Source organism: Citricoccus sp. GCM10030269, from assembly GCF_042665635.1.
GTDB lineage: Bacteria > Actinomycetota > Actinomycetes > Actinomycetales > Micrococcaceae > Citricoccus.
The window spans coordinates 1-115,343 of record NZ_JBHTCV010000003.1; the positions used below are offsets into that span (position 1 = coordinate 1).

Sequence of the window (115,343 nt, forward strand, 5' to 3'; positions counted from 1 at the left end):
GAAACCCACCATGACTACCTCCCTCTGTGCCACCCCAGCGGTGGCTCACACCGAGGTTGACACAGAGGGTTAGGGGCCACAATTGGGGCACTTTTGACTATAGATGACGGGGCTGAGGGCCGGACGGCCTTAGAGGTGTGCTGCCAACCGGGACTGCATGACCGCCACGGCCTGCGGATTGGAGTCGATCAGAACGAATCTCCGACCGAGTTCGGCGGCGGCGGCACCGAGGGTTCCGGAACCGGCGAAGAAGTCCAGCACCCAATCGCCCGGGCGGGAGGACGCCGCCACCATGCGGCGCAGCAGGGCCACGGGCTTCTGCGTGGGATAGCCGGTCTTCTCTTTGCCGGTGGGGGAGACGATGGTGTGCCACCAGACGTCGGTCGGGAGTTTGCCGCGGGCCACCTTCTCCGGGGTGACCAGTCCGGGTGCCATGTACGGCTCCCGGTCCACCTCGGCTGAGTCGAACCAGTAGTTCTCCGGGTTCTTCACATACACCAGGACCGTGTCGTGCTTCGCCGGCCATCGTCGCTTGGACCGTCCGCCGAAGTCGTAGGCCCAGATGATCTCATTGAGAAAGCACTCGCGACCGAACACGGCATCCAGCATCACCTTGGCGTAGTGCACCTCGCGATAGTCCAGATGCAGGTACAGCGTCCCATCGTCGGCCAGCAGCCGCCACGCCTCGCGCAGCCGCGGCTCCAGGAACTCCCAATAGTCCGCGAACGCATCGTCGTAAGAGGACAGCGCTCCCTTGATGGTGCGGTAGCTCTGTCCTCCGAAGCCGATGCGGTCGGCATCCTCTTCGGAGGCGCGAACCATGGACAGTTGCTGGCGTCGCTGGGCCCGGCCGGTGTTGAACGGCGGATCCAGGTAGACCATGGTGAAGGACCCGTCCGGCAACGAGGGCAGGACTGAGAGATTCTCAGTGCCCAGCACCAGATTGGGCCCGTCCGGGGCGAAGACTTTCACAGTGAGGGGACGACGTCGTCAGTCGCCGGATTCCTGACTGCCGGACCCGGTGTCACCCTGCACGACGTTGCCGTTCTTGCGACGGGTGCGAGTACGAGAACGGCTCCGTGAACGGCCACCACGCGAGGCGCCGGCGGAGCTGCCAGCGGACGCGCCACCGTCAGCCGATACACGACGACGGCCCTCCGTGTCGCCCTGAGCCTCGACCGAGCCGGCGCGATCTCCGGAATCATTGCGGTCGCTGCGCCCACTGCGCCCACTGGATTTGCCGCCACGGCCGCGGCCCGAGCCGCCCTGACCGGCCTTGCCACTCTTGCCAGCATTGCCGCCGCGTCCGCGGCCGGAACGCTCTCCCCGGCCATCCGACGTCGAGCCCAGGCCGCCGAGATCTTCATACGTCTCGGCCTCGAGTCCCTGAAGCTTCCGCTGCTCTCGCGGCAGCCGACCCTTGGTGCCCTTCGGGATGTTGAGGTCTTCGAAGAGGTGCTTGGAGGAGGAGTAGGTCTCCGGCGGCTCGGGGACCTCCAGCCCGAGGGCCTTGTTGATCAGCGACCAGCGAGGCATGTCCTCCCAGTCCACGAGCGTGACGGCGATGCCCTTGTGACCGGCGCGGCCGGTGCGGCCCACGCGGTGCAGATAGGTCTTCTCGTCCTCGGGACACTGGAAGTTGATCACGTGGGTGACGTCATCCACGTCGATGCCGCGGGCGGCCACGTCGGTGGCGACCAGCACGTCGATCTTGTCACCGCGGAAGGCACGCAGGGCCTGCTCACGGGCTCCCTGACCGAGGTCACCATGAATCGCGCCGGCGGCGAAACCGCGCTTGGCGAGCTCCTCGGAAACCCGGGCTGCGGTGCGCTTGGTGCGGGTGAAGATGATCGTCTTGCCGCGTCCCTCGGCCCGGAGGACGCGGGCGACGAGCTCGTCCTTGTCCATGTGGTGAGCACGGTAGACGAGCTGCCGAATGTCCTTCTTGGTGATGCCCTCGTCCTCCGGATCCGCAGCGCGGATATGGGTGGGCTGAGTCATGTAGCGCCGAGCCATGGCCACCACGGGTCCGGGCATCGTGGCCGAGAACAGCATGGTCTGGCGGACTTCCGGCACGGCGGCGAGCAGGGTCTCCACATCCGGCAGAAAGCCCAGGTCCAGCATCTCGTCGGCCTCGTCGAGGACGACGGTCTTGACGAGTTTGAGATTCAGGTGCCGCTGACGCATCAGGTCGATCAGGCGGCCGGGGGTGCCGACCACGACCTCGACGCCACGCTGCAGCTCCTCGATCTGAGGTTCGTAGGCCCGACCGCCATAGATGGTCGCGATGCGCACCGAGCGCTTGGAAGCGGCCGTGGTGACGTCCTGAGCGACCTGGTTGGCCAGTTCGCGCGTCGGAGCCACGATGAGGGCCTGCGGGGCGCCGGGGGACTCCAGCCGGTCGAAGCCCTCCTCGTCCGGGCCGATCACGCGCTGCAGGACGGGCAGGCCGAAGCCGAGGGTCTTGCCGGTTCCGGTCTTCGCCTGACCGATGATGTCGTGGCCGGACAGGGCGACCGGCAACGTCATGGACTGGATCGGGAAGGGGTGGGTGATGCCCTTCTCCGCCAGGGCCTCGACCATTTCCGCGCGCACGTTGAAGTCGGCGAAGGTCTTCTCGGGCTGCGGCGCGTTGGCCTCCGAGATGTCGATGGTGTCCTCGACATCGATGACCTCGATGGAGGAGGTGGCCATGTCTTCGGGTTCGACGTCGTGGTCGGCTGTGATCTTCTGTTCAGGAGTCATGGGGTTTCGGTCCCGTCATTCGGGCACGGTGTCCCGGTGCGATGGCACTGAGTCAGTGCGCTCTGACGGCCCGCCCACTCGAGCTGGGGCCGCGCATCGGCCGGACGCCGTGCGTCCATGGTGGAGCCGATCGCGGGAGGTGCGGGACGTCCATCCGACGGGGAGTCCCGGGAGCCGGGCGTGATGCCGGATCCGAAAATTCAGATCACCAAGGTGAACGCAGATAATCAGTGCGACCGGTCATCCTTGATGCGTCTAGTCTACCCTCAGCTGCCCGGAGTCGGGACGAAGCCCACCGGACGGGGGGTCTCGGTGCCGATCTCGACGTAGCCGATGGTCGCCGAGGGGACGAGGACCAACCGGCCCTTGGTGTCCTTGAGGCGCAACGGGCCGCCGTCGGCCAGGGCGTCGGAGACCAGGCGTGCCACGTCTTCATTGGTGGCATCCGACTCGATGACGACTTCGCGGTTGACGTTCTGTACACCAATGCGGATTTCCATGCCTGTCTCCTTCAGCTGGTCACGGTGCCGGGACCGATGATGGCCCCGGAATGCTCCGACAGCAGACTAGGCGATCATGGACGGCGGCGGTGAGGGTGTGACGGACTTTGGCCACGGGCGTAACGCGGAACGGCGCCGGGCACCTGCCGATGGGAACGGTCCGATGACTACTGCTCTTTGGGAAAGCGACTGATGCCCCGCCAGGCCAGGCGGAAGGTCAGGTCGGCGGCGGTGTCCAACTCGGGACGATCGGCGTCACCGGCACGGCTGGCCCAGTGGCGTGCGGAGGACTGCACGACTCCGGTCAGTCCGTAGCCGAGCAGCAGCGCCTCTTCGTCGGAGAGTGTGGTGTCCGCGGCGATGACCTCGGCGATGTCTGCGGCGAAGCGATGATCCAACTGCTCCATCCGTGCGGCGACCTCGGGGTCGTTGTTCAGTCCGGAGTCGAACAACAGGCGATACGCGCGGTCGGGGCTGTCCATGAACTGGAAGTACGACCGGACGGTGGCCAAGACGCGAGCCTTGTTGTCCGTCGTGGAGGCCAGGGCCTCGGAGACGGCGCTGCCCAACAAGGTGACCTGGGTGTCCATCAGGTCCAGGAAGAGTTCGTGCTTGCCGGGAAAATGCTGGTACAGCACCGGTTTGGAGACCGAGGCGGCGACCGCGATGTCGTCCATGGACGTGGCGTGATAGCCGTTCTCGACGAACACCTGCAGAGCGGCGTCCCGCAATTGCTTGCGGCGCTCCTCGCGGGGCAGCCTGGACTGGCGCACAGGGGAGATGCTCACGATGAGGCCTTTCTGAGAGACCTGCCTGCCGGCAGGCGGTGCAGGCCAGTCTACCGGCCGGTACCGCAACTCCGAGGAGCGTCCCTCAGGCGGTACGGGCTTCTCCGGTTTCGCCGTCGTCCGGCACCGAGCCGACGTGGCTGACCGCGTCGGGGGCCGTCCCGACGTCGGCTGGGCACGATGCGCTCTCGGCCTCCGAGGCGGGGGCCGCCACGTTCAGCCCGAACAGGATCTGCAGCGCGTTCTCGTACTCGTCGAGCCGGCCCTCCGCGGCCAGCTCCTTGGCGCGCATGGTGGGCTCATGGAGCATCTGGCGAACCATGCGGCGCAAGGCGAACTCGACCTCGTCGGCGGCGGCCGTGCAGCCGTGACGCTGGCGGACTCGTTCCATCTCGGTCTCCAAGACCTGATGGGTGTGTCGGCGCAACGCGACGATCGCCTCATTGGCGCTGCGGGCCTTGCGCTCCTGCAGGAACCCGGTGACCGCCTCGTCGACCAGGCGTGCCGCTTCTTCCAGGGCCGCCTGTTGGCCGTCCGGAGCGGCCATCTTCACCGATTCCAGCGTGATCAGGTCCACGCCGGGCAGATCGGCGATGGCCGGGTCGAAGTCATGCCCCAAAGCGAGATCGAGGACGGTCAACCGGGACTCGGCGCCGTCCCGAAGGTGCTCGAGAGCCTCCGCCGTGAGACGTCGATCGCCTCCCGAGCAGCCGATGAGAACATCGGCTTCGGCGATGGCGCCGTGGACTTTCTCGCCGCCGAGGGCCATGGCCCAGCCGCCGCGGTCGGCGACGAAGGCCTCGGCGCGTCCGGAGGCAGAATGCACGCCGACGTTGACGGCCCCGCGATCGGCCAACTGGGCCAGCGTGGTGCCCGCGTAGGCGCCGGTGCCGACCAGCAGGATGTTGGCCTGTTCCCAGAATCGGCGGGCCTCGGCCTCAGACGTTCCGGCCCGCAGATCCGTGGCCAGGTCGAGGGCGACGGAGACGATCGACCGTCCAGCGGCTCCCAGAGCCGTGCGGGTTCCGACGTCCTTGGCGGTACGGGTGGCCGATTCGAAGAGCTGAACGAGGGGGCCGGTGGCGATGCCGGACTCTTGAGCCGAGCCCAGGGCGCGACGAACCTGGCCGGCAATCTCCCGTTCGCCGACCACGGCGGACTGCAGTCCCGATCCGACCTCGAAGAGGTGCCGGACGGCGGCGTCACCGGAGAGCGTGGTGAAGGAAGAGGCGACGGTGTCGGAGGACAGACCCGAACCCCGGGCCACGGCCTCCAGCAGGTCGGTCCGGGCCTGGTGAATCGAGGCCTCGTCGGCGGCTTCGGCGTAGATCTCCACGCGGTTGCAGGTGGACAGCACCACGGCGCCGCTGCTGGCGGAATCGGGGATGGCGGAGACGACCTCGTCGGTGCCGTTGCTCAGGTGCGCCACCGTGTCGAGGCCAAGATCGGTGTGCGAGGCAACCAGGGAAAACAGAACCACAATGCACAGGATTCTAGACCCTCGGGCGCTGAAGGCACGAACCCCTGGGGCGTGAATGGGAGAATAGTGAGCATGTCCACACCCTTGCCCGGCATGACCTTGCCTGCCGACCACCCGCTGGTCACGACCGACCCGTCTCGATCCACTGCCGCCTCGCCGCTGATCGCCGCCTACCGGGGGGAGACTACTTCGCGGACCCCGGTGTGGTTCATGCGCCAGGCCGGACGGTCCCTGCCCGAGTACCGGCGGGCTCGCGAGGGCACCGGAATGCTTGAGGCGTGTCTGACACCGGCGCTAGCCGCAGAGATCACGCTGCAACCGGTTCGGCGCCATGACGTGGACGCGGGCATCTTCTTCTCGGACATCGTGGTTCCCCTGAAACTCGCCGGTGTGGACGTGGACATCGTTCCCGGCACCGGCCCCGTGCTCGGTTCGACCGTGCGCACGGCGGCCGATGTGGCGGCGCTGCCGCAACTGACCGAGGAGGCCCTCGAGCGGATCCGCGAGGCGGTGCGGCTGACCGTCGCGGAACTGGGGTCGACGCCATTGATCGGCTTCGCCGGTGCGCCGTTCACCGTGGCGGCCTACATGGTCGAAGGTGGGCCTTCCCGCGATCATCTCGGTCCCCGCACCATGATGCACGCGGACCCGGAGACCTGGGACGCCCTGGCCACGTGGGCGGCCGACGCCGCCGGGCGGTTTCTCCGCGCGCAGATCGAGGCCGGAGCCTCCGCCGGGCAGCTCTTCGACTCCTGGGCCGGATCGCTGTCCCTGAGCGACTACGAACGGTACGTCCAACCGTATTCGGCCCGTGCGCTCTCCCACCTCGCATCCGAGGTCCCCTCTGGCGTCCAGCAGGCGCCGCTGGTCCACTTCGGCACCGGTACCTCGGAGATCCTTCCCGCCATGCGCGACGCCGGCGCGAGCGTCGTCGGCGTCGACTACCGCCTTCCGCTTGGTGAGGCCGACCGGCGCTTGGCGAAGTCGCCCGGACCGGACGGCCGCGGCGCCGTTCCGCTGCAGGGCAACATCGACCCGGCGCTGCTTGCGGCCCCCTGGGAGATTCTCGAGGCGCACGTGCGTGAGGTGGTCGACGCCGGACGCGCTGCCCCGGGGCACGTGGTCAACCTCGGTCACGGGGTCCCCCCGACCACTGACCCGGACGTCCTGACGCGCGTCGTCGAGCTGGTCCACAGCATCCAGCCGTGACCGAGGGGACCGCTTCGCCACCAGCGGCCACGGGGGGCACCACTGCCGTCGTCATCGGTGGGGGCATCGCCGGACTGCTGGCCGCGTGGGAACTGACCCGCAGCGGTCACCGGGTCACGCTCGTGGAGGCGCGAGAGCACCTCGGTGGGTCCGTGTCCGCGCGTTCCATTCGGAGTCCGGAGGGGCGGGACATCGCCCTCGACGCCGGCGCGGAGTCCTTCGCCGTTCGCACCCCGGCCGTGCGCGCGCTCATCGAGGAGCTGGGCCTGGGATCCGCCGTCGTCGAGCCGAATCCGGCCGGTTCCTGGCTGTTCCTGGGCGATCGGGCCGTGAAGGCCCCCCGGCTGGGCATCCTGGGCATTCCGGGAGACCTGGACGCTCCCGAAGTCTCCGACGCCCTCGGTGCCGAGGCGATGACGCGCGCTCGGCGGGACGTGGACGCCCCGGCCGCATCGCTCGCCGTCTGGAGGCAGGCCCTGCACGACGGCGGACCGGTCACCGTGGCCAGCATCGTCCGGGACCGCATGGGCGAGGGTGTGCTGCGTACCTTGGTGGCGCCCGTCGTCGGCGGAGTGCATTCGGCCGATCCGGACGACGTGGACGTGCGCACCGTCGCTCCCGGACTGTTGGAGGCGCTCGTTGCCGAGGGATCCCTCTCCCGGGCCGTCCGCGCTCGCCGTGCCGCCGCCCCGCCCGGAGCCGCCGTCGCCTCGCTCCGGGGCGGAATGCACACACTCACCGCTGCCCTGATCGAGGCGCTGCGCGGGGCCGGGGCGCGACTGCTGACCGGGACCGAGGCCGTGTCACTGTCTCGAGAGGGCCGGCGCTGGACCGTGACGCTGGCCGGGGCCGGGGCCGGGGACGGGGGAGCGGCCACATCACTGCCCGCGGACCGCGTCGTGGTCGCCACCGACGGGCCGCGCGCGTGGGACCTCCTGGCCCCGGTCTCGAACGGGGCACTGACCGCCGCGGACCGACCGGAGGAGGGCGCCGGCGTCGCGCTCGTGACTCTGGTGGTGAAGGCGCCGGGACTGGACGCTCATCCTCGGGGGACGGGTCTGCTCGTCTCGCCGGACGTGAGCCACGAGGTGGTGGGCGCCAAGGCTCTGACGCATGTCACCGCCAAGTGGGGCTGGGTCCGCGAGGAGTTGCCGGCCCACCATCATGTGCTGCGACTCTCGTACGGCCGAGTCACCGACGCCCCTGACTCTGCGGCACCGGGATATCGCACGCCGGCGGACACGTTGCGCCGGCAGGGGTTCGAGGACGCCTCGAGGCTGACAGGAGTGGATCTGACGGGTGCCGGCGCCGGTAGCGTGGTGGAGCCTCTCGTGGTTCGCTGGAAATCCGCCCTTCCCGCTGCGACGACGGAGCATCGCGAGAGGGTCCGTGTCATGCGAACCTGGCTGGAGAACGAGAACGGACTCGACGCCCTCGGGGCGTGGCTGGCGGGGACGGGGCTTGCCGCCGTGGTGGCCGATGTCCGGCAGCGGATGGCCCGTGGATCGGCAGTGGACGGCCGTGAAGGGTAGGCTGGACCCGCTCGTTCTACCGCTTGTAGAAGCTGGCGGTGGACACTGAACTACGTGGCACCACAGGAGTTGTGACGATGACCGAGAACCCTTCACCAGGCGATGCCGCCGCTCGCACCACGGAAGCGGAGGGTAACGACCGCGTCGATTGGTTCACTACCTATACCGTCTTTGCCCGTGGAAGCGGCGGTTACGGCGCCGGTGCGCACACCGAGGCCGAACGACAGCGCGCGGTCGACCAGTTCGATTCGGTCGTCGCGACCCTGGCGGAAAAGGGCGTGACCGTCCGAGGCACCTACGACGTCTCGGGTCTGCGGGCCGACGCGGACATCATGGTGTGGATGTACGGTCATGTGGCCGAGGACCTTCAGTCGGCCATTCGGTCCCTGCGCCGCACCGAACTCCTCGCCGGCACCTCGATCGTGCTGTCCGCCATGGGCTCGGACCGGATGGCCGAGTTCTCCAAGGACCACGTCCCGGCGTTCGCCATGGGGCGCAAGCCGCTGAAGTGGCTCTGCTTCTATCCGTTCGTCCGCTCCTACGACTGGTATCTCCTCGATCCGGCGGAGCGCGGGCGGATGCTCAAGGAACACGGCCAGCTGGGCCGGGAGTTCCCGATGGTCTGGGCCAACACCACCAGTGCCTTCGGCCTGAACGACTGGGAGTGGCTGCTCGGCCTGGAGGCGCCGGAGCTGAACAACCTGGTGGACATGATGCGGCATCTGCGGAACAACGAGACCCGACTGCACGTGCGTGAAGAGGTCCCGTTCTACACCGGACGGTTCATCACCACCGACGAGATGGCGGAGGTGCTGGCATGACCTCGAGCACCGGTACGGACACTGGTACGGCCGACGAGACGGACACCGAGTACGACGCCGTGCTGCTCGCCTCCTTCGGCGGCCCCGAAGGCCAGGACGACGTCCTTCCGTTCTTGCGCAATGTGACCGCGGGCCGAGGCATTCCCGACGAGCGCCTCGAAGAGGTGGCCACGCACTACCGGGCCAACGGCGGCGTCAGCCCGATCAATGACCAGAATCGTGCCCTGCTGGCCGCCCTCGAGGGCGAGCTGACGAGCCGGGGGATCGAAGCGCCGGTCTACTGGGGCAATCGCAACTGGGAGCCGTACATCCCGCAGGCCCTCGAACGGCTCCATGCCGACGGCCATCGACGTGTCCTGACCATCGCCACCTCCGCCTATTCCTGCTATTCCTCGTGCCGGCAGTACCGCGAGGATCTGGGCATGGCCCTGCGGTCCACCGGCCTGGAGGGTGAGCTCGGAGTCGACAAGGTCCGCCAGTACTTCAACCACCCCGGTTTCATCGAGCCGTTCGCCGAGGGTCTGCAGGCGGGCCTGGCTGAGATCCGTGCCGAACTGGCCGCTGAGGGCCGGGCAGAGGGCCGGCTGCACATCTTCTTCGCCACCCACTCGATTCCCACCTCCGACGCGGCCGCAGCGGGTCCGCGTCCGTTGGCGGCTGAGCTGCAGGAGCAGACCGGGATGGCCCCGGGTGAGGGCAACGGTGCCGATGTCTACTCGGCCCAGCATCTGGATGTGGCCCGCGAAGTCCTGCGCCGGGTTCCGGAGGCCGAGGGGCTGGACTGGTCTCTCGTCTACCAGTCGCGATCGGGTCCTCCTCACGTGCCCTGGCTCGAGCCGGACATCAACGACGCGATGACGGAGCTGGCCTCCTCGGGAGCCGGCGCGGGGGAGAACCAGCTTGCTGGTGTGCTCGTGGTGCCTCTGGGCTTCGTGTCCGACCACATGGAAGTCGTGTGGGACCTGGACACCGAGGCTCGCCAGACCGCCCAGAGCCTGGGTCTGGCGTTTCGCCGCACTCCCACGCCCGGGACGCATCCCACGTTCGTCTCGGGACTGGTGGACCTGATCGAAGAGCGGATGGGTCGCCGACCCGGCCGAGCCGCCGTTGGTTGCTTCGGCGCCTGGTACGACGTCTGTGCCCCGAACTGCTGTTTGAAGGTCATGCGCGACGGCACCGTCCGTCCCACCGTGGCCGGTGAGGACTCCGACGTGAAGGCTCCGACACGATGACCGACACCTTCAGCGTGGGAACCCGCGGCTCCCAGTTGGCGCGAACCCAGACCCTCACCGTGGCCGATGCCCTGGCGGCCTCTTCGGGGCTGGAGCCCCGCTTGGAGGTCATTCGGACTGAAGGCGATGTCACCACCGCTTCCCTGGCCGCCCTCGGAGGAACCGGGGTCTTCGCCTCGGCACTGCGCGCCGCTGTGTTGGACGGCCGCGCCGATCTGGCCGTGCACTCACTCAAGGATCTGCCCTCGGCCCAACCGGAACACCTGGTCATCGCGGCCGTCCCGGAGCGGGTGGACGTGCGCGACGCCCTCTGCGCCCGCGACGGACTGCGACTCGCAGAGCTGCCGGAGGGCGCCACGGTCGGCACTGGTTCTCCCCGACGGGTCGCACAGTTGAAGGCGGTGCGGCCGGATCTGCGCGTGGTGGACATCCGCGGCAATGTGCAGACGCGCCTGGCCCGGGTTCCCGGACTCGAACAGCATGACGACCATGCCCCGGCCGCTGCCGGCTCGCCGCGTGGCGACCTGGACGCCGTCGTGCTGGCCTGTGCCGGACTCGACCGGATCGGGATGGACTGGGCCATTACCGAGCGGCTGGCCCCCACCGTCATGATGCCGGCACCGGGTCAGGGCGCGCTGGCCGTCGAATGCCTCCCGGCCACCGCACGGGGAGCACGCGGAGGCGTCGAGGGAGACCGACTGGCGCGGGCGCTGGCCGACTATGACGACGCCGTCACCCGGCTGCAGATTACGGCCGAACGAGCGCTGCTCGAGCGGCTGGAGGCCGGTTGTGCCGCACCCATCGGCGCCTTGGCACGGGTGGAGAGCGAGCCCGATCGCCTGGTGCTGGATGCCGTGGTCGCGGCCACGGACGGCAGCCGGCTACTGCGCGAACACGGGTCCGTGGAGCTGCCGGCCATCCGGGTACGCCGCGGTGACGGCGCTCCGGACGTCGAGACCCTCGCCCTGGCCCGCCAACTCGGGATCGATGTGGCCGAAGCCCTGGTGGCCGGTGGCGCCGGCCTGTTGCCCGACCACCTGTGATGTCGGCCGGCAGGCGAGTGATCCTGACGCGCCAACCGGCGCAGTCGGGCGCTGTGGAAGCTGCACTGGCGAAGGCCGGGTACGAGATCGCCTTCCTGCCCTTGACGGATTTCGAGCTGCCCGCCGACGACGGACCGCTCCGTGCTGCCGTCCGGGAGCTGGTGGACGGAGACGTCGCTTGGCTGCTGCTGACCAGTCCCAATGCCGTTCGGGCTCTGGCCCGCATGGGCTGGGACGGCCACGTGGCCGAGGGGGTCCGCGTCGGTGTCACCGGCCCCGGAACGGCTCGCGTGCTCGCCGAGATCGGTGGCACCGTGAATCCGTGGAAGCCCGACGGCGAGGCATCCGCCACCGGGATCCTCGACGAGTTCCCTCGGCCGGCTGAGGAAGCCGGGAAAGCCGGGAAGTCGGGAGCGGCTGGTGCGGAATCCGGGCGCGTGCTGCTGCCCCAGTCTGCCTTGGCGACCGACCAGGTGGCTCAGGGACTGACCAGGCTCGGCTGGGACGTCGAGCGCATCGAGGCCTATCGGACGGTGCCGTACCCGGCGCCTGAGAGTCGGCGACTGCTCGCTGAAGATGCTGCGACGGCGACGGCGACGACGGCGTCGGCGTCGGTGTCGGCTGGGCTCGGGTCGGTGGTGTCGGTCCATGACGTGGCCGGGGCCGACGTCGTGCTGACCAGTCCCAGCGCCGTGCGTGAATTGGTCCGCCGGCGCGGCACGGCGGCGCCGGCGTTGGGAACACGGTGGATCGCCCTGGGACGGCCCACGGCGCAGGCGGCTGAGGACATCGGCCTGGAGCTGGCCGGAGTGGCGGTCACCCCGGACGCCGAGGGGATCCTCGCCGTACTCGCTGACTGAGAACCGGGACACCCGGCGCGGCCGCGCCGCCTAGACTGGAAGACGCTTCCGGCATTCCAACCTGCAGAGGATTCCATGGCTTTCCCCGTCCACCGACCACGCCGTCTTCGCCAGTCCGCCGCCATGCGCCGGTTGGTGGCCGAGATCAGGGTCCATCCGGCTGACCTGATCCTGCCGGTGTTCGTGAAGGAGGGCGCCGATGAGCCGGTTCCGCTGCAATCGATGCCGGGCGTCGTCCAGCACACGCGGGACTCGCTGAAACGGGCCGCCGCTGAGGCGGCGGAGCTCGGGCTCGGCGGCATCATGCTCTTCGGAGTCCCGGAGACCCGCGATGCCGTGGGCTCCGCGTCGCTCGATCCGGACGGGGTGCTCAACGATGGCATCCGGGCCGTCAAAGAGGAGGTCGGCGACTCCATCGTCGTGATGTCAGACCTCTGCCTGGACGAATTCACCGACCATGGTCATTGCGGACTGCTCACGCCCCAAGGAGCAGTAGACAATGACGCCACCCTGGAGGTCTACGGGAAGATGGGCGTGGCCCAGGCCGAGGCCGGGGCCGACGTCGTGGGTCCCTCGGGGATGATGGACGGCCAGGTGGCCGTGATCCGCCAGGCCATGGACGACGCCGGCCATCAGGACACGGCGATCCTCGCCTACGCGGCCAAGTACTCGTCCGCCTTCTACGGGCCGTTCCGTGAAGCCGTGGACTCTCAGCTGCAGGGCGACCGCAAGACGTATCAGATGGACCCGGCCAATCGCCGCGAAGCCCTGCACGAGGTGGCCCTGGATCTCGACGAGGGTGCCGACATGGTCATGGTCAAGCCGGCCATGAGCTACCTGGACATCCTCCGGGACGTCGCCGAGACGGCTGATGTCCCGGTCTCCGCGTACCAGATTTCGGGGGAGTACGCGATGATCGAGGCCGCCGCCGCCAACGGCTGGATCAACCGGGACCAGGCCATCGCCGAGTCCGTGCTGTCCATCCGCCGGGCCGGGGCCGACACCGTGCTGACGTACTGGGCCAGTGAACTGGCCCGCTGGCTCCAGGAAGGCCGATTCTCATGACCACCACCAACACCAACGCGTCCTTGTACGAGGCCGCCCGTGCCGTCATTCCCGGCGGCGTCAACTCCCCGGTCCGCGCGTTCGGCTCCGTGGGCGGCGACCCGGTGACCATGGTCAAGGCGGCCGGGCCCTACCTGACCGATGCCGAGGGCCGCGAGTATGTGGACCTGGTGTGCTCGTGGGGTCCGATGCTGCTGGGACACAACCATCCTGCCGTCGTGGACGCCGTGCACCGTGCGGTCGATGCAGGCCTCTCCTTCGGCACGTCGACTCCGGACGAGCTGCGGCTTGCTGAACTCATCGCCAGCCGGGTCCCGGTGGACCGGGTGCGCATGGTGTCCACCGGCACCGAGGCCACCATGACGGCCATCCGTCTGGCGCGCGGGGCCACCGGGCGGAATCTGATCGTGAAGTTCGCCGGTTGCTACCACGGCCACTCGGACGGGTTGCTCGCGGCCGCAGGATCCGGAGTCGCCACCCAGGCGTTGCCCGGTTCCGCCGGCGTCACGGTCGCCCAGGCCGCCGAGACGCTGGTGTTGCCCTACAACGATCGAGCCGCGTTGGAGGAGACTTTCGCCACTCGTGGTCAGGACATCGCCGCCGTCATCACCGAGGCCGCGCCGTGCAACATGGGCGTGGTCGCTCCTGAGCAGGGCTTCAACGCGTTCCTGCGCCAGATCACCGAGCGTCACGGCGCGCTGTTGATCTGGGACGAGGTCCTCACCGGATTCCGCGCCTCGGACACCGGCTACTGGGGACTGTCCGGACGGCCCGAGGGATGGACGCCGGATCTGTGGGCCTTCGGCAAGATCATCGGCGGTGGACTGCCCACCGCCGCCGTCGCCGGTCGGGCCGAGGTCATGGACCTGCTTGCCCCGCTGGGACCCGTGTACCAGGCCGGCACCCTCTCCGGAAACCCGGTGGCGATGGCCGCTGGACTGGCGACTCTGCAGAACGCCACGGAGGAGGTCTACACCACCTTGACGCGCCGCTCGATCGAGCTGGAGGAGATGCTCGTGGAGGCGCTGACCGCCGCCGGGGTGGATCATTCGATCCAGCGCGCGGGCACCTTGTTCTCGATGTCTTTCGGCACCTCTGAACACGGCGTGCGCAACTATGCCGACGCCCAGGGCCAGGAGTCGTACCGCTACGTGCCCTTCTTCCACGCGATGCTCGAGCGCGGGGTCTACCTACCGCCGAGTGTCTTCGAAGCCTGGTTCGTCTCCTCCGCGCACGACGATGCCGCCATGCAACGCATCGCTGAGGCCTTGCCGTATGCGGCCCGGGCGGCGGCAGCGGCGCAACCTGCGCCGTAGGCATGTCCTACCGTCCTTGGACCGGCCAATCACCGTTGATCACGGCGGAGGGATCCTTGCGGCGCAGATAGTCCTGGAAGCTGGCCGCCTGTTCGGCCTTCCAGCGCACCTGCAGGGCATGCAACTGGGCCATCTGCACTTGCAGGGCGGCGTACTTCAGCGCGAGTCGGTCTGCCACGCCGACGGCGGCGAGCGAGTCTGCCGCGGAGGTGTGCGCGTCCAGCAGGGGGACCTGATAGAAGGCGCAGACGTCCGTCAGAGTTCGCTTGCCCTTGCGGTATTTGTCGACCTGCTTGTCGATGACGTACGGATCGATGATCCATTGGTTTTGCAGTGGTTCGAGTCCGCGGCGAGCCAGTTCTCGGTCCATCACCGTGAAGTCGTAACAGGCGTTGAAGGCGATGACCGGAATCCCGGCATCGAAGAAGTCGCGCAGGGTGTCGGCGATCTCGATGATTGCGACGTCAGCGGGCATGCCCTCGGCGCGAGCCCTCTCGGTGGTCACACCGTGGACCGCCGCGGATTCCTCGGGAATCGGGATACCCGGGTCCACGAGCCATTCGTACTCGGCGGCGAGGGTGCCGTGCGGATCGACCACCACCAGTGACGCGGTGACCACCCGGGCCTCCTCCGGATCCCGGCCGGTCGTCTCGAGGTCGAAGCCGACGCGGATCTGCTGATGCCACGGGAAGACTTCGGCCCCGATCGTCTCGGCGGCGTCAACAGCTGCGGCTGTGGATACTGGAACATCGCTCACGCCAATACGGTACCGCCGCCTCCAGACGGACGGTACCGGTGGCGCCGCGTCGTTGTGGACGGATCCGGCAGAATGGTGACGTGTGGAGGAGAGCGTGGAACAGAGCACCGAACTGCCGCCCGGGCCCTACGAATTGTCCGAGGCTCTCGTGCTCACGGCCCAATTCGTTCCCCGGGGCCGAGCGATCAGTTATGGGGGACTGGCCGAGTTGCTGGGCGTCGGCGGACCCCGCCAGGCTGGCCGGGCGATGTCCGCCGCTCCTGAGGGAACCCCCTGGTGGCGGATCGTGCGCGCTGATGGCTCCCTGCCGACGTCGTTGTCCCGGCGCGCCGCGACCCACTACCGGGACGAAGGCACCCCGGTGAAGACCTCGCCGTCCGGACCCGACGGCGGCGACGGCCTCCGCGTGGACCTGGTGCGGGCCCGGTGGGAGCCGGACGAGGACACACTCGCGGTGGTGCATCGTCTGCGGGCTGAGGTGAGAACGGTTGGCCCTATCGTGTCCGGCCCTGCTGATTGAATGAGGATATGCCCCCAGAAGCATCGCAGGAGCGCCTTCGCCTGACCGCGCCGCGGCCCGCACGGACGAACGGATTTCATCCCGACGCCGACCAGCAACGGGTCCTGGACCTGGAACCGGGACATGGTGCCGTTGTGGTGCTCGGCGGCCCCGGCACCGGACGAAGCTCGCTGGCCGTCGAGTATGCCGCGCGACGGATCGAGGCCGGTCTGGACCCGGCCCAGATACTCGTGCTGGCCTCCACGCGCCAGGCTTCGGCACGGCTGCGTGACGCCCTGTCGGTGCGATTGGACGCCGCCGGACGGGGGACCCGCGCCGCCACTCCTGTGCGCACCTGGGCCGCCTATGCCTTCGACCTGATCCGCCGGGCGCGGACGGCCGGATTCCTGCCCACGGTCCAGCGGACCCCGCGGTTGCTCTCGGGAGCGGAACAGGACACGGTGATCGCCGAGCTGCTCGAATCGTATGCGCATGGCGAGCGCGAGGGTCCCGACTGGCCCGCAGACCTGCAGGAGGCCGTCACCACGCGCGGTTTCCGCAAGGAGGTCCGCGAACTGATCGACCGGACCAGCGAGTACGGGGTCGAGCCGGGGACGCTGGAGGACCTGGGGGAGCAGTATGGCCGCCGGGAATGGACCGCCGCCGCTGCTCTGCTGCAGGACTACCGCGACCGGCTGGATCTCGGCATGTCGGAAGCCTTCGATCCCGCAGGGCTCATCACGGCAGCCGCCCGGCTGTTGGAGGAGAACCCTGACCTGCTGGCCGCGGAGCGGGCCGCGCTGCCCGTTGTGGTGGTTGACGACCTTCACGAGGCCAGTCCCGCCGTTCACCGGCTGCTCCGACTCCTCGGCACCGGCCAGGACGTCGTCGCCACCGCCAGCCCGGACACCGTGGTGCAGGGATTCCGCGGGGCCCGCCCCGACCTGGTCCGCGAGTACCCGCACTCCCTGGCCACCCGCGACCGGCCCGGTCAGACCCTGTTCCTCACGGCCAACCACCGGATGACCGCCGGCATCCTCACGGCCTTTCAGCGCGTGGCCCGCCGCCTTCCCGCACTGCCGGGAACTCTCGAGCTGCGCCAGGAACTGTCTCCGGTTCCGGCCGACGACCCCGACTCCGCCTCTGACCACAGCACCTCCTTGCTGCAGGGAGCGACGGCTCACCTCGTCGCCTCGTCCCCGCACGAACAATTGCTGGTCCTGCAGCAACTGTTGCATCTGCACCACCGGGGTGGGATTCCGCTGGGGCAGATGGCCGTGATCGCCCGCTCCGGCCCGATCGTGACCGAACTGGGGCGCTATTTGGAGGCGGAGGGTCTCCCCGTCAACCGGTCCGTCTCCGACACCGTGCTCAAGACCGAGCCGGCGGTGACGCCCCTGTTGGCGCTGATGCGAATCGTTTCCGCGCCGGCCGGGTCGGCCGACGCGACCCTGGATATCGACCGGGCGCTGTGGCTGGCCGGCGGCAGCTATGGTGGCGCCACCGCGCTGCACCTGCGCCAGTTGCGGCAACGACTGCTCCGAGACGAACGGGCCCGCGGCGGAGCCACGCCGAGCAACGAGCTGCTGCTGGCCGCCTTCGAGGAACCTGAACGGCTAGACGAGTACGCCTTCTTCGCCGCGGGCGTTCAACGCATCGGGCGCATGATCGTCGCCGGTCGCCGTGCGGCTGCCGACCCTGCGGCGACGGCTGAGACCGTGCTGTGGGCGCTGTGGAGCGCCTCGGACCGCCCCGCTCGATGGGAGCAGGAGGCGGTGACCGGCACGGGACCCTCAGCTCGCCGCGCCGATGGCGATCTGGACGCCGTCGTCGCCCTGTTCCAAGCTGCCGAGCGTTACGTCGATCAGTTTCCGGGTGCCTCCCCGTTGGCTTTCGTTGACTACATGGAGGCCCAGGACCTGCCGATGGACACCCTGGCGTGGAGCGCTCAACGGGAGGGATCGGTCTCCGTGCTGACGCCGGCGGCAGCCGCCGGACAGGAATGGGACGTCGTCATCATCGCCGGACTGCAGGACGGGATCTGGCCCAATACCCGCTTGCGGGGCCAACTGCTGGGGGCCGCCGACCTCGCTGACGTGGTCCAGGGCAGAACCACGCGGATGGATCACCGGTCTCGACTGGCCGAGGTGCGCCAGGATGAACTGCGTAGTTTCGCCACGGCCGTCTCCCGGGCCCGGCGCCGGGTCATCGGGATCGCCGTCTCCTCGGCCGATGACCAACCCAGTGATTTCCTCGATCTTCTGGACCCCTGGCGTGACCTGGTCCATCAGCGCCCCCTGACCGACGTCCCGCGGCCCATCACGGCCGGGGCACTCGTCGCCGGCCTGCGGCGAGAGCTCGAGGACGGGTCCGGCAGCGACGGCAGTGTGAACGCGGCCGCATCGGCGTTGGCTCGGCTGGCGGGTGCAGGGATCCGCGGCGCCGCGCCGGAGGACTGGTGGGGACTGCTGTCGCTGTCCACAGAGGCGCCCCTGGCCGATCCACGGCAGGAACCGGTGCCGGTCTCGCCGTCGCGGGTGGAGATAGCGCTGAAGGCACCGCTGAACTGGTTCATTTATCAGGCGGGTGGACAACCGGGGGCCACCCAGGCTCAGTCCCTCGGGACGCTCGTCCACGCCGTGGCGGAGACCTATCCGGACGGACCGGCGGAGGTGCTCTTCCAGGAGCTCGAACGCCGGTTGCCGGACTGGGGGCTGGAACCCGGTTGGGAAACGGACAAACTGGTTCAGCGGGCCACCCGGATGCTGTCCCACTTTGCCGAATACGTCCGCGTGATGGGCCGAGACGGACGGAGCCGAGTCGCTCAGGAGTTTCGATTCCATCAGGAACTGGACCGTGATGGCTTCCGGGTGCAGGTCAATGGCAGCATCGACCGGCTCGAACGAGACGGACAGGGCCGCCCTTTCGTGGTGGATCTCAAGACCGGCAGTCGGATCCCGAAAGAGGAGGACGTCGTTCAGATGCCGCAGCTGGCCGTCTATCAGGCGGCCATCGCCGCCGGAGCGCTTCCGGAGGAGTGGTTCGAGAACCCCACCGATCCTGCCGGCGCGGCCCTGGTGCAACTGGGCACTCCGAATAAGACGGTCAAAGTCCAGGAACAACCGCGTATCGAGCCCGCAGACGCCTGGGCCCTGGACCAGATCTTCACCGCGGCGACCATCATGACCGGCCCGCGGTTCCTGGCCATCCATGGCGGTCCTTCCGGCCCCGCGTGCGCCCTGCCGGCCGTGTGCCCGATCCATAGCGAAGGAAGGCAGACCACCGAATGGCATCGATGACGAGGGGCTTCGAACCCCGCTACACCCCCGAGGAATTGGCCGTGCGCCTCGGCCAGCACGCACCCACTCCGGAACAGTCCAGCGTCATCAGTGCCCCGCTGGAACCGCGGTTGGTCGTGGCCGGCGCGGGTTCCGGGAAGACGGCCACGATGTCCGACCGGGTCATCTGGTTGGTGGCCAATGGACTCGTCGCTCCGGACGAGGTCCTCGGTGTGACCTTCACCAGGAAGGCGGCCGGTGAGCTGGCCCATCGGATCAACCGCAAAATCGATGTCCTGCTGGAGACGGGGCTGGAGATTCCCGACGTCGGCGGTGCTGGTGATGATGGCGGTGCTGGTGGTCATGGCGTCGTGAGCGATGGTTTCGATGGTGAGGCGGCCAGCAGAGCCAGCGTGTCCACTTATCACTCGTACGCCAATACCCTCGTGCAGGACCACGGGATGCGGATCGGGCTGGAGCCGGACACGCAAATGATCGGCGAGGCGCAGTCGTTCCAGTTGGTGTCCCGACTGGTGCGGGCCTACCCGGGAGAGCTCGACTCCGACCAGATCTCCGCGACCACGCTGGTGGGCAGTGTCATCAAGCTCGCCGCGGACTGTTCGGAGCATCTGGTCGAACCGGAGGACGTGGCAGCCTTTCTCGAACGAGAGATCTCTCGGGCCGAGGCCCTGCCGTTCAGCGACAAGGAGCAAGTGGGCAGTACCGCCAAGGTGCGGGACCTGTTCACCATGCTCCGGCTGAGGACCGTGATGTCGCGGCTGGTCGGCGATTACCGCCGAGCCAAGTTGGAGAACGGGGTGATGGATTTCGGGGATCTGGTCCGGTTCGCCGCGAAGATCGCCCAGGAGATCGGGATCGTCGGTGAGATCGAACGCTCCCGGTACCGGGTGGTGCTACTGGACGAGTTCCAGGACACCTCCCATGCCCAGCTGGAGCTCTTCCGGGGGCTGTACGGCAACGGGCATCCGGTCACGGCCGTCGGAGATCCACACCAGTCCATTTATGGCTTCCGTGGGGCCTCAGCGGGACAGCTGTTCTCCTTCCCGCACCTGTTCCCGCGCCTCGACCGGTCCGGGCAGGAAGCCGGGGAGAACCAAGAGGAAAACCAAGGGGAGAACCGATGGGAGCCCGCTCCGGTCAGCTACTTGACCACGGCCTGGCGCAACTCGCTCAATGTGCTCGCGGCGGCGAACACCGTCTCGGGGCCGTTGCGCAGTGAACCCGTGAACGGGATCGAGGTGAAGCCATTGGTGCCCTCGCCCGTCGCGGGTGACGGTGAGGTCCGAGTCTCCTGGTATCGGGACTCCGTCGAAGAGGCTGAGGCCCTCGTTCGGGATCTGATCGCCGTCCCGCAAGGCCGGACCCGCGCCGTGCTCTGCCGCAACCGGAGTCAGTTCCTGCCGCTCATGGACGCGATGGACGCCGCGGACGTCCCGTACGAAGTGCTCGGATTGTCCGGGTTGTTGTCCGTGCCCGAGGTAGCGGATCTGATCGCGGTCCTCCACGTCATCTCCGACCCCCAGCGCTCCGATCACCTGATGCGCATCCTCACCGGGGCCCGCTGGCGGATCGGCACCACCGACCTCATGGCCCTGCAGGACCGGGCCCTCGCGCTGGCTCGCCAGCGCCGGCCGCAGACGGACCGGGACCCCGACGGCGGCGATCTGGCCACCCAGGACACCGCACCGGAAGAGGAAGCGGAATCCTCCTCGCTGATCGAAGCCGTGGACTGGCTGCCCGAGCCGGGATGGACGGGACGGTCCGGACTGGCCCTCAGCGACGAGGGCAGGAGCCGTCTGCAGAAACTCTCCGAGGAACTGCGGTGGCTGTCGAGTCAGGCGGGACTGGAACTGACGGCGCTGGTCCGGCTGGTGGAGAAGACCATCGGCGTGGACATCGAGGTTGCGTCCCGGCCCGGGGCGAACGGCATTGCGGCTCGTCGCCATCTGGACGCCTTCCTCGATGCGGCGCGAGATTTCTCCGCCGGCGAGTTCGGAGAGCACTCAGTCTCTGACCTGACTGCTTTTCTGTCCTGGCTAGAAGCCGCCGAGGAACGCGAGAAGGGCCTCGGCATTCCCGGCGTCGAACCCCGTGACGACGCCGTCCAACTGCTGACCGCGCATGCCTCCAAAGGTCTTGAGTGGGACGTGGTGGCTGTGCCCGGGATGGTGGATTCCGTTTTCCCGGGTGGCAAGGTGGACACCTGGACCGCCAAGACGGCCGGACACCTTCCCTGGGACCTGCGAGGTGACGCCACCGGACTGCCGCAATGGGACCGGGAATGGCCCAACCAGCGCGACTGGGCGGGCCACGCCGTCGGGTGGTGGCTGGCCGGGCAGGCCGACTACCCCGACTCATATCGTGCGCAGGCCGAAGCCCACCATCTGGCTGAGGAACGGCGCTTGGCGTACGTCTCCTTTACCCGAGCCCGTGATCTGCTCCTGGTCAGTGGGAGTCACTGGCGCGGAATCACGAAGAAGCCGGGTGTTCCCTCCCCGTTCCTCTTGGAAGTGGCCGACGGAGCCGGACCGGACGGAGTGGTTCGTGGACCGTGGACTGAACCGGAAGAGGCGGGTGAGGACAACCCGTTCGCCGACCGGGTCACCGCGGCGTGGTGGCCCTTCGACCCCTTGGACGGACCGGAGACCTTCCTGATGGATTCGCGCTTTCCTCACGACCTGGACCGAGCCGAGCCGCTGCCGCCCCGAACCCGACCGCGGAGAGCCGCCCTGGAACGTTCGGCCGCGCGCGTCCACGCAGCCGAACCGCTCGAGGTGCGGAATGATCCCGTGCCAGGCCGGGACGTCGGGACGATGGATCTGGCCCGCCAGGTCCAATGGGTCCTCGATCGTTCACAACCGGTGAATCACCGAGGAGAGATGGTCGAGTTGCCCAGCCATATCAGTGCCTCGGCGTTCGTGGAGATGGCCAACGACCCGGCGTCGTTGGCGCGCCAGCTCCGACGCCCCATGCCTCGACCGCCTGCCCATGCCGCACGGCGCGGAACCGCCTTCCATTCCTGGGTGGAGGACTACTTCGGCCGTACCGGCATGCTCGACTTCGACGATCCGGAAGACTCCGCTGACCACTGGGTGGAGGACGCCCTCGATCTGGAGCCCATGAAGGAGAGCTTCCTGGCCAGCCGATGGGCAGAGAAGGCGCCGGCGTATATCGAGCCGCCCGTCGAGACCACCGTCGGCGGCGTCACGCTACGCGGCCGCATCGACGCCGTGTTCCGCGAAGGCGGATCAGCAGAGGTGCCGAACGACCCTCAGGCCAGGTGGGAACTCGTCGATTGGAAGACCGGCGCTGTTCCTTCGGGCCGGGACTTAGAGATCAAATCCCTGCAGCTGGCGGTGTATCGGCTCGCCTGGTCCCGGCTTCACGGCATCCCCCTGGAGAACATCAGCGCGTGTTTCGTCTACGTCGCCCATGGGACGGAACGGGCCCTGTACAACCTGGCAGGAGCGCAGGAGCTGGAGGAGATCTTGGCTGCGGCGGTGGCCTCGCCGGAGAACTGAACGCCCGTCAGGACGACGAGTCGGATTTGCGGTGGACGTCCAGCTGATGGATCTCGTCCAGGTCCAAGGCCGTCGTCGACGTGTCCTCCGCCGGTGTGTCCTCCGACAGCGTGTCCTCCGCTGGCGTGTCGTCTCCTGAGGGGTCCGCAGGTGGGGTGCCCTCTGCCGCGTCATCTTCCGGCGCGAGGTCTTCTGGTTCGTCTGTCTCGGAATCGGCCGTCTCGGGATCAGCAGTCTCTCGATCAGCGATCTCCCGATCGGTGATGACGACATCGTCGTCGTCAGCGTCGTCTGCGTCGTCTGCGTCAGGAACGACCGCTACCGTCTCGTCAGCGTCAGCGTCGACGTCGCTGTCGGACTCGAGGTGTGGCTCCTCCGCTGTCGGAACGGACCGTGGTCCAGGGATGGTCGCGCTGATCTCCTGGCCTCCGTGGGATTCCACATCGTCCTGCAGCTCGTGCAGCATGGCCTCGGCCTCTGCGGCCATCTCCTCGTCGTCGGAGGAGATCCCGCGCACGAGCCACTGGGCCAGGGCGAACTCAGCAGCCAGCACGGCCCGACGCAAGAGATGCTCGTCTCGAGCGGCGGTCGTGCCACGGTGTTGCCAATAAGCCTCCACGACGGCGTCGGTGAACTCGTGGTCTCCGGAGGAGGCCAGCCACGCGAAGTCCTCGGCCGGATCGCCGATATGCAGATCCGTCCACCCGGTGACCGAGACCAGCCGACGCTGATCCAAGAGCAGATTGTCCTCGTGGAGGTCTCCGTGGGCGACGACGGGGGTGAAGTCCCACAGCTCCATCTCTTCGAGGGCGTTCTCCCAGCGACGCAGCAGAACGGCCGGAATCCGGCCGGTGGTGGCGGCCTGGTCCAACTCGTTCAACCGGCGCTGGCGGAACTGATCGGCCGTGTAGACGGGCAGGTCGGCATTCTCGACGACGGCGGCAGGCAAGGCGTGAATGGCGGCAATCACTCGGCCGATGTCTTCGCTGGTCTTCCCTCCGAGCTCCGTCAGGTCTTCGAGCTCCATCTCTTGCCCAGGCATGTCGTGGTAGACGAAGGTGCGCATGCCGTCCCGGCGCACGGCGCCGGCCACGGAGGGCACACGGAAGGGCAGTGCGGCGCGGATGGCGGGGCTGAATCCGGAGAGGACCTGCAGCTCCGTCTCCAGTCGCATGGCGGCTTCCTCATGCAAGGGGGAGCGCACCCTCCAGCGACTTCCCTGGCGGTCGAAGACGACGGCGGCGGAGAAATCCCGTGGATCGTCAGGGGACCCGACCACACCGGTCGGGGACAAGTCCGGGATCGCGGCGCTGGCCAAGGCAGCAAGTTCCATGGGCGTACGGTTCACATCCACCACCGTACTTTCCCGCCCATCCCCGGGGCTCGCTCGGGCGCGGCGAGTCGCCGAATGCCGTGCAGAACCCCCCCCGCTGGACCCAGCGTCCACAAGCCCCAGAGGCCCGACGGAGGAAGTCCGGAGCGGGCGGTACCGTGGAGGTATGCGCTCTCTGGACGAAACCCTGCCTGCTCTCGGACGGCTCCCGCTGGCCCGGGAAGACGTGGACCGGGGCTGCGAAGTCCGCTCCCGTGAAGGCTGGTTGGAGGAGGTGTGGAACCGTCCCGAGTGCCGCGTCCTATGGCTCAGTGGCGGTCGGGCACCGGTGGTCGGGGGACGGCTCGTGCTCGTCCGGCCCGAAGGAGAACTGCCGGAGGACGCCGTGTACCTCGGTCGGTCGAGCTCCGTGACCGCGGCCGAGAACCCGGATCAGGGAGATGACAGCCGGGCCGAGCTGATTCTGTTGGTGGCCGATGACCATCCCACGCTCAGCGGGGGAGAGGCCGGTGGTACGCGAGTCGAGGACCCGGACCAGGTGGCCTGGGTGGGACTGCGCGACGTCGCCGCGGCCCTGACCGATCGGGATGCCGGAGTGTTCGTGGAAGCCGTGGCCATCGCCAATTGGCATGCTGGCCACACCCATTGTCCCCGCTGTGGCACGCCGACCACCATGAGTCACTCCGGCTGGGTCCGCGTGTGCCCGCAGGACTCCTCGGAGCACTTTCCCAGGACGGACCCGGCGATCATCGTCACCGTCACCGACCGCGAGGACCGTCTGCTCTTGGGCAACAACGCGGCCTGGGGCCCAGGCTTGTACTCGACTCTCGCGGGCTTCGTCGAACCGGGTGAGTCACTGGAATCGGCTGTCGTCCGGGAGATCCACGAGGAGTCCCATCTGGTGGTGCATTCCCCGGTGTATCTCGGATCCCAACCGTGGCCTTTTCCGCAGTCGCTCATGCTCGGTTACACCGCCGTCACCGAGCGCCCTGAGGACGCCGATGCTGACCGGGACGAAGTTGCACACGTGCGGTGGTTCACCCGGGACGAGTTGGAATCCACGGTGGCCAGCGGCGAGATCAGGCTTCCGGGGTCGGCGTCGATCGCCCGGGCCTTGATCGAGCACTGGTTCGGTGGGCCCTTGCCCGAGCCGCGCACTCTGGAGAATTGAGGACCGTGCAGCACGGAGCCAACACCCTGATGGAAGACCACGACATCCTCGCCGGACTGGACGCCGAGCAACGACAGGTCGCGACCACGCTCAACGGCCCGTTGTGCATCTTGGCCGGGGCCGGGACCGGAAAGACCAGGGCGATCACCCACCGCATCGCCTATGGCGTGCAGACCGGAGTGTACGAGCCGCAACGAACGCTGGCCGTGACCTTCACCGCGCGGGCGGCAGCGGAGATGCGCACGCGGCTGCGGGATCTGGGAACACACGGCGTTCAAGCGCGAACCTTCCACTCCGCAGCCCTGCGCCAGCTGCAGTACTTCTGGCCACAGGCTGTCGGCGGTGCCGTCCCCGAACTCGTCGAGTACAAGGTGAACCTTCTCGCGGAAGCCGCCCGCCGACTGCGCACCAGTACGGACCGGGCGTCGCTGCGAGACCTCGCCGGGGAGATCGAGTGGGCCAAGGTCTCCATGCGCACTCCGGACAGCTACGCGGCAGCGGCAGCGGGACGGGAGATGCCCTCGGGCTGGGACGCCAACGGCGTCGCGCGCCTGTTCCAGGGCTATGAGGACGTCAAGACGGATCGTAACCTCATCGACTTCGAAGACGTTTTGCTGCTCATGGTGGGCATCTTGGAGACAGAACCCAAGATCGCCGCCCAGGTGCGCGACCAGTACCGGGTGTTCATCGTGGACGAGTACCAGGATGTGTCCCCGCTACAGCACCGGCTCCTGGATCTCTGGCTCGGCGGCCGGCAAGACCTGTGTGTGGTGGGCGACGCGTCACAGACGATCTACTCGTTCACCGGCGCGACGTCCCGCTTCCTGCTCGATTTCCGGCGTGAGTACCCCGACGCGACGATGGTCAAACTGGTGCGCGACTACCGGTCGACTCCGGAGATCGTCCACGTGGCCAATCGCTTGCTCGCCGAACGCACCGCTCAACGGGTGCCCGTTCCCGGCCCGGACGGTCAGCGGGGTCCCATGCCTCGGTGGGCGGAGCCACTGGAGCTGATCTCCCAGCGCGACCACGGACCGGAACCCGAGTTCGCCGAGTGCTCGGACGACGAGGCCGAAGCCGGGTGGGTGGCGACTCGAGTCAAGCAACTGCTCGAGGAAGGCATCCAAGCCGCGGAGATCGCGGTGCTGTTCCGCACCAACGGGCAGTCCCAGGCCTTCGAGTCGGCCTTCGCCGCGGCGGGCATCGGGTACCAGCTGCGCGGCGGTGAGCGGTTCTTCTCCCGTCGTGAGATCCGCGACGGGATCCTGCAATTGCGCGCGGCGGCCCGCTCCGCGCAGGACGTCTCCGGCGACCAGGTCCCGGGCAGGGTGAAGGACGTGTTGGCCTCGCTCGGGTACACGGAGACGGCCCCGCAGACCTCGGGAGCCACGCGAGAGAAGTGGGAATCACTCAACGCGCTCGTAGCCCTCTCGGAAGAGTTGGCCTCCTCCCGTGGTGACGGGTTCACCCTCACGGACCTGGTGGCCGAGCTCGATGAGCGAGCCGCCAGCCAACACGCGCCGACCGTCCAGGGGGTCACGCTCGCGTCCTTGCACTCGGCCAAGGGCTTGGAATGGGATGCCGTCTTTCTGGTGGGCCTGTCCGAGGGACTCATGCCGATCAGCTTCGCGGACACCCAGGAGGACATCGACGAGGAACGTCGTCTGCTCTACGTCGGCATCACTCGCGCGCGGCTGCGACTGTTCCTGACCTGGACTCTGGCTCGGGGCACCGGCGGGCGCTCCACCCGCAAGCCGTCGCGGTTTCTCGACGCCCTCGATCCTGAGGCGGACTCTCGTCACGGCGCTCGGGGAGCCCAGGACCGACGTCGGGCGGGCGCCTCCGGCGGTGGCGGAACCGGCGGACGTCCGTCGAGCCGCAAGCGAGCGCGTCAGCAGCAGTGCCGCACGTGCGGGACCGTCCTGGAGACTGGTGCGGAGCGCAAGACCGGCCGCTGTCTGGACTGTCCACCGAGCTACGACGAGGAGCTGTTCGAGAACCTCAAAGCGTGGAGATTGAGCACGTCTCAAGCGGAATCGATGCCGGCCTTCGTGGTGTTCACTGACGCCACGCTCGTCGCCATCGCCGAAGCCGAGCCGAAGACGCCGGCCGAACTGCTCCGCATACCGGGCGTCGGCTCCTCCAAGCTGGAGAAGTACGGACAACAGGTGCTGGAGCTGGTCAACGGCACGCCGACCGCCTGACCTGTTCCTGAGAGTCTTGGGTTAGCCGGCGTCGGCACACCCGCAGTCGGGATGGTCGGGAACGCCGAGGGTGTCGACGCGGCTGCCGTCGCCGTGCAACCGCAGCACGACGCCGGTCGGCGCGGTCCCGGTCTCAGCCCACCGGGTGGCCTGCCGGGCCGCGAGAGCCCCGGCGACCGTCGCCAGCGCGAGGTCCTCGTTGCCGGCACGCTGGTCCAGCAGGGCGGTGTTGCGGAGCTGGCGGTAGGGATCGGAGTCCTGGGCCGCGAGGTCCCAGCACAGCGGACAGCCTCCGGCTCCGGGGATGAACCAGGGGCCGATGAGCGCGTCGTCATCGCGCAGCACCACGGGCAGCACGGGGTGATCTGCCGCCCGAGCCAGCGCGACGAAGTCATAGTCCACCGCTCCACGGGTCACCGAGACCGAGACCGTGCCTGCCGGTCCGGGACGCTCCGGCGATGTCAGCGGCAGGACCACCGTGCCCTGGCCGGCGTCCTCGAGGCGTCGGCTCAAGGCGACCGGCCGGCTCCGCCCCAAGTCTGCGGCGCGGTAGCCGGTGCCCAAATCGGCGGCGGCCACGGTGCATCGGTCCCAGAGGACCAACCGACCGATGCCCGTGGAGGCCAGCACGCCGGCCAGTACAGCGCCGGTGCGGCCCAGGCCGAGCACCTGCACCTGTGTCGCCCGACGCCGAGCGAGCAGTTCCGCGGTGCGCTCTTCCGTATCGGTCGCCTGTGCGAAGACCACGGTCGGATCGGGCTCGGCGGCCGTGGACGTTTCAGCGGTCTCCTCCGCCGCCGGTAACGGAACCGGCACGAGAGGATCGAGGGCCAGGGCCAGTCCGAGGTCCTCGGCCAGCAGATCGGCGGTGTGGCCGGCACCGTGCTCCACGGGCGGGTCATGATGACGCAGGAACTCCTCCAGTGCGCCCTCCAGTTCTCGGGCAGCGGCCGGATCGAGCGCGCACTTGCGGGCGGTCTCGGCCTCTCGGCCATCGAGGATGCCGCTAGCCAGTTCCCGGAGGTAGTCCAGCGCCGCGGGAGAGCAGCCGGACAATTGAGTCGAGCGGGCACCGGACCCGATCTGGACGGTGTCCGATGTCACGTGAAGCAGTGACAGTCCGGGGTCGAGGCGCATCGGATCCTCCCGTGATGATCGGTGGTCGGCCTGCACCCAAGGGGCCGGTGGGCCGGCGACCCTTCCGCTGGGGCCGCGTGTTCATCGTGGCATCCCTCGTCGCGGAACCGCCTCGGTTATCCACAGGTTGCCGGCTCATGGACCTGGCGAGGCGGCGTCGACGGCAGAATGGGGAGCGTGACTTCTTCGGCTTCTTCTGCTTCTTCGTCTTCGTCCCGGACCTCCTCGTCTGCCCAGGGCCGCCCAGCGTCGGGTACCGGCCGTCGTCGTTCTGCGGGGCGGACGAGGAATACCCGGGAGATCGAGGACCTGGAGGTGGACGGCACACCGGTGCGACTGGTCCGGTCATCGCGGCGCACGCGGACAATCTCGGCCTCCTGGCGGGACGGCCGCATCCAAGTCTCCGTCCCGATGGGGCTGGGGAGCGAGGGGGAGCGCGAGTGGGCCCGGAAAATGATCCAGCGGGTGGACTCGCGGCAGCAACGGGGCCAGCCGTCAGACCAGGATCTGCTGGACCGCGCTCGCCGACTGGCACGGCAGTGGTTGGACGGAGAGGTCGAACCCCGAGAGGTGGTCTGGTCCACGCGGCAGCAACGCCGATGGGGATCGTGCACGCCGACGACGGGACGCATTCGGATCTCCGCCGACGTGGCCTCCATGCCCGGCTGGGTCCTGGACGGTGTCCTGGTCCACGAACTGGTGCACCTGAAACACGGGGATCACTCCGCGGAGTTCCACGCCCTGGCCAACCGCTATCCGCGGCAGCAGGAGTCCATGGCCTTCCTCGCCGGCGTCAGCTTCGCCTCCGGGCGCGGACTATCCGGCCCTGACGGCGAGCCGGACGGTGCCGTGGACTGAGTGGAGTGGAACCGCTGCAGCACCACCGAGTTCCACCGGATTACGAGTCCCGGTCCGATCCCTCGTCGAAACCGCCCTCGAGCAGTTTGCGCAGTTCGTCGTCCAGCCCGGCCGCTTCCTGCTCCCTGGCCTCACGGCGGCGGACGTAACCCTCCGGGTCGTCGAGGTCCTCTGCGGTGGGCTGCAGATCGGGATGCTGCCAAATGCCGTCTCGGTATTCACGCCCCTGGGCCTGTTCGATGGTCTCCCACAGGGTGGCGGCCTCACGGAGCCGCCGCGGGCGAAGATCGAGTCCGACGAGCGTGCCGAACGCGTGCTCAGCGGGACCGCCGGTGGCGCGCCGGCGATTGATGGTCTCGCGCAGCGCGTGAGCCGAGTCCAGCGGCTGGGCCGCCTCAGTGACGACCACGTCGACCCATCCCTCGATCAGTGCCAGGGTTGTCTCCAGCCGCTCCAGGGCCGCCTTCTGGGGGCCCGTGGGCTCCGGGATGAAGGAGACACCCGTGAAGGCGTCCTGCATGGATTCCGGATTCGTCGGGTCGATCGAACGCGCCGCGTCCTCGATCTTGGTCATGTCGATGTGAACCCCGGCGGCATATTGCTCGATTGCCGCGTACAGGTCGCGCTCCAGCCACGGGGAATGGACGAACAGCCGCATGCGGGCCGCTTCGCGCAGTGCCAGGTAGATCCGGATCTGCTCGTCCGGAACCTCCAGGCCGTCGCCGAACTCCTCGATGTTCACCGGGACCATGGCCAACTCGTGACCGACCACGGGGAATCCGGAATCCGTACCGGAGAGGACCTCCTGCGCCAGAGCGCCCACGGCCTGACCCAGTTGGAGACCGAACATGGTTCCGCCCATGTTCTGCAGCATGGGCTGCAGTCCGCCCAGCATTCCCTGCATCTCCTCCGGGACCTGTCCGGGCAGCTGGTCCTTCATTGCCCGGCTCATGGCTTCGGACATGGACACGGCGACCGGCTCGGTCAGCCGCCGCCAGGTGTCCATGGAGGCCTCCACCCACTCGGCCCGTGACCACGCCTTGCCGAGGAGGCCGGTGGCCTCGACGTCGGTGGCTCCGTCCAGCCAGAGTTCGGCCAGGCGCAGTGCCTCGTCGATCTCTTTCCGGGCGAAGGAACCCACCGTGGGGTCTTGTCCGGCCGCCGCCTGACGGGCCGACTGCTTGGCCAGAGTCCAGTTGACAGGGCCGTCCTCGGGAGAGGACTGCATCATCGCCTGGAACTGCTGCATCATCTGGCCCATCATGGCCGGATCCAGCTGGGAGGGATCAAAGGGAAGGCCGCCGGCACCCGATCCGCCGGCACCAGTGCCGGACCCGCCCAGCTCGCCGAGAGCCCGGCGCAATTCCTCCGGGTCGGGACCCCCCTCGCCGAACATGCGACGCAGCATCTCGGACAGCGGGTCTTCACCGTCGGGGGAACCGGGACCGTTCGGAGGATTCGTCATGCACTCCAGGGTATCGGCGCAGGCTGGGCCGTGTCCTCAGTGAAACCCTCCGGTTCACTGTGGGCGCACTGTGCACGGGCGCACATCGGGTGCCGACAACCCCTAGACTGGTCGTCAGACCACAACGGCCCGCCTTGGGAGGGTCGTACGCCTCTGCCCACGGGGACGGTGATCCTGCCGACCGGGGCGTTTCTTGAAAAGACAGGTGCCCTGACGTGTCAGAGACCGGACACCAGCCGCCGCCGACGTCGGCCGTGCCTGGTTCCGCGATCGCGGACCGGGGCGCGGAGCCGCCGATTCAGCTCACCGCGTGGTCCCAGAACGCTCGAACGGCACGCCGCCGACGGCGTGCCATGACCGTGGCGGGCGCCGTGGCGGGAGCGCTGACGCTGACCGCCGTGGCTCTGCCCACCCCCTACATCGTGGAGTCGCCGGGTCCGACGTTCAACACCATTGGCGAGTTCGACGGTCAGCCGGTGATCACGGTCGATGGTGCGCCGACCTATCCCACAGAGGGCAACCTTGATCTCACCACCGTCTATGTGGACGGGCCGCCGACCGGATGGACCACGTTCCTCGACGTGATGACCAGTTGGGTCGATCCAGCGCAGTCGCTGATCCCGAAAGAGTTGCTCTACCCTTCCGGCACCACCTCGGAACAAGTCAATGCCGAGAACAGCGAAGCCATGACCACCTCGCAGAATTGGGCCGTCGCCGCTGCACTGGAGAACCTCGGTATCGAGTATCGGCAGAGGTTGTTCGTCTCCGATTTCACGGCCGAGTCCCTGGCAGAGGACGTCCTGCAACCACAGGATCAGCTGGTCTCGGCGAACGGAGGCGAAGTGACCGGTTTGGAGGGGCTGAAGAACCAGCTCAACCAGTCCGGAGGCGCCCCGGTGGAATTGGGCATCGTTCGGGACGGCGAGGAGCTCAGCGTGGACGTCCCCGTGTTCGAGGGACCCGAGGGAGACTGGTTGATGGGTGTCTTCCTGGACTCGGATTTCGAGTTTCCCGTTGAGGTCTCCATCACGCTGGAGAACGTCGGCGGACCGAGCGCGGGCATGATGTTCGCTCTGGGAATCATCGACGAGATGACCCCTGGAGCCATGGCGGGCGGGGAGCACATCGCCGGCACCGGGACCATCGACCCGGATGGGACCGTCGGTGAGATCGGCGGCATCGTTCAGAAGGTCACCGGGGCCAGCGCGAGTGAGGCTGACTACTTCTTGGCGCCGGAGGGCAATTGCGCCGAACTGATCGGACATGTTCCGGACGACATCGAGGTCTACGCCGTGGGCACCCTCGATGACGCGCGTTCGGTCGTCGAAGCCGTGGGGAGTGGTGCGACGCCAACGGCGCCGACGTGTGGTTGAGAGGTGTGGTTGAGACGTGTGGCTGAACCACGTCGGAATGCGCAGAGAACACCAGCAGGATCAGGACGAAGGATGCAGACTTCGGTGGCCGTCAATGCCACCAGTGCAGTGCACGATACGACCGGCGCCAGTGGCGCAGAGGGGTAAGGACACGTGAGTTTCGGACAAGGGTTTGGCGGTCTCTTCGGGGGACCGGACGAGGGCCGTGGCAATGACCGCGGTTCGGGTGGTTCAGGCGGGTTGTTCGGCAGTGGTTCCGGGGGGTCGTCTGGCCCGAACGGACCGGGCAATTCGAGTGGCGGCGGCCGTCCGGGTCAGCCGGGCCGACCCGGCGGCGGTGGCCGTTCTTCGTCCGGTGGTCGCTCCGGCCCCCGGCGACCATCCGCGCTGGTCCTCACCATCGTGGTTCTGGCCGCGCTCGTGGTGCTGTTCATGTTCTTCTCGGGCATCTACGCCGATGTTCTCTGGTACAACCAGATCGAGTACTCCGAGGTCTTCTGGACGGAGATCTGGACCCGTGCCGCGCTGTTCGTGATCGGCGGTCTGCTCATGGGCGCCGTCGTGTGGTTCTCGATGTGGATGGCCTGGCGCGCACGGCCGAGGGACCTCCAGAGCCAGACGCGCGACTCCTTGGCGCAGTACCAGCAACAACTGGAGCCCATGCGTCGACTGGTGTTCATCGGGATTCCCGTGGTGATCGGTTTCTTCGCCGGTTCAGCCGCCATGAATGCGTGGCAGGACGTCCTGTTGTTCTTCAACCAGGAGCCCTACGGTCAGGTCGACCCCGAGTTCGGGCTCGACTACAGCTTCTACATGGCCACCCTGCCGTTCTTGGGATTGGTGCTCGGATACCTGATCTCTGTGGTGCTGATCGCCGGCATCGCCGGGCTGTTGGTCCACTACCTCTACGGCAGCATCCGGGTGAAGGAACAGGGCGGCATCGTCATCGAGACGCCGTCCCGCGTCCACCTCGGAGTGTTCGTCGCGCTGTTCCTGCTGATGCAGGCTGGCAACTATTGGCTGAACCGGTACCGCACCCTGCAGTCGCAGAACGGCAGCTGGGCCGGCGCCATGTACACCGACGTCAATGCCGTCATCCCCACGTCCGCCATCCTGGCCGTCGCGGCCGCCCTGGTGGCCATTCTGTTCATCATCACGGCGATCACCGGTCGGTGGCGGATCTCGCTGGTCGGTACGGCCGGTCTGATCATCGCCGCGATCGTGGCGGGCGCCGCCTACCCGTTCCTGATTCAGGAGTACCAGGTCCGCCCGTCGGAGGTGACGCTGGAGCAGGACTACATCGCCCGGAACATCGAACACACCCGGGAGGCCTATGGGCTCTCGGAGGTGGAATCCACCCAGTACGCCGGCCGTACCGACGCCGAAGCCGGAAGCCTGGCCAATGAAAGTGCCAACACCGAGAACATTCGCCTGATGGACCCCAACCTGCTGTCCAGGACCTTCGGTCAGCTGCAGCAGTTCCGTCCGTACTACGGCTTCCCGGACACGTTGCATCTGGACCGTTACGAAGTGGACGGTCAGAAGCAGGACACCGTGATCTCGGTGCGTGACATCAACGTGGACCCGACGTCCTCCTGGGTGAATCAGCACATCACGTACACCCACGGCTATGGCGTCGTGGCCGCCGACGCTTCAGAAGTGGCGGCCGGCGGGCGGCCCTCATTCCTCCTGTCCGGGATTCCCTCGGATGGTGCTCTGGGCAGTGATGAGACCTACGAGCCGCGCATCTACTTCGGTCGGAACTCCCCGAGCTACTCGGTCGTCGGCGCCCCGGAGGGTGCTCCGGAGCGCGAGCGCGACCGGCCCCAGGACGCGGCGAGTGAGCAGGACACCACGTACACCTTCTCCGGCGACGGTGGACCGTCCGTGGGCGGTTTCTTCCATCAGCTCGTGTACGCCATCAAGTTCGGCTCCACGGAGCTGTTGTTGTCCTCGGATGTGAACTCCGAGTCTCAGATCCTGTACGACCGTGACCCCTTGGAGCGCGTTCAGAAGGTGGCGCCGTACCTGACCGTTGACTCCAATGCGTATCCGGCCATCGTCGAGGGCCGGGTGCAGTGGATCGTCGAGGGGTACACCACCTCCAGCGACTTCCCGTACTCGACAGGGCAGCAGCTCGATTCGGCCACCCGGGACGCGTTGAACACGGACGCCGGGGCCAACCTGTCCGGGCAGGTGAACTACATCCGCAACTCGGTCAAGGCCACCGTGGACGCCTACGACGGCTCGGTGACGCTGTACGCCTGGGACGACGAGGACCCGCTGCTCAAGGCGTGGCAGAAGGTCTACCCGAACTCCCTGAAGCCGTACTCGGAGATGAGCGCCGAGCTCATGGACCACATTCGCTACCCGGAGGACATGTTCAAGGTGCAGCGGGAGTTGCTCGGCCGCTACCACGTCACCAACCCGGTGGACTTCTATGAGAACAACGATGCGTGGTCCGTCCCGGTCGACCCGACGCAGGACGACGAGTCGGTCAAGCAGCCGCCGTACTACATGTCGCTACGGATGCCCGGCAAGGACGAGCCCGCGTTCTCGCTGACCAACACGTACATCCCACAGCTCACCGAGGGATCGCAGCAGCGGAACGTGCTGTACGGGTTCTTGTCGGCCAATGGTGACGCCGGCACGGGCCGGGACGGTGAGAAGTCCGAGGACTACGGTCACTTGCAACTGCTGGAACTGCCCCGTCAGACGGCGATCCCGGGACCGGGGCAGGCGCAGGCGAACTTCGACTCCAACGCCCAGGTTTCGCAGGAACTGAACCTGTTGCGTCAGGGCGCTTCGGAAGTGATCAACGGCAACTTGATCACGCTCCCGGTGGCGGAGGGCATCCTCTACGTTCAACCGGTCTACATTCAGTCCACCGGTCCGACGTCGTACCCGACGCTGCGCAAGGTGCTCGTGTCCTATGGCGACGAGGTGGGCTTTGCCGACACCTTGCAGGGCGCCCTGGACCAGGTGTTCGAGGGTGATTCCGGGGCGAAGACCGCTGATGGTGAAGACCCGAGCGAAGGCGAACCGGGATCAGAGCCGCAGGTGCCTGAAACCCAGAGCGCGCAGGAGAAGCTCGCTCAGGCCCTCCAGGACGCCAACGAGGCCATCCAGGCGTCTGAGGAGGCGCTGGCCAACAGCGACTGGGCCGCCTACGGCGAGGCCCAGCAGCAGCTGAACGACGCGCTGTCTCGGGCGACCGAGGCGGACGAGGCGATCCGTGGCGAGAGCTCGGGAGAAGCTGAGGGCACTGAAGGGGCCGACGCCCCTGCCGATGGCGAGCAGTCCGCGCCTCCGGCAGAGGGTGGCGACGGTACCGAAGGCTAACTCTCGAGCACCTGAGGGCGGCGTGACGTCGCCGTCAGGCGCCGGCGTACTGTGAGGCCGTCCCCGGCTGTTGTCGGGGGCGGCCTCAGTGCGTGGATGAACCGGGGATGGCGCCGCAGTAACGCGCGGGTGGCGGGTAGTCGACGTGAGGATGAGCGCCGATTTGAGTTCAGGCACTTAGGCACGTATAGTCGATGGAGTCGCCGCGGGGTGGAGCAGTTCGGTAGCTCGCCGGGCTCATAACCCGGAGGTCGCAAGTTCAAATCTTGCCCCCGCAACGAGAAGGAAAAACCCCCGAACCTTACGGTTCGGGGGTTTTCGCTGTCTCAGGCTTTCCGCCGATTCGCGCGGGCTCCCAGACTCGGTTCGAGGACTCAGTTCGAGGTGGTGGCGCCCTCGGAGTAGTTCAGCTCGTTCTCGCCGGTGTCCGCGTCGGCGCCGGCGGTCAGGGACTGCGTTCCACCGGCCTTCAGCGCGGCCAGACGAGCCTCGACCTCGGTCTGCTCACCCAGATCCTCGAGTGATTCGAACTGGGCGTCCAGGGAGGAGGAAGCGAGCTCGTTCTGGCCACGAACGCGTGCCTCCTCACGACGGACCTTCTCCTCGAAGCGGTTGACCTCAGAGGCGGGATCCAGGATGTCGATGGACTTCACGGCGTCGTGCACGGCTGCCTGGGCCTCCGTGGACTTCGCACGGGCGACCAGCTCGTCCCGCTTGGACACGAGCTGACGACGCTTGTCCTTCATCTTGTCCAGGCCGTCTTTGAGCTTGTCCACGATCTCGGTCTGAGAGGCGATGGTCGGCTCAGCTGCCTTGGCCGACTTCTCTGACTCCATCTGCCGCTCGATGGCGATCTTGGCCAAGTTGTCGAACTTGTCGGCGGAGGCGGTGTCACCGCTGCTGCGGAATTGATCAGCCTTGGTGGAAGCCGCCACCGCCTTCTGGCCCCAGCTCTTGGAGGCGTCCAGGTCTTCGTTGTAGTCGTCTTGGATCATCCGCAGGTTGCCGATGGTCTGGGCCACGGCGGCCTCGGCTTCGGAGATGCTGTTGGTGTAGTCGCGGACCATCTGGTCCAACATCTTCTGCGGGTCTTCGGCCTTGTCCAGCATCGCGTTGATGTTGGCTCTGGCCAGGGTTGAAATTCGGCCGAAAATGGACTGCTTTACCACGATGTCGCCTTCCAATCGTTGCGTGAGGACCCCGGCTTCTCCGGAGCTGTGTCTCCCGTGCCCCACTTCCGGGCGTTGGGCCCCGGCACCGGGAGGTGCCGGAAATGTGGTGGTGTGCCGGGGACCGGCACCACGTGCTTAGAAACTACCGCCGACGCCGTCCCCGAAGCCACCGCCGAAGTCGCCCCCTCCCAGGCCGCCACCGCCGAAGCCACCGAAGCCGCCGCCGCCCCAGTCACCGTGGTCGTTGTCGCCCCCGAGGATGCCTCCCATCAGGATGCCCCCGAGGAGGGCTCCTCCGAGGCCGGCGCCCATGCCGCCCCCGCGGTGGCCGTAGCCGTAGCCACCCGGGCCACCGCCGTATCCGGCTCCGGCCATGCCGCCGCCCCACTGATGCAGGTCCTGCTGGGCGAGATGACTGGCGCGGTCGGCCAGAGAACTGGCCTGATTGGCCAGGTTCAGAGCGGTCACCGGGTCCTGCCCGGACAGTCGGACGGATTCCTGCAGGGTCCGCTCGGCCTCTGCCAGCTTGGTTCGTGCCTGACTTCCGACCGCGCCCCGACGGGCGGCGATGAAGTCCTGGGTTCCGTCGATCTGAGCCTGGGCCTGAAGGGTGGCCGACTGCAGCGCCGATGCCGCCCGGCGCTCCTGCTCTTGCCGGTCGCGGATGCCCGAGAGTGGGGCGTCGAGCTGACGGTGTGCCTTCTCCAGTTGCCGCAGAAGGTTCAACGGGTCCGGCCGGCCACCGGCGATCTGAGACTTCACCTGGCTGAGAGTCTGTTCAAGGCCAGCGATGGGCCCGGCGAGCTCGGGATGGCGGCCGGCGTCGACCAAGGCTTTGGCCTGAGCCAGGTCCTGGGCGGACTGACTGACGCCGGTCTGCAGGTTCTCCATCGACTGGTCGAGGTGCCTGCCGGCCTTGGTCACGGCCTCGACGAGGGTGGTGGTCTGGGAGATCGCTTCTTCGCCCGCTCGGATGGCCATCACGGCACGAGAAGCGTCCGACGCCGCCAAGGACTCCTCGCCCTTCTCGATCGCCGAGCGCACGAACTCCAGCCGCTCGCGGGCCTGGGCGGCGTTGTCGTTCACCTCGACCAGCGCCGAGTCGGCATACCTGGAGTGCAGTTCCACCAGGCGCTGTTCGGCGTTGGACACGGTGCCCGCCACCTCGTCAGCGCGCGCGCCCAAGGACTGCAGGGCGGACTCAGCGTCCTTCTCCAAGTGCCGCAAGTCGTTGAACTCTTTCTGGTGAGCCGACAGTGACTCGTTCACCGCCTGGCAACGGGCGATGATGTCTTTGAGCCACGCGCGCTGCTGAACCTCCGTATCCGGAATGTGGTCGTCCAGCTGGTTCTGCAGCTTGAACGATTCGCGCATGTGGTCCTTGGCCACCTCGATGTCCTCGCGGAAGGTCTTGACTGCCTCTTCGCCATAGGACGCCAGAGCGAAGCTCACCTCCTGTTCGGAGGAGCGGATCGCATCGTCCGCGCCCACGAGCATGGAGCCGGCCTTGGTGCGCAGTTCGTCGACCGACATGGCGTCCAGCGGATCCTGTGGCTCCTGGGAGGCACGGAGTCCCGTGCCCGCTTTGCCCTGTTCGGCGTTCTTCTTGTTGTTCCGCCGGACAAGTAGGTAGCCGCCGCCGGCCAGTGCTGCGACCGCCACGCCCCCCGCGATCCAGCCGCCGGCTCCGCCTTCGCCGGAGACTCGGCCGTCTGCGGCATCCTCAATGCCGTCGACTGCGGACAAGGCGCTGGCTGCCCAGTCGTCTCCGCCGGCCGCCGGGAGGGCGGGCACGATGTACTCCTGCGCGATATCGGATTGCAGGGGCTGGATGCTGTTCGCCTGGTCGGCGTCGAATTGATACTTGCGCTCGTCGACGGCGATCGCGAGCACCGAGTCCATCGACCCCGTCCCTTTCGCTTCTGCCACTGCGGTGACCCACTCGCCCTGGGGCATCGACTGACCGTTCTCGTCCGTGAATTCGTCCACGTAGACGACAAAAAGGTTCTGACCCTCCTGAGAGCGCAGGTCGTCGATGGCCTGTGTGATCTCGTCTTCCTCGGCGGAACTCAGGACCTGCGCCTCATCCACCACGAAGACGCCCGGTGGAATGTCCACGGGCGCCTCTGCCGAGGCTGACTCGGCCAGAGCCAGTCCAGCGGCCACTGTCACAGCGGAGGCGCCGAGGACGCTGGTCGCCAGCACGGCAGGGGAGAGCCGGCCGGGTTGCACCGCAAGGATCTGAGACTTCATGGATCACCCTTCATGGGGCAGTGTGGGGACGAGGCTTCACTCAGAAGTCTATGGGGGCATGCAGAGGCTCGCCACGAAAGTGAATGCGCCATGGGTGAACTACAGAGCATGCTCCCAGGGTCCGTTCAGTGAATATCATCAGATCGGACAGGATGGCGCGGCAGTATGGACGATGCATCAGGACCGACTGGTCAGTGCCAGTCCCCACCATCAAGGCCACCTCGACCGGGGCACCGGCAGGAAGGACACAGCCATGAACGACGCGGACCACAACAGCCCCGAGGGCAACGGACCTCTCGGGGAGAGGAATCCGGTCCCCCGGCGTCCTGACACGCCCCCGTCGTCGGGATCTATGTCGGCCAGCCGTGATCCCTACCCCCGGGCCGATGCCACGCAGTCGCTGCCACGGACGGAACAGGCGGGCTCGGAGACGGCCACCGAGCCTCAGCCGGCCCGCACGGACCCACCCCGCACGGAGCCAGCCCCCGCGGGCACGAAGCGCCGCACCGTCGGCGTCGGCACCCTGATCGCGGGCATGCTGGTGGCCGGGCTCGCCGGCGGCGGTGTTGCCGCCGGCGTCAACGCGGCGGCCGACAACGGTGCCAGCGAGCCCGCCGGCAGCAGCGTCCAGGAACAGAATCACGGCCTGGAGATCAACCGCTCGGAGGATGCCACCGCCATCACGGCGGCCGCAGCCAAGGCGGCCCCCTCCGTGGTGACCCTCTCCGTCTCGGACGGACAGTCAGCCGGATCCGGCTCGGGAGTGGTCCTGGACGACGAGGGACACATTCTGACGAACACGCACGTGGTGACCCTCGGCGGTCAGACCGGAGACGCCGACGTCACCGTGCAGACGGCCGACGGCAATGTCCACCGGGCCAGTGTGGTCGGCACCGATCCGAAGTCCGATCTCGCCGTGGTCAAGGTCGAGGCCGAGGACCTCACGCCGATCGAGATGGGCAAGTCCGGAGAGCTGAACGTCGGCGACGCGGCCGTCGCGATCGGCGCCCCGCTCGGACTGTCCGGAACCGTCACGGACGGCATTGTCTCCAAGCTCAATCGGACCATCTCGGTGGCGTCCTCCGCTGTGCCAGAGGACGATGCCGAGGGCGGCTCCGAGGACGAGCCGGAGTTCCGTATCCCCGGCTTCCCGGCGCCGGAACAGCAACAGCAGCAGGGGTCCATCTACATCAACGTCATCCAGACGGACGCCGCGATCAACCCGGGTAACTCGGGTGGCGCGCTCGTGGACTCGGAGGGTCGGCTGATCGGTGTCAACGTGGCCATCGCCTCCGCCGGTGGTGGCTCCTCCTCCACCGATTCCTCCGGGAACATCGGCGTCGGCTTCTCCATCCCGGTGGACTATGCCCGGCGCGTCGCTCAGGATCTGATCGAGAACGGTGAGGCCACCCACGGATTCTTGGGGGTCTCCGTCACCCCGCAGCCGGCCAGCCCGGAGGGGTCAGACGACGAGGCCCAGGCCAGTGGTGCAGACGCCGGCGATCAGGCTGCGCTGGCTTCAGGCGGCTTCAGCGCGGGAGCTCGCGTGGTCTCAGTCGTGGACGGTTCCCCGGCGAGCGAGGCCGGCCTGAAGGAGGACGACGTCATCACCGGTGTCGGCGACCGCCCGGTCGCCGACAGTCAGTCGCTGACGGCCGTGGTGCGCGAGTACCCCGAAGGCGGTACAGCCACGGTGCACTTCACGCGGGACGGCGAGGAACAGTCCGTGGACGTCACCTTCGGCTCCGATACGGAAAGCGGCTGACGGCGCAGGGCACCATAGAGGACATGACGTCCCTGCCCTCGTCCGCCGACCTCGCCGCCGACCACGGATGGGCCACCGTCCTGGCCTTCGGCGCGCATCCGGATGACCTGGACTTCGGCGCCGCCGCCACCATCGCCGGCCTGACGCGGGCCGGCGTCGCGGTGACCTACGTGGTCATGACCGACGGCGGGGCCGGCGGATTCGACGCCGAGCACCATGACACCATCACGGAGCGCCGTCATCAGGAACAGCGCGACGCCGCCGCTCACCTCGGAGTGCGAGACGTCGAGTTCCTCGGGGAGCGGGACGGCTACCTCGAACCCTCTCACGACGTCGTCGGTCGCGTGGTCGAAGCGATGCGGCGGCATCGGCCGGACGCGGTGTTCAGCATGCACCCCGAACGTGACTGGAGCCGGCTCCAGAGGTCGCATCCCGACCACCTGGCGGCCGGGGAGGCGGTCGTCAGGGCGAGTTACCCGGCCGTGGAGAATCCCTTCGCCTATCCAGAACTCCTCACCAGCGGCCTGGACGCGTTCCACTTGAGATGGTTGGTGCTGTATTGCCATCCGGCAGAACGGACGAATCTGGCCGTGGACGTGACCGGGTTTGAGCACGACAAACTGGCGGCCCTGCGGTTCCACTCCTCACAGCATCCGGACGTTCCCAAGATGGAGGCATTCGTGCTGGACGGCATGGCTCGGGCGCACCAGCAATGGTCGACCTCCGGAGAGGCCGGTGACGTCGTTCCCGTGGCCTCGGGCGGAGACGGCGGTCGGCGCTACGCCGAGACCTTCCAGCTGGTACGCGTCAACGACTCCACCACGATCAGCGGCTTCTGACCCGCGCAGGCCGGTCCGGCGCTACTCCTCGGTGGATTCCTCCGTCGATTCCTCGTCGGACGGTGAGGGCGTGCTGTTCGGGTGACCGCCGTACACCGGTCCCTGGGTGACCTGGTGGATGAGGTTCACGCTGCCCAGCGGCGCCGACGTCGGAGTCTCGGAGCCGCCGTCGGGTTCGGTGGTGATCGCCAGCTCTTCATACTGCTCCACACCGCGGAACGTGACCGGATCCTCCAGATCCTCCAACGAATAGGTGCCGAGGCTGTGTGGCGCCGAGCCATCGGTCGGGAACAGCCACAATTGATAGACGCTGCCGTCCTCGGGGTGGGGCAGGCCGGCGAAGGTGATGTAGGCCATGTCGTTGTCCTTGGAGACATTGCCCTGCATCGAACCGCCCTCGGCCAGCGCGATGTGCTGGGTGGTGAAGGAATCCTCGGCATTGTCCACGGTCGCCACGACGTTGGGGCCGAGGATGAGCCGCACGACCATCCAGACGCCCACGGCGAGCACCAATAGGCCCGCGACCACCAGCATCCATTTCTTGACGGGCCGTGTGCCCCACCGGCCGGCCGAGTCATCGCTCTGGGACGGCGCCAAGCCGTCCATCAGACCCATGCCCACATCCTGGGCGGGAAGTCGGTGCAGCAGGTCGTCCAACAAGTCCGACGGCGGCTCGTGCGCCAGTCCGCGAAACGCCCACGTGACGGTGCGGCGGGCGCCCTCGAGACGGGCCCTCCACAAGGTGGTGAACTCCGGCCCCTGCTGGGCCAGGAACCGGTTCAGTTCCTCGTGTTCGGCCTCCGGCAGGGCGTCCAGCGCGACGAGGTCGGCCCATTCCTTGGCCAGACCGTTCTCGAGGTCCTGGCTGAGATTCAGCGTGAAATTGCGCGTCGTGCCCGTGCGGGCCGCGATCTCCGGAGTGACCGTGCGCTGCATGACCGGGTCGTCGTTGCTGGCGCGACCGAGGAACTTCTCCTGGTAGCGCTTGGAGACGCGCTGGACGGCGTCCCGCAGGCGGGACTTCACCGTGGGCACGGCCACCCCGAGCTCCTCGGCGACCTGCCGGTAGGTCCGGCCCCCGGCCCAGGCCAGTTCCAAGGCGGCGAACTGGGCGGGGGTCAGTTCGGTCAAGACCGTGGACGGGTCATGCGCTTCCACATCGGTGACTCCGGCATGCTCCGGCAGGAGTCCGGTGCCGTACTCGGGGAGCGCATCGGTGCGGACGAGCCGTGTCATCGTCTCGTGAGCCAGCACCTCGAGCCAGCACAGCACGGAACGATGACGGGACGCGACCGAGTCATCGTCGAAATGCTCGTGCGAGGCGGACTCCCACACGCGCAGGTACGTCAGGACGGTGGCCTCGGCAGCATCGTCCTCCGAGGCGAAAATGGCACGGGCCAGCCCGTAGACCCAGCGGGCGGTGGCGTCATAGAAGGCGGAGAACGAGGCCCGGTCGCCTTCACCGGCGAGCTTCAGAAGATGATCGAGCCCGGGCAGGCCGAGGTCCGCTGCGGTGGGTGTGGACGACGGTGTAGAGCTCGGCTCAACCGGCGGAGTCGTGCGGTCGGGCCGACCGGGGGAGTGTTCTTCCATGGTGGTTCAAGCATAGGAACGCTTTCCACCGGGACCCCACTGCCACGCGGGTCGTGATCGGTCTGCAACACGGGGTGTGCCACCACATGCCGGACAGGTCAGCCGGCTCCGGCGAAACCGTGTTGACGCCAGGCTTCATAGACGGCGACCGACGCCGAATTGGCCAGGTTCAGCGAACGCCGCGAGGGTTGCATCGGCAAGCGGACCTGAGCGGTGACGTGCGGATCAGCGAGGACCTCTTCGGGAAGCCCCGTGGATTCGCGGCCGAACAACAGCACGTCGCCCGGTTCGTACTCGACGTCGGTGAACAGCACATTGCCTCTGGACGTGAACGCGAACACGCGGGCCGGCAACAAGGCTTCCCAAGCCGCTTCGAGGTCTGGGTGCACCGTCATCACCGCAAGATCGTGATAGTCCAATCCGGCCCGGCGGAGCTTGGTATCCGAGAAATCGAAGCCGACCGGTTCGACCAGGTGCAGTTCAGCCCCCGTGATCGCGGCCAGCCGGATCGCATTGCCGGTGTTGCCCGGGATTTCCGGCGTGTGAAACAGGATGCGAAATCCCGGAGTTCCCGGCGCCGCACGGCGCGGCGCGTCCCGATGGGGATTGTCCGGGAAGGCATCTGTCGGCTGATCGGGGAGGCCAGGGGGAACGTCTGAGGGCACCAGATCATGCTAATGCTGACGGGCTCAGTACATCGCCCCGAGCAAACGGGCCAGCAGCCTCCGATCCACCGTGCCGGCCATCGAGCCGGTCCCGAGGAACATTTTCAGATCCCGCCCGAACTGCAGCGCATTGGCCGGCGGCTCCGTGAGAAAGGTGGCATCGGCGTCCGGGGCGGACCGGGTGCGCTCCTGCTGAATGACGGGGGCGTGCGGATTGTCATCCGGTCCCAGCACCAGAACGAACCCGCCGACGGTGCAGTCCGGGAAGGCTCGCTGAAGAGCCACCATGGCCGGAGCCAACGACGGCGGCGCCACCCGGCGGTCGCCGCGCCACAGCTCGCTGCCGTCCCACCGGTATACGCCGTCGGGCACCTGCATCGAGCCGATCACGGCCAGTCGGTCCCCGCACAGCACCACATGGTCGATGGCGCCGGAGCTCATCCGTCCGAAGGTGAGGTGGATGCCGGTGACTAGACGGCTCGCCGGCAGCGACGACAGCACCAGATTCTGCAGCACCCTGATGGTGCGCGACTCACGGACCAGCCGGTTCCCGGCGGGCAGAATGCCACGTTTGCGGGGTGCACCGTGGACCTGTTGAGAGCTGCGGGCCAGATCGAGCGCCGTGTCGTCGTCCAGCGGCGGTAGATAGGTCACCGTCCCGGCACTGCCGGCGGGCGATCGTCCGGCGGCATGTCGAGGCCGGGGTGATGATCCGGTCGTCGGTCCTGATGCCGATCCGGGTGCCGGTCCTGATGCCGGTCCCGACGCCGAGCCGGTGGTGCCGAATCGGCGGTCGTAGTGGTGACGGGACGAGGGGTCCCCGACGAGTTCCCAGGCTCGGCTGACCAGACGGAACTCCTCGGCATTGCCCCCGTAGTCGGGATGGGTACGGCGGGCAGCACGGCGCCAGGCGGCCTTGAGGGTGGCCGTGTCCGCGTCGAAGGAGACCCCGAGAACCTCATAGGCGGATCGGCCGCCCAGATCCGATGGGGTCATGACCGCCTCACCCGGTATCGTCCGAAGAGCGCCCCGTCTTCTTCCAGCAGTCCGACCAGGTCCAAGGAGGAAGATTCGGGCAGAGACGGGCCGGCGACGATGCGGCCTGCATCCGGGCCGGCCAGCAACGGGGACACGGACAGACACAACTCATCGGCCAGCCTGTCCGCAGCGAACCAGCCGAACACCGTGGGGCCGCCCTCTGCGTGGACGAGTCGGTGCCCTCGCTCTGCCAGCGCAGTACGAATCCGGGCCGGTTCGGCCCTCTGGGTGCCGCACTCCACGATCTCGGCGACTTCTGCCAGCGCGGCTTTGCGGCCGCCGTCGGCCTCCGATCCCGTCAGGATCAGTGGTCTGACCGGCGCATTCGTGAAGAAGGCGCTGTCGGGGTCGAGGTCGAGCTGCCGGGAGACCACGGCGATGCTCGGATGATCGGGCATTCCCTTGTCGCGGCGCCACGCCCGGTCGTGTTCGGAGAGCAGGGCGCCGTCATAGCCCTCGGTGCGCAGGGTGCCGGCGCCGACCAGGATCACGTCCGCCGGCCGCCGCAGCAGCGAGAACAGCCGGCGATCCGCCGGGGTGCCGAGCCCACCGGAACGACCGTCCAGTTCGGCCGCACCGTCTGCGGACGCCACGAAATTGAACCGGACCCACATCCCATCGGGGTGGCGATGCTCCTCACCGGGCGGGGCATAGAACTCCACGAGGTCGTCGTCGGCAAGGTCGGCGGTGAGGGCCGGGCTGGCGAGTCCGGCCGGATAAGGATGGACAAGTGCTCTCATCGTGCGGCTTTCCGTGCTGGCGGGAATGCTGTCGGTCCGGTCCAGTCCGCGCCGTCGTCGGGTCCGGGGGACCGGTCGGCGTCGCGGTTCTGTCCGTTCAGGTTATGTTCGAGCCGAACAGGCTCACGCCAACCCATGATGGCCTCGGTCATCCGGACGGCGGAAACGGACGGGCCGACCTGGTGCATTCGGAGGATGCGTGCCCCGTTCATGACACAGACCTGGGCCGCCGCCAGTGAACCTGCCAGCCGCTGCGACTTGTGCTGGCCAAGGGCCTCACCGATGAAGTCTTTGTTGGACACGGCTGCCAGCGCGGGGAAACCCAGGGACGCGATCTCCCCGAAACGCCGCGTGAGCTCCAGGGAATGCAGCGTGTTCTTGTTCAGATCATGGCCGGGGTCCACGATGATCTTCTCCTCCGGCACGCCGAGCGACACGGCGAGGTCGATCCGGCGCAGCAGGCGCTCGCGGACCTCGGCCACGACGTCGTCGTACTGTGGGGACGGCACGGGCGTCCGCGGACTGGCCAGGGAGTGCGTGATGACCAGGTGCGCGCCGCCGGCAGCGACCACGCGGCCGAGATCATGGTGGTGTAACCCGGTCGTGTCGTTGATGACGTCCGCGCCGGCGGCGATGGCCTGCTCCGCCACGGACGGCTGGAAGGTGTCTGCGGAGAGGATCGCGGTGAAGGCCTGACCGGCCGCACGGTGGTCCTCGCTGCAGTCCTCATTGCTGCCCACGGTGCGGGCCTTACGGAGCGCGGCGATCACCGGGACCACCCGTGCGGCTTCCTCCTCCGGCGGTAGTTCCGGTCCGGGAGCGAACGGGACCCCACCCACGTCGACCCAGTCGGCGCCGTCGTCGATCGCCCGGCGAGCGGCGCTCACGGCGGCGTCGAGCGCGAAGGATGCACCGTCGTCGTAAAAGGAGTCCGGTGTCCGATTGACGACGGCCATCACCAGAATGCTGGAACGAAAGTCCACCGTGCGGTGCGCGAACTCCTGGACCGGGTGCTGGTACTCCGGTTCGACCATGGGCATCGCGCGGACTCCTCGGGTGGATGGCCATTTCGGTGGATGGCCTTTTCATTCTCAGTCATGCGTGGCGGTTTCGGATCATTCTGGCAGCAACCGTGATGACCACCAGCTCAGCGGGCACAATGAGGAAGCATGCCCCGCCTTCCCCGCCCACGCCCAGACGGTCCTGAACTCGAGGTGGTCGATCCGGCCGATGGAGCATGGTTGGCAGGGATGCTGGAAGCCGGAGACAAATGGGCCGGTAGTGGTCGCGCGGCCATGATCGTTCCCGCCGGAAATCCGGCGCCTTATGAGGCCATCGCTCGCATCTTCCACCCGGTCCCGTGGCATCACCACCGCTGGGACGCGGCGGCCGCAGACCGATGGAGGTCACGGGGCCTGGAACCGGAGTCGTACTGGGATGCGCATCGAGATGGTGCCGCGTCAGGAGGCGGGCTCAACGCCTACGGAACGACGACGTGGGAGCAGGTGGCTCAGGAACAGGGCACCGAGTTCCATGCATCGGCTCAGTGGTCAGATCTGTCCCTGAGCGACGACAACGGGTTCGCGATATCACGGCACGATCCAGATCTGCAGTTCGGGCAAGTCGCCTTCGGCCACCTGGCTTCGCCCACCATGGCGGCGCTGGCCGGGGTGCTGCTGGACCATACGACCACGCCGGGCCAGCTCGTGCTCGGGCTCTGGGAAGGACAGTCATGGCTTCAGGGTGGCGGAGTCCGGTTGACGGTGATGGAGTCCGATGAGTTCGGGCGGGCCGATGGAGCAGGACGGGCTGGCCGGGTGAGGAAGACGGCGCGCGAAGTTCTGCCACCGGCCTTTGGTCCCCGTACGACGGCGGCCTTGCGCGACGATCGTCGGTTGCTCGACGTCGGTGACGGGTACCGCAGGTACTTGCTGGTGCGGGACGATGGCACGGCACTGCAGCGGCCGGTGTGGAGGAGTGCCGGGCTCGATCAGGTGGAACAATCCCCGCAGCTGGCGTGGCCTCAGGACCGGGCGTGGACGCTGGCCAGCGAGATCGACGTCGACTCGACCCTCGTCGCCGGTTCGGCGGATCTGGTGCGGGCGATTTGTACGCATCCGGAGCTGGAGGCCGCGGCCGTACGGCCGGACACCGACCTCACAGCCTTCGCCGACACGGTGAATAGCCGAGAATGAACCACAGAGAAGGCAGAGAAGGCAGACAATGCTGAGAAGGCCGGCAGGGAACTGACAACCCTGGGCCACCCGCTCGTACACTGGAGACATGCCCCTTTCCGCCTCCCGGTCCCGCGTCTACCTCGACCATGCCGCGACCACAGCGATCCGCCCGGCAGCACTCGAGGCGTTCACCGTGAGCACGCAGTCCATCGGCAATCAGTCGTCCCTGCATCAGTCCGGACGTCACGCCAAACTCCGGGTCGAGACCGCCCGGGACGCGCTCGCCGCCACGCTCGGGGCGCACTCCAGCGAGATCATCTTCACCTCCGGAGGAACGGAGTCGGACAACCTCGCGCTCAAGGGCCTGTATTGGGCACGTCGTGACGAGTCTGGCGCGCAGATCCCCGCACGGAATCGCATTGTGCTCACCGGCCTGGAACACCACGCCGTTCTCGACACGGCGACCTGGCTGGAGACCCATGAGGGGGCGCGCCTGGACTTCGTGCGAGTCGGGCCCGACGGGATGGTGGATCTCGACGAGTGGCGATCCACCCTGGCCCGGGATCCGGAAAGCGTCGCGGTGGCCACCCTGATGTGGACCAACAATGAAATCGGCACCATTCAGCCCGTGGCCGAGGCTGCCGCCATCGCCGCGGAGTACGGCGTGCCGTTCCACACGGACGCGGTCCAGGCGTTCGGCACGGTGCCCGTCGATTTCTCTGCTTCGGGGGCGACGACCATGGCGGTCACGGGGCACAAGATCGGGGCACCGGTCGGCGTCGGGGCCCTGCTGGTGCGCCGCGATGCCGTCCTGACGCCAGTGCAGCACGGCGGCGGCCAGGAGCGCGACATCCGCTCGGGAACCATCCCGGCTGCGTTGATCGAGGCCTTTGCCGCCGCGGCCACGGAGGCGCACGCCAACCTCGACACTGAGCGGGAGCGCGTGGGCGCCCTGCGGGACCGGCTGATCGAGGGCATACGCGCCGTGATTCCCGACGCGCAGCTCACCGGGGCCGAGGACCGCGACCCGCAGACGGGGGAGAAGCTCCCCGCCGGCACACGCCGTGCCCCGGGCAACGCGCATTTCATCTTCCCCGGCTGCGAAGGAGACTCCATCCTGTTCGGCCTGGACATGGCCGGCGTCGAGGCCTCCACGGGGTCCGCCTGCTCGGCCGGAGTGCCGCGACCCTCGCACGTCCTGGTGGCGCTGGGCATCGACGAGGACCTGGCTCGGTCCGTCCAGCGATTCAGCCTCGGGCATACTTCCACGGTCGAGGACGTTGACCACGTGTTGTCCGTGTTGCCGGAGGTCCATGCCTCGGCGCTGCGTGCCGGCATGGCCGGACATGCCTCCTCGATCGAGACGGCCAACAGCCAACGTTGAAGGGAACATCCAGTATGAAGGTCCTCGCCGCCATGAGCGGAGGAGTCGACTCCGCCGTCGCCGCTGCCCGGGCCGTGGACGCCGGTCACGAAGTGGTCGGGGTGCATTTGGCGCTGTCCCGGATGCCCGGCACGCTGCGGACTGGGTCGCGTGGGTGCTGCACCATTGAGGATTCGCGGGACGCATGGCGTGCCTGCGAGAAACTCGGTATTCCGTACTACACCTGGGACTTCTCGGAGCGGTTCAAGGAGGACGTGGTGGACGACTTCGTGGCCGAATACGCCGCGGGGCGCACCCCGAACCCCTGCATGCGCTGCAACGAGCGGATCAAGTTCGCCGCTCTACTGGAGAAGGCCCTCGCCCTGGGGTTCGACGCCGTCTGCACCGGCCACTACGCCCAGGTCGTCCGCACCGATGACGGCAGCTTGGAACTGCACCGCGCCGCGGACTGGGCCAAGGATCAGTCCTACGTGCTCGGCGTGTTGACCGCCGAGCAGCTCGAGCGCTGCCTGTTCCCGCTGGCGGAGACACCCTCCAAGGACTTGGTGCGGGCGGAGGCCGCGGAGCGTGGGCTGTCCGTGGCCGCCAAGCCGGACTCCCATGACATCTGCTTCATTCCCGATGGCGACACCCGCGGCTGGCTGAATGAGCGCATCGACATGACCGAGGGGACCATTCTCGACACCGAGGGCAACGAGCTGGGCACCCACGCCGGCGCCCAGGCCTTCACGGTGGGTCAGCGCAAGGGCCTGAACATCGGCCGGCCCGCCCCGGACGGTCGTCCGCGCTTCGTGCTCGAGGTCCGGCCCAAGGACAACACCGTGGTCGTGGGCTCCAAGGAGATGCTCGCGGTGGACCGAATCGTCGGCATCCGGCCGTCGTGGGCCGGCGCCGCCCTGGCCGAGGAGGCCACCGGCGAATGGTTCGACTGCCATCTGCAGGTGCGCGCGCATGGGGACACCGTCCCCGCTCGTGCCCGGGTCGGGTTGCCCTCGGCGGACAGTACGGCCGATGGTACGGCCGACAGCACTCAGGCGCCCGACGGCGGCACTTGGGTCATCGAACTCGACGAACCTCTGACCGGGGTCGCCCCCGGACAGACAGCCGTGCTGTACCGGGGTACCCGCGTGCTGGGCCAGTCGACGATCGACACCGCGGTCAACATGGCGCGGGTGGCCTGAGCACCGCCGTCGCCGACCGTAGGCTAGAGGCATGACCGCAGATCACGCCGGAGAGACCGGCCAGAACCCGGACGCCGACTACGATCCGCACGCCTCGTCGCTGCAGGGCACGGCCGATCCGGAGGTCCTCGAGGAGTTGTATGCAATCCGGGGAAGTATCGACAATTTCGACGCGACCCTCGTTTATCTGCTGGCCGAGCGTTTCAAGTGCACCCAACGGGTCGGACGGCTCAAAGCCGGGCACAACCTGCCGCCGTCGGACCCCGGCCGTGAGGCCGCGCAGATCCAGCGATTGCGCCGACTGGCCGAGGATGCGGATCTGGATCCGGCGTTCGCCGAGAAGTTCCTGAACTTCATCGTCTCCGAGGTCATCCAGCACCACCGCGCCATCGTCGCCGACCGTGGCTGAGGGGGACCAGAGCGTGGACACGGGTACTGGCGCCGCGCCGGAGACTGTGCGCGCCACTCTGCTGGGCGCCTGGCCGGGGGCCGACCCCGTCGTCGCCGCCCGGGACATGGTCTCCGGGCTGGGCAGTCCGCACCTGCCGGTGCTGCCCGAATTGCCGGCGAGAGGGCCCGGTTCCGATGCCGTCGGCCGCAGCGCCGGCCTGCTGGAGGAACTCGCGGTGGATCTGCAACCCCACGGCTGGCGCCTGGTGCCCGAGCCCGGAATGGACCACCGCCGCGCCGTCTCAGCGTTGAGCACGGACCGCCACGCCCTGACCGACATCGCTGGAGAAGCCGGCCTCGAGCTGGACGACCTGGCCCTCCGGGTCAGGGGGCCGATGAGCCTGGCCGCTGACCTCTGGCTGACCGGGGGAGAACGGTCGCTCTCGGACTACGGAGCGCGCCGGGATGTGGCCCAGTCCCTGACGGCTGGGCTGGCCGCGCAGGTTCGCTCGATGCGGGCCCAGACCGGGGCCTCGCGGCTGACCGTCATCGTGGACGAGCCGCGCGCCGCGGCGATTCTCTCCGGGACGCTGCCGACCGCGAGCGGTTACCGCACCGTGCGGTCCATTCCCCGCACCGAAGTCCGCGCCGCGTGGACCGCCCTCGCACAGGCGGTGATCGACGCCGGCGCCAGCAGCGTCGTTCTCGCGCCCGGTCGTAGCGGTGCCGGGGAGGCCTGGCCGTGGACGGATCTGGCTCTACTGGCTTCCGAGTCGTTGCCCTCGGCCTCGTCGCCCTCGTCGCCCTCGGCTTCGGGTCCAGTACCGGAGCCGATGTCGGCCCTGGCCCTACCGCTGGTGCCCCTGGAAGGCCCCGGTTCAGACGCCTCGTGCTGGGACATCGTGGCCGGTTGGACGGAGGCCGGAAGGCACATCGTGTTCCGGCTCCCCGAGCCCGGCCCGGCCGGGGACCGTGACCACAGGCCCTACCGGGACACCGCCGTCGGGATCGCCCGGACGTGGGAGCGCATCGGCCTGGATCCCGCTCGGCTGGCGCAGCTGGTGTTGGCGGCGCCGGACCAGTCCGGAGCCACGCGGCTCACCGCGAACCGCACGCTCGAGGCCACGGTGGCCGCCGCCGAGCAACTCGACCGCATCCGCCAAGACGGCGGCCTCGCCTGACACCCGCAAACCAAGGGAGAGACTTACAGTCGGCCGGCGGCCTTAAGTCTCAGGTAGGTGTCGGCGAGGGCCGGCGGCAACTGATGCGGTGCGGCGTCGACCACCTCGACGCCCAGCATCTCCAGTTCGCGGGCTGCTGCGAGGCGTTCCAGTCCGGAGCGTTCGGCCGCGGCCGCGCGGAACGTCGTCTCAGCGTCGTCGCGCTGTTGGGCCATGACAGCCAATTGTGGATCCGTGACCGAGGCGACCACTACTTGATGCCGGGCCGTCAGGGTGGGCAACACCGGTAGCAGCCCTTCCTGCAGCGACGCCGCATCCAGATCCGTCAGCAACACGACGAGGGAACGCTGCCGGGATACCGCCGCGACCTCGACCGGGATGTGCGACCAGTCCGCGGCCAGCAACGTCGGTTGGACCGGAGCCAACGCGGTGACCATCCGGTGGAGCAGGTTGCCCTTCTCCGTGGAGGAGACGCGGGCCCGGATCTTCCGGTCGAAGGCGAGCAGCTCCACCCGGTCGCCACCCGCGGAGGCCAGCGCGGCCAGCAGGAGCGAGGCCTCGATGCCGGTGTCCAGCTTGGGCTCGTCGTCCACCCGAGCGGCGGAGGTACGGGAGGTGTCCAGCACGATCACCACCCGCCGATCGCGCTCGGGACGCCACGTGCGCACCACCACGTCTTGACGGCGCGCGGTGGCCCGCCAGTCGATGGATCGCACATCATCACCGCGCACGTAGTCCCGCAACGAATCGAATTCAGTGCCACCGCCGCGAGTCTGGACGGCGGAGCGCCCATCCATCTCGCGCAGCCGGGCCAAGCGGGAGGGCAAGTGCCGCCGTGAGCGGAACGGGGGCAGGATGGTGACCTCGCCCGGAACCGGATGTGTGACCTGGCGAGCGGCCACGCCCAGAGGACCCCAGGAACGGACGGTCACCGACGCCGTCCGCAACCGTCCCCGGCGCCGCGGCGTCAGTGTGGTGACCACCCGGCGTCGTTCCCCTGCCGGCACGTCCAGCGCCACGGCTGCATCGGCGCGAGGCGGGAGGTCGGCAGGCAGCGTTTGACCGGCCGACGGCTGCCAGGCGTCCCGCAGTGACCCGCGCAGCCGGCGTCGTCCGTGGTGAGTGACCAGGAGACCGTTGGTGATGGACTCATCCAGGCGGCTGGACGTCGGCAACTCCCGTTCGAAGACCACCGAACGGGGCGAGGCCGCCAGCAACAGGTCCACACCAGCCACGATCGCCAGCGCCAGCAGGCACCATCCGAGGGTGCCGAAGCCGGGGCGGAGTACCACCGGGACCAGCATCAGGAGGGTCAGGGCGAAGAATCGGCCGGAGAGCACCGTCAGTCGAGCACCAGACTCAACGGGGGACCGGGACGGTGGCCAGCAGCCCGGAGATCACCTGGTCGGTGCTGACCCCGTCCAGCTCGGCCTCGGGACGCAGGGACACCCGGTGGCGCAGGCACGGCAGCGCCATGGCCTGGACGTCGTCCGGGGTGGTGAAGTCCCGGCCATTGAGCCAGGCCCACGCCTTGGCGGTCTGCAGCAGAGCCGTAGAGCCGCGCGGTGAGACGCCCAACTGAAACGACGGCGAGACCCGCGTCGCCCGCGCCAGGTCGGTGATGTACCCCAGGACCTCCGGTCCGGACTGAACACGCCCGACGGCGGCGCGTGCGGCCTGGAGGGTCGCGGCATCCGTCACAGCCCTGACGCCGGCCGAGGCCAGGTCCCCGGCGTCGAATCCCTCGGCATGGCGGCGCAGAATCTCCACCTCGTCCTCACGCTCCGGCAACTGGAGAGTGACCTTGAGCAGGAAGCGGTCCAGCTGAGCCTCGGGCAGCGGATAGGTGCCCTCATACTCCACCGGGTTCTGGGTGGCGGCCACCATGAACGGGTCGGGCAGTGATCGCGAGACCCCGTCGACGGACACCTGTCCCTCGGCCATGGCCTCGAGCAGGGCCGCCTGGGTCTTCGGCGGAGTGCGGTTGATCTCATCGGCCAGCAGCAGGTTCGTGAACACTGGTCCCCGGCGGAACTCGAACTCGCCGGTCTTGGTGTCATACACCAGCGAACCGGTCACATCGCCCGGCATCAGGTCCGGAGTGAACTGCACGCGGTGGGTGTCCAGGGCCAGCGCGGCGGACAGCGTGCGCACCAGCAGGGTCTTGGCCACCCCGGGCACGCCCTCCAACAGAATGTGCCCGTGGCACAGCAGCCCGATCAGCAGTCCCGTGACGGCAGGCTGCTGCCCGACGACGGCCCGGCCCACTTCCTGCCGGACGCGATCGAACGCTCGTCGCAGGTCGTCGTCGGCCGGGGCCGAGGCCGCGGGTGTTGGAGGCGTTGATGACGTTGGTGGGGCCGGCTGTGTTGGTTGGCTCGGCTGGGCCGGCTGTCGGTCCGGAGGTTCGGGGGAGGGGACGGTCATGGTGTCCTTCCGTCGGGCTGGTCGGGCTGGTCGGGCTGATCTGGTTGATGCGGGGTCCGGGACTGGCCGGGTGAGGGATTCAGCGCCGTGTGGACGGCGTCCTCCAACTCCCGCAGCTGGCGGGCGGCGGTGACGAGCTCTCGGGCCGACGCGACGTGGCCGACGTCGAGCACGGCCGCCACACTCGCGGGGTCTCTGTTCGTGGTCCTGGCCGTTGACGCCGCCACCGCATCCAGGGAGGCGCCGTGGCCCAACCGGAGCAGACGGGACAGCCGCACCAGGGTGGCTGCGCGCAGCGACCGGGCTGCGGCATGGTGCTGACCGGATCGCTCGTAGAGCCGTGCCCGACCGATCGCGGTCTCCGAGCCGGGCACCACCACGGGCAGCGGCTCCACGGCCAGTGGTCCATGGCGGCGACCCCGCCACAGCATGAGCACCACCAGGCAGACGACGAGCCATAGCCCGGCAGGGCGGACCCAGTCCGGCAGCAGCTGATCCGTTGTGGGCGGGCCCGGATCGATGGCAACGTCGTCCAACCCGGGCAGGTACCAGATAACGTCCGCAGAGCGTCCGAGCGTCCAGAGAGACACCACGGCGTGACCCTCCTCGGCCACCCCGTCGTTCGCCAGGACCCGGTGGTTGCCGATCACCACAGCACCCTCGGCCGTCTCCAGCAGCGTCTGCGCGGGACCGGCGGCCCCGGCGTCCGTCCCCGGAACGGCGAAGCAGGCACTGCCGCCGTCACCGACTCGGTAGGAGCGGCCCTCGGCGGTCACCGTCTCCGCCTCCCGGCCGGCGCTGAGTTCACAGCGGTCTCCGGCGGACAGCCGGTCACCGTCGGTCTGGTCGTCGTCGGGAACCTGCCCGGCCTGGGAGACCGACGGAGCCAGTGCATCCAGCTCCGGCAGCCCGGGCTCGACGAGCACTCTCCGCGAAGGAACCACAGCCCGGGCGAACTCATCGAGTCCCTCGCGGGGCAGGTAGCCAGCAGCGTCGTGGTACAGCACCGGTGCCTCGGGATGCTGGGCCGCGAGATCCAGCGCCTCCTCGAGGGAATCGGCCGGATGGACCGCGATGCCGTGGTCCTCGAGCACGTGAGTGACGGCTCGGGCCCCGTTCGGCCGGGCCGAATCGGTGGCGAGCTGCCGACCGTCGAACTCCTGGCGCATCAACGACGGCAGCATCACCAGCACCAGGAGCACGGCCAGGACGAACCAGATCCACGCTTTCCGCCACCAGTGGGTGATGGCCTGGGCCGTACTGGGCACGGCCGGTTGGGCGGCCGGTGGGGTGGATGGTGGAGCAGGGCTGGTGGTCGAGACAGGAGCGCTCATCGTGGAACCGCCAATCCGGACTGCCGACCACCGGCTCCACCCTGACCACCAGCGTGAGCGGTCTCCAGAGTGGCCTCACGCAGTCGCTCCTCGAGATCCCGAATCGCAGTGGCCTGCGCGGAGCTCGCCGTGCGATGACCATAGATCACCGCGTTGAAGGCGATCGCGGCGGAGGCAAGTGCGGAGCGCTCGGCCGGAAAGACCGCTCCGAGAGCCTGTGCCGCTTCTGTGGCGGTCCGTCCCGGCCGGTGGTCCAGGATCGTGCGCTCTTCGGCGTGACGGACCAGGGCCCGGTACCAGGAGACCAACGCCGCGCTGTGATCTCCGGCCGCGAAGGCAGCCTGCGCGGCCCGGCGATGCTCCTCAGGGGTGACCGTACGGTCGGAGAGCACGGCGGTGTCCCGGCTGGTCCGGGCGGCGGCAGGGGGCCGCGGGCGTACCAGCACCAGCACGACGACGGCCACGGCCACCAGAATCAGCGGCAGGATCCAGACGGGCCAGGAGGGTGAGGCTCCGGTGACGGAGCTCAGCCAGTCACCGATGGCGGCCAGGGCGTCGCGGAACCACTCCAGGACGGGATTCGGCTCTGCCCGGGCGTAGTCGGGATGGGCCAACTCGTCCTGGAGCAGTCGGCGGGCTTCCTCGCGGTCCGGCTGCCAGCCGTCCGGAGGGGGCGTGGCCGTCGTCGTGATCAAGATCAGGCCGAACGCCGGCTCAGAAGCCGTGCTGGCCGTGCTGGCCGTGCTGGCCGGATTTCCCGAACTGCGCTGGACCGTTGTCCTGGCCCGGGCTTCCGGCCGGCTGGTGGCGGCCCGGCACCAGGTCCTCGATGCCGGCGGCGGCCTGGACGTCGCGGACGGTGCTGAACCGATCGTCGTCGCTCATGCCCGCCGCATCCGCGGCCGCGGCCAGATCGAGGTCGAAGCTCTCGTGGCGAATCCGGTAGTCCACGTAGAGCAGAGCCATCAGGCAGGCCATATAGGCCATGGCGAGGGCATTGACCAATCCGGTCACCGCCACGGTGATCGTCATCCACAGGCGGGAGGCGTCGAGCATCTGTTGCGCGGAGTCGGTGGGAGCGAAGGGTGCCGACAAGCCACTGATCATCGAGATGGGCGTGGTGATCACGGAGGACACGACGCCGACGATGACGGCCACCAGCAGGACGATGCCGAAGGTCCGCCACCAGTGGCCGCGGGTCAAGGACCAGGATCGACCGAAGGCCTTCCAGGGTCCTTTCAGCTCCACGGCAGCGGCGGCGGGGGCGAGGAGGAGCTTGACGTACAGCCACACCCAGAGTACGACCATGCCGATCGTCAGCAGCACCAAGAGCAGACCCATCAGGCCGGCCATGCCCCCGTCCGACGAGGACACCGCCACGAAGAGCCCCACCATGACTCCGAGATAGAGCACGAGGGTCACGGCCCCGGCCAGCAGGTAGAACGCGCCGATACCGATGAGCGACCAGATCTGCTGTCCGGTCAGCTTCCATGCCTGACCCAGCGACGTCTTCAGGCCGGCGGCGGATCGCAGGACGACGATCGACAGGACGCCGTTCGCCAGTAGACCGGCCAGGGACGAGACCAGCGCCCCCAAGAGCGCGAGTCCCATGGACCCGAAGATCTGTCCGAAGACCGGATTGGTGCTCGGGTCGCCCCTGAAGGGATTCTGACCGGATTGCTCCATCAGCACCACGTCCTGAGCCACGTTGAAGAACGTGGTGGCCGCGAAGACGGACACGAGAATCTGGACGAGTGCGACGATCAGCGCGGTGCCCAAGACTGCGGCCGCATTGCGCCGGATCGCGGCGAAAGAAGCACCGAGGAGGTCACCCAACGCCAGTGGAGTCAGAGGAATGATGCCCGGGCGACGGGACGGCTTGCCGTAGCCGGGCTGCGGCGAGTAACCGTAGGGGTTCTGCTGGCTGAGAGGTGGTCCGGCCGGCTGCCCATAGGCGCCGTACGGTGACTGGCCCGCAGGCGATCCCCATGCCGGCGGGTACGTGGGTGCGGGCCCGGGGCCGGGAGGCGGTTCGGGGGTCGGGTCGGAGGTCGGGTCGTCATTCTGGTTCTGGCGCTCGTCCAACGGAGGTCCCCCTGATGTTCCTGCTGTCCTCGTGGGCTGTGCTACCGGGCGAATCAGCCGCGGCGCGCCCACACGCACCCGACTATATCGGTCGTGTCATCACTTGTCGGATAAGGTAGAACGGATGGCCATTCGGGCCGGTCCGAACGGGCCTGCCGACGGCGTCGACGGCCGGCGGGCCCCGTCCGTGGGAACTTCAGTCAGGGAGGAAGAATCCGGTGAAGGCCAGAATTCTCGTAGTCGATGATGACGAGGCGCTGTCGGAGATGATCGGCATCGTCTTGCGCAACGACGGCTTCGACCCGATGTTCTGCGCGGACGGTTCGCAGGCGCTGGAGGCCTTCCGGTCCTTCCGCCCCGATCTGGTGCTCCTGGATCTCATGCTTCCCGGCATGGACGGAATCGAAGTCTGCCAGATCATCCGCGCCGAGTCGGACACTCCCATCGTCATGCTGACCGCCAAATCGGACACCTCCGATGTGGTCCGCGGACTCGAGGCCGGTGCCGACGACTACGTGCCGAAGCCGTTCAAACCGGCCGAACTGGTGGCGCGGGTCCGGGCTCGGCTGCGCGAGGGAGACACCCGCGCTCCCGAGACCCTGAAGATTGCTGACCTGACCATCGATGTCGCCGGGCACCAGGTCACTCGCGGGGACGGGTCCATCCAGTTGACGCCCCTGGAGTTCGATCTGCTCGTGGCCCTGGCTCGCAAGCCCTGGCAGGTCTTCACGCGGGAGATGCTGCTCGAAGAGGTGTGGGGCTATCGCCACCAGGCAGACACCCGGTTGGTCAATGTCCATGTGCAGCGCTTGCGCTCCAAGGTGGAGAAGGATCCGGAGAACCCCGAGGTCGTGCTGACAGTGCGCGGGGTCGGCTACAAAGCCGGCCAGAGCTGAATTGACCCCGGGTACCATCACCACCTCCGAGCAGCCGGAGACGGAGACGCCCGACGCCGGCGGTCGGGCCCACACGACGGTCGGCCGGTGGTGGTTGGCCCTGCGACGCCGGTGGACCGCGTCCCTGCAGTTGCGCACGGTGGCCCTGACCGCCGTCCTGACGCTCGTGGCGGCCGGGGTGCTGGCGCTCTTCCTCACCCAGCAGATCACCTCCGGACTGTTCCAATCGCGCTTCAACCAGGTGGAGGCCGAGTCCCAGCGCGGACTGAACCAGGCACGGTCCATCTTCGAGAACTCGGTGACGAACGACCCCGAATCGACCACGCAATTGGTGACGAACACGCTCAACCAGCTGGCCGGTGACACCGGAGCCACGGTGGTCCGGGACATGCTGCTGGTTCCGCTGGAGGATTCCCAGAACCTCTACGTCGGCGCCATGTCCAACTCGGATCTGTCGCCCGATGTCATCCCGAGCGAACTGTCCCAGGCGGTGCACGAAGGCAGCGGCTCCTACTGGCAGTCGATCGCGCTGCCCCAGGAAGACGGCGGGACCAGCCCCGGCCTGGCCTTCGGCACGCGCGTGACACTGCCGCCGGGCAATGTCTATGCGCTGTACATGGTCTATGACCTCTCCAGTGTTCAGGAGACCCTGGACTACCTGATGCGTGTCCTCGTGGTGGCCGGGGCGATGTTGGTGATGATGAACTCGCTGATCGCGGTGTACGTGACCCGCTCCGTGGTTCGGCCGGTGGGCCAGGCGGCCTCCACGGCGGAGTCCCTCTCCTCCGGAGATCTTTCCGTGCGCATGCCGGTCAAGGGAGAGGATGAGATGGCACGGTTGGCCACCTCCTTCAACCGGATGGCGGACAATATCCAGGACCAGATCACGCAGCTGGCCGAACTCTCTCAAATGCAGCAACGGTTCGTCTCGGACGTCTCGCACGAATTGCGCACCCCGTTGACCACCGTGCGGATGGCCGCCGAGGTGCTGTACGACTCTCGCGGTGAATTCGACGCGATCAATCGTCGTTCGACCGAATTGCTATACCACCAGGTGGAGCGGTTCCAGGCCTTGCTGGCCGACCTGCTCGAGATCACCCGCTTCGACGCCGGCGCCGCGACCATGGCCGCTGAGAAGACGGACATCCTGCACTTAGCAGCCGATGTGGTCCTCACGGCGCAGCCGTTGGCCAACAAGGCCAACACGGTCGTCTATCTGGTGCCCGATGAGACCGACGCCACGGCCGACGTCGATCCCCGCCGCATCGAGCGCATTGTCCGCAACCTGGTCAACAACGCCATCGAGCACGGTGAGGGCAGGCCGGTGGACGTCATCGTCGGGGCGGACGAGGACAGCGTGGCCGTGGTCGTCCGGGACCATGGCATCGGGATGTCCCAGGAGCAGGCGTCCCGCGTCTTCGACCGATTCTGGCGAGCTGATCCGGCCCGTGCTCGGAGCACGGGCGGATCGGGTCTCGGCCTGTCGATCGCCGCAGAGGACACGCGTCTGCACAACGGACGTCTGGATGCCTGGGGTGAACTGGGCCGAGGTTCTGCGTTCCGGCTGACGATCCCACGTCGAAGCGGCGACACCGTGGGTGAGGGATCGCCTCTGGATCTGCCTCCGGAGTATGCGGACGCGAAGCGGCGGTTGCCGACGGACATCGAGAATCCGGAGCCAGAGCAGTTGAATGGGGAGGCTATGCCGGACCGTATCCACGAGCAGTCATTGTTCATGCCCCGCCCGGAGACCCCGCCGAAGGGATTGCCACCGCAGGACTCGCCAGACGAGGAGGGCCGGGACTGATGGTGTCACGACCGAGTTCACCACGCCGTTCGCCCTGGTGCTGGCTGGCCGCGCTGCTGGCGGGCCTGATGATGCTGAGCGGTTGTGCGCACCTGCCCCAGAGCGGCCCTGTGGGCACCTCGGAGCCACTCCCGGGCGCCGACAACCAGATGAACTACACGTTCACCCCGGCCGGTCCCACCGAGGACGCCAGTCCCGAAGAGGTCATCCGCGGATTCCTCAACGCCGGAACGGGCATCCAGGATGACTATGCGACGGCGCGGCAGTTCCTGACCGATGATGCGGCCGAGACCTGGAATCCCGAGGCGAGGACCCTGGTCTACAACGAGACGCCGACCGTGGTGCCCTCGGCTGAGGAAGACCACTTCGGCGTCCAGATCGAGGTCGACTCGGTGGTCGACGAGCGCGGGATCATGAATCGGATGCCGAGCAACACCTCCGAGGCCGTGGAGTTTTCGATGACTCAAGTGGACGGGCAATGGCGGATCTCGGAGGCGCCGGACGGCACCATGCTGGAATCTGCACAGTTCCTGGCCCTCTTCGCTTCGCACGAGCTGTACTTCTACGACCAGTCGTACGCCTACGCGGTGCCGGATCTGCGGTGGTTCCTCAAGCGCCCGGGAACGGCCGCGGACATTGTCGGTGCCCTGCTGGATGGACCCGCCCCCTACCTCGATGGTGCCGTCCGGACGGCATTCCAGTCCGGGTCCGAACTGAGCCGGCCCTCCGTCCCGATCAATTCGGGGGCCGCCAAGGTCGACCTGACCCAACAGACGATCGAAAGCGCCGACCCCGTGACGCGCTGGCGGATGAAACAACAACTGGAGCTCACTCTGGACGGCCTGAACAACGTCTCTGACGTGGACCTGTCTGTCGACCTGAACGCCATCGATCTGGGCCAGGCGCCGTCGAACTTTGAGACGGCTCGCATCGATCCGGGTGTGGGCTCCACCCAGGTGGCGGTCGCCGACGGGGAATTGGTGTACTTCGAGGGTGATGCCACCGTTCCTGTGGGCGGGCTGCAACTCGACCTGGACTCCGAGCCCGTTGACCCCGCCATGAGTCTGGACGGCACCCGGTTTGCCTTCCTGAATTCCGAACGTACGCAGATGATCTCCGCCGGCACGGACGGCACACAGGAATTGGAGATCGAGGGAAGCGAGTTGACGCGACCGAGCTTCGATCTCTCCGGCTGGACGTGGACCGTCGATCACGCCAACGGAACCAGGGTGATGGCTGTTCCCTCGGCTGCGGGCAGTGACGAGTCTCGAGAGATCAGCGCGGAATGGATCGGCGACCGAACCGTCCAGGCACTGCGGATCTCCCGTGATGGGACGCGAGCGGCCATCATCGCGGGAGAAGGAGATGCGGCCCATCTCTACCTTTCTGGCGTGGTCCGTGATTCGGAGGGTGTGCCACGCGGCCTTGGTTCACCGGTCCGCCTCGAGCCCACGGTCCCCGTCAACGATGTGAACTGGGCCTCGGACCAGGAGCTTCTGGTAGCGGCCACCAGTGATTCCGAGTCGGTGGAGGCGCAGATCGTCGGACTCGACGGTTCGCTCACGACTCAGCGGCCGCTGTTGGGCATGACCGGCTTCTCCACCGGCCCGAGTGACAATCCGATCTACGCCGAGACGGCGGAGGCCATCCACACTCTTGCCGGGTCCACGTGGCGCTCTCAGACCGGAGCGATGGCCCACGATCTGGCCTTCCCCGGCTGAGGTTCGCCTGCGCTCCACCACGTGCTCACGGTGGCGTGCCGTCCACATGGGACCAGCTGGGCCGGCATGACATGTTCAGGCGGGGGCAGAATGACGCCATGGCCTCGCGTTCCACTCTGGCGAACCCGGCGAACCCGACTAGCCCTGTGACGTCCGGTCGGTCGACTCCCGGACGGTCAACGTCACAGGGATGGGCGGCCGGCCTGGACCATGTCCGCCAATGGGCGGCTTGGCGCGGACTGAGCAGCGCCGGCCGTGAGCTCGCCGGAGTCCTGATGCCATCGACGTGCGTCATCTGTGCCCAGCGGGACGGGACGGTGTGCTCAGACTGCGAACCGGGATTGGCGGCCGAGTTGCTCCATCCTTTTCGGGCGGAACTCCACGCTGCGGCGCTGCCGCTGATGGAGCCGGCGTCGGTTGCCCTCTCGCCCTCCCAACCGGATACGCCTCCGGCGCCTCAACCCGTGCCCGTGGTGGCCGCCGCGCGGTACGACGCCGGGACGTCCAGCGCGTTGTTGGCGTTCAAAGACCATGGCCGAGTCCCCGTGGCCCGCTTTCTGCGCCCCGCCGTTCATCGTGCCCTGGCGGCTGCGCCCGAACTGCTGGGGGAGCGTGGGCCATTCACGGTGGTACCGATTCCGGGACGGGGATCTGGATTCCGCCGTCGGGGTTATGACCCGGTGGACGAGTTGTTGAGCGGGCCGTGGCCGCCCGGGTGGGATCTGGACCGACGCCTGCTGACCCATCGACGTACTCCGCTCGGGCCGGCGTCGCGGTCGCGCACCAGCCACAGCGGAACGGGATCCGCTCAGCGTCGACGGCACAACGCGGATCGATTTCAGACCACCGCCCACGCGACCGGCCACCAGGGCAGGAACGTTGTGCTGTTCGATGACGTCATGACCACCGGTTCGACTCTCGCCGCCGCCTGGCGCGCCGTGGAACGCGGCGGGATCCGGCCGGTCGGTGCGGTGGTGCTGGCCGCGGTGACGGCGCCGGCAGCGACCGATGCCGAGGGTCTTAACTCGGGATGAGGAAGGTATTAGGGTGATGGCTACGGAAATCGGAAGGTGACCGTGGACGGCGGCAGGAAGGAGGAGTTCTTCCCGCCGCCGACGTGCATTAACGCCGGCGGCACCGACGCCGTCGCGGACGATGCACCGGATATGTTCGAAAAGCCGTCAGGCTCACAGGAGGACATCATGACCATGGACGTCAGCTACATCGCCCGCAACGTCTCCCTCCCGGACCGGTTCCGGGACTACGCGGAAGAGAAGTTCAGCAAGATCGAGCAGCTTTCCGCCCGGGCCCAGCGGCTGGAGATCAAGGTCACCAAGCAGTCCAATCACCGACATTCGGGCGAGAATCTCACGGTGGAGCTGACCGTTCACGGCAAGGGCAAGGTCATCCGCGCCGAAGCACAGGCGGACGACAAGTTCGCCGCTTTCGATGTGGCTTTCGGCAAACTCCTGGAGAGGTTGCGGCGTCTCCGCGACCGGCAGAAGGATCGCCAGCAGAAGCGAGTGTCCGTCGCCGATGCGACGGCTCAGTTGCCGACAGTGGACCCGGGCCAGTCACTGGTCGACCAGGTCGTCGCGGGGCAGGCCGCCCACGACGGCGAACAGGCGGACAACGGCCACGCTCCGGTGAAGATCCGCAAGAAGGTCTTCCCGGCCACCCCGATGAGCGTCGACGACGCCGTGGACGCCATGGAGCTGGTGGGCCATGATTTCTACCTGTTCATCGACGCCTCCACCGGTCGACCCTCCGCTGTCTACCGTCGCAGGGGTTGGAGCTACGGGGTCATCACCCTGGACGCGGACCATCCGGACGCCGAGGTCCAGGAAGAGGAGATGGAATATCGAGCAGCGGCCGTCTGATCGATCCACATCGCCCGCGCTGACCGCTTCTGAAGTACGTCGAACGGTCTTGGCCTCCCAGATGCTGGCCGAACGACGGCGGCCCGGCCCTCCGAGTTCTCGGAGGGTGCGGTCCGTCGCCGAGCGGCTCAGCGTGCTCCAGGTGGATTCCGTCAACATCCTGGCCCGGGCGCACTACGTCCCCGTGTACAGCCGGCTCGGTCCCTATGACCCGGCTCTGGTGGATCGGCTCTCCCATCGGAGTCCGCGACATTGGACCGAATACTGGGCTCATGAGGCCTCGTTGATTCCTCTCCATTTGCGTCCTGCTCTCATCGCGATGCAGCGCCGCACATGGATGTCAGCGACCGACCTCGACCCGGTGCTGCGGGAAGACCTCTCGGAGCAGATTCTGGAGCTGTTGTCCCCGGCGCGGCCTCTCACCGCGCGGCAGGTCGAGGCCAGGTTGGGCGACCATGGGCGGCACGAAGGTCACTGGGGATGGAATTGGTCGGTGATCAAACGCGTCCTCGAGGATCTCTTCGCTGCCGGACGGATCGCCAGTGCAGGCCGCAACTCTCAGTTCGAGCGTCGTTTCATTCCCGGGGAGTCTCTGGCGCCGAACGGGGAGATCCCTGATCGGCACACCGCGGCCGTGACCCTGGTCCGGGCTGCCTCTCGCGCTCTGGGTGTGGCCACCGAGTCATCCCTCGCCGATTACTTCCGCATCACGGTCAAGGCCGCGAGTGCGGCCGCCGAGGAATTGCGGCGCGAGGGCGTGCTGGAGCCGGTCCGGATCCCCGTCCGGATCGCCGCCACGGCCGGAGCAGGAGGACGCCAGGGGGCGGGCGGGAAGGCCGGTGAGAAGCTGGTCCCGGCGTGGCGCCATACCGAGGCCCGTACACCGCGCCGGGCTACCGGTCGAGCCCTCGTAAGCCCCTTTGACCCCCTGGTCTTCCACCGACCTCGCGTCGAGGCGCTGTTCGGCGTCCGATACCGCCTGGGGATCTATACGCCGGCGCCCCAACGCACCCGTGGCTACTACTCCCTCCTGTTCCTGCTCGGTGAACAACTGGCCGCCCAGGTCGATCTGAAGGCTGACCGGTACGCGAAGGTGCTGTTGGTTCGGGGCGCCTGGACCGAGGATCCCGAGGCCATCCCCGGGACTATCGCCGGTCGCGATCGCCGGCCGGCCGGCGTCGGGCAGGTGGCAGAGGAACTGTTGGCAGAACTGCGCGAGTTGGCCACCTGGCTGGACCTGGAAGGCATCCAGGTCGACGCCGATGCTCCCGGCGACCTCGCCGCCGAACTGAACCGGACATGGAGGAAGCTCCCAGTCTGGAGAACGTAGACTGTTCTGGTATCCCGCCGTGCTCGGCATGAGTGGGGTACGGCGAGCGCAACGTATACCGAGGCCCGGCGCGACGGGCACCCAGGGGAGTCTAAGCACGTGGCATCATTCATCGAACGAATCCTCAAGACCGGGGACAAGAAAGTCCTCAAGCGCCTGAGGGGATTCGCCGACGCCATCAACGTTCTCGAAGACGAGTTCCGCGAGATGAGCGACGCGGACCTGCGCGCGGAGACCGATGCCTTCCGCCAGCGGATCGCCGATGGCGAGTCCCTCGAATCGCTGCTTCCGGAGGCTTTCGCGGCCGTGCGTGAAGCCGCCGGACGTACCCTCGGTCAGCGGCACTACGACGTGCAGATGATGGGTGGTGCCGCACTGCATCTGGGCAATATCGCGGAGATGAAGACCGGTGAGGGCAAGACCCTGGTGGCGACCGCCCCGGCTTACCTCAACGCTTTGACCGGCAAGGGCGTGCACATCGTCACGGTCAACGACTACCTGGCCAGCTATCAGTCAGAACTGATGGGGCGCGTCTTCCGCTTCCTCGGGATGGACACCGGAGTGGTGGTGGCCAACCAGGATCCGGAGACCCGTCGCGCGCAATACGCCGCGGACATCACCTACGGGACCAACAACGAGTTCGGGTTCGACTACCTGCGGGACAACATGGCGTGGTCCAAGGGCGAGCTGGTCCAGCGAGGTCACCACTTCGCGATCGTCGACGAGGTCGACTCCATCCTCATCGATGAGGCCCGTACGCCGCTGATCATCTCCGGCCCCGCGCAGGGTGATGCCTCTCGGTGGTACACGGAATTCGCCAAACTCGTGCGGAAGCTCACGTTGGATGAGGACTATGAGGTCGACGAGAAGAAGAAGACCGTCGGCGTGCTCGAGCCCGGAATCGAGAAGACCGAGGACTGGCTGGGCATCACCAACCTCTACGAGTCGGCGAACACTCCGCTGATCCAGTACCTGAACAACGCCATCAAGGCGAAGGAGCTGTTCAAGAAGGACAAGGATTACGTCGTCCTGAACGGCGAAGTCAATATCGTGGACGAGCACACCGGCCGTGTCCTGGCCGGCCGCCGGTACAACGAGGGCATGCACCAGGCCATCGAGGCCAAGGAAGGCGTGCAGATCAAGGCGGAGAACCAGACGCTGGCCACCGTCACGCTGCAGAACTACTTCCGTCTGTACGACAAGCTCTCGGGGATGACCGGTACGGCCGAGACCGAGGCCGGCGAGTTCATGTCCACGTACAACCTCGGCGTGGTCGTGATCCCGCCGAACAAGCCCAACCAGCGTGTGGACCAGACCGACCTCATCTACAAGAACGAGGTCGCCAAGTTCGACGCGGTCGTCCAGGACATCGCCGAGCGGCATGAAGTCGGCCAGCCGGTGCTGGTGGGCACCACCTCCGTGGAGAAGTCGGAGTACCTCTCCAAGTTGCTGGCGAAGAATGGCATCCGGCACGAGGTGCTGAATGCGAAGAATCACGCCCGAGAGGCCGCCATCGTGGCCCAGGCCGGCCGCAAGGGCGCGGTGACCGTGGCGACCAACATGGCCGGCCGTGGTACTGACATCATGCTCGGCGGCAACGCGGAGCATGACGCAGTGGCCGAGATGCAGCGACGCGGGCTCGACCCCGAAGAGGACGCCGAACGCTACGAAGAAGTCTGGGACGAGGTCCTGGCAGCTGCTCAGGAGAACGTCAAGAAGGAGCACGAGGAGGTCCTCGAACTCGGTGGCCTCTACGTCCTGGGCACCGAACGCCACGAATCCCGGCGGATTGACAACCAGCTCCGTGGTCGTTCCGGCCGTCAGGGCGACCCCGGCGAATCCCGCTTCTACCTGTCCCTCACGGATGACCTGATGCGCCTGTTCAACCCGGGCGCGGCCTCCCGCATCATGAACTCCGCCTCCGTTCCGGACGACATGGCACTGGAGTCCAAGATGGTCTCCGGCGCCATCCAGAACGCCCAGCAGCAGGTGGAGTCGCGCAATACCGAGCAGCGGAAGAACGTGCTCAAGTACGACGACGTGATGAACCGTCAGCGGCAGGCGATCTATACCGATCGCCGGCAGATTCTCGAAGGGGAAGACCTCCGGGAGAAGGTCCAGCACTTCATCGAGGACTCGATCTCCACGATCGTCGATGAGGCGACCGGGAACGGTCATGCCGGTGAGTGGGACCTCGAACAGCTGTGGACGGATCTGCGGCATATCTACCCCGTGGGCCTCACCATCGAGGAGGTCATGGAGGAATCTGGCGGCCCGACCAAGCTCAAGGCCCAGGACCTCAAGCGTGAGCTGGTGTCCGATGCCAAGCTGGCCTACGAGGACCGCGAGAAAGCCATCGGTGCGGACGCTCTGCGCGAGCTGGAGCGCCGCGTGGTGCTCTCGGTGATCGGTCGCAAATGGCAGGACCACCTGTATGAGATGGATTACCTCAAGGAGGGCATCGGTCTGCGGTCCATGGCTCAGCGCGATCCTTTGGTGGAGTACCAGCGCGAGGGTTTCATCATGTTCCAGTCGATGATGGAGGCCATCCGCGAAGAGTCCGTGGGTTACCTCTTCAACCTGGAGGTGCAGAAGACTCCCGCGGCGACGTCATTGCCCGGAGTGGACGATGCACGCTCGGCGACCATGACACCGACGCTCAACGTCAAGGGATTGGAAGCCCCGCGTCAGCCCTCGACGCTGCGATTCTCGGCTCCCTCTGACTCCGGCGAAGTCACCACACAGGTGCGCCGCACCGATGGTGGCTCGGGCGGGTCGCAGGGTGCCGGATCCGCCGGATCGTCGGCCTCCGCGGCACAGAAGGCTTCGGGCAATGGGTCCAGCGGCAGCAAGAACCGGAAGAAGGCCAAGAAGGGCCGGCGCTGAGCGGTGCGGGAGAGTCATCCGAGTTCCAGTGCGGTGACTCTCCACCGCGTGCGGTGCTTCTCGATCCTCAACGCCATTGCTCTGACGCGATCCGGTAATTGGATGGTGGCGCTGGCTTCGTAGACGCCTTCGCCCGCGGCGCAACAGCGTGCCCCGAGTGCTTGAGGCATCGGGGCGGCAGAGCCCTCGCTGCTGGGTCGGATGCGTTGGGCCAGGTCGGCACGGCGCACCATTTTTCCGTACGTGGACAGGTCCAGCCAGGCGGAGAGCTGGCGCGCTGGTCGTAGACCCAATTCGGCCTCCACGCACGCGAGAGCGACCACTCTGGCCAGTGATCGGATGTGGCGAGCCTCTTCCAGCCGATGCTCCTCGCGCGCACGCTCCACCGTCGATACAGAGCGGTGCGTCGGCCGGACCCGCGGCGCCCATACTGACCCGGAACGGTGGCGGTCACGGTGTATATCGGGCGGTGACGAGGCCGCTTGGGGCGGAAGGGACGCCGGCACGGGGGTGACGGTCGGGCCGGACTCGCGTTCTCCGGTGGGGGCGTCGGCCGTGTTCGTGGTCATGATGTTCCTCCGGTTGTCGATCAGGTTCTGTTGGCTCTGGGGCGGTGTGCTCATGGGGCGGGGCGGGGCGGGGCGGTCGTTCAGTCCAGCGTCGGAGCTTCCAACACGGTCCCGGGGATGAGGAGATCTGCGTCGGGGCCGATAGCGGGACGATTGTGTTGGTGCCATTGGCGCCATCGTCGGTCGACTTCGAGATCGGTGGCATAGGGGCCGAGCTCCCGAGCTGCGATGTCCCAGAGGCAGTCACCCTGACGCACCGTGGCGCTGCGATGCTGTTCGGCAGCCGTCTCGGTGGTTCGCGCGGAGCCCGGAACGGCTGGAACCGGTGGTGTCGGCCGCCATGTGGGGGAGGGCAGCTCCCGGTGGTCCTGGCCGACCGGCGTCGGGGCCTGCATCGACGACGTGTGCGATGACGCCGTTGTTCCCACGGCCTGCGTGTCGGCCCAGGCTCCCGGGGCGATGAGCAGGTTGACGCCCAGTACGGACGCGGCAACTCGGCGCAGGAAAGCGGGCGAGAGTGCTGAGCCCAGCCTCGCCAAACGAGCGGACCGCAACCGGAATCCGCAGGCAGCCAACACCGCGCCCACCATCGCGAGGAACCACCAGAGGGCGACGACGGCGCCCGCCCCCGCGCACGCCGAGGCGACCAGTCGTTCGACGAGCTCGAGGCCGCCGTGGCCGCTGCTCCCACGGAGAACCTGGGAGCCCAACCACCACAACAACGGGCCAGCGGCCGTGCACAGAACGGTGAGGAGCAGGTCCTCACCCCGCAGGGAAGGGCGGCGGTCGTGGGGCAGTGTGCTCACGGGAGAATCCTTTGGCCGGTGCGGCCGCGGCGCGACAGCAGTTTCGTGGAGACCGCGGTGGTCGTGATGACCTTGTCGGTCCGGGCTCTATGTCCATAGACAACAGTAGGTGTCAATAGGTGTCAAGAGGTGGCATGCAATGTATTTAAATGAGTATGGATGTCATTGGGTGCTGTTTGGTGCAGATAGGTGCGGAGGGGTGCAGAGAGGTGCAGTCTGGCCAGGGTGAGACAGAGAGAGAACGGCGAGTGCGCCGGCCGGCCGCCTAAGCTGCAAGCATGAGATGGGATGGTTTGTTCGCCGATCTGGAGGCCCAGCTGGCCCAGAGCCAATGGCAAGTCACCGAAGCCGAAGCGGCGGAGATGACGCGCGGCGAATGGGCCGGAATCTCACTGGAGGACCGTCTGCGCGGAGCCCGAGGTGCCAGGGTCGCCGTCCACCTGGAGGGTGGCGAGCGCCTGGACATGACGCTGTCGACGGTGGGCTCGAACTGGTTCGGGGGGACAGACGGCAACGGAAGTCTCGTGGTGAACAGTGCTTCGGTGATGACCGTTGAGGGTCAGCTGGCCTCGACGCAGCCCGAACACTCAGTCGGTCGTCGGAATCTGGGCGTGGGCTCGCTGTACCGGTCGCTGTCCCGGGCGAGAGCCGGCGTCGTGGTGTGGGGGCGAGACGGGCGAGTGCTGGGTGAGGGCACCATCGACCGCGTGGGGGCGGATCATTTCGACGTGGCCGTGCACCCGCGGGACGAGCAGCGCCGTCATCGCAACATTCGCGGAGTCAAGACGGTGCCGTTCAACGCCGTCCGGCTGGTCCGTTCAGCTCACGCGTCTTCTGTCTGAGCCGCGCCGGATTTCCGGGCCTCGGCTTTGGCCGCCTGTTGCGTGTAGAGATTCTGGATGTACTCGTCCAGCTTGACCTGTTCCACGCGCCACTGGCCACGCCCGCCGATCTGAATGGCGGGCAGCTCTCCACTGCGGACGATCGCGCGCGCTTGTGCCATGGAGATCTGAAGTTCCTCGGCGACGTCGGTCAGGGTGAGGAAGCGCGGCATCGGTCCTCCGGGTTCGGTCACAGGGGTGCGTACGGTCCTGAACATTGTTTCACGTATGCTCCCGACGTCGCGGTTATCCACAAGTTCGTCCGAACCGGCCCCGCGACGTCGGGGCATGGATAGTCTGGACCGGTACACCGGACGGGGAACGGGACCGCTGGGCCAACGACGAGATGAGGACCGAGAGAGGGGCACTCGTGGAGGGGAAGAACGCGGGGGAGGATGCACCCCGGCTCAGTCGGCCGGGATGGAAGGATCCACGGCTGCTGGCTGGAATGCTGTTGGTGCTGTTGTCGGTGGCGGGCATCGTCGCGCTGGTGCAGTCACTGGACCGATCGGACGGATACTGGGCCGCCAGTCAGGATCTCGTCCCCGGGGATGTGGTCGGTCCGGACCAGTTGACCGTCGTACAGGCCCGGCTCGGCGGGGCGACCGACGACTACCTGCCGGCCACGGAACCCTTTCCTGAGGGAACGTCCGTCGAAGGCACCGTCCGGCAAGGAGAACTCGTCCCGGCACGGGCCGTGGCCGACGTCGATCCTCAATCCCGGCAAGCCGTCTCCGTGACCGTGCCGGACCCCCTTCCGGACGGGACCGACGCGGGCTCGCGCGTGGACGTCTGGATCGCAGAGACCGATGGCAACCAGGGATTCGAAGAGCCCGAGCTGGTGGCACCGGCTGCCGAATTGGCTCAGGTCTCCGAAGCCACCGGATCGTTCGGGGCGACGGGCGAGGTCACCATGCAATTGCTGCTGGGCCCCGAAGAGCTTCCGAAAGTCCTGGACGCCAAAGGCAACGGTGCGCGCATCAGCGTGGTGCCGTCGCTCGTCGGACAGTAGGGGGAGGCCGTGCGCCAGGTTTCCGTGGCCACCACGATGATGCCCGGATACGATCACGTTTCCGGCCTGGAGCGTTTGCGCGGCCCGGTCACCGTCATCCGCCGGTGTGAAAGCCTCGCCGAACTGATCTCGGTGGCTCGAGCGGGGATGGCCGACGTCCTCCTTGTCGCCGGAGACACTGAGCAACTCACCCTGTCATTCTTGGAGTCCCTCGAAGCAGGCGGAGCACATCGGTCCTCCGGGGCGGTCGTGGCCCTGAGCGAGGTATCGGAGGAACGGGATCGCCTGGTGGGACTCGGGATCTCGGTGGATTCGCCGGAGATCGAGCCGACCGATCTGGCGAACCTGCTGATGGACGCGACGGCCCGAGCTCGTTCCGGCGAAGCGGAGGGCGCCACGGTGGAGCCGGCAGGCCGACTTCGCGGTCGCCGAGCCGCGGGCCAGCAGGACGAACCGGGCGGGTCGGGCCACCTAGATCGCCCCGAGGCGGGCGTGACCGCTGAACCTGCTCCAGTCTCGGGCCTCGGTGCCGTGCCCGAGGGGCTGCCCGGGGGGCTGATGGACGGCGTGCCGGATGACCACCAGGCGACGATGCTCGGCGGGACTGGCGCCGAGGCGAGTTCCGGGATCGAGCCCGAGACAGAGCCCGGTCTCGAGCAAGACCTGAATGCCGCTGGGACGGCAGAGCCGGACGAGCCCGCACCGCCGCAGGTCGTGGCGGTCTGGGGCCCCGCGGGGAGTCCAGGCCGAACCACGGTGGCGGTGAATCTGGCGGTGGAGCTGGCACTCTCGGGTCGCAGGACACTGCTGATCGATCTCGACACGTACGCCGCGTCCGCTGGCGTCCACTTGGGACTGCTGGATGAATCCGCGGGGATCGCTCAGGCTTGCCGAACAGCTGACCAGGGCGGGATCACCCCTGCCGGTCTCGAACGTTCGGCCGTACTGGCCCGAGTGGCGGGCACGAGCCTCCACGTGCTGACGGGGTTGACGCGGGCGGATCGCTGGCCGGAGTTGAGGCGGGCAGCGGTGGACGCGGTCCTGGGCGCGGCTGCTGCGGGCTGGGACGAGGTGGTGCTGGACTGCGGGTTCAGCCTCGAGGAAGACGAGGAACTCAGTTTCGACGTGCCAGCGCCCCAACGGAATGCCACCACGCTCGCGGGGCTGGCCGCTGCGGACCGGGTACTGGTGGTCGGCACGGGCGACCCCGTGGGCTTGCCCCGGCTGATTCGCGGCCTGGACGAACTGGGCCGGTGGGTGGATGACCAGGGGCCCACCACCGTGGACGTCGTGGTCAATCAGGTGCGGGCGGAGGCCTCGGGGATGGCTCCGCAGTCGCAGATCGGCAGCGTGGTCGAACGCTTTGGCGGGAACTGGACCGTCTCACAGTTCCTTCCGTGGGACCAGAAGGCGTTGGACCGGGCTCTATTGAGCGGACAGGTCTTGGCCGAAGCAGCGCCGAAATCGCCCTTGCGTCGTGCCGTGGCACAGCTGGCCGGGAGCTCTGGTGGCACGCCGCGTCGGACTCGGCTCTCGGCGCTGCTGCACAGGAGCTGAGCTCGTGACGGAAATGACGTTCCCGGTTTGCTCTTCGGGCCGATAGGCTCGACGAGGCGGACCAAAGACGTTCCGTCCAACAGGTCGCACCCAGTGCTCAACCGTGTGCTGGCCGAACCGTTGCAGCAATGGAAGAGGACGCATCCCCGATGTCACCGTCAACCCTTTTGTGGACGGACCAACAGCTCTCCGAAACCGAGCCCACCACCGGAGCCCCTGGTGGGGCAGAGTCGCCAGTAGCCAACGGCTCCGACGACGCGTCGGCCAACGCCGAGATGCCGCCCGAACTCCGCAAACTGGGCCAGGTCTACTTCGAGCACATCTCCGAGGCGGACCTGGCCGATCTGGATCCTCAGACCCGCACCCACTTGGTGCGCACTCACGTGGAGTTGGCTGCCGCACGCGGCACCCGAGATGCGGTGGTCCACGTCACGCCCAGTCGGCCACACGCTCTCGTGCAGATCGTGCACGATGACATGCCGTACCTCGTGGACTCCGTGACCAGTGAGTTGACCCGTCAAGGCCATGCGATCCGCATGGTCGCGCACCCGACGGTCATCACCCACCGCGACCAGGAGACCGGTCAGCTCTCGGCCATTCACCGCGTTCCGACCCAACAGGGCACGGCCAGCGGTGACACCACGGCCGCGCTGGCTGACCTGGGACCGCTGTTCGCGAAGGACGGTTCCGGAACCGGCATCGAGTCCTGGATCGGGATCCAGACGGTGGGTCCGATGGACGACGAGCAAGCCCGTGAGCTCGAGGCGGGACTGCTCGAGGTGCTCGCCGACGTCCGTGCTGCCATCGCCGACACCGACCGGATGAAGTCCGTGGCGTTCACGGCGGCCCGCACTCTGGCCCACGACGCCCCGCCGGCCGTGCACGGAGTCCGTGAAAGCGGTGACCTGCTGATGTGGATGGAGGACGGCCACTTCACGTTCACCGGATACCGCGAGTACGTGCTGCAAGGCGAGGGTGAAGAGCAGGTCTTGATGCCGATCGAAGACACGGGTTTGGGCATCCTGCGCAACCGACCCGCCTCGAGACCCACGCAACTGTCCCAGGCCGGCCGCCACCAGATCGAACGGCCGACGCCTCTCATCATCACCAAGGCGAACTCCCGTTCTCGCGTACAGCGGTCGGCCTATATGGACTATGTGGCCGTCAAGACGTACAGCCGGGACGGCCGGGTCACCGGCGAGCGGCGCTTCGTGGGGCTCTGGGACCCGAAAACCTACTCCGTCTCGGTGGAGGACATCCCGCTGGTCCGGGAGAAATGCGCAGCGGTGCTGACCCTCTCCGGCTTCCCGCAGGCGTCCCATTCCGGCGCGGAGCTCCAGCAGATTCTGGAGACCTATCCCCGCGACGAGTTGTTCCAGGTGGGGGTGGAGGAGCTGTGGGAGACCTGCCGCCAGATTCTGCAGCTTCAGGAGCGTCGCCGCACTCGGCTGTTCCTGCGCCCGGACACCTACGGCCGCTTCATGACGGCCATCGTCTTCCTACCGCGTGACCGGTACAACACCGACGTGCGTGGACGCGTGCAGTCCGTTCTGCTGGAGGCCCTCGGCGGTGAGTCGCTGGACTTCCAGGTGCGGTTGACCGAGTCCGTCCTCGCTCGCCTGTACTTCCGCATTCGCCTTCCGCGGGAGCGGGAGGGCGCCGCCACGATCGATACTCAGGAGCTCGAAAGCCGTCTGGTCGGGGCGGTCCGCTCGTGGAAAGAGGCCGTGGACGAGCAAGCGGTCCAGGCCTTCGGCGCCGATTCCGGCGTGGAGGTCGCGCGGATGTGGGACGAGGCGTTTCCGCCGGCATACCGCGTCGCCTATGAGATCGACCATGCGCTCGAGGACATCGGCCGGTTCAACAGCTTGCCGGGGGATGGGTCTCCCGTCGTCCACGTGGTCCCCGAAGGGATCGAGGAACGCTCGCGCAGTGCTGAGGAGCGCCCCACCGGTGTCAGCGTCGGCCGACTGAAAGTCTACTCGGACCGGCCGCGCACCCTCACGGAGATTCTGCCGGTGTTGCAACACCTGGGCCTCTCGGTGGTGGATGAGCACCCGTTCGAGGTGGAGCCCGCCGATGGCCGGAAGTTCTTCCTCTACGACTTCGGCGTGGGTTATCCGGAGGGCACGGAGAACGACGCCTCGGCACCTCTGTTGGAGGACGCCGTCGTCTCGGCTCTGACCGGGGCCTCGGAATCGGATGGTCTCGACCGGCTGGTGCTGGTTCACGGCCTCGACGCGCGCACGGTGACCATGCTCCGCGCCTATGCGATGTATCTGCGGCAGCTCGGCGTCCAGAATTCCTTCGATTTCATGTCCGATGCGCTGTTGTCCAATGAGGCCGTGACCACCACTTTGGTCGAGTACTTCTTCGCCCGTTTCGATCCGGCGTCGCCCCTGGCCACCGACGACGACGGAGCCACCGCGGGTCCTGCTCGTCGCCGTGCCGTGGAGCAGGTCCGGGAACGGGCGGACGAGGCTCTCGACGCCGTGCCCACCCTCGATGCGGAACGTGTGCTGCGCAGCTTCCTCACGGTCATGGAGGCGACCCAGAGGACCAACTACTTCCAGGGCCACCGCAGGCTGAGCTTCAAGATCGCCACCGCGGACATCCCCTTCGCCCCGCAACCGCGTCCCGCGCGGGAGATCTGGGTGTATTCGCCCGACGTCGAGGGCGTCCATCTGCGCTTCGGTCCGATTGCGCGCGGCGGCCTGCGTTGGTCCGAACGCCGGGAGGACTTCCGGACCGAGGTGCTCGGCCTCGTCAAGGCGCAGCAGGTCAAGAACGCAGTGATCGTGCCGACAGGGGCCAAGGGCGGTTTCTTCGCCAAGCGGCTGCCCGATCCGGGCACGGACCGCCGCGTGTGGATGGAGGCCGGCCAGGAGGCGTACCGGATCTTCATCCGTGCCCTGCTGGACATCACCGATCAACAGAGGCGGACCTCGGACGGCACGGTGTTCAGCACCCGCGAGCAGATCGTGCGCTACGACGGGGACGATGCCTACCTCGTGGTGGCGGCGGACAAGGGCACCGCCACGTTCTCCGATATCGCCAATGCCATTGCGGCGGAGTACGGACACTGGCTCGGTGACGCCTTCGCCTCGGGCGGCTCGGTGGGCTATGACCACAAGGCGATGGGCATCACGGCCCGTGGCGCCTGGGAGTCGGTCAAGAGCCATTTCGCCTCGCTGGGACGGGACACGCAGACCGAGGACTTCACGGTGGTGGGGATCGGCGACATGTCCGGTGACGTGTTCGGCAACGGCATGCTGCTGTCCGAACACATTCGGCTCGTGGCGGCGTTCAACCATCTGCACATCTTCTTGGACCCCCAGCCCGACCCGGCGGTCTCCTTCGCCGAACGCCAGCGGCTGTTCGCGCTGCCCCGTTCCCTGTGGACGGACTACGACCGGTCACTCATCAGCGCCGGCGGCGGGATCTATGACCGCTCCGCGAAGTCGATCCCGGTGTCCCCGGAGGTCCGGACCCTCTTGGATCTGCCCGAGAACACCGTGGAACTGACTCCGAATGAGCTGCTCAAGGCCATCCTCTCCGCGCCGGTCGATCTGCTCTACAACGGCGGCATCGGAACGTATGTCAAGGCGGAGTCGGAAACCCACGCTGAGGTCGGAGACCGGGCCAACAACGCCATTCGCGTCAATGGCAGTGATCTGCGGGCCGCTGTGGTGGGGGAGGGTGGCAATCTGGGGCTCACCCAGCGAGGACGCATCGAGGCCGCGCTCCACGGCGTCCTACTCAATACCGACGCGATCGACAACTCCGCCGGCGTCGATTGCTCGGACCATGAGGTGAACATCAAGATCATGGTCGATCAACTTGTCTCGGACGGCCTGCTCGCGGCGTCCGACCGGTCGGAACTGCTGGAGTCGATGACCGAGGAAGTGGCGCAACTGGTGCTGCGAACGAACATCGACCAGAACACGCTGTTGCGCAACGATTCACAGAAGGTCGCCGAATGGCTGCCGAGCTTCAAGCGGCACATCCACTGGCTGGTCGAGCGGGCAGACCTGGACCGGGAGCTCGAGTTCCTGCCGACCGACGACCAGCTCGAGGAACGACTGGACCAGGGCCAGACCTTGACCAGCCCCGAGCTGTCCGTGCTGGTGGCCTACACCAAGACCAACCTGTCCGACTTGCTGCTGGACTCGTCCCTGCCGGACGACCCGTGGTACGACGCGACGCTGGAGGCCTATTTCCCGTCGCCGCTGCGCGAACTGTTCGCCGAGCAGATCCAACAGCATCCATTGCGCCGGGAGATCATCGCCACCATGGTCGCCAATGACGTGGTCAACACCGGTGGCACCACCTTCGTCTTCCGGGCCATGGAGGAAACCGGGGCGGACGCGGCTGCGGTGGTCCAGGCGTACTCGGCCATCAAAGCGATCTACGGATACGGGGAGTACTTCGAAGCCATCCGGACGCTGCCGACCAGCGTGGCTCGAGAAATCAAGGCCCGCACGTACCTCGACGCCCGCCGGCTGCTGGACCGGGCGGTGCGCTGGCTCATCAACCACCGCGCTGCCGACCAGAGCATCGGTGAGGTGGTGGAGTACTACGCGGAACCCCTGCAGGGTCTCGTCGCCGAACTGCCGACCCTGCTGCACGGCAAGGACGCCGACCGGTATGCCCACTCGAAGCAACAGAGCCTTGCGGACGGGCTGCCGGTGGAGCTGGCCAGTCGACGGGCGGTGCAGTTCGAGTCCTTCGGCCTGCTCGACGTCGTCCGGTTGGCTCGGGAGTCCGGCTGGGCGCCTCACGAGGTGGCGGACGTCTACTTCCGCCTGTACGACCGATTCGACGCGGACCGGATGCTCAATCAGATCACTCAGTTGCCACGCAGCGGTCGGTGGAAGGCGCTGGCGCGGGCTGCGATGCGGGACGACCTGTACGCGCTGCTGATTCACGTCACCACGTCGGTGCTCCGGGGCAGCACCGACGGTGACGCTGACGGCGACACTGACGGTAAAACCGCGAGTGGGGGAGAGCCCGGCGCCCAGCTGGTCGCGAACTGGGAGCGGGGCAACGCCGCGCGGCTCGAGCGCGCTCAGCGGTTCCTCGAGGAGATCCGTGAATCCGGCTCGGACGATCTCGCGTCACTGTCCGTCGCCCTGCGTCAGCTGCGTTCGGTGACGGCGTTCTAGTGTGACCATGGCGTTGTTCACAGACCCGTTGTCCGACGACCCGGCTCTGGCCGAGGGGGTGGTCGACTGGCTGGACCTGCTGGTCGGTGAATGGCAGTTGATCGCTGATCTGGCCTTCGCAGACCTCGTCCTCTGGTATCCGGTCGCCGGCACGGACTCCACGGGACGCGGATTCGTGGCCCTGGCCCAAGCGCGGCCCTTCACCTCTCAGACCTCGCTGCATCGCGACATCGTCGGCAGCCGAGTCCGCGCGGACCTGAAGTCACTGGTGGAGCACGCATGGACCACGGGGGAGCCGACGGCCACGGCCCCGTCCATGTACGCCCCGGACAGTTCCATGCGAGTGGCCGTCTGGCCCGTGGTCAAACATGGCCGCACGGTCAGTGTGCTCACGGTGCATCAGGATCTCACCGGCCAGCGCACGCCGTCCCGGCTGGAGCTCGTCTATCGGGAGAGCGCCACCCAACTACTGACGATGGTCTCCCGGGGACAGTGGCCGGATCCCGACGAACCCCTGGGCTCCTCGCACCGAGGTTCCCCCAGAGTCGGCGACGGGTTGATGCGCCTGACCGCGGACGGAGCCGTCGACTTCGCCACCCCGAACGCCGTCTCCGCGTTTCACCGTCTGGGCGAGACCGAGCCTCTTCAGGGCCGTTCCCTGGCCAGAATCGTCACGGATCTGCAGGATGAACGCCGCCCGGTGGACGAGGCCCTGCCACTGGTGCTCACGGGCAAAGCCGCAGCCCGTGCCGAACTGGACGTTCGGTCGGTGAACCTCACGCTGCATACCGTTCCGCTGCGTGATGAGTCCGGTCGCATCGGTGCCCTCGTGCTGTTGCGCGACGTGACCGAGCTGCGCCGGCGGGAGCAGCAGCTGATCGGCAAAGACGCCACGATCCGAGAGATCCATCACCGGGTGAAGAACAACCTGCAGACCGTGGGGTCACTCCTGCGGATGCAGTCGCGGCGGATGGGCTCGGACGAGGCCAAGAAGGGGCTCGAACAGGCCATGAGGCGGGTGGACACGATCGCGCTGGTCCATGAGACGCTCTCTCACGGTCTCGACCAGCATGTGGATATGGACTCCCTGCTGGGGCGGCAATTCCGGCTCGCGGTGGAAGTGGCGGGCGACGGTCGCGAGGTCGCCACCGATTACCGGGGCGGTTTCGGGCAGTTGCCCTCAGAACTGGCCACCCCGTTGGCGCTGGTCATCAACGAGTTGACCATGAATGCCGTGGAACACGGCACCGGACCGAACCGGGGTCTGGTCGGGTTGGCCGCCGAACGCGTCCAGACGCCCGAGGGCGAGCGGCTGGATGTGCGCTTGTGGGATGGCGGTGCTGAGCCGGGCGCGGTGAACGAGGACGAGGACCTCCACCAGCCCGACGCCGGAGGGGAGCGTACCGCGGTCGTGCCGACCGCAGGTCAGAGCCCCGGCCTGGGTCTGAGCATCGTCCGGACGCTGGTAGCGGGCGATCTGCACGGCACGATCGAGTGGACGTCGCGGGATGAGGGCGGCACCGAAGTGCTGGTGAGTGCTCCGCTGTGGAAGGGGCGCTGACACACGGAAGGTCCCGACCCCTCGGGGGCCGGGACCTTCACACAGCGACGTCGGTCAGGAAGCGCGGCGAGCGCGTGCAGCGCGACGCTTCAGAGCGCGGCGCTCGTCTTCGCTCATGCCGCCCCAGACTCCCGAATCCTGACCGGATTCGATGGCCCATTGCAAGCAAGTGTCGATAACCTCACACGTGCGGCACACAGCCTTGGCCTCTTCGATCTGGAGCAAGGCCGGGCCGGTGTTCCCCACGGGGAAGAACAGTTCCGGATCCTTGTCCAGGCACGCTGCCCGGCTACGCCAATCCATGTTGATGATTCACTCCTTCTCAGCCGGGCACACTCTGCCCCGGCGAACCTGTCACGGGAAACGGACGGTAGTCCACGGGCGGGGAGCGATCCGCGGCATCATGCCGAGGGCAACAAAAAAGGGCCGTTGCGACGACCCCCGCTGAACTTCGTGAATTATCTTTTCATGTAGCTTGCAAGTAAACAAGGGGTCCAGTGAGTTAAATGGCGGTTATCCTGAGGTGTTGATCACAACGCGAACGTGATGACCTAGACTATCCCGGCCCGTCGTCGTCACTGTCAAGGGTGCTTCTCAGTCGAGACAGCACCGGAAAGCCGGGGAAACGTGTCGCAGTCCCGACTGCCCGCCGTCGTCGCCGTCACGGCCTTGCTTCTGCTCCAGTCGGTCGCCGTGCTCGTGGCTGCGGTGATCTTCGGGCTGGAGATCGGCACGGGGGCTCTGAACCTCGGCGCCCAGGTCTTCCTCGTGGTACTCGTGACCGCGGCAGGACTGTGGATCGGTGCCGCCGGCCTCTCCCTGTGGGCCGGTCGGGCGTGGGCGCGGGCGGCGACGGTCGTGATCGAGCTCTTTGCGGTGATTCTCTCCGTCAGCTTCTTCTCAGGGGGCAATCCGGTCATGGGTCTTGGCTTCCTGCTGCCGGCCGCAGCCGCACTGGTGTTGTCCTTCACCCAGCAGGTGAGTGAGCATCTGGCCGGGGCCCGCCGCTGACACCTCGGCCTGGCGGCGGACTCCGGTCGAGCGCTAGTTGACGGCCCCGGTGTACTTCTCGCCGGGACCCTTGCCGGGGGCATCCTGGAAGGGCGAAGCCTCGCGGAAGGCCAGTTGCAGTGACCTCAACCCATCACGCAAGGGCCCGGCGTGCTGACTGCCGATCTCCGGAGCGGCGGACGTGACCAGCCCGGCCAGTGCGGTGATCAGTTTGCGTGCCTCGTCCAGATCGACCAGTTCCCGGGCGTTCGGCAGGTCGGCCAGGCCGACCTTCACAGCGGCAGCGGTCATCAAGTGCACTGCCGCGGTATTGATGAGTTCCACTGCGGGGACCTCGTGGATTTCCCTCACCTGATCGTCAACGGGGTTGTCCGAGGGAGGGAGATTCTGCTGTTCATCGTTCATGCTGGTAAGCTTGACACAGACCAGCTGGTGCTGTGTTCGTTCCCATCGTGTTCAGCGTTGAGGCGAATCCCAGTCCAGTCATCGAAGTGGAGGCCATCTCCCACCCGCGTCAGCAGGATGTTCGTCGGAGACGAACCGAGTTGCCGGGTCACCGGTCGAGCAGCCTTCACGGGCTGATCTACCGATGGGTCGGCGGCTGTCGTCGTCAACCAAGGCCTCCGTCTGCGTTGAGCACGGAGGCTTTTTTCGTCTCCGGATCAGCGTAGGGGACCGCAGCGGGACGGCGGCCCCAAGCCCGAAGCGTCCAGACCACAGGAGTTGCAAGATTACCGAGCCAAGAATCAACGAACGGATCCGCGTGCCCGAGGTGCGCCTGGTCGGCCCCCAGGGCGAACAGGTGGGAATTGTGCGCATTGAGGATGCGCTACGTCTAGCCACCGAGGCCGATCTGGACCTTGTTGAAGTGGCCCCTACAGCCAAGCCGCCCGTCTGCAAGCTCATGGACTTCGGCAAATGGAAGTATGAAGCTGCCGTCAAGGCCCGTGAGGCGCGGAAGAATCAGACCAATACGATCCTCAAGGAAGTCCGCTTCCGGTTGAAGATCGACAAGCATGACTATGAGACCAAGACGGGCCATGCTCGCAAGTTCCTCACTGCGGGGGACAAGGTCAAGGCCATGATTCAGTTCCGTGGTCGTGAACAGCAGCGGCCGGAATTGGGTATCCGCCTGTTGGAGAAGTTCGCCGAGGACGTGGCCGATGTGGGCATGGTCGAATCGAACCCACGGCAGGACGGCCGCAACATGGTCATGGTGATCGGCCCGCTGAAGAACAAGTCCGAGGCTCGCGCCGAGGCACGGAAGAATCAGCAGCCGAGGCAAGAGCGTGCTGCATCCCGCCGCGAGGTGGCTGCTCGCGAGGCCAAGGACAAGGTGTCGCAAGACACCGAATCGGCCCCGCTGACCAGCTCGATGTCGGACGCCATGCCGGATGAATTGAAGCAGATGGCGCAGTCGGCACAGCGGGACGCCGCTCGGGATTCGACTCCGACGGCGGCCGAACCGACGATGTCGGCGGAATCCGCGACGGCCGCGAAGGATTCGACGTCAGCGACCTCGGAGCCAGCAGCGCCGAAGACGTCGGCGTCGAAACCGGCAGCGTCGAAACCGGCGGCTTCGAAGTCAGCGGCCACCAAGACCGCGTCGTCGCCGAAGCCGGCGGCGTCGAAGCCGGCCGCGGCGCCCAAGCCTGCTGCCAAACCGGCTGCCAAGCCGGCTGCGGACCCGGCCACTGCGGATAAGCCTGCTGCCAAGCCGGCCGCACCGAAGCCGGCGGCGCCGAAACCGGGAGCAGCGCCCAAGCCGGGTGCCTCTCCCAAGCCGGGCCCCAAACCCGGCGGAAGCAAGTAGTCTCGCACCTTTTTTTCGGACCGGTGATGCCGGGACGGACCAGATCGGCCCTGCCTGAGGTAGGGCTTCGTAGCACTGTCGGCCCGAGAGCGGACAGCCAACATGAAGGAGAACGGCAGCCATGCCGAAGATGAAGACCCACAGCGGAGCCAAGAAGCGCTTCCGCGTGACCGGTTCGGGCAAGCTGATGCGTCAGCAGGCCAACCGTCGCCACTACTTGGAGCACAAGCCCTCCACGTTGACCCGCCGTCTGGCCTCCGACCAGTTGGTGTCCAAGTCCAGCGTCAAGACCATCAAGCGACTGCTGGGCATCTGACATTCCTGTGGCCGTCGTGGCCGCACCACCTTTAGCCACCGCGCGAAGACCTCCGCGGTCGGCACCAATTTCGAAGGAGTACGCACGTGGCACGTGTGAAGCGGGCTCTCAATGCCCACAAGAAGCGCCGGGTGGTCTTGGACCGCGCGGCCGGTTACCGCGGACAGCGTTCCCGCCTTTACCGCAAGGCCAAGGAACAGCTGCTGCACTCGTACGTTTACAACTACCAGCACCGCAAGAAGCGCAAGGGTGACTTCCGCCGCCTGTGGATCACCCGCATCAACGCGGCCGCTCGCGCCAACGGCATGACCTACAACCGGTTCATGCAGGGCCTCAAGCTGGCCGGCGTCGAGATGGACCGCCGTATGCTCGCCGAGCTGGCCGTGTCCGACTCGACCGCTTTCGCCGCCGTGGTGGAGACTGCCCGCGGCGCTCTTCCGGCGGACGTGAACGCCCCGGTGGCTGCGAAGTAAGGACGTTGACTGCAACCGCCCGATGCCCCTGAACGGGCACGGGCCGGGCAGATCACGGAAGAACATGAACGAACGCCCCGAGCAGGACGTGATGACCAACCCCCGGGCTGACCGGGTTCGGAGGGTCGCACGCCTGGCGGGGCGTTCGTCGCGTCTGCGCCAGGGACAGTTCCTCGCGGAGGGCCCACAGTCCGCCCGAGAGGCACTGCGGGCGCACCTGGCGCCCACCGGCACCACGTGGACGCCGGGCGCCGTCGTGGACTCCGTCTACGTGAGTTCCCAGGTCTCTGAACGCGATCCCGAACTCATGGGTCTGGTCCGGCAGGCGGCTCAGGATGGTGTCGACACGCGCCTGGTCACGGACGACGTCCTGGCGGCCATGAGCGATGCCGTCACCGGGCAGGGGATCATCGCCGTGTGCCGACTTCCGGCCACCAGCCGCGGCGAGGGCGGGAGCCCGCTCGCGGGGCTTCCGCAGCGGCCGCGATTGGTGGCCGTGCTGTGCCGAGTCCAGGATCCTGGGAATGCGGGAACGATCCTGCGTGCCGCCGATGCCGCGGGCGCGGACGCGGTGGTGATGACCACGGGCTCGGTGGACGTCTTCAACCCCAAGGTGGTGCGTTCCACGGCCGGTTCGCTGTTCCACCTGCCCGTCATCACCGGCGTGGAGCCGGAGCAGGCGGTCCGGGCTCTCTGGGGGACGGGGTTGCGGATACTCGCCGCCGACGGCTACGGCTCCGTGAGGCTGGACCAGCCGCCGTCGGGAATGTTGGCCCGTCCGAGCGCGTGGATGTTCGGAAACGAAGCCCAGGGACTCTCCGAGGCCGAACTGAACCTGGCCGACGCCCGCGTGGCCGTGCCGCTGTATGGCCGAGCCGAATCGCTGAATGTGGCCACCGCGGCGACGGTGTGCCTGTACGCTTCGGCGATGGCTCTACACGGCGAGAGCGAGAACAGCGAGTAGATCGCGTGACCGGACGAACCAACGACGAAGGGCGCCCCTATGAGGGGCGCCCTTCGCGTTCGGGGATGACGATGTGTTGGCCGGTCGGAGGACCGGCGTCAATTAGGCGGTGGTACGGTCGCGGCGGCCGGTGATGGCCTGCCAGATGAACGCGACGATGACTCCGCCCAGGATGGCGAAGACCCACGTCCAGAGGTCGAAGAACTGGTCCATGGCTCCGATGCCCAGCAAGCCGGCAATCCAGCCGCCGAGCAAAGCACCGATCAGGCCGGTGATCAGGGCGCCGAGCCAGCCGCCGCCCTGGTTGCCGGGAAGGATGAGTCTAGCGATGGCACCCGCGATGAGACCGAGGATGATCCAGCCGATAATGCCCATGATATTTCCCCTTCGTGCTCGTCTTCTGTGCGGATACGGTTCAGTATCCATCTTCAGTCGACCCGCGTCCATGGCCGGACGACGTTGAGGTCGTACCTGGGCACAACATAGCAAGCCGCACGGGAAATTGGGGGATCTGAAGCGCGGGTCGATGGCAGTACGGCACCGCCGCTGAACGGCTACAAGGCTACAGACGGACAGCTCCGGAAGAGGCGGACCGTTCCGAGTCGGCGGTGGGCCGGGGAGCTCGCAAGAGCACCAGGGACAGCAAGAGCCCGACGCCGGCCAGAGCGGCTCCGGCGCCCGCCGGCACCTGGAGTCCGAATCCGGCGGAGATCACCGCAGCGCCCACCCAGGCGCCCATGGCATTGGCCAGGTTGAGTGCCGAGTGATTGAGCGCTCCGGAGAGCTGCGGAGCCTGCGGGGCAGCGTCCACGAGCAGCAACTGCAACGAGGGGACCAGGGCTGAGGCGCCCATGGCGGCCGCCAGCAGCGGGATCAGAGACACGATCCACCATTCGGCGGTGAGGCTGAAGCAGGCCAGAGCCACGGCGACCGTGCCCAGCATCCACTGCAGGCTGCGTTTCGCCGAACGGTCGGAGAGAACCCCGCCGACGAGGGTGCCGACCACCATGCCCACGCCGTAGAGAGCCATGATGAGGGGGACCAAGGGCTCGGGCATCTCGCCGACGTCGGTGAAGACCGGCGTGATGTAGGTGTACAGGGCGAACATCCCGGCGAAGCCGATGATGCCCACGGCCACGGCCCGCCACAGTGCGGGGGATTTCAACGCGGTGAGTTCGCCACGCACCGAGGATCCCTGGGGAGCGGGGACCGAGGGGACCAGCCACGCCACGGCGACGACCGTGAGGGCCCCGAAGACGCCGGTGACGATGAACATCCAGCGCCACCCGGACAGCTGGCCGAGCCACGTGGCCAGCGGGACACCGATCAGATTGGCCACTGACAGTCCCGCCATCACCCAGGCGATGGCCTGTCCTCGGCGTGCTGGGCCCGCCAGGTGGGCCGCAGCCAGCGCGGCCGCGGAGAAATAGGCGCCGTGCGGCAGTCCGGAGATGAAGCGGGCGACGAGCATGGTGGGAAAGTCGGGGGCCAACAGGCTGAAGGCGTGGCCGACCACGAACAGACCCATGAGCCACAGTGCGGAGGTCTTCCGGTCGACGCGAGCCATGCCGGCGGCGAGGAGGGGAGCGCCGACCACCACGCCGAGGGCATAGGCCGAGATCAGGATGCCACCGGCGGGCAAGTCAACATTGAGGTCTTCCACGGCCTGGGGAAGCAGTCCCATGATAGCGAATTCGGTGGTGCCAAGGGCGAAGCCCCCTACCGCCAAGGCAAGGATGCCGGGCAGAAGAGGGCGTGATCGGTCGGTCCGGACAGTGGACATGTCGGGGGAGGAAGTCGGCACCGATCCAGACTACGGTCTCGGAACGGCCAGCAGACCGGGGACCCTAAGATCGGGGCCATGATGAATATCACCCCGGCGACTGAACTGAGCCTGGTGGTCGGAGCGGCCTTGCTGGACGACCTCTCGGCACCGAGAAAGCTCCTGGCCGCTCGACGCAGTTCCCCGCCCAGCCTGGCCGGCCTCTGGGAGTTCCCCGGCGGAAAAGTGGAGCCGGGGGAAGAGCCTCGCTCCGCTCTGCATCGAGAGGTCTACGAGGAACTGGGAGTGCGGATCCGCCTGGACCGGGAAGTCACAGCAGATCATCCTGAGGGCTGGCTGTTGGGCAACGGTGCGCGGATGCGAGTCTTCACCGCCGTGATCGTCGAGGGGGAACCTCGCCCACTCGAGGACCACGACCGCCTGCAGTGGCAGAACTTTGAGCGCGAAGCCCTTCAGGAACTGGAGTGGATCCCTGCCGACCGTCCGATTGTGGACGCACTGGTGACGCTGGTGCGACTCTGATCGAGAACCACATCAGAACAGCGCCCCCTCAGAACAACGCCGGCTGAGGGGCCAACGCCACGGATGCGGGGGCACCGTCGTTTTCGGGCCGCGGAGGGGCGTCTCCGTCGGGACGAGAGATGCGGTGCGCTCCCTGATGGTCGAGGCCGTGGCGCCGCGCTGCTGCCGAGGCGCGCCGCCCCAGGGCCTTGCGATAGGACGAGGGGGCATACGAACTGCGCGCGTACAGCTGGCGATATCCGGCGAGCAGGTCCGGACGTTCGGCCTCGATCCAGTCCAGATACCACTGTCTCGCCCCTGGGCGCAGATGCAGGGCACCGGCGAGGACCGAGTGGGCACCGGCTCCGGCCAGAGCCGCCATCAGGGCCTCGAGCTGGGCGTCGGAATCGGTCAGCCAGGGCAACAGGGGCATGGCCATCACCGTGACCTGCGCCCCGGCCGCGGAGAGCCTCTCGATGAGCTTCAGTCGCGCGGCCGGCGTCGGGGTGCCCGGCTCGATCTGCTGGGCCAGCTCCGGTTCCAGCATGGCCAGGGATACGGAGACCTGCACGGGCACATCGCGCGAGGCCGATGCCAGCAGGTCCAGGTCACGACCGAGCAAGGTGCCCTTGGTCAGGATGGAAAAGGGAGTTCCGGAATCGGCGAGGGCGGTGATGATCCCGGGCATGAGCCGATACCGTCCCTCCGCTCGCTGGTACGGGTCCGTGTTGGTGCCCAGGGCGACCAGTTCTCGGTTCCAACTGGGCCGGGAGAGTTCGCGACGCAGTAGCTCCGGAGTGTTCACCTTGACGACGATCTGGCGGTCGAAATCAGCCCCCGCGTCGAAATCCAGATACTCATGAGTGCTGCGGGCGTAGCAGTAGCGGCAGGCGTGGGTGCATCCGCGATAGGGATTGACGGTCCACCGGAAAGGCATGGGAGAGGAGTCCGGGACCTTGTTCAACGCCGATTTGGCCACCACTTCGTGAAACGTGGTGTCGGCAAACTCGGGAGTGGTGATGGAACGCTGCAGGCCGGAGAGCGGAAGCAGGGTGGCTGGCGCGGCTGGAGTGCCGCCGCCGTCCTGCTCGTCTCCGCCCCCGGCCTGCAGGGTCTGCGCTTCCCATCGCATGGATCGATTAGAACACATGTTCTAATCGAGTCGCAAGGGCAATGGGGGCGAATGGATACGCTGAGTCCATGACTAGCGCCTCCCGCATCCTGCTCACCGGTTTCGAGCCCTTCGCCGGGGACGGGCACAATCCATCCTGGCCGGCAGCGCGCGAGGCGGCGGCGCGCCTTCGGGACGGGGCTTTTCCCGGCAGCTCGCTGAACGCCGCTGAGCTCGCTGGAGCCGTTGAAGCCGTTGCTGTGGAGCTTCCGTGCTCCTTCACCGGGTCCACCGAGGCCTTCGACCGGGCGCTGGCAGATCACCGGCCCGACGTCGTGATCTGTTGCGGATTGGCCGGAGGACGAACGGAGGTGGCCGTGGAGCGGGTGGCCCTGAATCTGCAGGATGCCCGTATCCCGGACAATGACGGATACCAGCCCGCCGGAGAGCCCGTGGACGATGCCGGACCGGCCGCCTATTTCTCCACCCTGCCGGTCAAACGCACCGTCGCCGCGCTGAAGGGCGCCGCGATCCCGGCCGCCCTGTCCCTGAGCGCGGGCAGCTTCGTGTGCAACCACCTCTTCTACGTCCTGATGAACCGGGCCCCCACGGTGCCCCTGCGCTCCGCCGGATTCGTTCACGTCCCGTGGGACCACGAGCACGCACCGGTTTCCGTCCCGTCGCTGCCCGCGGCGCAGCTAACCGAGGCGCTGGTGATCACGGCGCTGGAAGCCCTCCGGCCGACGTCGGACCTCACGGTGGCGGCCGGTGAGCTTCACTAATGATCGAGTGAGTGTCAGTGATGGGACGGCGGTTCAGTCTGTTGCTCTGAGGCGCGGGCCGCCAGCGATCCGGCCACCCCGAACGTCAGCGTGGCCGCCAGGACGAGCATCAATGGAGCGGTCCATCCATCCGTGAGGGTATGCAGCCAGCCGGCCAGCGGTGGGGCCACGGTCGCAGCCAGGTAGCCGCCGGTCTGCACGAAGGCGGAAGCGGAGGCGGCCTCGGTGTCACTGCGGGCGGTCCGGGCCAGAATGGAGAAGATCGCGGTGAAACCTCCGCCCTGGGCCACCCCTCCCGTGAGCGACCACAGCACGTGGGCCTCCGGAGCCGCCATCAGCCCGATCGGCAAGGATATCCAGAGCACCGCCACGATCGCCACGGGGACCCAGGGCCGGCTGCGGGCGGCGAGTAGAGGCACGCCGAAAGCGCCCACGATGGCCGCCACCTGGAACAGGGAGGCGGTGGCCCCGGCTCCGGCCGTGTCCAGCCCCCGAGTCTCCGCCAGAATGGATGGCAACCATGTGGTGGTGGCGTAGTAACCGGCCGACTGGCCGCTGAAGGTGATGACCAAGAGCCACATGACGCGGCGGAACGAGCGCGACGGCTTGAGCTGTGTGCTCGCGGACCCGGCGGTGTCATCGACGGAGTCGGTGCCGGAGGGGGTGGGCTCAGGTCCGGTGGCGGGTTCAGGGCCGGCGGTGGACGCGGAAGACGACCCGTGTCCCCTCCGGACGCGCCGCCGGATCAGGGACGACCCGTGTCCCCTCCGGACGCGCCGCCGGATCAGGGACAACCAGTACACCAGTCCGGCCGCGGAGACCACACCCCAGAGGGCGATGGCCCAGCGCCAGCCGACGACGGCGGCCAGTGGTGCAGTGCCCAGGAGAGTGGCCATCGATCCCACGTTCATGGTGGCCGAGTACAGGCCGGTCGCCATCGACACCCGATCCCAGGGCACCTCCCGCCGGATGATGACCGGCACCACGATGTTGCCGAGTGTGAGGGACAACCCGATGACGGCGGTGCCTGTCAGCACCAGCCACGCCGGACCGACCGACCGCAGCGCCGTTCCGGCGAGAACCCCCGCCAGACATGCCAGCACGGTCGTCTCCGAGCCCCAGCGTCCGATGGTCCGGGTCGCCAGCGGTGTGGCCACAGCGAACAACATGACCGGCAGGCCGGTCAGCAATCCGGCCCCGACGGCGTCGAGACCGGTGTCCGCCTGAATGTCACCCAGGACGGCGGTGGGCGCAATGATCGGCGCTCGGAGATTCAGTGCGAGAACGACGATCCCGAGGATGATCCACGGCAAGAGGGGGCTGGCAACGGGTGGGCGACGCGTGATGACTCCTGGTGTTCGGCCGCAGCGTGGTGCTGTGACGTGTGGTGGCAGTGGCAGTGGCAGTTGCGGTTCTCGTCGGTTGTCGGTGACGGGCCGTGGGGCAACTAGACTGGCCGGGGCCTGCCGCCGGGTGGCGAACGGGCCCTCCCACATCATCACAGCATGAAAGTCGTTTCTCGCTATGACGGAATACTTCCAGGACCGAGCCGGAGCCTCGCCCGAGTCGGTTGACCAGCCGGATGGGTCGGCGCCGGAGATCTCTCCGGTCGATGACGCCGCGGTGAACGCCGCCGTGGAGCGGGCGCTCTCCGCCTTTGAGGCCGCCTCGGACCTGGACGATCTCAAAGCGGCGCGGTTGGCGCACCTGGGCGAGAAGGCGCCGTTGACACTGGCGAACCGTCAGATCGGCACGCTGCCCAAGGACCAGAAGGCCACTGCCGGCAAGCTCATGGGCACGGCGCGCAAAACGCTGGAGCGGGCGCTCGCCGACCGGTCGGCTGTCCTGGAGGAGGAACAGGCCGCCCGCATCCTCGTGGAGGAGACGGTGGATGTCACCACGGCTGTTCGTCGCCGCCGGGTGGGAGCCCGTCATCCGCTGTCCGTGCTGCAAGAGCGCGTCTCAGACGTGTTCATCGGCATGGGCTGGGAGATCGCCGAAGGTCCCGAGGTTGAGTCGGAGTGGTACAACTTCGATTCCCTGAACTTCAAACCGGACCACCCGGCCCGCGAGATGCAGGACACGTTCTTCGTCGATCCTCCCGAAGCCCATCTGCTGCTGCGCACCCACACGTCCTCGGTCCAGATGAGAGCGATGCTCGAGCGCGGCGCTCCCGTGTACGTCCTGTGCCCGGGACGGACGTTCCGCACGGATGAACTGGATGCCACCCACACCCCGGTGTTCCACCAGTTCGAGGGCCTGGCCGTGGACCGCGGCCTGACCATGGCGGACCTGCGCGGCACGCTGGAGTATTTCGCCCGTCAGATGTTCGGGCCCGAGGCCGAGATCCGCCTGCGCCCCAATTTCTTCCCCTTCACCGAGCCCAGCGCCGAGATGGACATCTGGCACCCAGGGGCCAAGGGCGGTCCGCAATGGATCGAGTGGGGTGGCTGCGGCATGGTGCACCCGAACGAGTTGCGCGCCGCCGGGGTGGACCCGGATGAATACTCGGGGTTCGCCTTCGGCATGGGCGTCGAACGCACCCTGATGTTCCGCAACGAGGTCCCGGACATGCGCGACATGATCGAGGGCGACGTCCGTTTCTCCCAGCACTTCGGAATGGAGATTTGATCACCCATGCGCATCCCGCTGTCATGGCTTCGTGAATTCGTCCCGGTCCCGGCGAATGCCACCGCCGAGGACGTCATGGCCGACCTCGTCAGGGTCGGCCTGGAAGAAGAGGACGTCCACCGTCCCACGGACGAGCTCTCCGGCCCGATCGTGGTGGGCCACGTCCTCGAGAAGGTCCCCGAGCCGCAGAAGAACGGCAAGACCATCAACTGGTGCCAGGTCCGCGTGGTCCCCGAAGGACAGACTCAGACGCTGACCGAAGAGGGCATCGACCCCTCCGGGGTGCAGGGCATCGTCTGCGGCGCCCACAACTTCGAGGTGGGGGACCAGGTCATCGTGACGCTGCCCGGTGCCGTCCTGCCGGGTGACTTCAGAATCTCTCCGCGCAAGACCTACGGTCACGTCTCAGCCGGCATGATCGCCTCCGCTCGCGAACTCGGTTTGGGCGAGGACCACGACGGCATCGTGGTGCTCTCCGCGCTGGGGTTGGACGCCGAGCCCGGCACGGACGTCTTCGAGCTGCTGCACCTGCGGGACGAGGCGGCGGAGATCAACGTGACCGCAGACCGCAGCTACGCCTTCTCCATCCGGGGCGTCGCCCGTGAGTACTCTCACGCCACCGGAGCCCCCTTCACGGATCCGGCATCGCTGATCACCGCCCCCGAGCCGAACTCCGAGGGCCACCCGGTGCGGCTCCAGGACGAGCAGCCCATCTACGGGGTGCCCGGCTGTGACCGCTTCGTGGCCCGGACCGTGACGGGGATCGACCCGTCCTGGCCGACGCCACCCTGGATGGCCCAGCGACTGCGGCTGGCTGGACTGCGCTCCATCTCCCTGCCCGTGGACATCTCCAACTACGTGATGTGGGAGCTGGGTCAGCCTCTGCACTTCTACGATGGCGACAAGCTCCAGGGAGAGATCGTCGTCCGCCGCGCCGCGCAGGGGGAGCTGCTGACGACGCTCGACGGCAAGGACCGGATTCTTTCCGCCGAGGACCTGCTGATCACGGATGAGCGCGGGCCGATCGGTCTGGCTGGCGTCATGGGCGGAGAGGAAACCGAGGTCTCCGGTGACACGACCACGGTGCTCATCGAGTCGGCCCACTTCGATCCGGTCTCCATGGGACGGACGCGTCGCCGCCACAAGCTTCCCTCCGAGGCCTCGAAACGCAATGAGCGCGGCGTGGACTGGGAGATCGCCGACGAGGCGGCCGAGCGTGCCGTCCAATTGCTCGTCGAACTGGCCGGCGGCACCCCCGGCCCCGGGATCACCGACGTGGGAACGCGACCGGCCCCGAGCACCATTGAGCTGCCGGCGTCCTACCCGGCACGGCGAATGGGCGTCGACTACACCGAAGATCAGATCGAGACGACGCTCACGGATCTGGGCGCCACGGTCCGGAAGAGCACCGCGCCTCAGCAGGACACCCCGGAAGGGCCCGACGGCGGCCCCGAGACGATTTTCAGCGTCACCGCACCGACCTGGCGCCACGATCTGCAGATCCCCGAGGACCTGGTGGAGGAGATCGCCCGCCTGGTGGGCTACGACCAGATCCCCGCCACGGTCCCAGTGGCACCGCCGGGGCGGGGACTGACCCGGGAACAGGCGGCTCGCCGCCGTGTGCTGCAGGGACTGGCCGACGCAGGTCTGACCGAAGTACTGGCCTATCCCTTCGTCTCCGAGGCGCAGAACCGGCTCTTCGGCTCTGCCCGTGAAGCCGATGGCGCCGCACAGCGGATGATCCACCTGGCCAATCCGATCTCCGCCGAGTTCGGCTACCTGCGGACGTCGCTGCTGCCGGGCTTGCTGGAGATCGCCCGTCGCAATCATTCGCGTGGGTTCCGAGATCTCGCTCTCTACGAGTCCGGCCTCGTGTTCCACCCGGGAGAGCGTCTGGGTTCGGTCTCCATCCCGCCACTGGGCGTGCGACCGCCCGACGAGATCTTGGCGGAACTGGAAGCAGGCATCCCGGACCAGCCGCGACACGTGGCCGTGGTGTTCACGGGCAACGACTCGGCGCCCGGCGCCGGGCATACCCCCCGAGCCTTCGATTGGCAGGACGCCGTGGGCGCCGCCCAGGATGTGGCCGCCATCCTGGGGGTCGAACTGGACCTGGTGCAAGGAGCACATCAGGCCTTCCACCCCGGTCGGGCCGCCGAACTGCGGCTGGTCGCAGTGGAAGCACTGAGTGAGGTATCGGGCGGGAATACGGCGGGGCGGTCCATCGGCGTCGCCGGAGAGCTGCATCCGCGGTGGCTCGAGAACGCCGGGCTGCCGGCCCGTACCTCCGCTATGGAACTCGACCTCGATGCGCTGATCGCCGCCGCGGCGGACGTGGTGGTGGCCCAACCGCTGTCCACCTATCCCGCCACCACGCAGGACGTGGCCCTCGTGGTCCCCGAAGACGTGGTGGCCGGGGATGTGCTGGCCACGATCCGCGAGGGTGCGGGGACATTGGTTGAGGACGTCGCGTTGTTTGACGTCTACGCAGGTCCAGGGGTCCCGGAGGGGCACAAATCGTTGGCGTTCTCGCTGCGGTTCCGCGCCCCCGATCGGACGCTGACCACCGACGAGGCGTCCGAGGCACGCGCCGCTGCCACCGAACTGGCGGCGTCACGCCACGGCGCCGTCTTGCGCTAGCCAGGCCCAATGATGGTCCGGGTGACTGCCCTTTGACTGCCCCGGCCGCGGATCCGACGTGGCACGTGGTGGTCACCGGCCCGCGTGCCGGAGACCAGCGCCGGGAGGCCCTGGACTACCTCGCCGTGTCCTGGGGACACCGGCCCGGAACCTTCACCGTGACGCATCGGTGCCCCCAGTGCGGGGCGGAGGATCACGGTGCGCCGGAGCTGCGGTACACCTCCACGGCCCGACGGCGGCGTGTCCGGACCACGGATTCGACGTCTGGCGCCCCGGACCCGCTTCCGGCGGTGAGTTTCAGTCGTTCGCATGGATGGCTCGCCACCGCGTGGGTGGACGGGGTGTCAGCCAGCCAGGGTTGGCGGATCGGCGTGGATGTGGAAGATCCGGCCGCGGCGGCCTTCCGGACGGCCGAGGACCTGGGCGCAGTGGCCTTCGCACCGGACGAGGCAGCGACGATCGATCGATTGCCCGCCTCCGAGCAGCCTCTGGCTCGGGCGCGGCTCTGGTGTCTCAAGGAAGCCGTCGTGAAAGCTCGGGGCACCGGCTTCGACACCGACCCGGCGACGGTGCGGACCGGCCTTGCGGGGCATCCGGAGGCCATCGTCGTGGCGAGCGAGGACTGGCCCGGCGGACCGGTGGGCGAGGGCCTGATCGGCGTACTGGTGGTGTTGAAGGCCGGTGTTTAAGGCCGGTGTTTAAGGCCGGTGTTGACGGCCGGCGTTGACCGTGAGGCCTTCCCGGGTAGAGCGATTCAGCGGGCCGCCGGCTCGGGGAGGGCAGGCATCCCCGTGTCGAACAGCCACGGCGAGACCACGTCGGTGGCGAAACCGGCTGCGTGCCCGGCGGCCTCGGCGTGAACATCGGCCGCCTGTAGGAACATCTCGGTGTCCACGGTGCCGTGCCGGTGCTCTGCGACCCAGCACCGAAGCAGTCCCGAGAACACCTCAGAGCCCAGCGCACACCGCAGGGCATACAGGGTCAGGGCGCCGCGCTGGTAGATCCGGTCGTCGAACATGTGCTCCGGGCCGGGATCGGCCACCACGAGGTCCTGTGGACGCTGGCTCAGGACGCGCCAGGCGCGCTCGGCGTGGGTGGACTGGGTCGACCGGTCCGACTCCTCACTCCACAGCCACTCGCTGTAGCAGGCGAAGCCCTCGTGGAGCCAGATGTCCTTCCATTGGCGCAGCGTCAGTGCGTTGCCGAACCACTGGTGCGCGAGTTCGTGGGCGACGAGCCGCTCCGAGTCCCACGACTGGTGGAGGTGGTTTGCACCGAAGATGGACAGGGACGCCGCTTCCAGCGGGATCTCCAGATCGTCGTCGGTGACCACGGCGGTGTACCGGTCGAAGGGGTAGGGGCCGTAGTGGCGGCTGAAGCAGTCCATCATCGCGGTCTGCACGGCCAAGACGGAATGCGCCCGGTCGCGCAGCCCGCGAGAGACCGCGAGGAAGAGGGGCGCTCGCTCCGAGTCCGCTCCGGAGGCCGGTCGCTCGTGCTGATCGGCGATCGCCTCGATCTGATACCGACCGATCTGCACCGTGATCAGGTAGCTCGGAGCGGGATCGTGCAGTTCCCAAGTCCATTCCTCTCCGGAGGACCGGCGTCGGTGTCCGGTGGGCAGGCCGTTGCACACCGGCAGGTAGCCGGCGTCGGTGCGGACGGTCAGGTGATACGTGGACTTCACCGAGGGGTGGTCCACGCAGGGGAACCAGGTCGCGGCGCCATGGGGTTGGGCGGCGACCAGGACGCCGTCGGTGAGTTCTTCCCAACCGATCTCACCCCACGGGCTGCGGCGCAGTCGGGGGACACCCGAGTAGGTGATGTCCAGTGTCAGGGCAGTGCCGGCGTCGAGCGTTCCGCCGAAATCAATGACCAGGCGGTCTCGGCGCACGGAGGTCTTGGCGACCTTGACCGAGCCTCGATGACCGGTCGCGACGACTTTGCTCACCGACAACGCGTGCAGATCCAGCTCGATCCGTTTCACCGCTCGCAGGACAGTGCCCTCCAGACGCGCCCTTCCCGCCACTCGGTTGGCCGCGAGCTTGACCTCAAGTGTCAGGTCGTAATGACCGACGGTGAAGTCCACGGTCCCTGATCCGGGGAGGTAAGGATCGGGGATCGCCGGGGAGGGGATGTCGGTCATGCCTGTGCTGACGCCTTCTCTGCTGTGTCTGATGCTTTGTCGGATGTCTTGTCGGACGCCTTCTCGAGTCGGCTGATGGCCGCCGGTCGGCCCTTCACCTTCGGACCCTTCCACGGTGCCACCGGATTGCCGGCCCACCAGGAGTGGCCCGGGACCGTCTCACCGCGCATGACGAGCGATCCTGCTCCAACTGTGCCGCCGTCGTCGATGGACGCCGCCGGCAGGATGACGGAATTGGGGCCCAGCGTGGCTCCGTGGCCCAGCTGGACGGCGTCCAGGGACATCACTCGGTCATGGAAGAGGTGGGTCTGCACCACACAACCGCGGTTGATGGTGGACGAGTCTCCCAGCGTGACGAGATCGGCCTCCGGCAGCCAGTAGGACTCGCACCACACACCGTGGCCGATGGTGGCGCCGAGACCGCGCAACCACCACACGAGGGACGGGGTGCCCGAGGCCAGCCGGCCGAACCAGGGAGCAGAGACCATCTCGATGACGTTGTCCACCACCTCATTGCGCCAGATGAAGGAACTCCAGAGGGGATGCTCGCCCGCTCGGACGCGTCCGAGGAGAAGCTTCTTGGCCAGCACCGAGCACCCCGCCGCCAGCGCTCCGGCGGCCATCAGCACAGCGTCACCGAGGATCGCGGCGAGCCACCAGCCACCCGGATCGGCGCTCTGGGCTGCCCCGCCGCCCAGGTGTGCCAGCCCGTCGAGGGCCAAGGCGACCAGAAGGGCGATGGCGGTGGAGATCCAGACGGGGACCAGGCGCAGGCATTCCCAGGCCGTGCGGGCGCGCTTGAGTCTGGCGGGCGGATCGTAGGTGAGGGCGTCGTCGGCCTCCACCTCGGTGCGGCGCAGGCGCACCGGCGGGGAACCGAGCCAGGAGGATCCGGACTTTGTCTTGCGCGGGGCGGCCGACAACACCGCCACGAGGGAATTCTTGGACAGCTTCCGGCCGGCGGAGACCATGCCCGAGTTGCCCACGAAAGACTTCTTGCCGATCTTCGCCTGCCCCACGTGCATCCAGCCACGCCGGAGCTCATACGAGCCGATCATGGTGTCATCGGCCAGGAACGCTCCGTCACCGATGTGGGTCAGCGCCGGCTGCAGGATCACCGTGGAGGCCTCCACGTTCGCTCCCACCTCGGCGCCGAGCCAGCGCAGCCACACCGGCGTGAACCGCGAGGCATAGAGCGGGAAGAGCAGATCCCGTGCCGTGTCCAGGACCCGCTCCGTGGCCCACAGTTGCCATCCGACGCGTGAACGCACGGCGTGGTAGCCCTCGCTCACGCCGAGTGACAGCAGGCGGACCGAGGCCACGGTGAACAGCATGTTCAGTCCGAACCACACGGCCGCCATCAGCGGTGAGGCGGCGAGCAGGCGCGTGCCGGAACCGATCAGCGTCTCCGGGGCAGCGCCCGTGGAGAAGTCCGGCCACCAGGTGAGCGACCACAGCCCGGTCGCCGCAGCCGCGGCCGCGGCAATGAACGGCAGCAACGCCAGCAGTCCGGAGCCGAAGGCCGAGAGCACGAGCCAGCCGGTGGCCCGCGGCGGGTCGATGTTCGGTCCCGAGTACTTGGCCTTGCCGAGACGTTTGGCCGGGGAACCGGCGTAGTCGAGACCGTCCTTGGCTCGGCCGGACACGGTCGAGCCGGGCTGAATCACGGTACCCTGACCCACCACGGCCCCGGGCATCAAGGTGGAGCGGGACCCGACGACGGCGTCCTCGCCGACCGTGATCTTTCCGACGTGAACGACGTCCCCGTCGATCCAGTACCCGGAGAGGTCCACCTCGGGTTCGATCGAGCTGCCGGTGCCCAGATCCAGTAGACCGGTGATCGGCGGGACCGAGTGCAGGTCCACGTGAGCACCGATCCTGGCCCCGAGCAGGCGGGCGTACGTGGGCACCCACAGCGCGCCGCCCAGCGAGACCGGGTCCACGAGGTCGGCGATGTGTTGGGCCAGCCACAGGCGCAGATGAACCTTCCCGGACCGCGGATAGGAGCCGGGTTTCAGATCGCGCAACAGCCAGCGCGCCGCGAGCACGGAGATCGCCATGCGTCCGGGCGGCGAGACGAAGACCAGCCAGCCGGCCAGGACCCACCACCAGGACACGGTCGGTGCCTCGGGCAGGATTGACCAGGCCGCCGCCAGGTTGGACCCGGCGGCCAGATAGACGACCCAGCGCAGGGCCACGAGGATGAACAGCGGAAGGCCCATCAGGGTCTGGAAGACCTGGGCCTTCCGAGCGGTGCGAACGACGGGGCGCTCTTCGACCGGTGCGGACGGCTCCACCGGGCGGCAGTCGTTTCCGGTCACGGCCTCGAGCAAGGCGCCGGCACGCGGGTGCGCATACACGTCGCGGACCGTGACGGAGGGATAGCGGGTGCGCAGTCGAGAGACCAGTTGCGCGGCCGCCAGGGAGCCGCCGCCGGAGGCGAAGAAATCGGTGTTCAGATTCGACGGCGTCGAGCCCAGCACGTCAGCCCACTGGGCCAGCACCCAGCTGCCGGGGGAGTCCTCGTCGACCGGCAACGCGGAGCTGCTCGAGCCGCCGTCGCCCGGTCCGTCCTCCGCTGATCCCGGCAGAGGCCAGGGCAGGGCATTGCGGTCCACCTTGCCCGAGGTCTTGGTGGGCAAGGTGTCCACCGTCACCAGGCGGGGAATCAGGGCGGCCGGCAGGTCCCGTTCGAGCTGGCGGCGGAAGGCTTCCAGGTCAGGTTCGGGTCCCGACGTCGGCACCGCCAGGTAGCCGATCAACAGTTGGGTTCCGGCCGGGGTCGTCTTGACGGCGGCTGCGCCACCGGAGATGCCCGGCAGCGCCTGCAATGCGGCGTCGATCTCTCCGAGCTCGATGCGCCGGCCGCCGAGCTTGACCTGCTCATCCGCCCGGCCCACGAAGAGCAGTCCCTCGGGATCCCAGACCACGAGGTCTCCGGAACGATAGGCGCGCTCCCAGCCCAAGGTCTCCATGGGGGCATACTTCTCGGCGTCCTTGGCCGGGTCCAGGTATCGTGCCAGGCCGACGCCGCCGATGATGAGCTCGCCCGTGGATCCCTCCGGAACCGGGATGCCGGTCGCCGGGTCCACGATCGCCAGGTCCCAGCCGTCGAGGGGAAGGCCGATGCGTACGGGGCCCTTGCCGTCCAGGCGTGCGGCGCAGGCCACCACCGTTGCTTCGGTGGGGCCGTAGGTGTTCCACACTTCGCGGTCCTCATCGGCCAGTCGTGCCGCGAGGTCCGGCGGGCAGGCCTCCCCGCCGAAGATCAGCAGTCGGACGTTCTCCAGCGCCTCCGGCGGCCAGAGGGCAGCCAGTGTCGGCACGGTGGAGACGACGTTGATGGAGCGGGACACCAGCCATGGGCCCAGATCCATGCCCGAGCGGACCAGTGACCGCGGTGCGGGAACGAGGCAGGCGCCATGACGCCAGGCCAGCCACATCTCCTCGCACGAGGCGTCGAAGGCCACGGCGAGCCCCGCCAGCACCCGGTCGCCCGGGCCCAATGGGTCCTGCTGCAGGAAGATCCGAGCTTCGGCGTCCACGAACGCGGCGGCGTTCTGATGGGTGACGGCCACGCCCTTGGGGGTGCCGGTCGACCCGGAGGTGAAGATGATCCATGCGTCATCGCCGGGCTGTGGCGGTCGCGGAGCGGGGAACGGTTTGGGCCGGCGTGAGGAGGTCCGCACCTGGCCTTGTCCCGAGAGAATCGCGGCGACGCCGGCCTCGGAGAACACCAGCCGCGCACGCTCGTCCGGATCGTCGGCGTCCACCGGCACGTAGGCGGCGCCGATGTACAGGGTGGCCAGGATGCTGACGTACAACTCGGCGGTTCCCGAGGGGATGCGGATGCCGATGCGGTCCCCGGCGCCGAGCCCCGCACTATGCAGGGCCCGCCCGGTAGCCTTCACCTCGTCGAGGAGTTCGGCGTAGGAGAGCACCGACTCGCCGTCGTCCAGGGCGGGAGCCTCGGGGTGCTGTTCGGCAGTGGTCTCGAGCAGTTCCACCAGGGTGCGCACCGGTGGCGCCTTGATCGCGGCGGGCAACTGGGGTGAGTGAACGGACACGGCGGCTTTCGGCCTACTTCCCCATCAGAACGTCAATGATCGCCGGCGACTCGCCGGCGACGGGTCGAACACGTCGACGCAACAACGTCTGTCATCCTACCGCCGGGACCATACCGTTGGCCTCAACCGTTCGGCAGCAGCAGCGACTTTCCGGTGGTCCGGCGTTGCTCCAGGTCCTGGTGCGCCTTTGCGGCGTCCGCGAGGGAGTAGGTCGCCCCTACGCGGAAACGCAGTGCGTCCTCGCGCAGGGCCGTGAACAGTTCCTCCGCTCGCCACCGGGTCTCCTCGGAGGTCACAGTGTGGTGCGCCAGGGTGGGGCGGGTGAGGAACAGCGAACCGGCCCCGTTCAGCCGCTGCGGGTCGAAGGGCGGCACCGGGCCGGACGCGGCACCGAAGAGCACGAGAGTCCCCCGCACTCGCAGGGCCTGCAGAGATTCGTCGAACGTCTCCTGGCCGACTCCGTCGAACACCGCGTCCACCCCGTGTCCGTCCGTGAGCTCTCTGACGCGTTCGGCGAAACCGGCGTAGTCGAGGACGTGACTGGCACCGGCCTCGCGTGAGAGCTCGTGCTTCTGCCCGCTCGAGGCGGTGGTGATGACCGTGGCTCCCAGACGAACGCAGAGCTGGGTCAGGAGTAGTCCGACACCCCCGGCGCCGGCGTGGATGAGGACGGTCTGGCCCGACCGGACCTCGACGGTGGAGCGGCACAGGTAATGGGCGGTCATGCCCTGCAGCGGGACGGCGGCAGCCGTGACGGCGTCCACCCCTTCCGGCACGGGGAGCAGTTGACCCACCGGGGCGGTGAAATACTCGGCGTAGGTTCCGGTTCCGGCGGCCGTGGCGACCACATCGCCCACAGTGACCGAGCCGACCGAGCCGGCCGGGCCGGCGGCGCCGCCGTCGACTCCAGCTCCGAGGGCGACCACCGTCCCGGAGCCTTCGGACCCGGGGACGAACGGTGGTGACATCGAGTACTGGCCGGAACGTTGATAGGTCTCGATGAAGTTCAATCCTGTGGCGGCCGTCTTGACCAGCACCTCACCCGGGCCGGGCGTCGGCACGGGCGCCTCGACCCAGCGAAGGGCATCGGGACCGCCGGGCTGGTCCACGCGGACGGCATGCTGTGTGGTGGGAAGGGAGTGCTCCGTCATGGTGCCTACGGTAACCCTCGGCAGTTCAGACCGGGCCAGTGCATAAATATTGGCTTCACTGCATATTTCCCGTAGGATGACCGCATGAGTCTTCAGGTCGCCGTGTCAGGAGCCAGCGGATACGCCGGGGGAGAGGTCCTGCGCCTGCTGCTCCATCATCCCGAAGTGGAGATCGGCGCCATCACGGCCCACTCTCACGCCGGGGAACGCCTGGGAGTGGCACAGCCCCATCTGCATGCCCTGGCCGACCGGGTGCTGGACGAGACGACGGCGGAGGTGCTCGCCGGCCACGATGTCGTCTTCCTGGCCCTGCCGCACGGCGCCAGCGGCGCGCTGGCCGCCGAATTGGAACAGCGCTCGCCGGGAATCCTGGTCATCGATGCCGGCGCGGACCACCGCTTGGAGTCCTCCGAGGCTTGGCAGCAGTTCTACGGTTCGGACCATGCCGGCACGTGGCCCTACGGTCTGCCGGAACTGCCGGGTCAGCGAGACCGGCTCACAGGAACCTCCCGCATCGCCGTCCCGGGGTGCTATCCCACGACGTCCCTGCTGGCTTTGGCCCCCGGATTCAGCGCGGGACTGCTGGAGTCGCAGGACGTGGTGATCGTCGCGGCCTCCGGAACCACCGGGGCCGGCAAAGCGCTCAAGCCGCACCTGCTGGGCAGCGAGGCCATGGGATCGATGAGCCCCTATGGAGTCGGCGGCGTGCACCGCCATACTCCCGAGATCGAACAGGGACTGTCCCAGGTGGCGGGTGAGCAGGTCACCGTATCCTTCACGCCGACCCTGGCCCCCATGCCGCGGGGCATCCTCGCCACGGCCACGGCTCGGCTCGCCCCGGGAGCCGAGCCGGCGCAGGTGCGGGCCGCCTGGCACCAGGCCTACGACGCCGAGCCCTTCGTGCACTTGCTGCCGGAGGGACAGTGGCCCACCACCAAGTCCGTGCTCGGCTCCAATCACGTCGTGATGCAACTGGCCGTGGATGCTCACGCCGGCCGCGTCATCGTGACGGCTGCTCTGGACAATCTGACCAAGGGCACGGCCGGCGGCGCCGTCCAGTCCATGAACATCGCCCTCGGTCTCCCCGAAGAGACCGGGCTGAACCAGCAGGGGACCGCACCATGAGCGTCACCACACCCCGGGGATTCCGCTCCAGCGGCGTCGCCGCCGGTCTGAAGTCCACCGGACGGCCCGATGTCGCCGTCGTCGTGAATGACGGACCGGATCACCACGCTGCTGCCGTGTTCACCGCCAACCGGGTGGCCGCGGCGCCCGTGTACTGGTCGAGGCAGGTCATCGCGGACGGCCGGGCCGACGCCGTCGTGCTCAACTCCGGCGGGGCCAACGCCTGTACCGGCGCACCGGGCTTCCAAGACACGCATGCCACGGCCGAGCACGCCGCCGAGCAGCTGGGCGTCTCCGCGACGGACATCCTGGTGTGCTCCACCGGACTGATCGGCGAACGCCTGCCCATGGAGCAGCTTCTCACCGGAGTGCGCAGCGCCGCGGAAACACTGGCCGACGACGGCGGTCAGGCCGCGGCCGAGGCCATCATGACCACCGACTCGGTGGCCAAGACCGCGAGCTTCACCGACGGACGGTACGCCATCGGAGGCATGGCCAAGGGCGCCGGCATGCTGGCCCCCGGACTGGCGACGATGCTCGCGGTCCTCACCACCGACGCCGTTCTGCCGGCGGAAGACCTCGACCGATACCTGCGCGAGGCCGTACGCACGACCTTCAACCGCACCGACTCCGATGGCTGCATGTCCACCAATGACACGGTCATCCTGATGTCCTCCGGAGCCTCGGGAGCGGTGCCGGAGGCGGGTGCCTTTCAGGAGGGGCTGCGGAGCGTGTGTGCCGACTTGGCGCGCCAGCTCATCGGGGACGCCGAGGGAGCCGGCCATGACATCGCCATCGAGGTCGTCCACGCAGCCTCCGAGGAGGACGCCGAAGAGGTCGGCCGTGCGGTGGCCCGGTCCAACCTCTTCAAGACGGCCATCTTCGGTCGCGACCCGAACTGGGGCCGGGTGCTCTCCGCCGTCGGAACCACTCAGGCCGCTTTCGAGCCGGACCGGCTGGACGTGGCCATCAACGGGGTCCAGATCTGCCGCGGCGGCGGCATCGGTGATCCCCGGGACCTGGTGGACCTGGCGGCGCGTGAGGTGCACGTGCTCATCGATCTGCACGCGGGTCAGGACGCGGCGACGATCTGGACGAACGACCTCACGCACGACTACGTGCATGAGAACTCCGCCTACTCAAGCTGAGGACTGCCGTGACGAACCACTCCGCGTCCGACTCACCTGACGTGAGCACCGAGCGTGCCGCCGCCAAGGCCGGTGTGCTGATCGAAGCCCTCCCGTGGATTCAGCGCTTCGCCGGCACCACGGTGGTCATCAAATACGGCGGCAACGCCATGGTCTCGGATTCGCTGCGCCGGGCCTTCGCCGAAGACGTGGTCTTTCTGCATCACTGCGGCATTCACCCGGTCGTGGTGCACGGCGGCGGTCCTCAGATCAACACGATGCTGGACCGGCTGGGCATCGAGTCCGAGTTCGCCGGAGGACTGCGTGTCACCACGGCCGAGGCCATGGACGTCGTCAGGATGGTCCTCACCGGGCAGGTCGGCCGTGAACTGGTCGGGCTGATCAACGGACATGGTCCCTATGCCGTCGGGATGTCCGGCGAGGACGCCGCCTTGTTCCAGGCCGTGCGGACCGGAACGGAGGTGGCCGGCGAGTCCGTGGATCTCGGCCTCGTCGGCGAGGTCACGCGCGTCAACCCCGAGGCCATCCGCGACCTGGTCGATCACGGTCGGATTCCCGTGGTCTCCTCGGTGGCGCCGGAGATCCACGCAGACGGCGACGGCACCAGCAACGGCAAGAGCAACGGCAACAACACCGGTGATGTCCTGAACGTCAACGCGGACACCGCCGCAGCCGCCCTGGCGGAGGCGCTGGGCGCCTCCAAGCTCGTGGTGCTGACCGACGTCGAGGGTCTGTACTCGGACTGGCCGGACCCCTCCTCGCTGGTGAGCGAACTCACGGCCGGGGAACTGCGCCAGCTGCTGCCCACTCTGGAATCGGGAATGATCCCGAAGATGGCGGCCTGCCTCAAAGCCGTGGACGGAGGAGTGCCCCAAGCGCACATCGTCGACGGCCGAAAGCCCCACTCCATGCTGCTGGAGATCTTCACCGCCGCCGGCGTGGGGACCCAGGTGCTGCCCGATGAACACCCCACCCCAGGAGCGTCATGACCACCTCTGATGCCGCGTCCCGAGCTTCCCACTCGGCCTCTGCTTCCCCTGCTTCCCCTGAGTCCAACGCACAGTTCCTCGAGCGCTACCGCGCCTCCCTCACCGGGGTCTTCGGCGCGCCGAACCGCGTGCTGGTCAAGGGCGAGGGCGTCAGTGTGTGGGATGCCGACGGCCAGCGATACACGGACTTCCTCGCCGGGATCGCCGTCAATGCCCTGGGCCATGCTCACCCCGCGCTGGTGGAGGCCGTGTCCGGCCAACTGCAGACGCTGGGGCACATCTCCAATCTCTTCACCTCGGGTCCGCAGATCAGACTGGCCGAACGGCTGCTCGAACTCGCCGGCGCCGAAGAGGGATCGACGGTGTTCTTCGCGAACTCCGGTTCGGAAGCCAACGAGGCCGCGCTCAAGCTGGCCCGTCGCCACGGCAAGGAGGATCCCTCCGGACGCCGCACGCGAGTTCTGGCTCTGGAGAACAGCTTCCACGGCCGGACCATGGGGGCCTTGGCGATGACGTCGAAGCTCGCCTACCGCGAGCCCTTCGAGCCCTTGCCGGGCGGAGTGGAATTCGTCCCCGCGGGGGACGCCGAGGCCCTGGCCGCGGCCATCGACGAGACGGTCGCCGCCGTCGTGATCGAACCGGTGCAGGGGGAGTCGGGTGTGCACGGCTGGCCTGCGGGCTACCTCCAGGCCGCGCGTGATCTCACGCGCCGGCACGGCGCCCTGTTGATTTTCGATGAGGTGCAGTGCGGCACGGGCCGGACCGGCACCTGGTTCGCCTCACAGAATTCCGAGGTCACCGGGCAGCCCGAGCCGGTGGTGCCGGATGCGATGACCCTGGCGAAGGGGCTGGGCGGCGGAATCCCCCTGGGGGCCATGATCAGTTTCGGATCCCGCACCTCGTCGCTGCTGACAGCGGGGCAGCACGGCACCACGTTCGGCGGCAACCCGGTGGCCACGGCGGCCGGGCTGGCCGTGCTGGACACCATCACCGCCGAAGGTTTGCTCGAGCACACCCGCGAGATCGGACAGCGGCTCGCCGAAGGCCTTCGCGCGCTGCCGTTCGTCACCTCCGTGCGCCACTACGGTCTGCTGATCGGAGTGGACGTCGACCTGCCTCCGAGGTCCGAGCCGGCTGAGGCGTCCGCTGCGGCCGTTCTCGACGGCGGCCTGGCACCGGCCATGGTCCGCGCCGGCCTCGAGGCCGGCTACCTCCTCAACGCCACCGGCCCGCAGACCCTCCGGTTGGCCCCGCCGCTCATTCTGGAGCACCAGGACGTGGACCAACTCCTCACGGATCTGCCGGCCATCCTCGACGCCGCCCTCGACACCGCCGTGCGCGGTTCAGCACAGGAGAAGAACGCATGAGCGCCCCCACTGCCCCGTTGACCACCGACCTGATCGCCGCCTCGAGCGTGCGCCATTTCCTCGTGGACACGGACCTTGCGCCGGCCGAGCAGGCCGAGGTACTCGATCTGGCCGCTCAGATGAAGAACGATCGCTTCCTGCACCGGCCGCTGGCGGGTCCGCAGACCGGGATCGTGTTCTTCGACAAGACCTCGACTCGGACGCGAGTGTCCTTCGCGGCCGGCATCGCGGATCTGGGCGGTCAACCGCTGATCGTCAATCCCGGTGAGTCCCAGCTGGGCCACAAGGAGTCCATCTCGGACACGGCCCAGGTGCTCTCCCGCATGGTGTCCGTCATCGTCTGGCGCACGTATGCCCAGGCCGGGCTCGAGGAGATGGCCGAGCACGCCACGGTACCGGTGATCAACGCGCTCTCGGACGACTACCATCCGTGCCAGTTGCTCGCCGATCTGCTGACGGTGCGCGAGCACAAGGGTCGCACCGAGGGATTGGTCATGACCTACCTCGGGGACGCCGCCAACAACATGGCCAACTCCTACTTGCTGGCGGGGGTGACCGCGGGGATGCACGTGCGGGTCGCCGGGCCGGAGGGGTACCTGCCGCAACCGGCCGTGGTGGATGCCGCACGGGCGCGGGCCGCCGAGACGGGCGGTTCGGTGCTGGTCACCACGGACCCGGCGCAGGCGCTGGACGGAGCCGACGTCGTGGTCACGGACACCTGGATCTCGATGGGCCAGGAGGACGAGAAGGAGCAACGGAAGACGCTGTTCCGCGACTACGCCGTGGATGCCGCTGCCATGGATCGGGCCGCGACGGGCGCGCTGTTCCTGCATTGCCTCCCGGCCTACCGTGGGCTCGAGGTCTCCGCAGACGTGATCGACGGTCCCCAGTCGGTGGTCTTCGACGAGGCGGAGAACCGTCTGCACGCGCAGAAGGCCGTGATGGCCTGGCTGCTGTACCGTTCCGGGCTCGCCTCGGAGCCCACGCTCTGATGAGCGCCCCGTCCACGAAGACCGCACGGCACGCGGCCATCAAAGAGGTGCTGTCGGCCACCGACATCCACAGTCAGGCGGAGTTGATGACCGAGCTGGAGGCCCGCGGGGTCTCGGTGACTCAGGGCACGCTCTCTCGCGACTTGGTCGAGCTGGGTGCATACCGTGTCCGCGGAGAGGGCGGGCAGCTCGTCTACTCGGTGCCCCCCGACGGGCCGGTGACCGGGGAGATCGCCGGACGGCGCCCCCCTGAGGCGATCGAATCCCGGTTGTCGACGCTGTGCCGGGACTTACTGGTGGCTGCCGAGTCGAGCGCGAATCTGGTGATTCTGCGCACGCCTCCCGGCGCTGCCCAATTCCTGGCCAGTGTCATCGACCAGTCTCGGCAGCCGGACATTCTGGGCACGATCGCCGGAGACGACACCATCATGATCGTCACACGGGCGCCCGACGGTGGCATGGCCGTGGCCGGGCGGTTCCTCGAATACGCAGGGTAGACGGGACGGCCATGCAGGCCTTACCGGCCAGGGATCACATGCCCGGGATGCTGAAGATCTCGTCCTCGGCCGGCATGTCGACCGGCTCCACAGCGTCCCATCGTGAGAAGTTCACGGTCCCTGCGCCCGTGCCGGTGGGCTCGTCCGAGGCGGAGGCTGACGGCGAATCCGAGGAAGCCGACGACGCATCGTCGCTGCCGGCACCGGCGTTCTCCGCCTCGATCCGCATCAGTTTGTTGTCCTTGGAGACGTAGACGCTGACGGGTTCCTCGGAATCGGCCTGGGTCCCGGTGTACTTGTAGACCTCTTCGCCGTTGAGGTCCACCGCCTCGGAGGTGTACTCCGAGTCACCGAACTCCTCGGTACCGGGAATGTCGTCGCTGAAGCTGTCCCAGAACGTGGACATCGTGAAGCCGCCCCGTTCGGCCGGCATCTCCAGCCATTTCTCACCCACCATGTCCTGCAGTTGAGCTCCGCCGAGCTGTTCATAGAACGCGGCGTTGGGCTTCATGTAGGTGTATTCCTGGTTGCCGACGACTTCCACATCCGACTCGTCCATGGACACCGTTCCCGAGTACGAGGAATCGTCGATCTGGCCGGCGATCTTGACCGAAACATCCTGGCCTCCCTGGGTCACGCTGCCGTCAATGGCGACCGAGGAAGCGTTCTCGATGGATGCGCTGACATCCGGCCACACGTCTTCCAGAGCAGGAACACTGGACCCGCAGCTGGACACGGCCAACGCCGTGATCGCTCCGGCCGCCGAAAGACCGATGACTCGGAACGGACGCGTGGAGATCGTGCGGCGGGTGGCGGTCTTCGGCATGGTGGTCCCCTCGAGACGTTCGGATCGTTGCCAGCAGATGGGCGGTGCAGTGGTGTGCACGTGATGTGGGTGGTCGGCGAGATCCCACGAACTAACGCGCTGGAGGCGCTTGACGCGCCTGATGCCCGCCCAGCCTACCGGCACCGGCCTCAGACGCAGAACGCGCCGGACGGGGAGTAGTCCCCATCCGGCGCGTTCGGCAGCCGAAAACCGGTGTACTACCGGTTGAGCAATGATCAGGCCGGCAGGTGAAGAGTCTGGCCGACGAAGATCAGGTTGGCATCGGCCACGGTGTCGGTGTTGGCCGCGAACAGGGCCTTCCAGCCGCCCTCGACGCCGTTGGCTTCGGCGATCTTGTAGAGCGTGTCACCGGCCTTGACGGTGACGGTCTCCGAGGACTGCTCCACGGGAGCAACCGAGGAGGTGCGCTCTTCCTGGACCGGAGCGGAGGTCTCGGCCGGGGCCGTGGAAGGCTCCGACTGAGTCTGCTCCACAGGAGCGGACTGCTCGGACTGGGCAGGCTCCTCGACGGGGGCGGACTCCTGGGACTGGGTGGTCGTCTGCGGCTCGGCCGGGGTTCCGTACAGACCCAGCTTGGCGGAGCAGGCGGGCCATGCGCCCCAACCCTGAGCGGCGAGCGTGTTCTCGGCCACGCGGATCTGCTCGGCCTTGGAGGCCTGGTGCGGCATACCGGAGCCGCCGAAAGCGCGCCACGTGGACGGGGTGAACTGCAGGCCGCCGTAGTAACCGTTGCCGGTGTTGATGGACCAGTTGCCGCCGGACTCGCACTGAGCGAGGGCGTCCCAGCTGGACTGGGGGGCGGCAGTGGCCGGGGCGGACAGGGCGGTCAGGCCGGCACCGGCGATGGCGACGCCGGCCAGGCCTGCGGCCGAGCGACGGGCGATGGTGCGGCGAGTGGACTGGGGAGAAGTGGAGGTCTTCTTCATGGTGTGTAGTGAGTGTCGGCCCACCTTCTGCTCAGGTCGTCCCCGACCGTCAAAGCAGCACCGTCCGCCGTCCGCGATGGAATACACGGCGCAAGGCTCCCAAGGGACGGTGCAGGTGGGGGAGCCCCGCTCATAACTTCCTGCCAGATCACGAAACGGTCACGAAGCAGGACTGGAACCAGTGAAGAGCATCAGATCGATAACGTCAAATTGCGCTCGGCCCGGGTGTGTCTCAGGGTGTGTTCCCCGTGGGGCCGTCCAAGAGCGACCGCATGGATTCGAGGCCGAACATCTCGACGGCGGCACGGGCGCTCACCGGCCCGGCATCCGGGTCGGCGCCGGCCGCGAGGAGTGCGCGGACCGATTCCTCGTTCTGGACGAAGACGGCACAGGACAAGGCCGATTGACCGCGCTCGTTGAGATGGTTCACGTCCGCTCCGCGCTGAATCAGTTCCTGGGCCAACGAGGCGTGATCGTTATAGGTCGCCAGAATCAAGAGGGTGTCGCCGCGGTGATTGGTCAGATCGACCGGGATGCCCTGGTCAAGGAGGGGGAGTAGTTGGTCGGCGTCTCCGGCGCGGGCCAGATCAAAGAGCGAGTTGAGGAACTCCACTTGCTCGTCCGTCAGTTCCGGCGGGGTGGTCGGGTCATGTTGTGACGTTGAGTCGTCACTGTTTGCGTCGCTCGGGGTGTTGCTGGTCATCGCACCAGATTACGGTGGCATCACGGGTATCGGACACGGTGGTCTGACTTTGTCCGGCCCGTGACTTTCTCGGGCTGCGGCGATATGCATAAATATGTAGACTGCTGCATAGATTGATCGAGCATGCCCGATGAAGGCTGCTTGGCCCGCGAAGGCAACGTAGAGGAGCACGCAATGACAGAACGCATCGTCCTGGCCTATTCGGGAGGGCTGGACACCTCGGTGGCCATCGGCTGGATTGCCGAGGCCACCGGCGCCGAGGTGATCGCCGTTGCCGTGGATGTGGGCCAGGGAGGCGAGGACCTGGAGACAGTCCGGCAGCGTGCCCTGGACTGCGGTGCCGTGGAGGCCTATGTCGCTGACGCCCGTGACGAGTTCGCCGAACAGTACTGCTGGCCCACGCTGAAGGCCAACGGCCTCTACATGGATGCTTACCCCCTGGTGTCCGCGATTTCCCGTCCGGTGATCGTCCGGCACCTCGTTGCCGCAGCCCGCCAGTTCGGTGCCTCCACGGTGGCTCACGGATGCACCGGCAAGGGCAACGACCAGGTCCGTTTCGAGGTCGGCATCCAGACGCTCGGTCCTGACCTGAAGTGCATTGCCCCGGTCCGCGACCTGGCCCTGACTCGTGACCGGGCGATCGAGTATGCCGAGCGGAACGATCTGCCGATCGTGACCACCAAGAAGAATCCGTTCTCCATTGACCAGAACGTGTGGGGACGCGCCGTGGAGACCGGCTTCCTCGAGGACATCTGGAACGGTCCGACCAAGGATGTCTACGACTACACCGACGACCCGGCCTTCCCCCCGGCTCCGGACGTGGTCACCGTGACGTTCGATCAGGGAGTTCCCACGGCTCTCGACGGCCGTTCGCTGACCGCACTGCAGATCATCGAGGAGATGAACCGCCGGGCCGGCGCCCAGGGCATCGGTCGCATCGACATCGTCGAGGACCGCCTGGTGGGTATCAAGTCCCGCGAGATCTATGAGGCTCCCGGAGCCATGGCGCTGATGACCGCCCATCGAGAACTGGAGAACGTCACGCTGGAACGGGAGCAGGCGCGGTTCAAGAAGACGGTCGATCAGCGCTGGACCGAGCTGGTCTATGACGGACAGTGGTTCTCCCCGCTCAAGAACAACCTGGACGTCTTCGTCGATGACACGCAGAAGTACGTCTCCGGCGATATCCGCATGGAGATGCACGGAGGACGGGCCATCGTGCAGGGTCGCCGCTCGGAGACCGGACTGTACGACTTCAGCCTGGCCACGTATGACGAGGGTGACGCCTTCGATCAGTCCTCGGCGCGGGGCTTCATCGACCTGTTCGGGCTCTCCTCCAAGGTCGCCACGGAGCGCGACCAGCGGGTCGCTGGCGGGAGCGGGGACGCGCTGGCCGACGTCGCCCGGTTGTCCAACCAGAACACCGAGACCCCGGGGGCCTGACCCGTGTCCGGCCACGAGAACGATCAAGAGCACGACCAGCCGCCGACGGACGATCCAGGGCAGCGGCACGGAACCAACGAGGGCTCGTTGTGGGGCGGTCGGTTCGCCGGCGGTCCCGCAGACGCCCTGGCCGCGCTGAGCAAGTCGACCGACTTCGATTGGCGACTGGCCCGGTACGACATCGCCGGTTCCCGGGCGCATGCCCGGGTGCTTCACACGGCGGGCCTGCTCGACGATGACGAGCTCACCGGGATGCTGGCCGCGCTCGACCGGCTCGAGGCCGACGTCGTCTCCGGGGCCTATGTGGCCGCGGAGTCCGACGAGGACGTGCACGGATCGCTTGAGCGAGGACTCATCGAGCGGGCCGGACCGGAACTGGGCGGAAAACTGCGAGCCGGCCGGTCCCGGAACGATCAGATCGCCACCTTGGGACGGATGTTCCTGCGCGACCGCGCTCGTCTGATCGCGCAGGGGCTCCTGGACACGATCGATGCTCTGGTAGCCCAGGCTGAACGGCATCCCTACGCGCCGATGCCTGGGCGAACACACCTGCAACATGCCCAGCCGGTCCTGTTGAGTCATCATCTGTTGGCCCATGCGTGGGCCATGGCCCGGGATGTGGAGCGGTTCGTGGACTGGGACAAGCGAGCCGCGGTGTCGCCGTACGGCTCCGGTGCCTTGGCCGGTTCCTCACTGGGGCTGGACCCGAATGCGGTGGCGGCCGACCTCGGCTTCGACTCGGCCGTCTGGAACTCCATCGATGGCACGGCCGCCCGGGACACCTTCGCCGAGTTCGCCTGGGTCTGTGCCATGGTCGGCGTGGACCTCTCCCGGATCAGTGAGGAGATCATCTTCTGGGCCACCAAGGAGGCGGGCTTCGTCACTCTGGACGACGCCTACTCCACGGGATCGTCGATCATGCCGCAGAAGAAGAATCCGGACGTCGCCGAGTTGGCCCGGGGGAAGTCGGGACGCCTCATCGGTGATCTGGCGGGGCTGTTGGCCACGCTCAAGGGACTGCCCCTGGCCTACAACCGTGACCTGCAGGAAGACAAGGAGCCGGTGTTCGATGCGGCCGACACCTTAGAACTACTGCTGCCGGCTGTCTCCGGGATGATCGACACCCTCGAATTCCACACGGAGAAGATGGCAGAACTTGCTCCTCAAGGCTTCGCCTTGGCCACCGATGTGGCCGAGTGGCTGGTCCGGCAGGGCGTTCCGTTCCGGCAGGCCCACGAGCTGTCCGGTGAGGCTGTGCGAGTGGCCGAGGGCCGTGGAGTCGATCTGTGGGACTTGTCGGACGAGGATTACGCAGCCATCGACCCCGCCCTGACGCCCGAGGTGCGGACGGTGCTGTCCACGGCCGGTTCACTGACCTCGCGCAATGCTCAAGGCGGCACCGCTCCTGAAGCGGTCGCGGCACAACTGGCCGAACTCACTCGGCAACTGGAACCTCTGCGCGCGTTCGGAAGCTCCAGCACACTAACGTCAGGGTGACGGAGATCGACGGTTCAGTCAGTCCCGGATCCAGATGGCCGGTACTCGAACGGGGCGGCCTGCGCGCCGCCCCGTTGCTGCTGGGCTCCACACTGACCGTGGTCCGTGACGGCGCGGCGGTCAGCGTACGACTGACAGAAGTCGAGGCCTACGAGGGCGCCCGCGATCCCGGTTCGCACGCCTACCGGGGTCGCACGGCCCGCAACGCGACGATGTTCGGACCCGCGGGCCACGTCTACGTGTACTTCACCTATGGCATGCACTGGTGCATGAACATCGTGTGTGGCCAGGAGGGCACCAGTTCGGCGGTGCTGCTGCGCGCCGGCGAGGTCATCGCGGGGGAGGACATCGCCGTCGAGCGACGCCAGGCCGCCCCAGGGCCCAAGCTCGCGTCCGGTCCGGCGCGGCTGGCCCAGGCACTGGGCATCGGCGCCGGCGACGACGGCTCGGTTCTGCTTCCCGGGCCGGCACCGGAGACGGTCTTCTCCCCGATTCCCTCGGCGGTCTCCCCGTCGCCGGAGGACGGTATCTGGTTGTCCGGGCTGCGGTCCCGACGCCGGCCGAACACCCGGACCGGGCCACGCACCGGCGTCGGTGGTCCGGGAGGAGGCCCAGAGCATCCCTGGCGCTTCTGGCTGGAGGGTGAACCCTCGGTCTCTCCCTATCGCGCCGCCAAACCTCGACGGCGCCCCACCGGGCATATCGGGGATTCCGGGGATTAACGCGTCGTTTACCCCGGCGGCTGTACCATGGATGGTCACTCGTTCCGAGGAGCCCTGGGGTTTTGGCGGATTCGTCGGACCCTGGGAGCACCATCGATAGCCCTAAGGTGTGCAAGGCATGACTGATGTGGTTCCCGTCCATCAGAGCGAACTGGAGCATGAGCGCGAGTATGTGGCGCGGCTCTATGAACGCCTGGATGAATTGCGCGCCGAGAAGGAACGCCAGCTCGCTCGCGTCCGCAAAGAGGGACCGCAGGGCTCGTTGCAGAACGTCTCGGAACGGGATGCCTTCGCCACCCTGTACGAGGATCGATTGGCCCAGCTTTACGCCGTGGACGACCGAATGGTGTTCGGGCGACTGGACATGGACGACGGCGATGAGCGCTACATCGGTCGCATCGGACTGACCGACGAGGAACAGGTCCGCCTCATGGTGGACTGGCGGGCGCCGGAGGCAGGGGCCTTCTACCAGGCCACGGCCCACCAGCGACTCGGTGTGCGACGGCGCCGGCATCTGATGCTCCGCGGACGCACGGTGGTGGATCTGGAAGACGATGTTCTGGACGCGTCTCTGCTCGACGAGGAGACCCCACACCACGGTGCCGGAGCGCTACTGGCCGCGGTGACCGCCCGGCGGACTGGCCAGATGGGGGACATCGTGGCCACCATCCAGTCTGAACAGGACGCCATCATCCGCTCTCCGATCAAGGGTGTGCTGGTGGTGCAGGGCGGACCCGGTACGGGCAAGACTGCCGTGGCACTGCACCGTGCCGCCTACCTGCTCTACACGCACCGCGAACGCCTGAAGTCCGCTGGTGTGCTGCTGGTCGGCCCCTCCCAGTCCTTCATGCGGTACATCGACCGGGTCCTGCCCTCCCTCGGGGAGACCGGCGTCGTCATGTCCTCTCTCGGTCGACTGATGCCCGGCATCAAGGCCGTGGCCGAGCCCGACCGCCGCGTCGCCCAACTCAAGGGCAAGCTGTTCATGGCGGATGTGGTCGCCAATGCGGTGGCCAACCGTCAACGACTGCCGGCCGGACCACGCAAAGTGGACGTCGGCGGAACCACGCTGACGATTCGGCCGAAGCAGGTCAGGCGCGCCCGTGATCGCGCCCGGGCCACCGGCAAGCCGCACAACGAGGCCCGCAGCACCTTCGTCAAGATCATGGTGCGAGAGCTCGCCGACCAGCTGAAGGACAAGCTCGAGAAGTCCTCAGGGGCCGGCAACAATATCGACCGCTCGTACCTGTCGGAGGACGTTCGAACCTCTCGGGACGTGCGTATCGCCCTGAACCTGTGCTGGATGCCGTTGACTCCGGAGAAGCTGATTTCGGATCTGTTCGCCAAGCCCGAACAGCTCGACGCCGCCGCGCCGTTCCTCAAAGCCAAGCATCGCCGTCGGCTGGTGCGCCCAGCCGAGGCGCCGTGGACGGAGGCGGACGTTCCGCTGCTGGACGAGGCGGCGGAGCTGTTGGGCGAATGGGATGCCAGTGCCGGGCGCCACCAAGCCAGTCAGAAGGTCGATCGTCAGCGGAACCTGGCCAACGCGGAAGCATCTCTGACCAACGTCAGCGCCATGCTGGAGGACTTCGGCGTGGACGGTGTGGTCACCGCGGAGGACCTGGCCGATGCCAACGAGGCGGGAGCCCAGCAGGCCTCCGCTGCTGAACGGGCCGCCACGGACCGGACCTGGACCTATGGCCACGTGGTGGTCGACGAATCCCAGGAACTCTCACCGATGCAATGGCGACTGTTGATGAGGCGCTGCCCGATGAAGTCGTTCACCATTGTGGGAGACATCGCCCAGGCCTCATCGGCCGCCGGTGTCTCCTCGTGGTCCGAAGCGCTGGAAC

The 115,343-nt window shown here is 67.7% G+C and carries 91 protein-coding genes and 1 tRNA gene (1 of these 92 running past the window's edge); 56 read left to right on the top strand and 36 right to left on the bottom strand.

The genetic code is table 11. The features are described from left to right. Window positions 1-129: 129 nt before the first annotated feature. From ACFQQD_RS06600 to ACFQQD_RS06620, 5 genes are all read right to left on the bottom strand, one after another. Window positions 130-972 (bottom strand): DNA-methyltransferase, encoded by an 843-nt coding sequence (locus ACFQQD_RS06600; protein WP_378087558.1) that lies wholly within the window; start codon window positions 970-972, stop codon window positions 130-132. An 18-nt stretch (window positions 973-990) separates the two neighbouring features. After that, a complete protein-coding gene (locus ACFQQD_RS06605; RefSeq protein ID WP_378087560.1) occupies window positions 991-2,745 on the bottom strand; it encodes a DEAD/DEAH box helicase in 1,755 nt (584 codons plus the stop codon). A gap of 266 nt (window positions 2,746-3,011) precedes the next feature. Further along, window positions 3,012-3,245, bottom strand: a complete 234-nt coding sequence (locus ACFQQD_RS06610; RefSeq protein WP_378087562.1) for a DUF3107 domain-containing protein — start codon at window positions 3,243-3,245, stop codon at window positions 3,012-3,014. A gap of 167 nt (window positions 3,246-3,412) precedes the next feature. Then, window positions 3,413-4,033 (bottom strand): TetR/AcrR family transcriptional regulator, encoded by a 621-nt coding sequence (locus ACFQQD_RS06615; protein ID WP_378087564.1) that lies wholly within the window; start codon window positions 4,031-4,033, stop codon window positions 3,413-3,415. 85 nt (window positions 4,034-4,118) lie between these two features. Continuing rightward, window positions 4,119-5,513 carry a glutamyl-tRNA reductase gene (locus ACFQQD_RS06620; RefSeq protein WP_378087566.1) on the bottom strand — a complete coding sequence of 465 codons (1,395 nt, stop codon included), beginning with the start codon at window positions 5,511-5,513 and terminating at the stop codon, window positions 4,119-4,121. 72 nt (window positions 5,514-5,585) lie between these two features. Between ACFQQD_RS06620 and hemE the strand changes: the two genes are divergently transcribed. The 8 genes from hemE to hemL all read left to right on the top strand — a co-directional run bounded on the left by hemE (window position 5,586) and on the right by hemL (window position 14,591). Beyond that, window positions 5,586-6,722: a uroporphyrinogen decarboxylase gene (gene hemE / locus ACFQQD_RS06625; protein WP_378087568.1), complete on the top strand. Its 1,137-nt coding sequence runs from the start codon at window positions 5,586-5,588 to the stop codon at window positions 6,720-6,722. Beyond that, the gene (locus ACFQQD_RS06630) at window positions 6,719-8,254 is read left to right on the top strand and encodes a protoporphyrinogen/coproporphyrinogen oxidase (RefSeq protein ID WP_378087570.1); all 1,536 of its coding nucleotides are present in this window, start codon (window positions 6,719-6,721) and stop codon (window positions 8,252-8,254) included. Before hemE ends, ACFQQD_RS06630 begins: the two co-directional genes overlap by 4 nt. Before the next feature lie 77 nt (window positions 8,255-8,331). After that, window positions 8,332-9,075 (top strand): hydrogen peroxide-dependent heme synthase, encoded by a 744-nt coding sequence (gene hemQ / locus ACFQQD_RS06635; RefSeq protein WP_378087572.1) that lies wholly within the window; start codon window positions 8,332-8,334, stop codon window positions 9,073-9,075. Continuing rightward, window positions 9,072-10,307 (top strand): ferrochelatase, encoded by a 1,236-nt coding sequence (locus ACFQQD_RS06640; protein ID WP_378087574.1) that lies wholly within the window; start codon window positions 9,072-9,074, stop codon window positions 10,305-10,307. Before hemQ ends, ACFQQD_RS06640 begins: the two co-directional genes overlap by 4 nt. Continuing rightward, the gene (hemC, locus tag ACFQQD_RS06645; protein ID WP_378087576.1) at window positions 10,304-11,350 is read left to right on the top strand and encodes a hydroxymethylbilane synthase; all 1,047 of its coding nucleotides are present in this window, start codon (window positions 10,304-10,306) and stop codon (window positions 11,348-11,350) included. Before ACFQQD_RS06640 ends, hemC begins: the two co-directional genes overlap by 4 nt. A gap of 53 nt (window positions 11,351-11,403) precedes the next feature. Then, window positions 11,404-12,210 (top strand): uroporphyrinogen-III synthase, encoded by an 807-nt coding sequence (locus tag ACFQQD_RS06650; protein WP_378087578.1) that lies wholly within the window; start codon window positions 11,404-11,406, stop codon window positions 12,208-12,210. Window positions 12,211-12,285: 75 nt separating this feature from the next. Then, window positions 12,286-13,275: a porphobilinogen synthase gene (gene hemB, locus ACFQQD_RS06655; protein ID WP_378087580.1), complete on the top strand. Its 990-nt coding sequence runs from the start codon at window positions 12,286-12,288 to the stop codon at window positions 13,273-13,275. After that, a complete protein-coding gene (gene hemL, locus ACFQQD_RS06660; protein ID WP_378087582.1) occupies window positions 13,272-14,591 on the top strand; it encodes a glutamate-1-semialdehyde 2,1-aminomutase in 1,320 nt (439 codons plus the stop codon). Before hemB ends, hemL begins: the two co-directional genes overlap by 4 nt. Window positions 14,592-14,598: 7 nt before the next feature. On the opposite strand, the gene ACFQQD_RS06665 is transcribed toward hemL, so the two are convergent. Further along, window positions 14,599-15,297, bottom strand: coding sequence for a 3'-5' exonuclease (locus tag ACFQQD_RS06665; RefSeq protein ID WP_378087731.1), 699 nt, complete (start codon window positions 15,295-15,297; stop codon window positions 14,599-14,601). 145 nt (window positions 15,298-15,442) lie between these two features. Between ACFQQD_RS06665 and ACFQQD_RS06670 the strand changes: the two genes are divergently transcribed. The 3 genes from ACFQQD_RS06670 to ACFQQD_RS06680 are packed head-to-tail and all read left to right on the top strand — an operon-like array spanning window position 15,443 to window position 22,667. Then, a complete protein-coding gene (locus tag ACFQQD_RS06670; protein WP_378087584.1) occupies window positions 15,443-15,868 on the top strand; it encodes an MGMT family protein in 426 nt (141 codons plus the stop codon). An 8-nt stretch (window positions 15,869-15,876) separates the two neighbouring features. Continuing rightward, window positions 15,877-19,146, top strand: coding sequence for an ATP-dependent helicase (locus ACFQQD_RS06675; RefSeq protein WP_378087586.1), 3,270 nt, complete (start codon window positions 15,877-15,879; stop codon window positions 19,144-19,146). Further along, on the top strand, window positions 19,143-22,667 hold the full coding sequence (locus ACFQQD_RS06680) for an ATP-dependent helicase (protein WP_378087588.1): 3,525 nt from the start codon (window positions 19,143-19,145) through the stop codon (window positions 22,665-22,667). The genes ACFQQD_RS06675 and ACFQQD_RS06680 overlap by 4 nt, the downstream gene beginning before the upstream one ends. A gap of 7 nt (window positions 22,668-22,674) precedes the next feature. Here ACFQQD_RS06680 and ACFQQD_RS06685 read toward each other — a convergent pair whose 3' ends face one another. Then, on the bottom strand, window positions 22,675-24,000 hold the full coding sequence (locus ACFQQD_RS06685; protein ID WP_378087590.1) for a phosphotransferase: 1,326 nt from the start codon (window positions 23,998-24,000) through the stop codon (window positions 22,675-22,677). Window positions 24,001-24,166: 166 nt separating this feature from the next. Here ACFQQD_RS06685 and nudC point away from each other — a divergent pair, with 166 nt between their 5' ends. Together nudC and ACFQQD_RS06695 are read left to right on the top strand one after the other, a co-directional pair. After that, complete coding sequence (gene nudC, locus ACFQQD_RS06690) at window positions 24,167-25,171, top strand: NAD(+) diphosphatase (RefSeq protein WP_378087592.1); 1,005 nt, start codon at window positions 24,167-24,169, stop codon at window positions 25,169-25,171. A 29-nt stretch (window positions 25,172-25,200) separates the two neighbouring features. Next, entirely contained in the window at window positions 25,201-27,375 is a 2,175-nt protein-coding gene (locus ACFQQD_RS06695; RefSeq protein ID WP_378087734.1) for an ATP-dependent DNA helicase UvrD2, read from the top strand. A gap of 21 nt (window positions 27,376-27,396) precedes the next feature. Here the strand turns inward: ACFQQD_RS06695 and ACFQQD_RS06700 are convergent, their stop codons facing one another. Beyond that, a complete protein-coding gene (locus ACFQQD_RS06700) occupies window positions 27,397-28,512 on the bottom strand; it encodes a ThiF family adenylyltransferase (protein WP_378087594.1) in 1,116 nt (371 codons plus the stop codon). A 177-nt stretch (window positions 28,513-28,689) separates the two neighbouring features. Here ACFQQD_RS06700 and ACFQQD_RS06705 point away from each other — a divergent pair, with 177 nt between their 5' ends. Beyond that, a complete protein-coding gene (locus tag ACFQQD_RS06705; protein ID WP_378087596.1) occupies window positions 28,690-29,370 on the top strand; it encodes a M48 family metallopeptidase in 681 nt (226 codons plus the stop codon). Between the two features lie 40 nt (window positions 29,371-29,410). Here ACFQQD_RS06705 and ACFQQD_RS06710 read toward each other — a convergent pair whose 3' ends face one another. Further along, entirely contained in the window at window positions 29,411-30,835 is a 1,425-nt protein-coding gene (locus tag ACFQQD_RS06710; RefSeq protein WP_378087598.1) for a zinc-dependent metalloprotease, read from the bottom strand. Between the two features lie 215 nt (window positions 30,836-31,050). Here ACFQQD_RS06710 and ACFQQD_RS06715 point away from each other — a divergent pair, with 215 nt between their 5' ends. From ACFQQD_RS06715 to ACFQQD_RS06725, 3 genes are all read left to right on the top strand, one after another. Then, window positions 31,051-32,208 carry a PDZ domain-containing protein gene (locus ACFQQD_RS06715; RefSeq protein WP_378087600.1) on the top strand — a complete coding sequence of 386 codons (1,158 nt, stop codon included), beginning with the start codon at window positions 31,051-31,053 and terminating at the stop codon, window positions 32,206-32,208. Between the two features lie 153 nt (window positions 32,209-32,361). Further along, complete coding sequence (locus ACFQQD_RS06720) at window positions 32,362-35,550, top strand: UPF0182 family protein (RefSeq protein ID WP_378087602.1); 3,189 nt, start codon at window positions 32,362-32,364, stop codon at window positions 35,548-35,550. Between the two features lie 204 nt (window positions 35,551-35,754). After that, window positions 35,755-35,828: transfer RNA gene (locus ACFQQD_RS06725), tRNA-Met, on the top strand. A gap of 96 nt (window positions 35,829-35,924) precedes the next feature. Here the strand turns inward: ACFQQD_RS06725 and ACFQQD_RS06730 are convergent. After that, complete coding sequence (locus tag ACFQQD_RS06730; protein WP_378087604.1) at window positions 35,925-36,719, bottom strand: PspA/IM30 family protein; 795 nt, start codon at window positions 36,717-36,719, stop codon at window positions 35,925-35,927. A 138-nt stretch (window positions 36,720-36,857) separates the two neighbouring features. Next, window positions 36,858-38,975, bottom strand: coding sequence for a TPM domain-containing protein (locus ACFQQD_RS06735; RefSeq protein WP_378087606.1), 2,118 nt, complete (start codon window positions 38,973-38,975; stop codon window positions 36,858-36,860). Between the two features lie 253 nt (window positions 38,976-39,228). Between ACFQQD_RS06735 and ACFQQD_RS06740 the strand changes: the two genes are divergently transcribed. Both ACFQQD_RS06740 and ACFQQD_RS06745 read left to right on the top strand, forming a co-directional pair. Beyond that, entirely contained in the window at window positions 39,229-40,740 is a 1,512-nt protein-coding gene (locus ACFQQD_RS06740; RefSeq protein ID WP_378087609.1) for a S1C family serine protease, read from the top strand. Window positions 40,741-40,763: 23 nt separating this feature from the next. Continuing rightward, window positions 40,764-41,579, top strand: a complete 816-nt coding sequence (locus ACFQQD_RS06745) for a PIG-L deacetylase family protein (protein ID WP_378087611.1) — start codon at window positions 40,764-40,766, stop codon at window positions 41,577-41,579. A 21-nt stretch (window positions 41,580-41,600) separates the two neighbouring features. On the opposite strand, the gene ACFQQD_RS06750 is transcribed toward ACFQQD_RS06745, so the two are convergent. The 5 genes from ACFQQD_RS06750 to folP all read right to left on the bottom strand — a co-directional run bounded on the left by ACFQQD_RS06750 (window position 41,601) and on the right by folP (window position 46,655). Next, window positions 41,601-43,172: an anti-sigma factor domain-containing protein gene (locus ACFQQD_RS06750; RefSeq protein ID WP_378087613.1), complete on the bottom strand. Its 1,572-nt coding sequence runs from the start codon at window positions 43,170-43,172 to the stop codon at window positions 41,601-41,603. A gap of 98 nt (window positions 43,173-43,270) precedes the next feature. After that, window positions 43,271-43,726 (bottom strand): tRNA (cytidine(34)-2'-O)-methyltransferase, encoded by a 456-nt coding sequence (locus ACFQQD_RS06755; RefSeq protein ID WP_378087736.1) that lies wholly within the window; start codon window positions 43,724-43,726, stop codon window positions 43,271-43,273. 135 nt (window positions 43,727-43,861) lie between these two features. Continuing rightward, window positions 43,862-44,833 carry a J domain-containing protein gene (locus ACFQQD_RS06760; RefSeq protein WP_378087615.1) on the bottom strand — a complete coding sequence of 324 codons (972 nt, stop codon included), beginning with the start codon at window positions 44,831-44,833 and terminating at the stop codon, window positions 43,862-43,864. Continuing rightward, window positions 44,830-45,615, bottom strand: coding sequence for a pyrimidine reductase family protein (locus ACFQQD_RS06765; protein WP_378087617.1), 786 nt, complete (start codon window positions 45,613-45,615; stop codon window positions 44,830-44,832). The genes ACFQQD_RS06760 and ACFQQD_RS06765 overlap by 4 nt, the downstream gene beginning before the upstream one ends. Next, on the bottom strand, window positions 45,612-46,655 hold the full coding sequence (gene folP, locus ACFQQD_RS06770) for a dihydropteroate synthase (RefSeq protein WP_378087619.1): 1,044 nt from the start codon (window positions 46,653-46,655) through the stop codon (window positions 45,612-45,614). Before folP ends, ACFQQD_RS06765 begins: the two co-directional genes overlap by 4 nt. A 129-nt stretch (window positions 46,656-46,784) precedes the next feature. Between folP and ACFQQD_RS06775 the strand changes: the two genes are divergently transcribed. From ACFQQD_RS06775 to ACFQQD_RS06795, 5 genes are all read left to right on the top strand, one after another. Beyond that, entirely contained in the window at window positions 46,785-47,810 is a 1,026-nt protein-coding gene (locus ACFQQD_RS06775) for a hypothetical protein (protein ID WP_378087621.1), read from the top strand. A gap of 88 nt (window positions 47,811-47,898) precedes the next feature. Further along, the gene (locus tag ACFQQD_RS06780) at window positions 47,899-49,176 is read left to right on the top strand and encodes a cysteine desulfurase family protein (RefSeq protein WP_378087623.1); all 1,278 of its coding nucleotides are present in this window, start codon (window positions 47,899-47,901) and stop codon (window positions 49,174-49,176) included. A 14-nt stretch (window positions 49,177-49,190) separates the two neighbouring features. Then, the gene (mnmA, locus tag ACFQQD_RS06785) at window positions 49,191-50,357 is read left to right on the top strand and encodes a tRNA 2-thiouridine(34) synthase MnmA (RefSeq protein ID WP_378087625.1); all 1,167 of its coding nucleotides are present in this window, start codon (window positions 49,191-49,193) and stop codon (window positions 50,355-50,357) included. A gap of 31 nt (window positions 50,358-50,388) precedes the next feature. Beyond that, window positions 50,389-50,766, top strand: coding sequence for a chorismate mutase (locus ACFQQD_RS06790; RefSeq protein ID WP_378087627.1), 378 nt, complete (start codon window positions 50,389-50,391; stop codon window positions 50,764-50,766). A gap of 13 nt (window positions 50,767-50,779) precedes the next feature. Then, the gene (locus ACFQQD_RS06795) at window positions 50,780-51,928 is read left to right on the top strand and encodes a hypothetical protein (RefSeq protein ID WP_378087629.1); all 1,149 of its coding nucleotides are present in this window, start codon (window positions 50,780-50,782) and stop codon (window positions 51,926-51,928) included. A gap of 23 nt (window positions 51,929-51,951) precedes the next feature. Here ACFQQD_RS06795 and ACFQQD_RS06800 read toward each other — a convergent pair whose 3' ends face one another. Genes ACFQQD_RS06800 through ACFQQD_RS06820 form a run of 5 tightly spaced genes read right to left on the bottom strand, consistent with a single transcriptional unit; the run spans window position 51,952 to window position 57,774 of the window. After that, window positions 51,952-53,232 (bottom strand): DUF58 domain-containing protein, encoded by a 1,281-nt coding sequence (locus ACFQQD_RS06800; RefSeq protein WP_378087738.1) that lies wholly within the window; start codon window positions 53,230-53,232, stop codon window positions 51,952-51,954. Between the two features lie 55 nt (window positions 53,233-53,287). Further along, entirely contained in the window at window positions 53,288-54,355 is a 1,068-nt protein-coding gene (locus ACFQQD_RS06805; RefSeq protein WP_378087631.1) for an AAA family ATPase, read from the bottom strand. Further along, complete coding sequence (locus ACFQQD_RS06810) at window positions 54,352-55,689, bottom strand: DUF4350 domain-containing protein (protein WP_378087633.1); 1,338 nt, start codon at window positions 55,687-55,689, stop codon at window positions 54,352-54,354. Before ACFQQD_RS06810 ends, ACFQQD_RS06805 begins: the two co-directional genes overlap by 4 nt. Further along, window positions 55,686-56,384 (bottom strand): DUF4129 domain-containing protein, encoded by a 699-nt coding sequence (locus ACFQQD_RS06815; protein WP_378087635.1) that lies wholly within the window; start codon window positions 56,382-56,384, stop codon window positions 55,686-55,688. The genes ACFQQD_RS06810 and ACFQQD_RS06815 overlap by 4 nt, the downstream gene beginning before the upstream one ends. 19 nt (window positions 56,385-56,403) lie before the next feature. Further along, on the bottom strand, window positions 56,404-57,774 hold the full coding sequence (locus ACFQQD_RS06820; protein WP_378087637.1) for a hypothetical protein: 1,371 nt from the start codon (window positions 57,772-57,774) through the stop codon (window positions 56,404-56,406). A gap of 218 nt (window positions 57,775-57,992) precedes the next feature. Here ACFQQD_RS06820 and mtrA point away from each other — a divergent pair, with 218 nt between their 5' ends. From mtrA to secA, 7 genes are all read left to right on the top strand, one after another. Continuing rightward, entirely contained in the window at window positions 57,993-58,670 is a 678-nt protein-coding gene (gene mtrA, locus ACFQQD_RS06825) for an MtrAB system response regulator MtrA (RefSeq protein WP_378087639.1), read from the top strand. 1 nt (window position 58,671) lies between these two features. Continuing rightward, window positions 58,672-60,477: an MtrAB system histidine kinase MtrB gene (gene mtrB / locus ACFQQD_RS06830; RefSeq protein ID WP_378087641.1), complete on the top strand. Its 1,806-nt coding sequence runs from the start codon at window positions 58,672-58,674 to the stop codon at window positions 60,475-60,477. Then, a complete protein-coding gene (locus ACFQQD_RS06835; RefSeq protein WP_378087644.1) occupies window positions 60,477-62,198 on the top strand; it encodes an LpqB family beta-propeller domain-containing protein in 1,722 nt (573 codons plus the stop codon). Before mtrB ends, ACFQQD_RS06835 begins: the two co-directional genes overlap by 1 nt. Before the next feature lie 98 nt (window positions 62,199-62,296). Then, window positions 62,297-63,232: a ComF family protein gene (locus ACFQQD_RS06840; RefSeq protein ID WP_378087646.1), complete on the top strand. Its 936-nt coding sequence runs from the start codon at window positions 62,297-62,299 to the stop codon at window positions 63,230-63,232. A 42-nt stretch (window positions 63,233-63,274) separates the two neighbouring features. Beyond that, on the top strand, window positions 63,275-64,078 hold the full coding sequence (hpf, locus tag ACFQQD_RS06845; RefSeq protein ID WP_378087648.1) for a ribosome hibernation-promoting factor, HPF/YfiA family: 804 nt from the start codon (window positions 63,275-63,277) through the stop codon (window positions 64,076-64,078). A gap of 49 nt (window positions 64,079-64,127) precedes the next feature. Then, window positions 64,128-65,408 carry a winged helix-turn-helix domain-containing protein gene (locus ACFQQD_RS06850; RefSeq protein ID WP_378087650.1) on the top strand — a complete coding sequence of 427 codons (1,281 nt, stop codon included), beginning with the start codon at window positions 64,128-64,130 and terminating at the stop codon, window positions 65,406-65,408. A gap of 99 nt (window positions 65,409-65,507) precedes the next feature. After that, window positions 65,508-68,294: a preprotein translocase subunit SecA gene (secA, locus tag ACFQQD_RS06855; protein ID WP_378087652.1), complete on the top strand. Its 2,787-nt coding sequence runs from the start codon at window positions 65,508-65,510 to the stop codon at window positions 68,292-68,294. A 14-nt stretch (window positions 68,295-68,308) separates the two neighbouring features. On the opposite strand, the gene ACFQQD_RS06860 is transcribed toward secA, so the two are convergent. Both ACFQQD_RS06860 and ACFQQD_RS06865 read right to left on the bottom strand, forming a co-directional pair. Continuing rightward, window positions 68,309-68,863: an Rv3235 family protein gene (locus ACFQQD_RS06860; RefSeq protein ID WP_378087654.1), complete on the bottom strand. Its 555-nt coding sequence runs from the start codon at window positions 68,861-68,863 to the stop codon at window positions 68,309-68,311. A gap of 80 nt (window positions 68,864-68,943) precedes the next feature. Then, a complete protein-coding gene (locus ACFQQD_RS06865) occupies window positions 68,944-69,669 on the bottom strand; it encodes a LysM peptidoglycan-binding domain-containing protein (protein ID WP_378087656.1) in 726 nt (241 codons plus the stop codon). A 278-nt stretch (window positions 69,670-69,947) separates the two neighbouring features. Between ACFQQD_RS06865 and ACFQQD_RS06870 the strand changes: the two genes are divergently transcribed. Then, entirely contained in the window at window positions 69,948-70,511 is a 564-nt protein-coding gene (locus ACFQQD_RS06870) for a hypothetical protein (RefSeq protein WP_378087658.1), read from the top strand. Here ACFQQD_RS06870 and ACFQQD_RS06875 read toward each other — a convergent pair. Beyond that, window positions 70,493-70,723: a helix-turn-helix domain-containing protein gene (locus ACFQQD_RS06875; RefSeq protein WP_378087660.1), complete on the bottom strand. Its 231-nt coding sequence runs from the start codon at window positions 70,721-70,723 to the stop codon at window positions 70,493-70,495. The two genes, ACFQQD_RS06870 and ACFQQD_RS06875, sit on opposite strands and share 19 nt — an antisense overlap. 197 nt (window positions 70,724-70,920) lie before the next feature. Between ACFQQD_RS06875 and ACFQQD_RS06880 the strand changes: the two genes are divergently transcribed. From ACFQQD_RS06880 to ACFQQD_RS06895, 4 genes are all read left to right on the top strand, one after another. Continuing rightward, window positions 70,921-71,562 (top strand): flagellar biosynthesis protein FlgA, encoded by a 642-nt coding sequence (locus tag ACFQQD_RS06880; protein ID WP_378087662.1) that lies wholly within the window; start codon window positions 70,921-70,923, stop codon window positions 71,560-71,562. Between the two features lie 9 nt (window positions 71,563-71,571). Continuing rightward, window positions 71,572-73,119 carry a CpaE family protein gene (locus tag ACFQQD_RS06885; RefSeq protein ID WP_378087664.1) on the top strand — a complete coding sequence of 516 codons (1,548 nt, stop codon included), beginning with the start codon at window positions 71,572-71,574 and terminating at the stop codon, window positions 73,117-73,119. A gap of 149 nt (window positions 73,120-73,268) precedes the next feature. Then, entirely contained in the window at window positions 73,269-78,284 is a 5,016-nt protein-coding gene (locus tag ACFQQD_RS06890; protein WP_378087666.1) for an NAD-glutamate dehydrogenase, read from the top strand. A gap of 7 nt (window positions 78,285-78,291) precedes the next feature. After that, on the top strand, window positions 78,292-79,845 hold the full coding sequence (locus ACFQQD_RS06895; RefSeq protein WP_378087668.1) for a sensor histidine kinase: 1,554 nt from the start codon (window positions 78,292-78,294) through the stop codon (window positions 79,843-79,845). Window positions 79,846-79,899: 54 nt separating this feature from the next. On the opposite strand, the gene ACFQQD_RS06900 is transcribed toward ACFQQD_RS06895, so the two are convergent. Next, the gene (locus ACFQQD_RS06900; protein WP_091693624.1) at window positions 79,900-80,148 is read right to left on the bottom strand and encodes a WhiB family transcriptional regulator; all 249 of its coding nucleotides are present in this window, start codon (window positions 80,146-80,148) and stop codon (window positions 79,900-79,902) included. Between the two features lie 324 nt (window positions 80,149-80,472). On the opposite strand from ACFQQD_RS06900, the gene ACFQQD_RS06905 reads away from it, so the two are divergent. Continuing rightward, window positions 80,473-80,856 carry a hypothetical protein gene (locus tag ACFQQD_RS06905; protein ID WP_378087670.1) on the top strand — a complete coding sequence of 128 codons (384 nt, stop codon included), beginning with the start codon at window positions 80,473-80,475 and terminating at the stop codon, window positions 80,854-80,856. A 33-nt stretch (window positions 80,857-80,889) separates the two neighbouring features. On the opposite strand, the gene ACFQQD_RS06910 is transcribed toward ACFQQD_RS06905, so the two are convergent. Next, window positions 80,890-81,261 (bottom strand): DUF1844 domain-containing protein, encoded by a 372-nt coding sequence (locus tag ACFQQD_RS06910; RefSeq protein WP_378087672.1) that lies wholly within the window; start codon window positions 81,259-81,261, stop codon window positions 80,890-80,892. A gap of 358 nt (window positions 81,262-81,619) precedes the next feature. Between ACFQQD_RS06910 and infC the strand changes: the two genes are divergently transcribed. The 4 genes from infC (at window position 81,620) to ACFQQD_RS06930 (ending at window position 84,422) form a co-directional block, all read left to right on the top strand. Continuing rightward, window positions 81,620-82,669, top strand: coding sequence for a translation initiation factor IF-3 (infC, locus tag ACFQQD_RS06915; RefSeq protein WP_378087674.1), 1,050 nt, complete (start codon window positions 81,620-81,622; stop codon window positions 82,667-82,669). Window positions 82,670-82,790: 121 nt separating this feature from the next. Continuing rightward, window positions 82,791-82,985, top strand: a complete 195-nt coding sequence (gene rpmI / locus ACFQQD_RS06920) for a 50S ribosomal protein L35 (protein WP_378087676.1) — start codon at window positions 82,791-82,793, stop codon at window positions 82,983-82,985. Window positions 82,986-83,071: 86 nt separating this feature from the next. Beyond that, window positions 83,072-83,458, top strand: coding sequence for a 50S ribosomal protein L20 (rplT, locus tag ACFQQD_RS06925; protein WP_378087678.1), 387 nt, complete (start codon window positions 83,072-83,074; stop codon window positions 83,456-83,458). 64 nt (window positions 83,459-83,522) lie between these two features. Next, complete coding sequence (locus ACFQQD_RS06930; protein ID WP_378087680.1) at window positions 83,523-84,422, top strand: TrmH family RNA methyltransferase; 900 nt, start codon at window positions 83,523-83,525, stop codon at window positions 84,420-84,422. 102 nt (window positions 84,423-84,524) lie between these two features. Here ACFQQD_RS06930 and ACFQQD_RS06935 read toward each other — a convergent pair whose 3' ends face one another. Next, entirely contained in the window at window positions 84,525-84,797 is a 273-nt protein-coding gene (locus tag ACFQQD_RS06935) for a GlsB/YeaQ/YmgE family stress response membrane protein (protein ID WP_378087682.1), read from the bottom strand. A 187-nt stretch (window positions 84,798-84,984) separates the two neighbouring features. Next, window positions 84,985-86,205 carry an MFS transporter gene (locus tag ACFQQD_RS06940; protein WP_378087740.1) on the bottom strand — a complete coding sequence of 407 codons (1,221 nt, stop codon included), beginning with the start codon at window positions 86,203-86,205 and terminating at the stop codon, window positions 84,985-84,987. Window positions 86,206-86,283: 78 nt separating this feature from the next. On the opposite strand from ACFQQD_RS06940, the gene ACFQQD_RS06945 reads away from it, so the two are divergent. Next, on the top strand, window positions 86,284-86,727 hold the full coding sequence (locus ACFQQD_RS06945) for a (deoxy)nucleoside triphosphate pyrophosphohydrolase (protein ID WP_378087684.1): 444 nt from the start codon (window positions 86,284-86,286) through the stop codon (window positions 86,725-86,727). Window positions 86,728-86,755: 28 nt separating this feature from the next. Here ACFQQD_RS06945 and ACFQQD_RS06950 read toward each other — a convergent pair whose 3' ends face one another. Further along, complete coding sequence (locus ACFQQD_RS06950) at window positions 86,756-87,838, bottom strand: Rv2578c family radical SAM protein (protein ID WP_378087686.1); 1,083 nt, start codon at window positions 87,836-87,838, stop codon at window positions 86,756-86,758. A gap of 68 nt (window positions 87,839-87,906) precedes the next feature. Between ACFQQD_RS06950 and ACFQQD_RS06955 the strand changes: the two genes are divergently transcribed. Next, the gene (locus tag ACFQQD_RS06955; RefSeq protein WP_378087688.1) at window positions 87,907-88,599 is read left to right on the top strand and encodes a pyroglutamyl-peptidase I; all 693 of its coding nucleotides are present in this window, start codon (window positions 87,907-87,909) and stop codon (window positions 88,597-88,599) included. Between the two features lie 14 nt (window positions 88,600-88,613). Here ACFQQD_RS06955 and ACFQQD_RS06960 read toward each other — a convergent pair whose 3' ends face one another. After that, window positions 88,614-89,912 carry a CynX/NimT family MFS transporter gene (locus ACFQQD_RS06960; RefSeq protein ID WP_378087690.1) on the bottom strand — a complete coding sequence of 433 codons (1,299 nt, stop codon included), beginning with the start codon at window positions 89,910-89,912 and terminating at the stop codon, window positions 88,614-88,616. 211 nt (window positions 89,913-90,123) lie between these two features. Between ACFQQD_RS06960 and pheS the strand changes: the two genes are divergently transcribed. From pheS to ACFQQD_RS06975, 3 genes are read left to right on the top strand one after another with little or no spacing between them, the layout of a single operon-like run. Next, a complete protein-coding gene (pheS, locus tag ACFQQD_RS06965; RefSeq protein ID WP_378087692.1) occupies window positions 90,124-91,230 on the top strand; it encodes a phenylalanine--tRNA ligase subunit alpha in 1,107 nt (368 codons plus the stop codon). A gap of 6 nt (window positions 91,231-91,236) precedes the next feature. Beyond that, window positions 91,237-93,870: a phenylalanine--tRNA ligase subunit beta gene (gene pheT, locus ACFQQD_RS06970; RefSeq protein WP_378087694.1), complete on the top strand. Its 2,634-nt coding sequence runs from the start codon at window positions 91,237-91,239 to the stop codon at window positions 93,868-93,870. 32 nt (window positions 93,871-93,902) lie between these two features. Beyond that, window positions 93,903-94,559, top strand: a complete 657-nt coding sequence (locus ACFQQD_RS06975) for a 4'-phosphopantetheinyl transferase family protein (protein WP_378087696.1) — start codon at window positions 93,903-93,905, stop codon at window positions 94,557-94,559. Window positions 94,560-94,624: 65 nt separating this feature from the next. Here the strand turns inward: ACFQQD_RS06975 and ACFQQD_RS06980 are convergent, their stop codons facing one another. From ACFQQD_RS06980 to ACFQQD_RS06990, 3 genes are all read right to left on the bottom strand, one after another. After that, window positions 94,625-96,016, bottom strand: a complete 1,392-nt coding sequence (locus ACFQQD_RS06980) for a M1 family metallopeptidase (protein ID WP_378087698.1) — start codon at window positions 96,014-96,016, stop codon at window positions 94,625-94,627. Next, on the bottom strand, window positions 96,013-100,083 hold the full coding sequence (locus ACFQQD_RS06985; protein ID WP_378087700.1) for a Pls/PosA family non-ribosomal peptide synthetase: 4,071 nt from the start codon (window positions 100,081-100,083) through the stop codon (window positions 96,013-96,015). The genes ACFQQD_RS06980 and ACFQQD_RS06985 overlap by 4 nt, the downstream gene beginning before the upstream one ends. Before the next feature lie 122 nt (window positions 100,084-100,205). Beyond that, window positions 100,206-101,234, bottom strand: coding sequence for a quinone oxidoreductase family protein (locus ACFQQD_RS06990; protein WP_378087702.1), 1,029 nt, complete (start codon window positions 101,232-101,234; stop codon window positions 100,206-100,208). Between the two features lie 84 nt (window positions 101,235-101,318). Here ACFQQD_RS06990 and argC point away from each other — a divergent pair, with 84 nt between their 5' ends. The 6 genes from argC to argR are packed head-to-tail and all read left to right on the top strand — an operon-like array spanning window position 101,319 to window position 107,352. Continuing rightward, complete coding sequence (gene argC / locus ACFQQD_RS06995) at window positions 101,319-102,359, top strand: N-acetyl-gamma-glutamyl-phosphate reductase (protein ID WP_378087704.1); 1,041 nt, start codon at window positions 101,319-101,321, stop codon at window positions 102,357-102,359. Then, window positions 102,356-103,507 (top strand): bifunctional glutamate N-acetyltransferase/amino-acid acetyltransferase ArgJ, encoded by a 1,152-nt coding sequence (gene argJ, locus ACFQQD_RS07000; protein WP_378087706.1) that lies wholly within the window; start codon window positions 102,356-102,358, stop codon window positions 103,505-103,507. The genes argC and argJ overlap by 4 nt, the downstream gene beginning before the upstream one ends. An 8-nt stretch (window positions 103,508-103,515) precedes the next feature. After that, the gene (gene argB / locus ACFQQD_RS07005) at window positions 103,516-104,496 is read left to right on the top strand and encodes an acetylglutamate kinase (RefSeq protein WP_378087708.1); all 981 of its coding nucleotides are present in this window, start codon (window positions 103,516-103,518) and stop codon (window positions 104,494-104,496) included. Further along, entirely contained in the window at window positions 104,493-105,863 is a 1,371-nt protein-coding gene (locus tag ACFQQD_RS07010) for an acetylornithine transaminase (protein WP_378087710.1), read from the top strand. The genes argB and ACFQQD_RS07010 overlap by 4 nt, the downstream gene beginning before the upstream one ends. Then, window positions 105,860-106,855 (top strand): ornithine carbamoyltransferase, encoded by a 996-nt coding sequence (argF, locus tag ACFQQD_RS07015; protein WP_378087712.1) that lies wholly within the window; start codon window positions 105,860-105,862, stop codon window positions 106,853-106,855. Before ACFQQD_RS07010 ends, argF begins: the two co-directional genes overlap by 4 nt. Next, the gene (gene argR, locus ACFQQD_RS07020) at window positions 106,855-107,352 is read left to right on the top strand and encodes an arginine repressor (protein WP_378087714.1); all 498 of its coding nucleotides are present in this window, start codon (window positions 106,855-106,857) and stop codon (window positions 107,350-107,352) included. Before argF ends, argR begins: the two co-directional genes overlap by 1 nt. Window positions 107,353-107,386: 34 nt before the next feature. On the opposite strand, the gene ACFQQD_RS07025 is transcribed toward argR, so the two are convergent. The 3 genes from ACFQQD_RS07025 to ACFQQD_RS07035 all read right to left on the bottom strand — a co-directional run bounded on the left by ACFQQD_RS07025 (window position 107,387) and on the right by ACFQQD_RS07035 (window position 109,828). Continuing rightward, entirely contained in the window at window positions 107,387-108,178 is a 792-nt protein-coding gene (locus ACFQQD_RS07025; RefSeq protein ID WP_378087716.1) for a hypothetical protein, read from the bottom strand. A gap of 236 nt (window positions 108,179-108,414) precedes the next feature. Beyond that, window positions 108,415-109,125 carry a transglycosylase family protein gene (locus ACFQQD_RS07030; protein WP_378087718.1) on the bottom strand — a complete coding sequence of 237 codons (711 nt, stop codon included), beginning with the start codon at window positions 109,123-109,125 and terminating at the stop codon, window positions 108,415-108,417. Between the two features lie 232 nt (window positions 109,126-109,357). Beyond that, on the bottom strand, window positions 109,358-109,828 hold the full coding sequence (locus ACFQQD_RS07035; protein ID WP_378087720.1) for an ankyrin repeat domain-containing protein: 471 nt from the start codon (window positions 109,826-109,828) through the stop codon (window positions 109,358-109,360). A 174-nt stretch (window positions 109,829-110,002) separates the two neighbouring features. On the opposite strand from ACFQQD_RS07035, the gene ACFQQD_RS07040 reads away from it, so the two are divergent. The 4 genes from ACFQQD_RS07040 to ACFQQD_RS07055 form a co-directional block, all read left to right on the top strand. Continuing rightward, window positions 110,003-111,271: an argininosuccinate synthase gene (locus ACFQQD_RS07040; protein ID WP_378087722.1), complete on the top strand. Its 1,269-nt coding sequence runs from the start codon at window positions 110,003-110,005 to the stop codon at window positions 111,269-111,271. 3 nt (window positions 111,272-111,274) lie between these two features. After that, the gene (gene argH, locus ACFQQD_RS07045; protein WP_378087724.1) at window positions 111,275-112,768 is read left to right on the top strand and encodes an argininosuccinate lyase; all 1,494 of its coding nucleotides are present in this window, start codon (window positions 111,275-111,277) and stop codon (window positions 112,766-112,768) included. Next, window positions 112,765-113,490 carry a DNA-3-methyladenine glycosylase gene (locus tag ACFQQD_RS07050; RefSeq protein WP_378087726.1) on the top strand — a complete coding sequence of 242 codons (726 nt, stop codon included), beginning with the start codon at window positions 112,765-112,767 and terminating at the stop codon, window positions 113,488-113,490. The genes argH and ACFQQD_RS07050 overlap by 4 nt, the downstream gene beginning before the upstream one ends. Before the next feature lie 118 nt (window positions 113,491-113,608). Beyond that, window positions 113,609-115,343, top strand: partial view of a HelD family protein gene (locus ACFQQD_RS07055; protein ID WP_378087728.1) — the 5' portion only. The gene runs 524 nt beyond the window's last position; only the first 1,735 of its 2,259 coding nucleotides appear in the window; it begins with the start codon at window positions 113,609-113,611; the stop codon falls past the right edge of the window.

Excerpts from the sequence above, each read along its gene's own strand:
- ACFQQD_RS06695 (WP_378087734.1), top strand. The coding sequence starts at position 25,201 with ATGGAAGACCACGACATCCTCGCCGGACTGGACGCCGAGCAACGACAG.
- ACFQQD_RS06980 (WP_378087698.1), bottom strand. The coding sequence starts at position 96,016 with ATGACCGACATCCCCTCCCCGGCGATCCCCGATCCTTACCTCCCCGGA.
- ACFQQD_RS06950 (WP_378087686.1), bottom strand. The coding sequence starts at position 87,838 with ATGCGATGGGAAGCGCAGACCCTGCAGGCCGGGGGCGGAGACGAGCAG.
- ACFQQD_RS06775 (WP_378087621.1), top strand. The coding sequence starts at position 46,785 with ATGCCCCGCCTTCCCCGCCCACGCCCAGACGGTCCTGAACTCGAGGTG.
- ACFQQD_RS06860 (WP_378087654.1), bottom strand. The coding sequence starts at position 68,863 with ATGACCACGAACACGGCCGACGCCCCCACCGGAGAACGCGAGTCCGGC.
- ACFQQD_RS06745 (WP_378087611.1), top strand. The coding sequence starts at position 40,764 with ATGACGTCCCTGCCCTCGTCCGCCGACCTCGCCGCCGACCACGGATGG.
- ACFQQD_RS06605 (WP_378087560.1), bottom strand. The coding sequence starts at position 2,745 with ATGACTCCTGAACAGAAGATCACAGCCGACCACGACGTCGAACCCGAA.
- ACFQQD_RS06875 (WP_378087660.1), bottom strand. The coding sequence starts at position 70,723 with ATGCCGCGCTTCCTCACCCTGACCGACGTCGCCGAGGAACTTCAGATC.
- rpmI (WP_378087676.1), top strand. The coding sequence starts at position 82,791 with ATGCCGAAGATGAAGACCCACAGCGGAGCCAAGAAGCGCTTCCGCGTG.
- ACFQQD_RS06640 (WP_378087574.1), top strand. The coding sequence starts at position 9,072 with ATGACCTCGAGCACCGGTACGGACACTGGTACGGCCGACGAGACGGAC.
- argJ (WP_378087706.1), top strand. The coding sequence starts at position 102,356 with ATGAGCGTCACCACACCCCGGGGATTCCGCTCCAGCGGCGTCGCCGCC.
- ACFQQD_RS06835 (WP_378087644.1), top strand. The coding sequence starts at position 60,477 with ATGGTGTCACGACCGAGTTCACCACGCCGTTCGCCCTGGTGCTGGCTG.
- mnmA (WP_378087625.1), top strand. The coding sequence starts at position 49,191 with ATGAAGGTCCTCGCCGCCATGAGCGGAGGAGTCGACTCCGCCGTCGCC.
- hemC (WP_378087576.1), top strand. The coding sequence starts at position 10,304 with ATGACCGACACCTTCAGCGTGGGAACCCGCGGCTCCCAGTTGGCGCGA.
- ACFQQD_RS07030 (WP_378087718.1), bottom strand. The coding sequence starts at position 109,125 with ATGAAGAAGACCTCCACTTCTCCCCAGTCCACTCGCCGCACCATCGCC.
- ACFQQD_RS06990 (WP_378087702.1), bottom strand. The coding sequence starts at position 101,234 with ATGACGGAGCACTCCCTTCCCACCACACAGCATGCCGTCCGCGTGGAC.
- ACFQQD_RS07035 (WP_378087720.1), bottom strand. The coding sequence starts at position 109,828 with ATGACCAGCAACACCCCGAGCGACGCAAACAGTGACGACTCAACGTCA.
- ACFQQD_RS06750 (WP_378087613.1), bottom strand. The coding sequence starts at position 43,172 with ATGGAAGAACACTCCCCCGGTCGGCCCGACCGCACGACTCCGCCGGTT.
- argC (WP_378087704.1), top strand. The coding sequence starts at position 101,319 with ATGAGTCTTCAGGTCGCCGTGTCAGGAGCCAGCGGATACGCCGGGGGA.
- ACFQQD_RS07010 (WP_378087710.1), top strand. The coding sequence starts at position 104,493 with ATGACCACCTCTGATGCCGCGTCCCGAGCTTCCCACTCGGCCTCTGCT.
- ACFQQD_RS06800 (WP_378087738.1), bottom strand. The coding sequence starts at position 53,232 with ATGCTGGTCCCGGTGGTACTCCGCCCCGGCTTCGGCACCCTCGGATGG.
- ACFQQD_RS06945 (WP_378087684.1), top strand. The coding sequence starts at position 86,284 with ATGATGAATATCACCCCGGCGACTGAACTGAGCCTGGTGGTCGGAGCG.
- folP (WP_378087619.1), bottom strand. The coding sequence starts at position 46,655 with ATGCCCATGGTCGAACCGGAGTACCAGCACCCGGTCCAGGAGTTCGCG.
- ACFQQD_RS06940 (WP_378087740.1), bottom strand. The coding sequence starts at position 86,205 with ATGTCCACTGTCCGGACCGACCGATCACGCCCTCTTCTGCCCGGCATC.
- ACFQQD_RS06680 (WP_378087588.1), top strand. The coding sequence starts at position 19,143 with ATGACGAGGGGCTTCGAACCCCGCTACACCCCCGAGGAATTGGCCGTG.
- ACFQQD_RS06790 (WP_378087627.1), top strand. The coding sequence starts at position 50,389 with ATGACCGCAGATCACGCCGGAGAGACCGGCCAGAACCCGGACGCCGAC.
- ACFQQD_RS06955 (WP_378087688.1), top strand. The coding sequence starts at position 87,907 with ATGACTAGCGCCTCCCGCATCCTGCTCACCGGTTTCGAGCCCTTCGCC.
- ACFQQD_RS06930 (WP_378087680.1), top strand. The coding sequence starts at position 83,523 with ATGAACGAACGCCCCGAGCAGGACGTGATGACCAACCCCCGGGCTGAC.
- ACFQQD_RS06700 (WP_378087594.1), bottom strand. The coding sequence starts at position 28,512 with ATGCGCCTCGACCCCGGACTGTCACTGCTTCACGTGACATCGGACACC.
- ACFQQD_RS06780 (WP_378087623.1), top strand. The coding sequence starts at position 47,899 with ATGCCCCTTTCCGCCTCCCGGTCCCGCGTCTACCTCGACCATGCCGCG.
- ACFQQD_RS06735 (WP_378087606.1), bottom strand. The coding sequence starts at position 38,975 with ATGAAGTCTCAGATCCTTGCGGTGCAACCCGGCCGGCTCTCCCCTGCC.
- ACFQQD_RS06810 (WP_378087633.1), bottom strand. The coding sequence starts at position 55,689 with ATGAGCGCTCCTGTCTCGACCACCAGCCCTGCTCCACCATCCACCCCA.
- ACFQQD_RS06765 (WP_378087617.1), bottom strand. The coding sequence starts at position 45,615 with ATGAGAGCACTTGTCCATCCTTATCCGGCCGGACTCGCCAGCCCGGCC.
- pheT (WP_378087694.1), top strand. The coding sequence starts at position 91,237 with ATGCGCATCCCGCTGTCATGGCTTCGTGAATTCGTCCCGGTCCCGGCG.
- argF (WP_378087712.1), top strand. The coding sequence starts at position 105,860 with ATGAGCGCCCCCACTGCCCCGTTGACCACCGACCTGATCGCCGCCTCG.
- ACFQQD_RS06740 (WP_378087609.1), top strand. The coding sequence starts at position 39,229 with ATGAACGACGCGGACCACAACAGCCCCGAGGGCAACGGACCTCTCGGG.
- nudC (WP_378087592.1), top strand. The coding sequence starts at position 24,167 with ATGCGCTCTCTGGACGAAACCCTGCCTGCTCTCGGACGGCTCCCGCTG.
- ACFQQD_RS06760 (WP_378087615.1), bottom strand. The coding sequence starts at position 44,833 with ATGACCCCATCGGATCTGGGCGGCCGATCCGCCTATGAGGTTCTCGGG.
- ACFQQD_RS07040 (WP_378087722.1), top strand. The coding sequence starts at position 110,003 with ATGACAGAACGCATCGTCCTGGCCTATTCGGGAGGGCTGGACACCTCG.
- ACFQQD_RS06900 (WP_091693624.1), bottom strand. The coding sequence starts at position 80,148 with ATGGATTGGCGTAGCCGGGCAGCGTGCCTGGACAAGGATCCGGAACTG.
- ACFQQD_RS06675 (WP_378087586.1), top strand. The coding sequence starts at position 15,877 with ATGCCCCCAGAAGCATCGCAGGAGCGCCTTCGCCTGACCGCGCCGCGG.
- hemE (WP_378087568.1), top strand. The coding sequence starts at position 5,586 with ATGTCCACACCCTTGCCCGGCATGACCTTGCCTGCCGACCACCCGCTG.
- ACFQQD_RS06805 (WP_378087631.1), bottom strand. The coding sequence starts at position 54,355 with ATGACCGTCCCCTCCCCCGAACCTCCGGACCGACAGCCGGCCCAGCCG.
- ACFQQD_RS06840 (WP_378087646.1), top strand. The coding sequence starts at position 62,297 with ATGGCCTCGCGTTCCACTCTGGCGAACCCGGCGAACCCGACTAGCCCT.
- pheS (WP_378087692.1), top strand. The coding sequence starts at position 90,124 with ATGACGGAATACTTCCAGGACCGAGCCGGAGCCTCGCCCGAGTCGGTT.
- ACFQQD_RS06910 (WP_378087672.1), bottom strand. The coding sequence starts at position 81,261 with ATGAACGATGAACAGCAGAATCTCCCTCCCTCGGACAACCCCGTTGAC.
- hemQ (WP_378087572.1), top strand. The coding sequence starts at position 8,332 with ATGACCGAGAACCCTTCACCAGGCGATGCCGCCGCTCGCACCACGGAA.
- hemL (WP_378087582.1), top strand. The coding sequence starts at position 13,272 with ATGACCACCACCAACACCAACGCGTCCTTGTACGAGGCCGCCCGTGCC.
- ACFQQD_RS06895 (WP_378087668.1), top strand. The coding sequence starts at position 78,292 with ATGGCGTTGTTCACAGACCCGTTGTCCGACGACCCGGCTCTGGCCGAG.
- ACFQQD_RS06870 (WP_378087658.1), top strand. The coding sequence starts at position 69,948 with ATGAGATGGGATGGTTTGTTCGCCGATCTGGAGGCCCAGCTGGCCCAG.
- ACFQQD_RS06935 (WP_378087682.1), bottom strand. The coding sequence starts at position 84,797 with ATGGGCATTATCGGCTGGATCATCCTCGGTCTCATCGCGGGTGCCATC.
- argR (WP_378087714.1), top strand. The coding sequence starts at position 106,855 with ATGAGCGCCCCGTCCACGAAGACCGCACGGCACGCGGCCATCAAAGAG.
- hemB (WP_378087580.1), top strand. The coding sequence starts at position 12,286 with ATGGCTTTCCCCGTCCACCGACCACGCCGTCTTCGCCAGTCCGCCGCC.
- ACFQQD_RS06610 (WP_378087562.1), bottom strand. The coding sequence starts at position 3,245 with ATGGAAATCCGCATTGGTGTACAGAACGTCAACCGCGAAGTCGTCATC.
- ACFQQD_RS06710 (WP_378087598.1), bottom strand. The coding sequence starts at position 30,835 with ATGACGAATCCTCCGAACGGTCCCGGTTCCCCCGACGGTGAAGACCCG.
- ACFQQD_RS07025 (WP_378087716.1), bottom strand. The coding sequence starts at position 108,178 with ATGCCGAAGACCGCCACCCGCCGCACGATCTCCACGCGTCCGTTCCGA.
- ACFQQD_RS06890 (WP_378087666.1), top strand. The coding sequence starts at position 73,269 with ATGTCACCGTCAACCCTTTTGTGGACGGACCAACAGCTCTCCGAAACC.
- ACFQQD_RS06685 (WP_378087590.1), bottom strand. The coding sequence starts at position 24,000 with ATGGAACTTGCTGCCTTGGCCAGCGCCGCGATCCCGGACTTGTCCCCG.